General features: G+C 64.2%; 110 protein-coding genes, 3 pseudogenes and 1 riboswitch (1 of these 114 only partly in view). Of the genes and pseudogenes, 52 read left to right on the top strand and 61 right to left on the bottom strand.

The window, feature by feature from the left end:
* The 5 genes from F2P45_RS02955 to F2P45_RS02935 form a co-directional block, all read right to left on the bottom strand.
* Positions 1-396, bottom strand: partial view of a hypothetical protein gene (locus tag F2P45_RS02955; RefSeq protein WP_166870381.1) — the 5' portion only. Its footprint begins 6 nt before the window's first position; the window shows 396 of its 402 coding nt (coding positions 1-396); its start codon is at positions 394-396; its stop codon lies off the left edge, out of view.
* Between the two features lie 127 nt (positions 397-523).
* A complete protein-coding gene (locus F2P45_RS02950; protein WP_166870379.1) occupies positions 524-2,458 on the bottom strand; it encodes a M56 family metallopeptidase in 1,935 nt (644 codons plus the stop codon).
* Between the two features lie 255 nt (positions 2,459-2,713).
* Complete coding sequence (locus tag F2P45_RS02945) at positions 2,714-5,383, bottom strand: class III lanthionine synthetase LanKC N-terminal domain-containing protein (RefSeq protein WP_166870377.1); 2,670 nt, start codon at positions 5,381-5,383, stop codon at positions 2,714-2,716.
* A gap of 8 nt (positions 5,384-5,391) precedes the next feature.
* Positions 5,392-5,766, bottom strand: a complete 375-nt coding sequence (locus F2P45_RS02940; RefSeq protein ID WP_166870375.1) for a hypothetical protein — start codon at positions 5,764-5,766, stop codon at positions 5,392-5,394.
* A gap of 74 nt (positions 5,767-5,840) precedes the next feature.
* Positions 5,841-6,284, bottom strand: a complete 444-nt coding sequence (locus F2P45_RS02935; RefSeq protein WP_166870373.1) for a hypothetical protein — start codon at positions 6,282-6,284, stop codon at positions 5,841-5,843.
* A gap of 224 nt (positions 6,285-6,508) precedes the next feature.
* Here F2P45_RS02935 and F2P45_RS02930 point away from each other — a divergent pair, with 224 nt between their 5' ends.
* Positions 6,509-7,018 (top strand): DUF4240 domain-containing protein, encoded by a 510-nt coding sequence (locus tag F2P45_RS02930; RefSeq protein ID WP_166870371.1) that lies wholly within the window; start codon positions 6,509-6,511, stop codon positions 7,016-7,018.
* A 47-nt stretch (positions 7,019-7,065) separates the two neighbouring features.
* On the opposite strand, the gene F2P45_RS02925 is transcribed toward F2P45_RS02930, so the two are convergent.
* From F2P45_RS02925 to thiC, 9 genes are all read right to left on the bottom strand, one after another.
* Positions 7,066-8,172: an S-(hydroxymethyl)glutathione dehydrogenase/class III alcohol dehydrogenase gene (locus F2P45_RS02925; protein WP_166870370.1), complete on the bottom strand. Its 1,107-nt coding sequence runs from the start codon at positions 8,170-8,172 to the stop codon at positions 7,066-7,068.
* 91 nt (positions 8,173-8,263) lie between these two features.
* Positions 8,264-8,674 (bottom strand): response regulator, encoded by a 411-nt coding sequence (locus F2P45_RS02920; protein WP_166870368.1) that lies wholly within the window; start codon positions 8,672-8,674, stop codon positions 8,264-8,266.
* 2 nt (positions 8,675-8,676) lie between these two features.
* Positions 8,677-9,267, bottom strand: coding sequence for a DNA-binding transcriptional response regulator (locus F2P45_RS02915; protein ID WP_166870366.1), 591 nt, complete (start codon positions 9,265-9,267; stop codon positions 8,677-8,679).
* A 308-nt stretch (positions 9,268-9,575) separates the two neighbouring features.
* Positions 9,576-10,211, bottom strand: coding sequence for an ANTAR domain-containing response regulator (locus F2P45_RS02910; RefSeq protein ID WP_166870364.1), 636 nt, complete (start codon positions 10,209-10,211; stop codon positions 9,576-9,578).
* 36 nt (positions 10,212-10,247) lie between these two features.
* Positions 10,248-10,895: a thiamine phosphate synthase gene (thiE, locus tag F2P45_RS02905; RefSeq protein WP_166870362.1), complete on the bottom strand. Its 648-nt coding sequence runs from the start codon at positions 10,893-10,895 to the stop codon at positions 10,248-10,250.
* 20 nt (positions 10,896-10,915) lie between these two features.
* Positions 10,916-11,653, bottom strand: a complete 738-nt coding sequence (gene thiD, locus F2P45_RS02900) for a bifunctional hydroxymethylpyrimidine kinase/phosphomethylpyrimidine kinase (protein WP_166870699.1) — start codon at positions 11,651-11,653, stop codon at positions 10,916-10,918.
* A 17-nt stretch (positions 11,654-11,670) separates the two neighbouring features.
* Positions 11,671-12,462: a thiazole synthase gene (locus F2P45_RS02895; RefSeq protein ID WP_166870697.1), complete on the bottom strand. Its 792-nt coding sequence runs from the start codon at positions 12,460-12,462 to the stop codon at positions 11,671-11,673.
* Between the two features lie 21 nt (positions 12,463-12,483).
* A complete protein-coding gene (gene thiS / locus F2P45_RS02890; RefSeq protein WP_370663203.1) occupies positions 12,484-12,696 on the bottom strand; it encodes a sulfur carrier protein ThiS in 213 nt (70 codons plus the stop codon).
* A 2-nt stretch (positions 12,697-12,698) separates the two neighbouring features.
* Positions 12,699-14,612 carry a phosphomethylpyrimidine synthase ThiC gene (gene thiC, locus F2P45_RS02885; protein WP_166870693.1) on the bottom strand — a complete coding sequence of 638 codons (1,914 nt, stop codon included), beginning with the start codon at positions 14,610-14,612 and terminating at the stop codon, positions 12,699-12,701.
* 80 nt (positions 14,613-14,692) lie between these two features.
* A riboswitch (TPP riboswitch) is annotated at positions 14,693-14,799 on the bottom strand.
* A gap of 352 nt (positions 14,800-15,151) precedes the next feature.
* Between thiC and F2P45_RS36960 the strand changes: the two genes are divergently transcribed.
* The 8 genes from F2P45_RS36960 (at position 15,152) to F2P45_RS02845 (ending at position 24,867) form a co-directional block, all read left to right on the top strand.
* Positions 15,152-16,696: a S8 family serine peptidase gene (locus F2P45_RS36960; protein ID WP_308613277.1), complete on the top strand. Its 1,545-nt coding sequence runs from the start codon at positions 15,152-15,154 to the stop codon at positions 16,694-16,696.
* A gap of 211 nt (positions 16,697-16,907) precedes the next feature.
* Positions 16,908-18,050, top strand: coding sequence for an MGDG synthase family glycosyltransferase (locus tag F2P45_RS02875; protein WP_229504897.1), 1,143 nt, complete (start codon positions 16,908-16,910; stop codon positions 18,048-18,050).
* Between the two features lie 19 nt (positions 18,051-18,069).
* Positions 18,070-18,669, top strand: a complete 600-nt coding sequence (locus F2P45_RS02870; protein WP_166870358.1) for an SRPBCC family protein — start codon at positions 18,070-18,072, stop codon at positions 18,667-18,669.
* 67 nt (positions 18,670-18,736) lie between these two features.
* Positions 18,737-21,547: a valine--tRNA ligase gene (locus F2P45_RS02865; protein ID WP_166870356.1), complete on the top strand. Its 2,811-nt coding sequence runs from the start codon at positions 18,737-18,739 to the stop codon at positions 21,545-21,547.
* Positions 21,548-21,981: 434 nt separating this feature from the next.
* A complete protein-coding gene (locus tag F2P45_RS35415; protein ID WP_187367132.1) occupies positions 21,982-22,944 on the top strand; it encodes a hypothetical protein in 963 nt (320 codons plus the stop codon).
* A gap of 161 nt (positions 22,945-23,105) precedes the next feature.
* Complete coding sequence (locus F2P45_RS02855) at positions 23,106-23,555, top strand: DUF2147 domain-containing protein (RefSeq protein WP_166870354.1); 450 nt, start codon at positions 23,106-23,108, stop codon at positions 23,553-23,555.
* Between the two features lie 151 nt (positions 23,556-23,706).
* The gene (locus tag F2P45_RS02850) at positions 23,707-24,090 is read left to right on the top strand and encodes a VOC family protein (protein ID WP_166870689.1); all 384 of its coding nucleotides are present in this window, start codon (positions 23,707-23,709) and stop codon (positions 24,088-24,090) included.
* A gap of 24 nt (positions 24,091-24,114) precedes the next feature.
* Positions 24,115-24,867 (top strand): hypothetical protein, encoded by a 753-nt coding sequence (locus F2P45_RS02845; RefSeq protein WP_166870352.1) that lies wholly within the window; start codon positions 24,115-24,117, stop codon positions 24,865-24,867.
* 14 nt (positions 24,868-24,881) lie between these two features.
* Here F2P45_RS02845 and F2P45_RS02840 read toward each other — a convergent pair whose 3' ends face one another.
* The 4 genes and pseudogenes from F2P45_RS02840 to F2P45_RS02830 form a co-directional block, all read right to left on the bottom strand.
* Positions 24,882-25,148: a hypothetical protein gene (locus F2P45_RS02840; protein WP_187367131.1), complete on the bottom strand. Its 267-nt coding sequence runs from the start codon at positions 25,146-25,148 to the stop codon at positions 24,882-24,884.
* 111 nt (positions 25,149-25,259) lie between these two features.
* Positions 25,260-25,394: pseudogene (locus F2P45_RS37450) on the bottom strand (hypothetical protein); the annotation flags it as partial.
* Positions 25,391-25,684, bottom strand: coding sequence for a prolipoprotein diacylglyceryl transferase family protein (locus F2P45_RS02835; protein ID WP_370663207.1), 294 nt, complete (start codon positions 25,682-25,684; stop codon positions 25,391-25,393). The gene F2P45_RS02835 and the pseudogene F2P45_RS37450, both read right to left, overlap by 4 nt.
* A 42-nt stretch (positions 25,685-25,726) precedes the next feature.
* The gene (locus tag F2P45_RS02830; RefSeq protein WP_166870687.1) at positions 25,727-26,182 is read right to left on the bottom strand and encodes a YaiI/YqxD family protein; all 456 of its coding nucleotides are present in this window, start codon (positions 26,180-26,182) and stop codon (positions 25,727-25,729) included.
* 191 nt (positions 26,183-26,373) lie between these two features.
* Here F2P45_RS02830 and F2P45_RS02825 point away from each other — a divergent pair, with 191 nt between their 5' ends.
* The 3 genes from F2P45_RS02825 to F2P45_RS02815 all read left to right on the top strand — a co-directional run bounded on the left by F2P45_RS02825 (position 26,374) and on the right by F2P45_RS02815 (position 27,695).
* Positions 26,374-26,793 carry a hypothetical protein gene (locus F2P45_RS02825; RefSeq protein ID WP_166870349.1) on the top strand — a complete coding sequence of 140 codons (420 nt, stop codon included), beginning with the start codon at positions 26,374-26,376 and terminating at the stop codon, positions 26,791-26,793.
* A gap of 145 nt (positions 26,794-26,938) precedes the next feature.
* Complete coding sequence (locus F2P45_RS02820; RefSeq protein ID WP_166870347.1) at positions 26,939-27,115, top strand: hypothetical protein; 177 nt, start codon at positions 26,939-26,941, stop codon at positions 27,113-27,115.
* 4 nt (positions 27,116-27,119) lie between these two features.
* Positions 27,120-27,695, top strand: a complete 576-nt coding sequence (locus F2P45_RS02815; protein WP_166870345.1) for a hypothetical protein — start codon at positions 27,120-27,122, stop codon at positions 27,693-27,695.
* A 223-nt stretch (positions 27,696-27,918) separates the two neighbouring features.
* Here F2P45_RS02815 and F2P45_RS02810 read toward each other — a convergent pair whose 3' ends face one another.
* Both F2P45_RS02810 and F2P45_RS02805 read right to left on the bottom strand, forming a co-directional pair.
* On the bottom strand, positions 27,919-28,248 hold the full coding sequence (locus F2P45_RS02810) for a YnfA family protein (RefSeq protein ID WP_166870343.1): 330 nt from the start codon (positions 28,246-28,248) through the stop codon (positions 27,919-27,921).
* 46 nt (positions 28,249-28,294) lie between these two features.
* Positions 28,295-28,879 (bottom strand): DUF4291 domain-containing protein, encoded by a 585-nt coding sequence (locus tag F2P45_RS02805; RefSeq protein ID WP_166870341.1) that lies wholly within the window; start codon positions 28,877-28,879, stop codon positions 28,295-28,297.
* Between the two features lie 141 nt (positions 28,880-29,020).
* Between F2P45_RS02805 and yidD the strand changes: the two genes are divergently transcribed.
* On the top strand, positions 29,021-29,473 hold the full coding sequence (gene yidD, locus F2P45_RS02800) for a membrane protein insertion efficiency factor YidD (protein ID WP_166870339.1): 453 nt from the start codon (positions 29,021-29,023) through the stop codon (positions 29,471-29,473).
* 1 nt (position 29,474) lies between these two features.
* On the opposite strand, the gene ruvB is transcribed toward yidD, so the two are convergent.
* The 10 genes from ruvB to tyrS all read right to left on the bottom strand — a co-directional run bounded on the left by ruvB (position 29,475) and on the right by tyrS (position 38,049).
* On the bottom strand, positions 29,475-30,539 hold the full coding sequence (gene ruvB / locus F2P45_RS02795) for a Holliday junction branch migration DNA helicase RuvB (RefSeq protein WP_166870337.1): 1,065 nt from the start codon (positions 30,537-30,539) through the stop codon (positions 29,475-29,477).
* Between the two features lie 37 nt (positions 30,540-30,576).
* On the bottom strand, positions 30,577-31,155 hold the full coding sequence (gene ruvA / locus F2P45_RS02790) for a Holliday junction branch migration protein RuvA (RefSeq protein WP_166870335.1): 579 nt from the start codon (positions 31,153-31,155) through the stop codon (positions 30,577-30,579).
* Positions 31,156-31,175: 20 nt separating this feature from the next.
* Positions 31,176-31,712: a crossover junction endodeoxyribonuclease RuvC gene (gene ruvC, locus F2P45_RS02785; protein ID WP_166870333.1), complete on the bottom strand. Its 537-nt coding sequence runs from the start codon at positions 31,710-31,712 to the stop codon at positions 31,176-31,178.
* Positions 31,713-31,772: 60 nt separating this feature from the next.
* Positions 31,773-33,344, bottom strand: a complete 1,572-nt coding sequence (gene purH, locus F2P45_RS02780; protein ID WP_166870331.1) for a bifunctional phosphoribosylaminoimidazolecarboxamide formyltransferase/IMP cyclohydrolase — start codon at positions 33,342-33,344, stop codon at positions 31,773-31,775.
* Positions 33,345-33,451: 107 nt separating this feature from the next.
* On the bottom strand, positions 33,452-33,685 hold the full coding sequence (locus tag F2P45_RS02775; protein ID WP_054266301.1) for a helix-turn-helix domain-containing protein: 234 nt from the start codon (positions 33,683-33,685) through the stop codon (positions 33,452-33,454).
* Positions 33,686-33,779: 94 nt separating this feature from the next.
* Positions 33,780-34,805, bottom strand: a complete 1,026-nt coding sequence (dusB, locus tag F2P45_RS02770) for a tRNA dihydrouridine synthase DusB (RefSeq protein ID WP_166870329.1) — start codon at positions 34,803-34,805, stop codon at positions 33,780-33,782.
* A 128-nt stretch (positions 34,806-34,933) separates the two neighbouring features.
* Entirely contained in the window at positions 34,934-35,581 is a 648-nt protein-coding gene (locus tag F2P45_RS02765; RefSeq protein WP_166870327.1) for a histidine phosphatase family protein, read from the bottom strand.
* A 45-nt stretch (positions 35,582-35,626) separates the two neighbouring features.
* Positions 35,627-36,292 (bottom strand): YbhB/YbcL family Raf kinase inhibitor-like protein, encoded by a 666-nt coding sequence (locus F2P45_RS02760; protein WP_166870325.1) that lies wholly within the window; start codon positions 36,290-36,292, stop codon positions 35,627-35,629.
* A 48-nt stretch (positions 36,293-36,340) separates the two neighbouring features.
* Positions 36,341-36,787 (bottom strand): D-aminoacyl-tRNA deacylase, encoded by a 447-nt coding sequence (dtd, locus tag F2P45_RS02755; protein ID WP_166870323.1) that lies wholly within the window; start codon positions 36,785-36,787, stop codon positions 36,341-36,343.
* Entirely contained in the window at positions 36,784-38,049 is a 1,266-nt protein-coding gene (gene tyrS / locus F2P45_RS02750) for a tyrosine--tRNA ligase (RefSeq protein ID WP_166870321.1), read from the bottom strand. Before tyrS ends, dtd begins: the two co-directional genes overlap by 4 nt.
* A 172-nt stretch (positions 38,050-38,221) precedes the next feature.
* On the opposite strand from tyrS, the gene F2P45_RS02745 reads away from it, so the two are divergent.
* Complete coding sequence (locus tag F2P45_RS02745) at positions 38,222-39,586, top strand: M23 family metallopeptidase (RefSeq protein ID WP_166870319.1); 1,365 nt, start codon at positions 38,222-38,224, stop codon at positions 39,584-39,586.
* Positions 39,587-39,673: 87 nt separating this feature from the next.
* Positions 39,674-40,774 carry an anhydro-N-acetylmuramic acid kinase gene (locus tag F2P45_RS02740; protein WP_166870317.1) on the top strand — a complete coding sequence of 367 codons (1,101 nt, stop codon included), beginning with the start codon at positions 39,674-39,676 and terminating at the stop codon, positions 40,772-40,774.
* A gap of 40 nt (positions 40,775-40,814) precedes the next feature.
* Here F2P45_RS02740 and erpA read toward each other — a convergent pair whose 3' ends face one another.
* From erpA to argC, 5 genes and pseudogenes are all read right to left on the bottom strand, one after another.
* Positions 40,815-41,177, bottom strand: coding sequence for an iron-sulfur cluster insertion protein ErpA (gene erpA, locus F2P45_RS02735; protein WP_054266294.1), 363 nt, complete (start codon positions 41,175-41,177; stop codon positions 40,815-40,817).
* Between the two features lie 155 nt (positions 41,178-41,332).
* A complete protein-coding gene (locus F2P45_RS02730) occupies positions 41,333-42,475 on the bottom strand; it encodes a DUF3466 family protein (protein ID WP_166870315.1) in 1,143 nt (380 codons plus the stop codon).
* Positions 42,476-42,661: 186 nt separating this feature from the next.
* Positions 42,662-42,769, bottom strand: a pseudogene (locus tag F2P45_RS37445) (FxDxF family PEP-CTERM protein); the annotation flags it as partial.
* Positions 42,770-42,886: 117 nt separating this feature from the next.
* A pseudogene (locus F2P45_RS37440) lies at positions 42,887-43,597 on the bottom strand (DUF3466 family protein); the annotation flags it as partial.
* A gap of 339 nt (positions 43,598-43,936) precedes the next feature.
* Positions 43,937-44,974 (bottom strand): N-acetyl-gamma-glutamyl-phosphate reductase, encoded by a 1,038-nt coding sequence (gene argC, locus F2P45_RS02720; protein ID WP_166870311.1) that lies wholly within the window; start codon positions 44,972-44,974, stop codon positions 43,937-43,939.
* 306 nt (positions 44,975-45,280) lie between these two features.
* On the opposite strand from argC, the gene F2P45_RS36715 reads away from it, so the two are divergent.
* Positions 45,281-45,415 carry a hypothetical protein gene (locus tag F2P45_RS36715; RefSeq protein WP_267877331.1) on the top strand — a complete coding sequence of 45 codons (135 nt, stop codon included), beginning with the start codon at positions 45,281-45,283 and terminating at the stop codon, positions 45,413-45,415.
* Here F2P45_RS36715 and rpsI read toward each other — a convergent pair.
* Both rpsI and rplM read right to left on the bottom strand, forming a co-directional pair.
* On the bottom strand, positions 45,412-45,804 hold the full coding sequence (rpsI, locus tag F2P45_RS02715) for a 30S ribosomal protein S9 (protein ID WP_054266290.1): 393 nt from the start codon (positions 45,802-45,804) through the stop codon (positions 45,412-45,414). The two genes, F2P45_RS36715 and rpsI, sit on opposite strands and share 4 nt — an antisense overlap.
* Before the next feature lie 9 nt (positions 45,805-45,813).
* A complete protein-coding gene (gene rplM / locus F2P45_RS02710) occupies positions 45,814-46,248 on the bottom strand; it encodes a 50S ribosomal protein L13 (RefSeq protein WP_054266289.1) in 435 nt (144 codons plus the stop codon).
* A 329-nt stretch (positions 46,249-46,577) separates the two neighbouring features.
* On the opposite strand from rplM, the gene F2P45_RS02705 reads away from it, so the two are divergent.
* The 4 genes from F2P45_RS02705 to F2P45_RS02690 all read left to right on the top strand — a co-directional run bounded on the left by F2P45_RS02705 (position 46,578) and on the right by F2P45_RS02690 (position 50,452).
* Complete coding sequence (locus tag F2P45_RS02705) at positions 46,578-48,017, top strand: alpha/beta fold hydrolase (protein WP_370663202.1); 1,440 nt, start codon at positions 46,578-46,580, stop codon at positions 48,015-48,017.
* A gap of 22 nt (positions 48,018-48,039) precedes the next feature.
* The gene (locus tag F2P45_RS02700) at positions 48,040-48,771 is read left to right on the top strand and encodes an ABC transporter ATP-binding protein (protein WP_166870307.1); all 732 of its coding nucleotides are present in this window, start codon (positions 48,040-48,042) and stop codon (positions 48,769-48,771) included.
* Complete coding sequence (locus F2P45_RS02695) at positions 48,768-49,952, top strand: ABC transporter permease (RefSeq protein WP_166870305.1); 1,185 nt, start codon at positions 48,768-48,770, stop codon at positions 49,950-49,952. Before F2P45_RS02700 ends, F2P45_RS02695 begins: the two co-directional genes overlap by 4 nt.
* 77 nt (positions 49,953-50,029) lie before the next feature.
* Positions 50,030-50,452, top strand: a complete 423-nt coding sequence (locus F2P45_RS02690; RefSeq protein ID WP_166870303.1) for an OsmC family protein — start codon at positions 50,030-50,032, stop codon at positions 50,450-50,452.
* 154 nt (positions 50,453-50,606) lie between these two features.
* Here the strand turns inward: F2P45_RS02690 and coq7 are convergent, their stop codons facing one another.
* Entirely contained in the window at positions 50,607-51,251 is a 645-nt protein-coding gene (gene coq7, locus F2P45_RS02685; RefSeq protein ID WP_166870301.1) for a 2-polyprenyl-3-methyl-6-methoxy-1,4-benzoquinone monooxygenase, read from the bottom strand.
* Between the two features lie 28 nt (positions 51,252-51,279).
* Positions 51,280-51,747, bottom strand: coding sequence for a hypothetical protein (locus tag F2P45_RS02680; RefSeq protein ID WP_229504896.1), 468 nt, complete (start codon positions 51,745-51,747; stop codon positions 51,280-51,282).
* A gap of 99 nt (positions 51,748-51,846) precedes the next feature.
* Here F2P45_RS02680 and F2P45_RS02675 point away from each other — a divergent pair, with 99 nt between their 5' ends.
* From F2P45_RS02675 to F2P45_RS02635, 9 genes are all read left to right on the top strand, one after another.
* The gene (locus F2P45_RS02675; RefSeq protein ID WP_166870299.1) at positions 51,847-52,626 is read left to right on the top strand and encodes an ABC transporter ATP-binding protein; all 780 of its coding nucleotides are present in this window, start codon (positions 51,847-51,849) and stop codon (positions 52,624-52,626) included.
* Between the two features lie 3 nt (positions 52,627-52,629).
* A complete protein-coding gene (locus tag F2P45_RS02670; protein WP_166870297.1) occupies positions 52,630-53,826 on the top strand; it encodes an ABC transporter permease in 1,197 nt (398 codons plus the stop codon).
* Between the two features lie 272 nt (positions 53,827-54,098).
* Positions 54,099-54,989 (top strand): ABC transporter ATP-binding protein, encoded by an 891-nt coding sequence (locus tag F2P45_RS02665; RefSeq protein WP_166870295.1) that lies wholly within the window; start codon positions 54,099-54,101, stop codon positions 54,987-54,989.
* Positions 54,990-55,000: 11 nt separating this feature from the next.
* On the top strand, positions 55,001-58,567 hold the full coding sequence (locus tag F2P45_RS02660) for an ABC transporter permease/M1 family aminopeptidase (RefSeq protein ID WP_166870293.1): 3,567 nt from the start codon (positions 55,001-55,003) through the stop codon (positions 58,565-58,567).
* Positions 58,568-58,743: 176 nt separating this feature from the next.
* A complete protein-coding gene (locus tag F2P45_RS02655) occupies positions 58,744-62,199 on the top strand; it encodes a response regulator (RefSeq protein ID WP_166870291.1) in 3,456 nt (1,151 codons plus the stop codon).
* Positions 62,199-63,026 (top strand): CheR family methyltransferase, encoded by an 828-nt coding sequence (locus tag F2P45_RS02650; RefSeq protein WP_166870289.1) that lies wholly within the window; start codon positions 62,199-62,201, stop codon positions 63,024-63,026. The genes F2P45_RS02655 and F2P45_RS02650 overlap by 1 nt, the downstream gene beginning before the upstream one ends.
* On the top strand, positions 63,023-63,637 hold the full coding sequence (locus F2P45_RS02645) for a chemotaxis protein CheB (RefSeq protein ID WP_166870287.1): 615 nt from the start codon (positions 63,023-63,025) through the stop codon (positions 63,635-63,637). Before F2P45_RS02650 ends, F2P45_RS02645 begins: the two co-directional genes overlap by 4 nt.
* Entirely contained in the window at positions 63,634-64,812 is a 1,179-nt protein-coding gene (locus F2P45_RS02640) for a hybrid sensor histidine kinase/response regulator (RefSeq protein WP_166870285.1), read from the top strand. The genes F2P45_RS02645 and F2P45_RS02640 overlap by 4 nt, the downstream gene beginning before the upstream one ends.
* The gene (locus tag F2P45_RS02635; protein ID WP_166870283.1) at positions 64,809-65,303 is read left to right on the top strand and encodes a hypothetical protein; all 495 of its coding nucleotides are present in this window, start codon (positions 64,809-64,811) and stop codon (positions 65,301-65,303) included. The genes F2P45_RS02640 and F2P45_RS02635 overlap by 4 nt, the downstream gene beginning before the upstream one ends.
* Here the strand turns inward: F2P45_RS02635 and F2P45_RS02630 are convergent.
* Positions 65,300-65,908 (bottom strand): TetR/AcrR family transcriptional regulator, encoded by a 609-nt coding sequence (locus F2P45_RS02630; RefSeq protein WP_166870281.1) that lies wholly within the window; start codon positions 65,906-65,908, stop codon positions 65,300-65,302. The two genes, F2P45_RS02635 and F2P45_RS02630, sit on opposite strands and share 4 nt — an antisense overlap.
* Before the next feature lie 111 nt (positions 65,909-66,019).
* On the opposite strand from F2P45_RS02630, the gene coaE reads away from it, so the two are divergent.
* The 3 genes from coaE to F2P45_RS02615 all read left to right on the top strand — a co-directional run bounded on the left by coaE (position 66,020) and on the right by F2P45_RS02615 (position 68,897).
* Positions 66,020-66,625, top strand: a complete 606-nt coding sequence (coaE, locus tag F2P45_RS02625; RefSeq protein ID WP_166870278.1) for a dephospho-CoA kinase — start codon at positions 66,020-66,022, stop codon at positions 66,623-66,625.
* 3 nt (positions 66,626-66,628) lie between these two features.
* Entirely contained in the window at positions 66,629-67,783 is a 1,155-nt protein-coding gene (gene coaD, locus F2P45_RS02620; RefSeq protein ID WP_166870276.1) for a pantetheine-phosphate adenylyltransferase, read from the top strand.
* Positions 67,784-67,865: 82 nt separating this feature from the next.
* A complete protein-coding gene (locus tag F2P45_RS02615) occupies positions 67,866-68,897 on the top strand; it encodes an alpha/beta fold hydrolase (protein WP_166870274.1) in 1,032 nt (343 codons plus the stop codon).
* Here the strand turns inward: F2P45_RS02615 and F2P45_RS02610 are convergent.
* The 5 genes from F2P45_RS02610 to F2P45_RS02590 form a co-directional block, all read right to left on the bottom strand.
* Positions 68,885-70,948 (bottom strand): TonB-dependent receptor, encoded by a 2,064-nt coding sequence (locus F2P45_RS02610; RefSeq protein ID WP_229504895.1) that lies wholly within the window; start codon positions 70,946-70,948, stop codon positions 68,885-68,887. The genes F2P45_RS02615 and F2P45_RS02610 overlap by 13 nt on opposite strands.
* Positions 70,949-71,284: 336 nt before the next feature.
* Positions 71,285-73,960 carry a DNA topoisomerase III gene (locus F2P45_RS02605; RefSeq protein WP_166870270.1) on the bottom strand — a complete coding sequence of 892 codons (2,676 nt, stop codon included), beginning with the start codon at positions 73,958-73,960 and terminating at the stop codon, positions 71,285-71,287.
* Positions 73,961-74,202: 242 nt separating this feature from the next.
* Positions 74,203-74,667 (bottom strand): Smg family protein, encoded by a 465-nt coding sequence (locus F2P45_RS02600; RefSeq protein ID WP_166870268.1) that lies wholly within the window; start codon positions 74,665-74,667, stop codon positions 74,203-74,205.
* A gap of 77 nt (positions 74,668-74,744) precedes the next feature.
* Positions 74,745-75,875 carry a DNA-processing protein DprA gene (dprA, locus tag F2P45_RS02595; protein ID WP_166870266.1) on the bottom strand — a complete coding sequence of 377 codons (1,131 nt, stop codon included), beginning with the start codon at positions 75,873-75,875 and terminating at the stop codon, positions 74,745-74,747.
* 7 nt (positions 75,876-75,882) lie between these two features.
* On the bottom strand, positions 75,883-76,986 hold the full coding sequence (locus F2P45_RS02590; protein ID WP_166870264.1) for a LysM peptidoglycan-binding domain-containing protein: 1,104 nt from the start codon (positions 76,984-76,986) through the stop codon (positions 75,883-75,885).
* Positions 76,987-77,269: 283 nt separating this feature from the next.
* On the opposite strand from F2P45_RS02590, the gene def reads away from it, so the two are divergent.
* The 3 genes from def to fmt all read left to right on the top strand — a co-directional run bounded on the left by def (position 77,270) and on the right by fmt (position 79,024).
* A complete protein-coding gene (gene def, locus F2P45_RS02585; protein ID WP_166870262.1) occupies positions 77,270-77,812 on the top strand; it encodes a peptide deformylase in 543 nt (180 codons plus the stop codon).
* A 108-nt stretch (positions 77,813-77,920) separates the two neighbouring features.
* Positions 77,921-78,046, top strand: coding sequence for a hypothetical protein (locus tag F2P45_RS36710; protein WP_267877330.1), 126 nt, complete (start codon positions 77,921-77,923; stop codon positions 78,044-78,046).
* 21 nt (positions 78,047-78,067) lie between these two features.
* Complete coding sequence (gene fmt, locus F2P45_RS02580; RefSeq protein ID WP_166870260.1) at positions 78,068-79,024, top strand: methionyl-tRNA formyltransferase; 957 nt, start codon at positions 78,068-78,070, stop codon at positions 79,022-79,024.
* Positions 79,025-79,038: 14 nt separating this feature from the next.
* Here the strand turns inward: fmt and F2P45_RS02575 are convergent, their stop codons facing one another.
* Positions 79,039-79,278, bottom strand: a complete 240-nt coding sequence (locus F2P45_RS02575) for a BrnA antitoxin family protein (RefSeq protein ID WP_166870258.1) — start codon at positions 79,276-79,278, stop codon at positions 79,039-79,041.
* A 260-nt stretch (positions 79,279-79,538) separates the two neighbouring features.
* Between F2P45_RS02575 and metH the strand changes: the two genes are divergently transcribed.
* Positions 79,539-83,297 carry a methionine synthase gene (gene metH / locus F2P45_RS02570; RefSeq protein WP_166870685.1) on the top strand — a complete coding sequence of 1,253 codons (3,759 nt, stop codon included), beginning with the start codon at positions 79,539-79,541 and terminating at the stop codon, positions 83,295-83,297.
* Between the two features lie 201 nt (positions 83,298-83,498).
* Entirely contained in the window at positions 83,499-83,867 is a 369-nt protein-coding gene (locus F2P45_RS02565; protein ID WP_166870256.1) for an SPW repeat protein, read from the top strand.
* A gap of 67 nt (positions 83,868-83,934) precedes the next feature.
* Here F2P45_RS02565 and F2P45_RS02560 read toward each other — a convergent pair whose 3' ends face one another.
* Entirely contained in the window at positions 83,935-85,176 is a 1,242-nt protein-coding gene (locus F2P45_RS02560) for an EAL and HDOD domain-containing protein (protein ID WP_229504894.1), read from the bottom strand.
* Between the two features lie 109 nt (positions 85,177-85,285).
* Complete coding sequence (locus F2P45_RS02555; RefSeq protein ID WP_166870252.1) at positions 85,286-86,059, bottom strand: class II glutamine amidotransferase; 774 nt, start codon at positions 86,057-86,059, stop codon at positions 85,286-85,288.
* Between the two features lie 20 nt (positions 86,060-86,079).
* Here F2P45_RS02555 and F2P45_RS35540 point away from each other — a divergent pair, with 20 nt between their 5' ends.
* On the top strand, positions 86,080-86,253 hold the full coding sequence (locus F2P45_RS35540; protein WP_223164666.1) for a hypothetical protein: 174 nt from the start codon (positions 86,080-86,082) through the stop codon (positions 86,251-86,253).
* Positions 86,254-86,261: 8 nt separating this feature from the next.
* Here the strand turns inward: F2P45_RS35540 and F2P45_RS02550 are convergent, their stop codons facing one another.
* The 6 genes from F2P45_RS02550 to rsmB form a co-directional block, all read right to left on the bottom strand.
* The gene (locus tag F2P45_RS02550; protein WP_054266260.1) at positions 86,262-86,519 is read right to left on the bottom strand and encodes a BTH_I0359 family protein; all 258 of its coding nucleotides are present in this window, start codon (positions 86,517-86,519) and stop codon (positions 86,262-86,264) included.
* 69 nt (positions 86,520-86,588) lie between these two features.
* Positions 86,589-87,005, bottom strand: coding sequence for a P-loop NTPase family protein (locus tag F2P45_RS02545; RefSeq protein ID WP_166870250.1), 417 nt, complete (start codon positions 87,003-87,005; stop codon positions 86,589-86,591).
* A complete protein-coding gene (locus F2P45_RS02540; protein ID WP_166870248.1) occupies positions 87,002-87,721 on the bottom strand; it encodes a response regulator in 720 nt (239 codons plus the stop codon). Before F2P45_RS02540 ends, F2P45_RS02545 begins: the two co-directional genes overlap by 4 nt.
* 71 nt (positions 87,722-87,792) lie before the next feature.
* The gene (locus F2P45_RS02535) at positions 87,793-90,090 is read right to left on the bottom strand and encodes a sensor histidine kinase (protein ID WP_166870246.1); all 2,298 of its coding nucleotides are present in this window, start codon (positions 90,088-90,090) and stop codon (positions 87,793-87,795) included.
* Between the two features lie 33 nt (positions 90,091-90,123).
* Complete coding sequence (locus tag F2P45_RS02530) at positions 90,124-90,699, bottom strand: DUF4390 domain-containing protein (protein ID WP_370663201.1); 576 nt, start codon at positions 90,697-90,699, stop codon at positions 90,124-90,126.
* Between the two features lie 43 nt (positions 90,700-90,742).
* Complete coding sequence (gene rsmB / locus F2P45_RS02525) at positions 90,743-92,164, bottom strand: 16S rRNA (cytosine(967)-C(5))-methyltransferase RsmB (RefSeq protein WP_166870244.1); 1,422 nt, start codon at positions 92,162-92,164, stop codon at positions 90,743-90,745.
* Positions 92,165-92,632: 468 nt separating this feature from the next.
* On the opposite strand from rsmB, the gene argS reads away from it, so the two are divergent.
* The 7 genes from argS to F2P45_RS02490 are packed head-to-tail and all read left to right on the top strand — an operon-like array spanning position 92,633 to position 98,810.
* Positions 92,633-94,342 (top strand): arginine--tRNA ligase, encoded by a 1,710-nt coding sequence (gene argS / locus F2P45_RS02520; protein WP_166870242.1) that lies wholly within the window; start codon positions 92,633-92,635, stop codon positions 94,340-94,342.
* Positions 94,343-94,366: 24 nt separating this feature from the next.
* Positions 94,367-95,032: an SPOR domain-containing protein gene (locus tag F2P45_RS02515; RefSeq protein ID WP_166870240.1), complete on the top strand. Its 666-nt coding sequence runs from the start codon at positions 94,367-94,369 to the stop codon at positions 95,030-95,032.
* Positions 95,033-95,048: 16 nt separating this feature from the next.
* Entirely contained in the window at positions 95,049-95,717 is a 669-nt protein-coding gene (locus F2P45_RS02510) for a thiol:disulfide interchange protein DsbA/DsbL (RefSeq protein WP_166870238.1), read from the top strand.
* A 19-nt stretch (positions 95,718-95,736) separates the two neighbouring features.
* Positions 95,737-96,510: an SDR family oxidoreductase gene (locus F2P45_RS02505; protein ID WP_166870236.1), complete on the top strand. Its 774-nt coding sequence runs from the start codon at positions 95,737-95,739 to the stop codon at positions 96,508-96,510.
* Complete coding sequence (locus tag F2P45_RS02500; RefSeq protein ID WP_229504893.1) at positions 96,507-97,289, top strand: biotin--[acetyl-CoA-carboxylase] ligase; 783 nt, start codon at positions 96,507-96,509, stop codon at positions 97,287-97,289. The genes F2P45_RS02505 and F2P45_RS02500 overlap by 4 nt, the downstream gene beginning before the upstream one ends.
* Position 97,290: 1 nt before the next feature.
* Positions 97,291-98,043 carry a type III pantothenate kinase gene (locus F2P45_RS02495; RefSeq protein ID WP_166870234.1) on the top strand — a complete coding sequence of 251 codons (753 nt, stop codon included), beginning with the start codon at positions 97,291-97,293 and terminating at the stop codon, positions 98,041-98,043.
* Positions 98,037-98,810 (top strand): SPOR domain-containing protein, encoded by a 774-nt coding sequence (locus F2P45_RS02490; RefSeq protein WP_166870232.1) that lies wholly within the window; start codon positions 98,037-98,039, stop codon positions 98,808-98,810. The genes F2P45_RS02495 and F2P45_RS02490 overlap by 7 nt, the downstream gene beginning before the upstream one ends.
* Positions 98,811-98,941: 131 nt before the next feature.
* On the opposite strand, the gene F2P45_RS02485 is transcribed toward F2P45_RS02490, so the two are convergent.
* From F2P45_RS02485 to F2P45_RS02460, 6 genes are all read right to left on the bottom strand, one after another.
* Positions 98,942-99,955 (bottom strand): septal ring lytic transglycosylase RlpA family protein, encoded by a 1,014-nt coding sequence (locus F2P45_RS02485; RefSeq protein ID WP_166870230.1) that lies wholly within the window; start codon positions 99,953-99,955, stop codon positions 98,942-98,944.
* Positions 99,956-99,968: 13 nt separating this feature from the next.
* Complete coding sequence (rodA, locus tag F2P45_RS02480) at positions 99,969-101,081, bottom strand: rod shape-determining protein RodA (RefSeq protein WP_166870228.1); 1,113 nt, start codon at positions 101,079-101,081, stop codon at positions 99,969-99,971.
* A 2-nt stretch (positions 101,082-101,083) separates the two neighbouring features.
* Positions 101,084-103,066, bottom strand: coding sequence for a penicillin-binding protein 2 (mrdA, locus tag F2P45_RS02475; protein WP_166870226.1), 1,983 nt, complete (start codon positions 103,064-103,066; stop codon positions 101,084-101,086).
* 15 nt (positions 103,067-103,081) lie between these two features.
* Positions 103,082-103,594 carry a rod shape-determining protein MreD gene (gene mreD, locus F2P45_RS02470; protein ID WP_166870224.1) on the bottom strand — a complete coding sequence of 171 codons (513 nt, stop codon included), beginning with the start codon at positions 103,592-103,594 and terminating at the stop codon, positions 103,082-103,084.
* Positions 103,591-104,688, bottom strand: a complete 1,098-nt coding sequence (mreC, locus tag F2P45_RS02465; protein ID WP_166870222.1) for a rod shape-determining protein MreC — start codon at positions 104,686-104,688, stop codon at positions 103,591-103,593. The genes mreD and mreC overlap by 4 nt, the downstream gene beginning before the upstream one ends.
* Before the next feature lie 214 nt (positions 104,689-104,902).
* Positions 104,903-105,946 carry a rod shape-determining protein gene (locus F2P45_RS02460; protein ID WP_126077727.1) on the bottom strand — a complete coding sequence of 348 codons (1,044 nt, stop codon included), beginning with the start codon at positions 105,944-105,946 and terminating at the stop codon, positions 104,903-104,905.
* Positions 105,947-106,273: 327 nt separating this feature from the next.
* On the opposite strand from F2P45_RS02460, the gene gatC reads away from it, so the two are divergent.
* The 6 genes from gatC to F2P45_RS02430 all read left to right on the top strand — a co-directional run bounded on the left by gatC (position 106,274) and on the right by F2P45_RS02430 (position 111,239).
* Positions 106,274-106,576 (top strand): Asp-tRNA(Asn)/Glu-tRNA(Gln) amidotransferase subunit GatC, encoded by a 303-nt coding sequence (gatC, locus tag F2P45_RS02455; protein ID WP_166870220.1) that lies wholly within the window; start codon positions 106,274-106,276, stop codon positions 106,574-106,576.
* 66 nt (positions 106,577-106,642) lie between these two features.
* The gene (gene gatA, locus F2P45_RS02450) at positions 106,643-108,118 is read left to right on the top strand and encodes an Asp-tRNA(Asn)/Glu-tRNA(Gln) amidotransferase subunit GatA (protein WP_166870218.1); all 1,476 of its coding nucleotides are present in this window, start codon (positions 106,643-106,645) and stop codon (positions 108,116-108,118) included.
* 57 nt (positions 108,119-108,175) lie between these two features.
* A complete protein-coding gene (gene gatB / locus F2P45_RS02445; RefSeq protein ID WP_166870216.1) occupies positions 108,176-109,636 on the top strand; it encodes an Asp-tRNA(Asn)/Glu-tRNA(Gln) amidotransferase subunit GatB in 1,461 nt (486 codons plus the stop codon).
* A 158-nt stretch (positions 109,637-109,794) separates the two neighbouring features.
* A complete protein-coding gene (locus tag F2P45_RS02440; protein ID WP_166870214.1) occupies positions 109,795-110,337 on the top strand; it encodes an endonuclease V in 543 nt (180 codons plus the stop codon).
* 78 nt (positions 110,338-110,415) lie between these two features.
* Positions 110,416-110,811, top strand: coding sequence for a hypothetical protein (locus F2P45_RS02435; protein WP_166870212.1), 396 nt, complete (start codon positions 110,416-110,418; stop codon positions 110,809-110,811).
* A complete protein-coding gene (locus F2P45_RS02430; RefSeq protein WP_166870210.1) occupies positions 110,808-111,239 on the top strand; it encodes a hypothetical protein in 432 nt (143 codons plus the stop codon). The genes F2P45_RS02435 and F2P45_RS02430 overlap by 4 nt, the downstream gene beginning before the upstream one ends.
* Before the next feature lie 243 nt (positions 111,240-111,482).
* Here F2P45_RS02430 and pyrE read toward each other — a convergent pair whose 3' ends face one another.
* Positions 111,483-112,145: an orotate phosphoribosyltransferase gene (pyrE, locus tag F2P45_RS02425; RefSeq protein ID WP_166870208.1), complete on the bottom strand. Its 663-nt coding sequence runs from the start codon at positions 112,143-112,145 to the stop codon at positions 111,483-111,485.
* A gap of 67 nt (positions 112,146-112,212) precedes the next feature.
* Here pyrE and F2P45_RS02420 point away from each other — a divergent pair, with 67 nt between their 5' ends.
* Positions 112,213-112,983: an exodeoxyribonuclease III gene (locus tag F2P45_RS02420; protein WP_166870206.1), complete on the top strand. Its 771-nt coding sequence runs from the start codon at positions 112,213-112,215 to the stop codon at positions 112,981-112,983.
* The last annotated feature ends 189 nt before the right edge of the window (positions 112,984-113,172 follow it).

Below are 113,172 nucleotides of genomic sequence, written 5' to 3'. Positions count from 1 at the left end.
ACGCCGGTGGGTCACGATCAGCGGCGTCGTGGGATCGATGATCGACAGGACCTCGCCGCTGATGCAGAAGCGGATCGGTTGCGGTGCGGGGCCGAGCACGATGCTCACGCAGTTGTCCTTGGCGGAAGCGATCTTGTACTGATAAAGCACCGGGTCGCCGGACAAGCCGATGATCGACATTTTCATGGTGTTGGCATCGATCACCATCAAGCCCCCCGTGTAGGTTTTCTTGATGCTCGCAATCCATTTTTCCGCTTGTTTCATGGTCTTGGCCTGGGCCAGCATCGGCGCGGTGTCGACTACCCAGCGTCCCTTGATGTCCACCGGAGCGGCATGCGCGTGGGCGCAGAACAGGACAGCCATCGCCGCCACGCCTGCGCGTAAAGTTGTTTTCATTGGTTCCCTGGTACGGTTGAATTGAAGAAGGATGCCGGCATCGGCGCCGCCATTCTAAACACTTATTCATTCGACATGCTTGCCAAATTGCCGGCATCGCTTCGACTGTACCTGGAGCCGCTTCGGCTCAGGGCGCGCGCTGCCCGGGCACGGGCCGTGCCAGGCCGCGCGCGACGGCGTCGCGCAGCACCTCGCGCATGACCCGCTCGGCCACCTTGCTGTGCTGGTCCATCTCGCGCCCCAGCACGTTCATCTGTTTGCCCAGCGCGTCCATCGGCTTGCCGGCTTCCTTCATCCGCTCGCCGATGGCGTCGAGCGGCGCGCGCGCCTGCTCGATCCTGCCGTGCTGGCGCTCGAGCTGCGCGTGCTGCACGTCGAGCTGGCGTTCGATGTCGCCCAGCTTGACGTTGAGCTGGTCGCGCTGGCCCGACAACTGCGCCCGCGCGGCGCCGCCGGCGTCGTCGATCCGGCGTTCGAGCTGCACGATCTCGCGCTGCAGGCGCGCCTGCTGGGCCGACAGCGCCGCGACCAGGCCGGCGATGCGCTGCGTCTCGGCATGCTCCGGCTGGCTGGCGCCGGCCTTGCGTTCCATTTCGCGGCCCAGCTGCTCGACCACCTTGCCGTGCTTTTCCATCTCCTTGCCATGGACTTCCATCCGTTCGCCGAGGCGCTTGAGCGGCGCGTAGGCTTCGCTCGCCTTCGCCACCAGGGCCGGGTCCTGCACGACGTAGGCCGTGCCGCCCTGGCGGAACCACAAGAAGTCCCCGGCGACGGCGTGCCTGGCGGCGGCGATGTCGTCGATATCGCGGCTGTCGCCACTTAACATGCCTTTGCGTTCCGGCCCCTGCACCAGCGCATACGACATCTCGCCGGCGCCTTTGGTGATGCTTACGGCTGGGCGCGGCGGCGCCGGCGGCGCGGGCGGCACCGGCGCTACCGGTGCCAGCGCCGCCACCGTCATCGGCGCGGCCGGCATGGCGCCGGCGGCGGGCGGAGCAGGCGGCGCGGGCGGCACCGGCGGCGCGCTGACGGCGCGCGCTGTTTTGGCGGCGGGCAAAGGCACGCTCTGCGCGTTGGCGTAGAACGCGGCGCAGGCGGCCGACAGGCCGAGAATCGGCAGCGCCATCTTCCAGTTCAGTGGTTCGGTATCCGGGCGGACCAGGCGTTTGATGCGGGACATAAGATTTCCTCCGTGAGCCCCATGGGCGAGTTGAGGTGTGGAGAACTGGAACTGGTCCAGTTCGGATAATGCAAGCGCCAGACGCCGCGGTTCGCCGAGCATGCTTGCTGCTAAATCATCCGCAATCTGTTCGCGCTCGATCCGCACCCGGTGCGACAGCCACCACACCGCCGGGTGATAGAACAGCACGATTTCGATCGCGCTCTGGATCAGGTTGACCAGGTAATCGAAGCGCTTGATATGCGCCATTTCGTGGGCCAGCAGGGCTTCGAGCAGGTCGGGCGGCATGCCCGTGACCAGCGACGCCGGCACCAGGATCACCGGGCGCCACCAGCCGGCCGTGACGGGACTGGGCAAGTCATGCACCAGCCCCAGTGCGACCTGGCGCGCCACGCCGAAGCGCAGCGCCAGCCGGTCCACCCGCGCCTGCCAGGCGGCATCGTGCAGGTAGCGGCCCGGCTGGCTGCGGCGCCGCACCCACGCCAGCCCGAGCATCAGGCGCAGCGCCAGCAGGCCGGCGCCGCAGCTCCAGAAAAACATCAGCAACGGCAGGCGCTGCTGCAAGAGCGGTTCCCAGCTGGCCAGCTGCGCGGCCAGCATCGGGGCGCCGGCCGCGCCGGCCGGCATGCCGATCGCGGCCAGCGGCAACATCGTGGTGGCTGCGGCCTGCGCATCGAGCACGCGCTGCACCGTGCCGGCCAGCGGCAAGGCGGCGCACAGCAGCAGCGCGCCGCAGCCGGCGGCGTAGCGCAGCTGCGGACGCGCGCCGCGCAGCAGGCCCATGACCAGCGCGGCCAGGCAGCCGACCAGCACGCCCTGCCACACAAAATCGAGCAGCGCCCAGCCCAGGCTGGGCACGATGACGGCGAGCATGTCGTTCATGGATGGGTTCCTGCGTGCATGGTCTCTCCGTCGTAGGGTGAATGTAGAATAAAATATCTAGATAATTTTGTCTAGAACTATTTTTCTACTTGGCGGCGCGCTGGCGCGGCCTCGCTGAGCATAACTGTAGACGGGAGGGCAAGCGCGTTCCAGCGAGGGGCGATGGGCGGTCGATTTGGAGGAACAGGCGACCGGAATGCGCGACTGGCGCGCGCATCGGATGCAACGCAAGCCGGCAAGCCGGCTTGCAAGGGGCTATGGCAGCAGTGGAAAACCGAGCGCCGGGCCGCCCTCGCCCAGGCGCGCCAGGAAGTGCGCGACGCCGCCCATGCCGACCATCAGGTCGGCGGTCGGCGCCACCGGATCTTCGGCCAGCCACACCAGGCTGCCGTCGGCGCAGCGATGCCCCAGATGCACGATGGTGCCGGCCAGGGTGGCCGCCTTGTCGCGCCAGGCCGGCTCGCCCAGCGTCTGCGCCGCCTCCAGCAAGATCTCGCCGATCCCGGCCAGGCCGTGGCAGATGGTCAGGTTCGGTGCGCGCAGATGGGGATCGACGGCGTCCAGCGCGCGCCGCGCCAGCAGCGCCATGGCGGGGTCCCTGGTATGCCGGTAGGCGCGCAGAAACGTCAGCGCGATGCCCGGCGCGCCGTGGCACCACCAGTTCCACACGGCGCCCTGGCGGTCGCTGTAGTGCCACTGCAGCGCCGCCGTGCCGTCCACCGGCAAGGCATGCCCTTCGAGCCAGCGCAGGCCGCGCGCGGCACTGGCGCCGCTGGTGCGGTCATTGAAGCGGGCGCCATGCTCAAGCAGGAAAAACACCATGCCGGCCACGCCGTGGGCGAAGCCGCTCAGGGTTTCGCCGGACATGCCGGGCACGCCGTCGGGCATGACCCAGGAGCCATCGGGCGCCTGGGTCTCGGCCAGGTAGCGCGCGCAGCGCTGCGCCATGGCCAGCGGCGCGTGCGTGCCCAGGCTGTCGGCGCACATCATGGCGGCCAGGCCCTGGCCCGCCGCGCCGTGCGTGAGGTCGGGCCAGGTGATGGGCGCAGCGAACACGCGCTCGATCAGCTCGCCGATGCGCGGCGTGGCCGGCACCAGTCCGGCGCACACGGCTTCGGCGATGCCAACGGCCACGCCGGCGTCGCCGAAGTGCAGGCCCGGCATGCCGCGGTCGGGCGTGACGGCGTCCGACAGCAGCCAGTCGACCGCCTGTCCGAGCGCAGGCGCGGCGTCGCCGAGCGCGATGCCGGCGCGTTGCAGGCGCGCCAGCGCGTACACCACGCCCGCCACGCCGCGATTGGCGCCGCGCCGCAGTTCGTACGATGAGGCCTGTTCCTGGCCGCCGCCCGCATTCGCGATGCCCGCCGACAGCCACAGTCCCGAGTGCGGGTCGCGAAACGCGTGATGCAGCAGGCCGAGGCCCGCAGCGTGCGCGCAGGCTGCAAAGTCGATGGGCGCGGCCGGCGGCGTGGCGCCGGGCGCGCAGCCTGCGCGCAGGCCGGCCTCGTACGCCGCCAGCTGCTGCCCGATGGCGGCCAGCGCGGGCCGCGCCAGTGGGTCGTCGTCCACCCCGGCCAGCACCACGTCCAGAAGCGCATCGGGCACCGACGCGGCCAGGTGGCGCACGTTGCGCGCGCGCGAGTCGGCGCGCGCGAACAGGGTGCGGCGCGGATCGAGGCCGGTCAGGGCGAACAGGATCAGCGCCGCCACCGCATGGATGTCCTGGGCGAAGGTGGGCGCGGCGCCGGCTTCCTGTTCCGGCGCCATGAAGCCCGGCGTGCCCTTGCCGAACACGGGACTGGGGTCGCCCACATGCTGCGCGATCTCCAGGTCGAGCAGCCAGGTGTTGCCGTCGTCCCCGAGCCAGACGTTCGACACGCTCAGGTCGCGGTGCACGAAGCCGGCGCCGTGCAGCCGCTGCACGGCGCCGGTCAGCTGGCGCAGCGCGCCCAGCAGGCGCAGTTGTCCGGCGCGGCCGGCCGCGCTCCAGGGGCCGCGTTTCAGGGTCGCCTGGACCACGCTTTCGAGGTCGGCGCCCGCCAGGTACGCCATCGGCAGATAGCCGTCGCCCTCGACCTCGAAGTACGGATCGCACGCCGGCACCGGCACCAGGCCTTCGAGGCGCGCGTGGATTTCGCCCTGGCGCCGCAGGCGCACCCGGATGTCGCGCCCGTGGATGTCGGACAGGCAGTGCTTGCGCCCTTCCTTGATCACCCGTGCGGCCACGCTGTCCTGCGAGCTGGCCAGGATCGCCAGGTAGACATTGCCCTTGGCATGCTGCTTGATGACGTCCACCAGCACATAGCCGGGGCCGAAGGTGGCGGGACCGCCGGCGCGGCGCGCGGCGGTGGCGGGTACGCCGTCGAACGGGCACGCGGCGAACGACGGCGCCACGAAAGGCTGGGTGTAGGCGTCGGCAATGAGTTCTCCCGCGCCGTCGCGGATGTACAGATGGTGCTGGCCGAGCAGGTCGCGCTCGACGATGGTGTTGAAGCCGCCGTAGCGCGCGTACACCAGGTTCCCGAGCGCCATGTCGGACGTGATCACGGGGCCGTTGAAGCCCCGCGTGGCCGCTACCAGCTGCGCGGCGAGCGCGCTGGCGGCGGCGTCGTCGGCCGGGTAGATGGTGCAGAATTTGCCGACCTGGGTGGCGCCCAGGCCGCCTTCGTTGAGCAGTCCCAGGATGGTGGCGTCCCTGGCGATCTTGAACGGCACCTGGCTGGCGCGCAGGACGGGAAGGATGGCCTCCAGCAGGGCGTGCGCCTCGGCCGGCACGCTCGAGACGTGCAGCTTCCAGCCTTGCACGCGCTCGCTGCGGCCGGCCTTGAGCCAGACGCCGCCGGTCGTGGGCGAGAAGCCCGCTTGACGCAGATGGTCGTGGTAGGTAGTGGTGTCCGGCAGTGCGCTGTCAGGTGATGGATTCATGGCTTGGCTCATTTCCAGACGAAGAAGCGCGATTCGAAGTTGGTGGTGAAGCCGCAGCTGTCGCCGCAGGTATTGCCGCAACTGAACTCGGTGCAGGTGACGTCGCAGGTCGAGCCGCCGCAAGTGACGCCGCCGCAGGTGTACGAGGTGCAGGAACAGGTGTATCGGGGGCCGCAGGCTTGCAGCACGCGGTCGCGCTCCATCAGCGCGCTGGCGTCGGCGATGAAGGCGCGCGGATCGACGGCGCCCATCGCGCGCCGCGTGGCGTCATCGAGGTAGGGCAGCGTGGCCAGCGCGGCGGCCGGGTCGCTGAGGAAGGTCTGAAACAATTCTGCGTTGCCACGCAGCTCGCCGACCAGGCGGGCGAAGGTCGTTCTGTCCATGGCGGACTCCTTGTTCGGGTGGTGCGGGGCCGGGAAGCGACGCGCCGCAGCGGAGCAGCGCGCCGCCTTGCCGCTTAGCGGTTCCAGGCTGCCGGATTGATGACCACATTACCCATGTCGGTAAAGTTGGTGGTGTAGCCGCAGCTTTCGCCGCAGGTGTTGTCGCAGCTGCTAGAACAGGTATTGCCGCAGCGTTGCAATGCGCCGCTCACGCGCGAGAAGTAATCGACGGCGGGCGTGCTGACCGCCATCTCGGCGGTCAGGTTGGTGGTGTAGCCGCAGCTGCCGCCGCAGGTGTTGTCGCAGCTGCTGGAGCAGGTATTTCCGCAAGCGCGCAAGATGCCGACGGCGCGCGCGATCAGGCCAGCCGGATCCTGGCCCACCAGCGCGCCTTTGGCCTGGCGGTCAAGATCGCTTACCTGGGCGATGATGGTTTCCGGCGTAAAGATCAACTGATGGAAAAATGCGGGATCGGCTTTGGCCTTTTCGACCAGGCTCTGGAATACTTTGGGATCCATTTGAAACCTCCACAAGACGAAGCACTACAGGGGGTGCACTTGCAAATTGGCTAAGGACGTACGGCACCCCGGGAAGTTCAATATAGGTCGGCGCGACGGCGCGGTTTTTGATCATGCCCAAACCCGGACTTGCGCACGACGGTGTCCGGCCTGGGCTGCCTTTCAGCGGCGGCGGCAGCTCCGTTAGAATGCCTGCTGGCATACATTTCACTAGGGAGATGAACTTGGACAAGAAGAATTTCTGGAAATTGATCGATGCATCGCGCCTGGCTGCGGACAACGACCCTGAAGCGCAAGTCGACACGCTGGGCGAGCTGCTGTTGCAGCTGGAAGCGGACGAGATCGTCGAATTCGACCGTCTCATGGCCGAGCACGTCAATCGCGCGTATCACTGGGATCTATGGGCGGCGGCCTACATCATCGGCGGCGGCTGCTCGGACGATGGCTTCATGGATTTCACGGGCTGGCTGATCGGCAAAGGCGAACAGGTGTTCGAGACCGCGCTGCGCGATGCGGACAGCCTGGCCGGCGTGGTCGACGAGATCGACGACGAATGCCAGGTCGAGGGAATCCTGTACGCGCCCGGCAAGGCATGGGAGGAAAAAACCGGGCGTCCGGGCGACGACTTCCCGCAGCACACGTATGCGTTCCAGAATGGTCCGCATGGCGAAAGCTGGGACGAAGACGCCGTCGACGCCAGGCTGCCGCGCCTGGCCGCCAGGTTCAACGGCTGATTGACGGCAGGGAGCGCCGGACCCGCGCCGGATCCGGCGCGTTTGCGTTAGTAAAGCACGACCGAGCGGATCGACTCGCCGCTCTTCATCAGGTCGAAGCCTTCGTTGATGCGTTCGAGCGGCAGGCGGTGCGTGATCAGGTCGTCGATATTGAGCTTGCCTTCCATGTACCAGTCGACGATCTTCGGCACGTCGGTGCGCCCGCGCGCGCCGCCGAAGGCGGAGCCTTTCCATACGCGGCCGGTGACCAGCTGGAACGGACGGGTCGAAATCTCCTGCCCCGCCGCCGCCACGCCGATGATGATCGACTGGCCCCAGCCCTTGTGCGACGATTCGAGCGACTGGCGCATGGTGGTCACGTTGCCGATGCACTCGAAACTGTAGTCGGAGCCGCCGTCGGTGAGCCCGATGATCGTGTCGACCACGTTCTCCACCTTGGACGGGTTGATGAAGTGGGTCATGCCGAACTTGCGCGCCATCGCTTCGCGCTCGGGGTTCAGGTCCACGCCGATGATCTTGTCGGCGCCGACCATTTTGGCCGCCTGGATCACGTTCAGGCCGATGCCGCCCAGGCCGAACACCACCACGTTGGCGCCCGCTTCCACCTTGGCGGTAAACAGCACCGCGCCCACGCCGGTGGTCACGCCGCAGCCGATGTAGCAGATCTTGTCGAACGGCGCGTCGGAACGCACCTTGGCCAGCGCGATCTCGGGCACCACGATGTAGTTCGAGAAGGTCGATGTGCCCATGTAGTGGTAAATCGGCTTGCCGTCGATCGAGAAGCGGCTGGTCGCGTCGGGCATCAGCCCGCGGCCCTGGGTCGAGCGGATCGACTGGCACAGATTGGTTTTCTGCGACAGGCAGAATTTGCACTGGCGGCATTCGGGGGTGTACAGCGGGATGACGTGATCGTCCTTGCGCAGGCTGGTCACGCCGGGTCCGACGTCGACCACCACGCCGGCGCCTTCGTGCCCGAGGATGGAGGGGAAGATCCCTTCGGGATCGGCGCCGGAGAGGGTGTAGTAATCGGTGTGGCAAATGCCGGTGGCCTTGATTTCGACCAGTACCTCGCCCGCGCGCGGGCCTTCCAGGTCGACTTCTTCAATCGTCAGCGGCTGGCCCGCCTTCCATGCAATCGCTGCCTTGGTTTTCATGTTGTTCCTGTCCCTCAGATGATCGGATTGCGCCGCAAGGGCGCAGTTTCGCCATCATATCAAGCCAGGGACAAGCGTGCATATTTGCGCGTCAGGCCACCGTCAGCGCATGCTGCTCCCACAGCGCATGCAGCTGCCCGGTCAGGCGCAGCGGCATCAGGGGTTTGGGAATGACCCCGATCGCGCCCACCTCGGCATAGCGCGCAATGTCGGCCTCCGCCGTCAACCCGGTCACGAACAGCGCCGGCGTGTGGGCCAGGTGCGGTATCCGGCGCAGCATGGCCAGGGTCGCCAGGCCGTCCAGTTCCGGCATCATCACGTCCAGCAAAATCAGGTCGGGCTTGAAATGCATCGCGGCCAGCAGCGCTTCGCGCCCCGAACCGCAGTCGCGCACGTCGAATTTGCCGATCACTTCCAGCACCAGCTTGGCCGTGGTGCGCACGTGCAGGTCGTCTTCGACGTACAGGATCGATTTCAGGCTGTGGTTCGTGTCGGTGTGCATGGCTAGTCCCCCGCCGCCACGCACGGTGCAATCCCGAGCATGGACGAAATGGTGCTCCACAGCTGGCGCGGCGAGGTCCACGGCTTGGGCAAAAAGGCGCGCACCGGGTCGCGCGCGTCGGGCAGGCGCGCCGAGTACACCAGCAGGGGCGTGGTCAACAGCTCGGGCATGAGCGCGCGGCCGTCGCCGTCGGACAGGCCGGGGTCGAGCACCACCAGCGAAAACAGCTGGGTAGCGAGCACGCGGCGCGCTTCGGCGATGGTGGCCACGTGGGTCACGTTCGCTTCCGGCATCAAGAGGGTGGACAGCACCAGTGCGGTCTTTTCGTCGCTGTCGATGTGCAGCACGCGCGGCGCGTTGCGGGCAGCGCCGGCGCCGTCGCCGTGGTCGTCGGCGCGCGGCCGGGCCGTGAGCACCAGCGCCGCATCCATCATGGGCGCGCTCAGGCGCGGTGCGTCGGCATCGATGCCGATGAAGGTCGGGCCGGTCGGCCAGCGCCGCGGGGTGTGGGAAAACAGGGTGCGGCGCTCTTTGGCGACGAATTGCGCGGGAGCGGCGGAAACGCAGAGTTTGTAGTTAGCGGTCGCTTTCATGGCGACATCCTTTCTGAACCGGTTCGATCGATATCCGGACGTGGCGGCGCAACAACGCACAGGGCAAAGGCGCAACGACATCAGGGGAACAATCGGCGGAGCTGGGCCGAAAACATCTATCGGCCGCAGGGGAAAGGCGGCGCTGAAAAAGGGGCGGACGCGAGCGGGTCAGGGCTCAATCACGCAAGAAACTGTGTGAACAAACTGCAATTCACGCGTTTAGTGTAGCAAATATTTGCTCTACGGGAACAGTTCACGAGAAATTTTTATTGGAAAGCGTCCGCAATGCGCAACGCCTTCATGCGCAATCACTTGGCCTTGAGACGATTGGCAAATCCGGAGTGCAAACTGTTCAATGTTTCTTCAGCGGCAAGCAGCTGGTCGGCCACTTCGTTGATCTTGCGCCGGCTTGAACGCGCATGGTCGCGCAGCACTTCGAAGGCGGTGTTGCGGTCGGTCTGGAACTTGCCCATCAGCAGGCCCACGGCCAGGCTGGTCTCGCGCCCGGCGGCCAGCGCCGCGTTCAGGTTCAATTCGGTGCGGCGCAGCTCGCGGATATCGTCGGCGCGCGCCAGACCGGCTTCGAAGGCCGGCATCAGGCGCTCGGCGTCGACCGGCTTGACCAGGTAGCCCAGCGCGCCATAGGCGGCGGCCTGCCTGGTCGATTCGCTGTCGCCGATGGCCGACAGGAACATGAACGGCACCGTGGTGTGGGTCTTGAGGTGGTGCGCCAGTTCCAGCCCGCTCATGCCGGGCATGGTGATGTCGAGCAGGGCCATGTCGGGCTCGCCGGCGGCGATCTGCTGCAGCGCTTCTTCGCCGGACGATGCGGTCACGGTGTCGTAACCGGCGTGGCCGATGACTTCATTGAGAAACTGCAGGAGCAGCGGGTCGTCGTCGACGATGAGGATGCGACGTTTCGCGACAGGGGCGGAATTTGGCACGGCAGTCCTTTTACGCTGGGAAGAAGTGTAAAAAGATTATACGGCCCCGGTCACGTTCGCGCACGCTTTCCGCTGCGCGCCGAACAAGGCATCGAACGCGCGCGCGCTGGCCGTGGGATCAAGGCTGGCATACACCGAGGTGATCGCCGCGACCATGTCGGCGCCGCGATCGACCAGCGGCGCCGCGTTCTCGGGCGTCATGCCGCCGATGACCACCAGCGGCAGCGCGAGCTGGCTGCGCGCCTCCAGCAAGATATCGGGCTCGGTGGTGAAGCTGTAGCGCTTGACCGGGGACGGATAGAAGCCGCCGAAGGCGGCGTAGGTGGCGCCATCGCGTTCGGCCGCGCGCGCCAGGGCCAGGTCGCCGTAGCAGGAGGCGCCGACGATCTTGTTCGGCCCCAGCACGGCGCGCACCTTCGCCACGCTGGCGTCCGTGCCGCCCACGTGCACGCCGTCGGCGCCGAGCGTCAGGCACAGCTCAAGATGGTCGTTGATCACCAGCGGCCGGCCGTAGCGGCGGCACAGGGCCAGCAGCGCCGCGCCCTGGCGCCGGCGCAGATCCGGGCTGGCGTCCTTGTGGCGGTACTGGACCAGCGCCACCCCGCCATCGAGGGCGGCGCGGGTGCAGTCGAGCAGTCTTTCGGTATCGTCCCAGTTGGGGGTGACCAGGTAAAGTCCGCGCATGGGGAGTGTCGCTTTCAGTGTCATAGTAAGGAAGGTAAGCGCTGTGGAATGCGCTGCCCGGCGCCGATCGGGAACGATTGGGCCAGGCTTTGATGGGTATAGGACTGGCCGCGTTCGAGGGCGTCCTGCATCGATTCGCCCAGCGCGAGACGGGCGGCAATCGCCGCGGCCAGGGTGCAGCCGCTGCCGTGGAACTCGCCGGGCAGGCGCGGCCAGCGCCACTCCTGTTGGTGATCCCCAGCGCGCCAGCGGTTGACCACCTCCGGCCCGTCGCCATGGCCGCCGGTGACCAGCACGTGCGGGCACGCGAGCGGGCCGAGGGCGGCCGCTTCGCGCAGGTTCGGCACCACCAGGGTGGCCACGGCCAGCAAAGGCGCAAGGGCCGCCAGCGCGTCGCCGCGCGAAAGCAGATCGCCATGGCCGCTGGCCAGCACCGGGTCGAGCACCACCTGCAAGGCGGGATCGCGCCGGCGCAGCTGATTGACCAGCGCGGCGATCGCTTCGGCGTTGGCGCGGTTGCCGGGGATGCCGAGTTTGACGGCGCCAATCTGCACGCTGTCGATCAGCGCCTGCGCCTGGCGCGCCAGCAGGCCGGGGTCGACCGGTACGACCTCGTACACCCGGTTATGGTCCTGCACCGTCAGCGCGGTGACCACTGGCAGCGCGTGCGCACCCTGCGCCGCGATCGCGCTCAGGTCGGCCGCGATGCCGGCGCCGCCCGACGGATCGAGACCGGCGAACACCAGCACCAGCGGCATGGATGCGCTTGCCCCTGTCACGCGACTTTGCCGGTCACGGGCGACGACGGCACGGCGGCGAAGCGCTTGGGCATGCGCCCGGCCAAAAAGGCTTCACGCCCGGCCCGCACCGCCAGGCGCATGGCGCCGGCCATGCGCACCGGATCGCGCGCGCCGGCAATGGCGCTGTTCATCAACACGCCGTCGCAACCGAGTTCCATGGCAATCGCCGCGTCCGACGCGGTGCCCACGCCGGCGTCGACCAGCACCGGCACCTTGGCCTGCTCGATGATCAGCTGCAGGTTCCAGGGGTTGAGGATGCCCATGCCCGAGCCGATCAGGGACGCGAGCGGCATCACCGCCACGCAGCCGATTTCTTCGAGCAGGCGCGCCTGGATCGGATCGTCGCTGCAGTAGACCATGACGTCGAAGCCGTCCTTGACCAGCGCTTCGGCCGCGACCAGGGTTTCGGGCATGTGCGGGAACAGGGTTTTTTCGTCGCCCAGCACTTCGAGCTTGACCAGATTGCGCCCGCCCAGCAGCTCGCGCGCCATCTGCAAGGTGTAGACCGCATCCCTGGCGTTGTAGCAGCCGGCCGTGTTGGGCAGGATGGTGTACTGGTCGGGCGGCAGCACGTCCAGCAGATTGGGCGCGTTGCGGTCCTGGCCGATGTTCACGCGGCGGATCGCCACGGTAATGATTTCGGCCTGCGCGGCATCGGTCGCCTCGCGGGTTTGCGCCAGGTCGCGGTACTTGCCGCTGCCGACCAGCAGGCGCGAATTGTAGGTCTTGCCTGCGATGGTCAGCAGGTCCTGCTTGTTCTCGTTCATGTTCATTGTGGATTCCTTTTGTCAGCCGCCGCCGATGGCGCGCACGATCTCGATTTTGTCTTGCGCCAGCACGGCGCGTTGCGGCCATTGCTGGCGCGGCACCACCTGGCGGTTGACCGCCAGCGCCATGGCCTGCCCGGGCGGCAGGCCAAGTTCCTCGACCAGGTCGAGCAGGGAGGCGCCCGGCGCCACGCGCCGCGCCTCGCCGTTGACTTCGATCTCGATCTCGATCACGGTCACACCTTTTTATAGAGCTCACCGCCCTGGCGCACGAATTCGATGGCTTTCACTTCCATCCCCTGGCGCAGCGCGCTTTGCTCGCTCACGTTCATGGTGGCGGCGTAGTCGCGAACTTCCTGGGTGATCTTCATCGAGCAAAAGTGCGGACCGCACATCGAGCAGAAATGCGCCACCTTGGCCGAATCCTTCGGTAAGGTCTCGTCGTGGAATTCGCGCGCCTTGTCCGGGTCCAGGCCCAGGTTGAACTGGTCGTCCCAGCGGAATTCGAAGCGCGCTTTCGACAGCGCGTTGTCGCGGATCTGCGCACCCGGATGGCCCTTGGCCAGGTCGGCCGCGTGGGCCGCGATCTTGTAGGTGATGATGCCGTCCTTGACGTCGTCCTTGTTCGGCAGGCCCAGATGCTCTTTCGGGGTGACGTAGCACAGCATGGCGGTGCCGTACCAGCCGATCATGGCCGCGCCGATGCCGGAGGTGATGTGGTCGTAGCCGGGGGCGATATCGGTCGTCAGCGGTCCCAGGGTATAGAACGGCGCTTCGCCGCACTGGTCCAGCTGCAGGTCCATGTTCTCTTTGATCAGCTGCATCGGCACGTGGCCCGGGCCTTCGATCATGACCTGCACGTCGTGCTTCCAGGCGACCTGGGTCAGCTCGCCCAGGGTTTTCAGTTCGGCCAGTTGCGCTTCGTCGTTGGCGTCGTAGATCGAGCCCGGACGCAGGCCGTCGCCGAGGCTGAACGAGACGTCGTAGGCTTTCATGATGGCGCAGATGTCTTCGAAGTGGGTGTACAGGAACGATTCCTTGTGATGCGCGAGGCACCACTTGGCCATGATCGAGCCGCCGCGCGAGACGATGCCGGTCAGGCGCGAGGCGGTCATCGGCACGTAGCGCAGCAGCACGCCGGCGTGGATGGTGAAGTAGTCGACGCCTTGCTCGGCCTGTTCGATCAGGGTGTCGCGGAAGATCTCCCAGGTCAGGTCTTCGGCCTTGCCGTTGACCTTTTCCAGCGCCTGGTAAATCGGCACGGTGCCGATCGGGACCGGGCTGTTACGGATGATCCATTCGCGCGTTTCGTGAATGTGCTTGCCGGTCGACAGATCCATGACGTTGTCGGCGCCCCAGCGGATCGCCCAGGTCATTTTTTCGACTTCCTCGCCGATCGACGAGGTCACGGCCGAATTGCCGATGTTGGCGTTGATCTTGACCAGGAAATTGCGGCCGATGATCATCGGCTCGACTTCCGGGTGGTTGATGTTGGCCGGGATGATGGCGCGGCCGCGGGCGATTTCTTCGCGCACGAATTCGGCGGTGATGGTGTCGGGGATGGACGCGCCGAACGACTGGCCCGGATGCTGGCGTCCCAGCAGCTGCGCGCTGCGCTTGCCCATCGGGCCGGACGCTTCAAGCTCTTGCAGGTATTCCTGGCGGCGCAAGTTTTCGCGGATCGCCACGTATTCCATTTCGGGCGTGATGATGCCGCGCCGCGCGTAGTGCATCTGCGTCACGTTGGCGCCTTCGAGCGCGCGGCGCGGGGTGCGCTGCAGCTGGAAGCGCAGCGCGGCCAGGGCCGGATCGTCCAGGCGCGCCTGGCCGTAGGCGGAGCTGGGGCCGGCCAGTTGTTCAGTGTCGCCGCGTTCCAGGATCCACGGCAGGCGCGGCGTGCCCAGGCCCGAGCGGATGTCGATGGTCGCTTCCGGATCGGTGTACGGGCCGGAGGTGTCATATATATACACGGGCGGATTCGGTTCGGCGCCGAAGGAGGCGGCGGTGTCGGACTGGCTGACGGCGCGCATCGGCACGCGCAGGTCGGCGCGGCTGCCCTGGGCATAGACTTTACGCGAATTGGGAAAAGGCGCGATCGCCGCTTCATCCACCGTAGCGGTGGCGGAATCGAATTTGAGGGGGGCTTTCAGCGGTGCGTTCATGTGGCTCCATTGCGTGCAGGAGCCAGCAAAGGAGTCGGAGTCCGGGATTGCGGCCGTGACGGCGCACCCATGGAACTGCCTGGCTTCCCTTCGCTGGCATTATCCAGATCAGGTTCAGAGGGTGTTTCTCACCCGCGCCTCGCATATGCGATTTGCAGGACCCCTAGCGTGTGCCGCCTTGCGGCAGCGAGCGCAATTATACCCCCTGATAGGCCCGACAACATGGCTTTTTCGGCACGCCAGGGCGTGGCTTGCCTGCCATGATTGCCGTTGCGGCCAGACTGTTGCAATGGGAAGCGCAAAACAATATCACCAATTCTCACATGCCGCAGTGAGCGCACGGCGAAAATTGTAGTTTCCCAGAGAAAACAACGTTTATCTCAAGAGTACAAGTATCTCGGTTGATTCCTCCAGTCGTTCCCCAATACACTGGATTTCTGGTCCGCAGGGCGAGTCGTTCTGCAATGCCTGCGGCAACCTTGAAACGATCCTTCCGGAGAACTGCCATGATGCACACCGAGCCTGAAATGTCCCCAATCGCCAGCGCGGTCAAACTGTTATTGGCCGCTGTTGCCATCGGCGTCGTCACGCATGCCTCGGCGGCGGCGGATACCACGCGCGTGATCGTGGCCTTCAAACCCGGCAAGGCGGCCATCGTCAAGGCGGCGGTATCCGGCGCGCACGGCGCGGTCAAGCACGAGATCCACGGCATGAATGCGATGGCGATCGAGGTGCCGGCCCAGGCCCTGCAAGGTTTGCTGCGCAATCCGAACGTGGAATACATCGAGGAAGACGTGGTGCGCAAGGCCTTCGCCCTGACCTCGGCGTCGACCGGCACGCCGTACGCCACCGGCCAGCTGGTCCCGTACGGGATCAAGATGGTGCAGGCCGACCTGCTGCCGGATGCGAATGCCGCCAACCGCAAGGTGTGCATCATCGATTCCGGCTACGAGCGCGCGCATGAAGACCTGGGCGCCAACAGCGTCGCCGGCGAGTACGACGCCGGTACCGGCAACTGGTACACCGACGAAAACCACCACGGCACGCACGTCGCGGGCACCATTGCGGCGATCAACAACAGCGGCACCGGCGTGGTCGGCGTGACCGCCAACCGCCTCTTGAAACTGCACATCGTGAAGGTGTTCGGCGCCGCTGGCTGGGCCTATTCCTCGACCCTGGCGACGGCCGCCAACAAGTGCGGCGGCGCCGGCGCGAACGTGATCAGCATGTCGCTCGGCGGCGCGCGCGCCAGCAAGACCGAGCAGCGCGCTTTCGACGCGCTGGCCGCCAAAGGTGTCTTGAGCATCGCCGCCGCCGGCAACGATGGCAACACGGTGGTGTCGTACCCGGCCGGCTACGCCAGCGTGATGATGGTCGGCGCGCTGGACGAGAACAAGGCCTGGGCCAGCTTCTCGCAGTACAACAGCAAGGTCGAAATCGCCGCTCCCGGCGTGGGCGTGCTCTCGACCGTGCCGATGAACAGCGGCAGGACGCCGGCCCTGACGGTGGGCGCCACCGTGTACGCGCCGGGCTCCATGGACGGTTCCCCGGTCAGGACTGCCACCGCGCCGCTGGCCGACTTCGGCCTGGGCGACAAGACCAATGCCGCCGTCTCGGGCAAGGTGTGCCTGATCGCGCGCGGCAGCATCGATTTCGCCACCAAGGTTGCCAACTGCCAGAACAGCGGCGGCGTGGGCGCGGTGGTGTACAACAATGTCGCCGGTGCGTTTAGCGGCACGGTCGGCACGGCCACCTTGATTCCGTCGGTATCGGCATCAAGCACCCAGGGCGCGCAGCTGAAAACACAGTTGGGCCAGAGCGCCACGGTGGCGGTCACGCCGGCCAGCTACGCCTACTTCGACGGCACCTCGATGGCGACGCCGCACGTGTCGGCGGTGGCGGCGCTGGTGTGGAGCTACTTCCCGACCTGCAGCGGAACGCAAATCCGCAACTCGCTCGGCAGGAGCGCGCTCGACCTGGGCACGGCGGGACGCGACACCAAGTTCGGTTTTGGCCTGGTGCAGGCAAAAGCCGCCTACGACCGCATCAAGTTACTGGGTTGCGGAAGCTGATCTGACGCAGGACCGTGCAGAGATGGTACGCTGATAAACTTTTGGGGACCTCGAAAAACCTACTGCGCGGCGTCATTTTCGCACTGCGATGCTCACCGTACCTTCGTACGGTTGCGCTTCTCGTACGAAACTGACACCGCTCGCTACGGTTTTTCGAGGCCCCCGCTTGTTTATCCGGGGCGCGCCGCGCCCCTTCCCATCTCAGGCACGTATGACCAAAAAGATTTTGCTGTTAAGCGTTTCCGCCGGCGCCGGCCATATGCGCGCGGCCGAGGCGATTCGCGCCGCCGCCAACGCGGCGCCGGGCGACGTCGAAGCGACCCACCTGGACGTGATGGACTACGTCCCTTCCGCCTTTCGCAAGATGTACACCGAGTTTTACCTCAAGCTGGTGAACAAGGCGCCGGCGCTGTGGGGCTACCTGTACCAGGCCAGCAACGACGCCCGCCCGGACAGCACCATGCAGCAGCTGCGGCGCGGCCTCGAACGCCTCAATACGCGCGCGCTGATGAGCGCCATCGACGAGGCGCAGCCGGACGCCATCGTCTGCACCCACTTCCTGCCGGCCGAAATCCTGGCGCGCGCGATCCGCAAGCGCGGCTTCACCACCCCGGTGTGGGTGCAGGTGACCGACTTCGACCTGCACCGCATGTGGGTGCACGAGAACATGGCCGGCTACTTCGCCGGCAACGAAGAAGTCGCCTACCGCATGCGGCGCTGCGGCATTGCGCCCGAACGCATCCACGTGACCGGCATTCCGATCATGCCGGCCTTCGGCCAGACGTTAGAACGCGCCGCCTGCGCGCGCGAGTTCGGACTCGATCCGACAAGCACCACCTTCCTGCTGATGGGCGGCGGTGCCGGCCTGGGCAGCCTGGAGACGGTGGCCGAACGCCTGCTGGCCCTGGAGGGCAGCTTCCAGCTGATCGTTTTGGCCGGCAAGAACGCCAAGGCGCTGGCCGCGCTCAAGCTTTTGGAAGCGCGCTTTCCGGGACGCTTGCTGGCGCAGGGATTTACCGACAAGGTGGAACGCCTGATGGCGTGCGCGGACCTGGTCATCACCAAGCCGGGCGGGCTGACAAGTTCGGAATGCCTGGCCATGGGCCTGCCGATGATCGTCAATTCGCCGATTCCGGGGCAGGAAGAGCGCAACGCCGATTACCTGCTCGAACAGGGCGTCGCGCTCAAGGCGGTCGACGGCCCGACCCTGGAATACCGCATCGCGCACCTGCTGGCGCATCCCGGCCAACTGGCGGCCATGAGCGCGCGCGCACGTACCCTGGGCCGCGCGCATGCCGCCGGCGAGGTGCTCGGCCATGTACTGGGCACGCCGCTCCGCACGCCCTCCAATTGATGACATTGAAAAAAGCACGATGACCAAACACTTATTCGCCGCAACCCTGTTCAGCACCTGCGCCGGCGCGTTGGCCGACACCGGCATCGACACCGCCAAACTCACCGAAACCGGCGTCGCCCTGGCCGACGTCAGCAAGGCCGGACAGCCCGGCAAGGCCTTCATGGCCGCCACCATCATCAACGCCCCGGTGCCCAAACTGTGCGCGATGATCCAGGATTACGCCGCCTACCCGTCGTTCATGCCGAACGTGGACAAGGTGGCGGTGGTGCGCAAGGACGACGCGGCGCAGGTCGACATGACGCTCAAGCTGCCGCTCGGGAAGGTGAAAAAATACCGCCTGCGCATGGAGCCGAAGGTGTCGGCCGCGCAGTGCCAGCTGAGCTGGAAAATGCTGCCCTGGCCGGGCGTGAAGGAAGAGGAAGCGATTGCCGACACCACCGGCTACTGGCTGCTGGCGCCGCACGCGCCTGACAAGAACAAGACCGTGGTCAAGTACATGGTCTACACCGATCCGGGGCCGGTGCCGGTGGGATTGGGCTGGATCGTCGACAGCATGAGCCGCGGAAGCATGCCCAAGACACTGGAAGCGCTGCGCCAGCGCGCCGCCGCCCAATAGCTGCCCATCCCGGCTGCGCCCCGTCCTCCTCTATAATGAACGTTTTCGCAAAAATACACGACAAACCATGGAATTAGACAAATCTTTCGAGCCCGCCGATATTGAACGCTACTGGCGCGCGGAGTGGGAAAAACGCGGCTACTTCGCCGCGACCACCGACGCCGACAAGCCGTCGTTTTGCATCCAGCTGCCGCCGCCGAACGTCACCGGCACCCTGCACATGGGCCATGCGTTCAACCAGACCATCATGGATGGCCTGACCCGCTACTACCGCATGCGCGGCTTTAACACCGCCTGGGTTCCGGGCACCGACCATGCCGGCATCGCCACCCAGATCGTGGTGGAGCGCCAGCTCGACGCGCAGAAAGTCTCGCGCCACGACCTGGGCCGCGAGAAGTTCGTCGCCAAAGTCTGGGAATGGAAAGAAAAGTCGGGCAACATCATCACCGGCCAGATGCGCCGCATGGGCACCTCGCCCGACTGGGCGCGCGAATACTTCACCATGGACGAACCGCGCTCGAAAGTCGTGACCGACGTGTTCGTGCGCCTGTTCGAGCAGGGCCTGATCTACCGCGGCAAGCGCCTGGTGAACTGGGACCCCAAGCTGGGCACGGCCGTATCCGACCTGGAAGTGGTGTCGGAAGAAGAAGACGGCTCGATGTGGTACATCCGCTATCCGTTCGTGGACGGCAGCGGCCATCTGACGGTGGCCACCACGCGTCCTGAAACGCTGCTCGGCGACGTCGCCGTGGCGGTCGATCCGACCGACGAGCGTTACGAAGCGATGGTCGGCAAGATGCTCAAGCTGCCGCTGACCGAGCGCGAAATCCCGATCATCGCCGACGAATACGTCGACAAGGCCTTCGGCACCGGCTGCGTGAAGATCACCCCTGCGCACGACCTGAACGACTACGCCGTCGGCCAGCGCCACAAGCTGCCGATGATCTGCGTGATGACGCTCGACGCCAAAATGAACGAGGAAGCACCGCAAGCCTACCGTGGCCTGGACCGCTTTGTCGCGCGCAAAAAAATCGTGGCCGACCTCGATGCGCAAGGCCTGCTGCAGGAAGTCAAGCCGCACAAGCTGATGGTGCCGCGCGGCGACCGCACCGGTGTCGTGATCGAGCCGATGCTGACCGACCAGTGGTTCGTGGCGATGACCAAGCCGGCGCCGGAAGGCACTTTCTTCCCGGGTAAATCGATCGCCGAAGTGGCGCTCGACAAAGTCGCCAGCGGCGAAATCAAGTTCGTACCCGAGAACTGGAACACCACCTACAACCAGTGGCTCAACAACATCCAGGACTGGTGCATTTCGCGCCAGCTGTGGTGGGGCCACCAGATCCCGGCATGGTACGACGATGCCGGCAATATCTTTGTCGCCAAGACCGAAGAAGAAGCCAAGGCCAAGGCGCTGGCGGCCGGCGTGACGGCGCCGCTGCGCCGCGACGACGACGTGCTCGATACCTGGTTCTCGTCGGCGCTGGTGCCCTTCTCCACCATGGGCTGGCCGCAAGAGACGGTCGACCTCAAGACCTTCCTGCCGTCGTCGGTGCTGGTGACGGGCTTCGACATCATCTTCTTCTGGGTGGCGCGCATGGTCATGATGACCGCGCACTTCACCGGCAAGGTGCCGTTCGAGACCGTGTACGTGCATGGCCTGGTGCGCGATTCGAGCGGGCAGAAGATGTCCAAGTCGAAGGGCAATACGCTCGACCCGATCGACCTGATCGACGGTATCGACGTGGAAGCGCTGGTCGAAAAGCGCACCACCGGCTTGATGAACCCGCGCGACGCCGAAAAGATCGCCAAGGCCACGCGCAAGGAATTCCCGGCGGGGATTGCAGCCTACGGCACCGATGCTGTGCGCTTCACCATGGCCAGCTACGCTTCGCTGGGCCGCAACATCAACTTCGACCTGGGCCGCGCCGAGGGCTACCGCAACTTCAACAACAAGCTGTGGAACGCCACCCGCTTCGTGCTGATGAACACCCAGGAGAAGGATTGCGGCGTGCCGGCCGATACCGACCTGTCGCAGGGCGACCGCTGGATTTTGTCGACCATGCAGCGCGCCGAGATGGAAGTGGCCAAGGGCTTCGACGACTACCGCTTCGATAACATCGCCTCGGCCATCCACAAGTTCGTGTGGTACGACTACTGCGACTGGTACCTCGAAATGGCCAAGGTCCAGATCCAGCACGGCACCGAAGGCCAGCAGCGCGCTACCCGCAACACCTTGCTGCGCGTGCTGGAAGTGATCCTGCGCCTGGCGCATCCGATCATTCCGTTCGTGACCGAAACGCTGTGGCAGACCGTCGCGCCGCTGGCCGGCAAAACGCTCAACCCGGCGGGCGACTCGATCATGGTGCAGCCGTACCCGGAAGCCAATCCGGCGCTCATCGACGAGCGCGCGGAAGAGTGGATGGTCCAGCTCAAGGCGCTGACCGACGGCACCCGTACCCTGCGCGGCGAAATGAAGCTGCCGGAGTCGATGCGCGTGCCGCTGATCGTCGAAGCGGCAGATAGCGCCGACCGGGCGCGCCTGGAAAGCTATGCGGCTTACGTGCAGACCCTGGGCAAGCTGTCGGAAGTGAACATCGTCGACACCTTGCCGGAATCGCCGGCGGCGGTGGCGGTGGTGGGCGCGACCAAGCTGATGCTGAAGGTGGAGATCGATGTCGCCGCCGAGCGTGAGCGCATGTCGAAGGAAATCGCGCGCATCGAAGGCGAAATCGCCAAGGTGAACGGCAAGCTGGGTAACGAAAGCTTCGTGGCGCGCGCGCCCGAGGCGGTTGTTGCGCAGGAAAAAGAGCGCCTGGTGGCGTTCTCGGCCACCATCGAGAAGCTGCGCGAGCAGCTGGCCAAGCTGCCGACAGCGTAAGCTGTCGCAACGGTACAGCGCGCTTTTGATTCCAGCAGGAAGAAAAGGCGCGCTGTACGTACCAGAAAAAATGTCAAGTTGAAAATAGAGACTGTCTTATTCAGTTAACATTTGACAATATTTTTCCGATAAGAACTTAAATTTTCTCTATACTATCGTTCTTTGGTGAGTCGGATCCAGTCCCGCTATTGGTTCTCCGATTAACACCTGCGATGTCCCTGATTTGTTCCCGTTGATCGATGCCTGCCATCGACAGCCACCCTGTTACCCGTTTCCGTGCGCCTGCACAGATCCGGCGTTCCCAGCGCGCATAACAACATCATTCACCGGTTGACGCCGGCACGCAGACAAGCAACTTGTGCAAGAGCGCGGCATGGCCGTATGGGATACCCATCGGCTGGCGCGAGCACGACGAATTTTTGAAGAGGAATTACATGAAACAATCAGCTTATGCCATCGCCCTGTCCAGCGTCCTGATCACCGGTTGCGGCGGCGGATCGTCCGATCATTCGACCGCACCGGCCATGGCGCCGGCGGCGCCGGTGGTCGTGGTCCCGGCGCCTGCGCCTGCGCCGGCTCCCGTGGTGACGCTGGAGCCGGTCGTCGTCGCGCCCGCACCGGTGGTCATCCCGGAACCGATGCCGGTCCCTGCTCCTGTACCAGCACCGACGCCCGCTCCTGTGCCTGTGCCCGCTCCTGTGCCCGTGCCTGTGCAGGTACCAGCGCCCTCCCCTGCACCGGCGCCAGCGCCAGCGCCAGCGCCAGTTTCCACCACATCGACGTCCGCCTCGGCCTCCTTCGCCGACTGCTTCCAAGTAACACCGGGCACGCAATACACAACGTCGAATACCTACACCCATGTGGTTGTCAAAGAGATGTTCGAGGGTGTCATGGCCTACGGCATCATGGAACTGCGCGATAACGGCGCGCGCCGTGGCGGCCCCTACTTCGTAACGGACAACAATGCCTACCGGATGGTGGGCGTGGGCCAATACGATACGAGCGGCGTCCAGAAGGGCAAGGACGTGTTTTCCAAGGAAGCGTCATTCCCGCTGACGATGGTGCCGGGCCAGACGGCCATGGCCAACTTCACCAGCACGAGCACCAGCTGGCGCCTGGAATTCGACAAGTCCGGTGCAGCGAGCACGGTGACCAGCACCGACGTCGCAACGCTGTCCGATGAATTGACATTCGTCGGCTTCGACACGATTACGCTCGCTGGCCGCACGTTCGCAAACGCGTGCAAGATAGCCTCGCCAGGCTCGGTTGCAGGCCAGATATCGATGGCATGGCGCGCGAAAGGCTTTGGCTGGATCCGCACCGAAGAGCAAACCGTCCAGGGCGCGCTGGTGCCCGGCACGCGCGTCGAGATCGTCAAGATCATCGCGGCGCCCTGATTTCACTGACGCCTGCCCCACCCGGGCGCAGGCGTCGGCGTGCATCGCTTTTCCTCCCGTCCCGGTAAAGCTCACACAACCTGATACAAAGTTGTGGAGTCACTGCAAAGCCAGTTTGCTACACTAGCAACGCTGGACAAACCAACAATACTGGAGACACCATGAAAGCACTGACAACAGCCACCCTGATCGCCGCCATGCTGGCCATGACGCCGGCAATGGCGCAGGAAACAGCGTCCCCGGTCGGCCTGTGGAAGAACATCGATGACGTGACCGGCAAGCCGAAGGCGCTGATCCGCATCAGCGAGAACAACGGCGAGATCCAGGGCAAACTGGAAAAACTGTTCCGCCCCGAAGGCACCGAGCAGAATCCCAAGTGCAACAAGTGCGAAGGCGTCAACAAGGACCAGCCGATCCTCGGCATGACCTTCATGAGCGGCCTGAAAAAAGAAGGCGACGAATACACCGGCGGCCAGATCCTCGACCCGGACAACGGCAAAGTCTACAAGAGCAAGCTGAAAGTCGTCGAAGGCGGCAAGAAGCTCAACGTGCGCGGCTACGTCGGCATGCCGATGTTCGGCCGCTCCCAGGTCTGGGTGCGCGAAGAGTAAGCCCCTCCCGCGCGTCCTGCGCATTCTGTACGATGGCGGTCAAGATTGTTGCTGATCGCCAAGCGCTCCTCTGATATTATTCAAAGCATAAGGTTGCCATCGCATACATGGCAGCCTTTATCACGTTAACTCACTATTGGACCTGGACATGATCATCGACCATCTTGGCTTTAAGGTAAGTAACTATGAGGAGAGCAAAGCCTTCTTCGGCAAGGCGCTGGCGCCGCTCGGCATTTCCTTGATCACCGAAGTCAAAGGCTGGGCGGGGCTGGGCAAGAACGGCAAGCCGGAATTCTGGTTCGGCCAGGGCGGACCGGCGCTGGGCGGTCCGGCCCGGTGCCAGATGCATGTGGCCTTCGCGGCCGAGAGCCGCGAACAGGTGCGCCAGTTCCACGCCGCCGCGCTCGAAGCGGGCGCCAGCGATAACGGCGCGCCGGGCATCCGCGCACACTATCATCCGGACTACTACGGCGCCTTTGTCATCGGACCCGATGGCCACAATATCGAAGCGGTGTGCCACACGCCTGAAGCCTGACGCGCAGTCCCGCCGATGTCGCGCATGAGAAGACGTGTCCCCGTGCCGCAGCGCGAGCGCGACATCGCCCGCCTGCGCGGCAAGCTAGAACGCGACAGCTATCCGCGCTTGCAGATGCTGCTGCTGGTCACGCTGACCGGCGCGGCGGGCTTTCTGGCTTCATTTTTGCTGCTGCTGGCCGGACTGCGTGCCATGTGGCTGCGCTACCCGGCATCGATCGCCATTGCGTATGCGGTCTTCCTGATGCTGCTGTGGATCTGGCTGCGCTGGCGCGGCGACGAGGGTGGCGATGCATCTGTCGACCTGAGCCCGTCCGGGCGCGGCTCGGGCGACTCCTACTGCGGCAACGGCGGCAGCTTCGACGGCGGCGGCGCGAGCGGCAATTACGAGCCGTCCGGTAACGGCTTGTTCGACAGTGTCGGCGACGGCGCGCTCGACGCGGTCGGCAGCGCGGAAGACCTGCTCATTCCACTTGCGCTGCTGGCGGCGATTTGCGCCGCCAGCAGCGCCGCCGTTTTCATGATGTTTTCGCTGGTGTCGTCGGCGCCGCTGCTGTTCGCCGAGCTGCTGGTCGACGGGCTGCTGTCGGCCAGCCTGTACCGGCGCCTGCGGGGCCTGGACCGCGCCCACTGGATCGAACCGGCCATCCGCCGCACCCGCTGGACATTCCTGGCCACCGCCGTGACGGTGGCCGTGCTGGGAGCCGGGATGGCACTGTACGCACCGGGCGCCCATTCGCTCGGGGAAGTCATCGCCATCAAACGCTCACCACGCTGACGCCGACGCGCATGCTAGCGCGCCCCGATCGGAATGACCTTGCGCGTCCCCTTGCGCTGCGCGCTCTGCTGCGCGAAGTGGATGCATGATTTTTTCAGCGCGGGCACATCGAGCGAATATGCGTCCATGAACTGCACGATCAGCGCGCGGAACACGTTCTCGTAACCGAGGCCGGCTGGCGCGTCGATCAGCGGCAGGCAGCACATCGACTCCGACAGGCAGTTAGCCTGCGACTCGGGCGAATGATTGGTCGCGAACAGCTTGAAGATATGTTCCTTCATGCTTTTTTCAGCGTCTCGTCGCGCTCGAAGACGATGGTGTTGCCGCTGCCTTCGACCAGCGTTTGCGGATCGAGGTAGCGCGTCAGCGGCACCGCCTACGCGTTCGGCGCCGTGCGCGCTGCACCACTTGTCCATGAAGACATCGCTGCCCTTGAAGATGATCTTGGCCTCGACCGGATGCAGGCAGCTCGAACACACCGAGGTGGTGGTATCGTAAAACAGGTAGCGACGGGTTTTCCGGCTCATGGTTCGATCGCTTTCAGTGGCGCCGGCACGCCGAGCTGCCTGGCGAGCAAGGGCAGATAACAGAGCAGCGCGGCCAGGCACACCAGCTGCACGCCGCCCATGCCCGCGCCGTAATCGTAGCGCAGCGGCTTGATGGCGTCGATGGCGAGGCGCCAGGCCAGGTAGCCGGACAAGAACAGCTTGAACATCAGGCCCGGCTTGTCGCGCCAGCGCGCGCGCAGCGCCAGCAGCAGGTCGTCCCACGCGAGCACGAACAGGATGTCATAGAGCTGGGTGGGATGGCGCGCAATGCCGTCGCCGAAATCGACGCCGAAGCCTCATCCTACACCTCCTCAGGCTCGTTTGGCATAGCGCGCCAGATGGCGGTCAAGCTGGTTGGCGAAGTTCTGGCGGTCGGCCTGGCCGAAAGGTGCCGGGCCGCCGGTGTCGACGCCGCTGCCGCGCAATTCATCCATGAATTTGCGCATGGTGAGCATCTGGGCGATGTTGTCGTTGGTGTAGAACTCGCCGCGCGGATTGAGCGCGAAGCCGCCCTTGAGCAGCACGTCGGCGGCCAGCGGAATGTCGCCGGTCACCACCAGGTCGCCCGGGTTGAGCAGGCGCACGATTTCGGCATCGGCCACATCGGCCCCGGACGGCACCTGCACCGCGCGCACGAAGCGCGACGGCGGCACCCGCATGAGCTGGTTGGCGACCAGGGTCACGTTCAGTTGCAGGCGCTCGGCCACGCGGTACAGGATGTCTTTGATCACGACCGGACAGGCATCGGCATCGACCCAGATTTGCATCATCTTCAGTTCTTTCTTGACGGGTTGGCAGCGGGTGCGCGCAGTATAGCGCTTCGCCTTGGCGCCTCGCCTTGGCGGCGCGTTGGCACCACATCGAAACATGTGTTATCTTCCGACAAGTTTGATAATGATCATGCAATTTTTCTGTAAACCTTGCCGGACACTGGTCCGTTGCATCATACGGAGTCCGGATGTTACTTTTACAGGCGCTCGCCTTCCTGGCGGGCCTGGCTGCCTTGTTGGCCACCTCGATCACCTTGCTGCCGCCGGCGCAGCTGCATCCGTTTGCCGGCGGCGCGACCTTGCCGTTGATGCTTGCGGGTATTCTGGCGTTCGCCGGCGGTTACTTTTTCTTTGCGGTGAGCGGCTCTCGTACGCTGCGCTCGGCCTGGCGGCGCAGGCTGGCGGTGCTGATTGTGCTGTTCCAGCTGTTTGCGGGCGGCGCCATGATCTACCGGTATCCGGAACCGGCCGCGCTGGGCGTGATGTTATCGCTGCTGTGCGTGTCGGTGTTCATGTTCACCTCGTTTGTGTGGCCGGCCAGGCGCGATCCGGGGTATCGGCCGGCGCGCTGGCGCAAGCGCGCAGAAGATGGCATGCCACTTCACTAAGTCTACTAGACAAGAAAGTGCAATGCTTATCCAAGCTTGACTGACCACGCATGCCAGCGGGCGCCGGCACAGCCGATGAGCAGCCTTGATCCAGCGTAATTTGCGGAGCATACTCCGCAGTCCGCAACGCTTGGAATTGGCTGTCATGAAAAAACCGCATCTCACGGCAACAGTCTGCTTCGCGCTGGCCGTCGCACTGTATTTCTATATGCCATCGATAGAATACGCAGCCGGTTTCGCGCTGCTCGGCATGTTCTTCGAACTCTCGGCGTGGAAAAAATTCCTGACGCGGGACCGGAAAAATCCGCCGCCAGGCCAGTAATATCATGAGGATGGATAAGATAACGTCGCACCTGACCGTCGTTTTCCTTGCCGGGGCGGCAACGCTGATGCCGGCACGGGCAGCCACCGACTGGATATTGCCTTTGATCGACACCAAACCTCTTCTTGTCGAGAACCTGGGGTTTCAAGTCAGCTTGTACAGCGCGGATGATCGGGGGTCGGGTCAGTTTGTTTTTGCCGTCCACAGAAACAAGCTCCTCATCAAGCTCGAGGCCATGGATGGGATAGCGCCAGTCATTCTTCTTCCAAACCAATACGGTTGGCCGGCTGGTGTCGCCGGTATCGGATATGGCGAGGGCGCGCACCAGCGTACGATCAGGTATTTCAAGCTTCGTACCAATGACGTTAAAGAAATCGGTACGATCAGCAGCAGTGCCTGCATTTACCCAAGTCCGGGCAGGCCCGGGGTGGTAGAGGCGATCGATGAGCACAGGGGTATAGTCACTTCGACCACGTACAGGGTGGAGCGCACGCGGATCCGAAAACTCCGCTCAGGGACCATGACGCCATCGCAGGACAAGGTCGTGAGCAAAATGTGCTCTGAACATGGGTTACGTTAGTTTGGCGCCGATCCGAAGAACTGCATCGTGCGGTTCGGTGTAATTCATATCATTTGAGGATGTGAATTCACTTAAGTGACGACACTGCGCGCAAGCGCAGCTGAAGAATATTGCGTGGTTTCGACGACGTCAGTTGTATTTTTTGATCGGCTTTGTTGGCGCGTTGGCGCGGCAATTTTTCTCAAATATGGGCCGGGCAAATGCGCTTGCCGCAACGATGCTCCTACTGCGACGGCTGCAAGGCAATCATCGCCATCCCCGCCAGCGCCAGCGCGGCTCCGGCGACATCGAAACGGCTCAGCGCCACACCATCGACAAACCGCAACCACAGCAGGGCCACGCAAATGTACGCCCCACCGTAAGCCGCGTAGGTGCGTCCCGCCGCCGCCGGATGCAGCGTGAGCAGCCACGCGAACAGGGCCAGCGACAGGGCCGCCGGAATCAGCAGCCACGCGCTCTTGCCTTGCTTGAGCACCAGCCACGGCAGGTAACAGCCGACGATTTCCGCCAGCGCGGTCACGAAGAAGAGCAGCACCAGCTTCAGGATGTCCAAACCGTTTCCTTTTCAGTGTGCGTCAGCCCAAGCTGTCGGGCGCCGTTCACGATCGATACACCCGTTCCACCGGCAGCCTGGCGCGCGCCTCCTCCAGCCGCCCCGCTTGCACCAGCGCATGAATCTCGTGCGCCAGCGGCGTGACGTCGGTGATGCCGCGTATCCACTGCGTCACGTACAGCTTCACCGCTTCCTTGCTCAGCCCAATCTGAATCGAGCGGTGCGGCAGCTTGTGCAGATGCAGGTCGCGTTCCGGGTCCCACTGTATGCGCACCGGAAACAGATCCTTATTGAACCCGGCGGCAGCGTCGACATCGCCTTCCGCGTGACTCAGGCAGCCGTGCTCCAGCGCCCAGGCGAACCCTTCCCGGCTGATATCAATCGCCAGGATGCGGCGCTGGCCGGCATCCTTGAAGCCCCATCCGGCGCGGTACATCATCCACAGAAACGATGGCTTGATCCAGGTCATGCGCTCCATCTTGAATGGCGGCGACACGAAGGTTCCCCTCGCAAGGGCGGCATCGGCAACTTCGTTCGAATACGCCTGGTAGACGCGGATGGTGGCGTCGTCGTACACGGCGCGAATCTGCCGCTGGGGCACGTCCGATGTCCCCTGAATCGATGCATGCATGCGTCTTCTCTCCTAGTTTACGGTAGATAATCCTCGTAAATACCTGCTTGTTCTGGAAGGATCGCAAGATCATACTCCTGAAAAACAATATTTCCTGAAGTCAAAACAGGCGCCGCGCCCAGCGATGGCGACAAGCCCACCATGATGAAAACACTCGCGCTCTCGGCGATCGGTTTCTACCAGCGCCATCTGTCGCCCTACAAGGGGTTTTGCTGCGCCTACTGCGCCTACACGGGCAACGCCAGCTGCTCCGCCTTCGGCGCGCGCGCCATCCGCCGCTATGGCGTGTGGGATGGCATGGCGGTGCTGCGCGGACGCCTGCGCAAATGCGGCGTCGCCTATCGCCGCTATCGCCCGCCTCCACCACGGCCCTTGCTGGTCAAGCCCAGGCAGAACGGCGATTGCGACCTGCCCTGCGACCTCCCCTGCGACCGTTCGTGCGACCAGCTCTCCCCCTGCAATGCCTGCGATGCGGTATCGAACTGCGTCGACGCCAAAGATTGCTGGGACTGGTGGCGGGATCGCCGCAAACGGCGCCAGGAAGAAGAACTCCTCTACATCCCGCCACGCAACCCGCGCGACCAACGCCGCTGACTCAGGGCGCCAGGTTATCCCACAAGTCGCCCGTCGGGCTGGTGCGCGGCGCGGCCAGGCCGAAGTGCTGGTAGGCCAGCGGCGTGGCGATCCGCCCGCGCGGGGTGCGCTGCAAATAGCCCTGCTGGATCAGATAGGGTTCGAGCACGTCTTCGATCGTATCGCTCTCTTCGCCGATGGCCGCCGCCAGGTTGCCGATGCCGACCGGGCCGCCGCCGAACTTGAACAGCACCGCTTCAAGGAGTTTGCGGTCCATGACGTCGAAACCGACCGAGTCGACGTCCAGCATGACCAGCGCGGCATCGGCCATGGGCTTGGTGATTTCGCCGGTACCCTTGACCTCGGCGTAATCGCGCACGCGCCGCAGCAGGCGGTTGGCGATACGCGGCGTGCCGCGCGCGCGCAGGGCGATTTCGCGCGCGCCTTCTTCGACGATCGGCGCATTGAGCAAGGACGCGCTGCGCGTGACGATGCGCGTCAGTTCCGCCGTGTTATAGAACTCCAGCCGCGCCACGATGCCGAAGCGGTCGCGCAGCGGATTGGTCAGCATGCCGGCGCGCGTGGTCGCCCCCACCAGCGTAAACGGCTGCAAATCGAGCTTGACCGACCGCGCCGCCGGCCCTTCGCCGATCATGATGTCGATCTGGTAGTCTTCCAGCGCCGGATACAGGATCTCTTCCACCACCGGCGACAGGCGGTGGATCTCGTCGATGAACAGCACGTCGTTCGCTTCGAGATTGGTCAATATCGCCGCCAGGTCGCCCGGGCGCTCCAGCACCGGGCCGGAGGTCTGGCGCAGGTTCACGCCCATTTCGCGCGCGATGATGTGCGCCAGGGTGGTCTTGCCCAGCCCCGGCGGCCCGAACAGCAAGGTGTGGTCGAGCGCTTCGCGCCGCTTGCGCGCGGCCGAGATGAAAATCTCGAGCTGGCCGCGAATCTTCTCCTGGCCGACGTATTCGTCGAGCTGCTTGGGCCGCAGCGCGCGTTCGATCGCCTCTTCGTTGGGCGACGCGGGCGTGGGCGCAATGATGCGCTGCTCGCTGAAGTCGTCGGTCTGGATACTCATGAATGAACCTTAGGGTAAATGTTAGCGCAGCTGAAACTCAGCCTTTGGACAGCGCCTTGAGCGCGAACTTGATGCCGTCCGAAACGGTGCTGCCGGCCGGCATATTGCGCAGCGCGGCCGTGGCTTCCTTGTCAGAATACCCCAAGGCCAGCAGCGCATTCAAAATGTCGGATTGCGCATCGTGCTGCACCACGCCGCCCACCGAGCCGAGGTCGGCGCCGAGCTTGCCTTTCAGTTCCAGCAGCAAACGTTCCGCCGTCTTCTTGCCGATGCCGGGCACCTTCACCAGGCGCCCCGCTTCCTGCAAGGTCACGGCCTGCGCCAGGTCGTTGACCGTCATGCCGGACAGGATCGACAGCGCCGTGCGCGCCCCCACGCCAGTGATCTTGATCAACTGGCGGAACACGGCGCGCTCGGCCGCATTGCCGAAGCCAAACAGCAGGTGCGCATCCTCGCGGATCGCCTGGTGCGTGAACAGGGTGACCTGCGCGCCGAGCGCCGGCAAGTCGTAATAGGTACTCATCGGCACATCGATTTCATAGCCGACGCCGTTGCAATCGACCAGCAACTGCGGCGGATTTTTTTCGAGCAAAATTCCGGAAATACGTCCGATCATGGGGGGACCTTCAAGCGAGGTTAAACGAGACGGCCGCGCTTCATGCGCAGGCCGGAAAGCGAAGGCGCCAGCGCGCCGAGCAGCGCCAGCGCGTCGACACTGTTGGCATGGCAGATGGCCACGCCGAGCGCATCGGCGGCATCGGTCCCGGGCAGGCCGGGCAGCACCAGCAGGCGCGCCACCATTTCCTGCACCTGTTCCTTGGCCGCCTTGCCGTGGCCGGTGACGGCCTGCTTGACCTGCAAGGCGGTGTACTCGGCCACCGACAGGTCGGCGCCGACCAGCGCGGTAATGGCGGCGCCGCGTGCTTGCCCGAGCAGCAAGGTCGATTGGGGATTGACGTTGACGAAGACTTTTTCCACCGCCGCGCAATCGGGCTGGTAGGTGCGGACGATCTCGGCGATCCCATTGAGGATGATCTTGAGACGGCCCGGGAGCTCGCCTTCCGACACCGTCTTGATGGTGCCGGACGCGATGTAGCGCAGCTTGTTGCCCTGCTTTTCGATAAGCCCGAAGCCTGTGGTGCGCAGGCCCGGGTCAATGCCAAGAATAATCATGGACGAATGGTATACCGCCGGAGAAACTTCGGTATACCAAACTTGCGCGCCCCGTCGACATTAATGACGGAAATGGCGCGCGCCGGTGTACAGCATCACCACGCCGCGCTCGTCGGCGGCGTCGATCACTTCCTGGTCGCGCATCGAACCGCCCGGATGGATCACGCAGGTCGCGCCCGCATCCACCACCACGTCGAGGCCGTCGCGGAACGGGAAGAAGGCATCCGACGCCACGGCCGAACCGGCCAGGGTCAGGCCGGCGTTCTGGGCCTTGATCGACGCGATGCGGGCCGAGTCGATGCGGCTCATCTGGCCGGCGCCCACGCCCAGGGTCATGCCGTTGGCGCAGAAGACAATCGCGTTCGATTTCACGAACTTGGCCACGCGCCAGGCGAACATCATGTCTTGCAGTTGCTGCTGGGTCGGCTGCTTCTTGGTGACCACGCGCAATTCTTCCAGGCCGACATTCTTGGCGTCCGGCGACTGCACCAGCAGGCCGCCGCCGACGCGCTTGACGTCGAACGGGTTGTTGGACGCACCGAGTTCAATTTCCAGCAGGCGCACGTTGTGCTTGGCCGCCATGATGGCGCGCGCCTCAAGAGTGAACGATGGCGCGATCAGCACTTCCACGAACAGCTTGGCGATCGCTTCGGCGGTCTTGCCGTCGAGCTCGACGTTCAGGGCGATGATGCCTCCAAAAGCCGAAGTCGGGTCGGTCTGCAAGGCGCGGCTGTACGCGTCCAGCGCATCGGTGCCGATGGCCACGCCGCATGGATTGGCATGCTTGACGATCACGCAGCCGGCCGGCTGGCCCAGGCCGCCCAGCGACTTGACGCATTCCCACGCCGCATCGGCGTCGGCGATATTGTTGTACGACAGTTCCTTGCCCTGCAATTGCTTGTAGGCGGACAAGGAACCGGCGGCCGGCGCCAGGTCGCGGTAGAACGCGGCCGACTGGTGCGGGTTTTCGCCGTAGCGCATGTCCTGCACTTTTTCGAACGTCATGTTCAGCGTCTGTGGATAGGCCGCGCGCGTGGCGTGCGCCTTGTCTTCACCCAGGCTGGTCAGGTAGTTGGTGATGGCGCCGTCGTATTGCGCGGTGTGAGCGAACACTTTCTTCGCCAGGCGGAACTTGGTGTCGTACGGCACAACACCTGCGGTGACCTCGGCCAGCACCTGCGCGTAATCGCTCGGATCGCAGATGACGATCACATCCTTGTGGTTCTTGGCAGCCGAGCGCAGCATGGTCGGGCCGCCGATGTCGATGTTTTCGATCGCGTCTTCCAGCGAGCAGTCATCCTTGGCCACGGTCGCCTGGAACGGATACAGGTTGACCACCACCATGTCGATGGTCGGAATGTCATGTTCGCTCAGCTTGGCGACATGCTCCGGAAAATCGCGGCGCGCCAGGATGCCGCCATGGACTTTCGGGTGCAGGGTCTTGACCCGGCCATCGAGCATTTCGGGAAAGCCCGTGTAGTCCGCCACTTCCGTGACGGCCACGCCGTTGTCGGCCAGCAGCTTGGCGGTACCGCCGGTGGACAGGATGCCGACGCCGAGCGCGGACAAGGCGCGTGCAAAGTCGAGCACGCCGGTCTTGTCGGAGACGGAAATGAGAGCTTGTTTGATCATGGTGAGTGGCCTGGTTGTGGAGTATTCGGTATTTGCACTGGCGCACCCCTCGGGCGCGATGGGCTCGCGCTCGATAGCACGGCCACTCAGTGTGTGCTAATGACTAATTACAGCAATCCGTGTTCCTGCAATTTCTTCCGCAAGGTATTACGGTTGATGCCCAGCATCTGGGCCGCGTGCGACTGGTTGCCTTCCGCTCGCGTCATGACGACTTCGAGAATCGGCTTTTCGACGGTGAGGACCACCATGTCGTAGATGTTCGATGCCTGCTGCTCGCCCAGGTCGTTGAAATACTCTTCAAGACTCTTCTGGACAACTTCCTGGATACTTTCTTTGCTCATATGATGTTGGTGCTTTTCTGCGGATTAAATGTTTCGCCGCGGCTCTGCAGGCAGCGGTCGTTCCGGTATGTCGTCTTGCTAGCTGAGTGCCGTGTCAGGCTGCCAATGCTACTTGAGCAACGCCCGCGGGCCGGTATTGTAACCGTTCGCCATGAATGTGTTGGGTTTCAAAAAATGCATCGACGGCGCGCAACTGCGCATCGGTCGATTCGAGCAGGTTCATTTGCTGGCGGAATTCTTCGCCGCCGATCAGGTCGCGTACATACCAGCCGATATGCTTGCGCGCCGTGCGCACGCCCAAAAACTCGCCATAGAAAGCATAGTGCGCCTGCAAGTGTTCGTTCATCAGCGCGCGCACTTCTTCCACGGCCGGGGCCGGCAGGTGCAGGCCGGTACGCAGGTAATGGTCGACTTCGCGGCAGATCCATGGCCGGCCTTGCGCCGCGCGCCCGATCATGATCGCGTCGGCCCCGGTGACGGCCAGCACGTGTTTGGCCTTTTCGGGCGTGGTGATGTCGCCGTTGGCGACCACCGGAATGGCTACCTGCGCCTTGACGGCGGCAATGGTGTCGTACTCGGCGTCGCCGCTGTAGCCGTCGGCGCGGGTGCGGCCGTGCAGGGTCAGCATCTGGATGCCGGCCTGTTCGGCGATGCGGGCGATGCGCAGGGCGTTCTTGTTTTCGCGGTTCCAGCCGGTGCGAAACTTCAATGTCACCGGCACGTCGACCGCGCGCACCACGGCGACCAAAATCTGTTCGACCAGGTCTTCGTGCTGCAGCAAGGCCGAGCCGCACCAGCTGTTGCACACCTTCTTGACCGGGCAACCCATATTGATATCGATGATCTGGGCGCCACGGTCGACATTGAATTTGGCGCAGTCGGCCAGGTCTTGCGGATCGGCGCCGGCGATCTGGACCGCTTTCGGCTCCATTTCGCCTTCGTGGTCGGTGCGGCGCGAACTCTTTTCGGTGGCCCACAGGCGCGGGTTCGAGGCGGCCATTTCGGACACCGCATAGCCGGCGCCCAGCTGTTTGCACAGTTGTCGGAAAGGACGATCCGTCACGCCCGCCATGGGTGCAACGAAAACATTATTGCGCAGCAAGTAAGGACCAATTTGCACGGGCGGGACGCTCAGAGTTTGCGGGAACCCTCTATTTTACCCGAAGTGCTGCTCAATTAATAAGCACTATTTTTCATTTGACAGCACCGCCGCACCACAAAAACCGGATCGGGCAGGGTTCCCGCGTCTCAGCTGAGCTCGTCCAGCACCTTCGCTTGCAGGTGGCCGACCTCGCCCCAGCCGACCAGGCTCAGCTTGCCGCCGTCCACGCGGAAGCGGTTGATGCTGGCGTTGAGCACCGGAAAGTCGCGTGGCGTTTCCAGCGACAGGCCGAGGGCGGCGCGGTAGGCGCATTCGAGCACGCCGCCGTGGGCCACCAGGGCCAGGGTCTGGCCGGGATGCGCGTCGCCCCAGTGGACGATGGCCGCGACGGCGCGCTGGTAAAACTGGCGGAACGTTTCGGCCACCCGGGCGCCGGACGGCATCGGCGCATCGATTTCGCGTGCCTGCCAGGCGGCGAACTCGACCGGAAAGCGCTGTTCGATCTCGCTGTACAGCAAGCCTTCGAAGCCGCCGAAGCAGCGTTCGCGCAGCAAGGGATCGCGTTGCACCGGCATGGCGCGCGTGCGGGCCACGGCGTCGGCGGTCGCGGCGGCGCGTTGCAGGTCGCTCGACACGATCACGTCGATCCGCTCGCTTGCCAGGGCGCCGGCCGTGGCTGCGGCCTGGCGCAGGCCCTCGTCGTTGAGGGCGATGTCGATATGGCCCTGGAGGCGGCGTTCGGCGTTCCAGGCGGTTTCGCCGTGGCGGATCAGAATGATAGTGGTCGGGGGCATGGGTAAGCCGGGCACGCCGTGCCCGGACTGAAAAGGTTGCGTTCTTTAAGGAACCAGGGTGGCGGCGAGTTCGGGATTGAGCGAATACACGCCCACCATCTGCGCCTCGTCGAGGATGTGGCCGCGAATGGCCAGGCGTGCTTCCGGCCCGGTAAAGCGCCCTTCGAGCGCCAGGCGCGGAATGTCGAGCGCGTAGATGCAGAATATATACGTATGCACGCGCAGGTCGTTCCACGGTGGACATGGGCCATCGTAGCCGTAATACTCGCCCGCCATGTCCGGATCGCTCACGAACCAGCTGGTGTAATCGTTCACGCCCTGGCGCAACTGATGTTCGGTGCCGTTCTTGATGGTGAACGGCACCAGCGGCCCCGGTTTGCCGTGCGGCGTGACCCCTTCCGAGAACTTGCCTTCGGTAACCGAGCGCATGGCGACGGGAATATCGACCAGGGTCCAGTGATAGAAATCGGCGCGCGGCAACTCTTCCGCCACGACCACGCCTTCCTTGTTGACATTGGTGCCGACCGTGGGCGCGTCGATATCGTAGCAAAACAGGATCAGCGACTGGGTGCCGCTGGGCACATCGTCCCAGGCCAGGTGCGGGTTGCGGTTGGTGGACAGGCAGGTGTGCGCGCCTGGGTCGATCGCGGCAAAGGCGCACGCGGCGGGAATCAGGCCGCCATCGGTAAAGGAATCACTCCAGAGTCTCATCGCAACCTCCTGTACTGATGATATTGACCACAAACGGCCCGCTTGGTTTCATTTTGGGTGCACTTGCAGCCAAAAAGTGACCGGTCCGTCATTCGTCAGCGACACTTTCATGTCGGCACCGAACTGGCCGGTCTCGACCGTAGCATGGCGGGCGCGGGCCTGGCGCACCACATGGTCGAACAGGCGCAAGCCATCCTGCGGGCTGGCAGCCGGGGTGAACGACGGCCGCGTGCCCGATTTGGTGTCCGCCGCCAGAGTGAACTGGGGCACCAGCAACAGACCGCCGTTGGTATCAAGCACGCTGCGGTTCATCTTGCCGGCTTCGTCGCCAAACACGCGGTAGCCGAGCAATTTGGTCAGCAGGGCGTCGCCTTCCTTCTCGCTGTCGCCCTTTTCGGCGCACAGCAAGACCAGTAAACCAGCCTCGATGGCGCCGATGGTGGCGCCATCGACCACCACGCTGGCGTGGCTGACCCGTTGCAGCAGCGCGATCATGCCTTGAAGGTCACGCGGGCGAACTTGCGGCGGCCAACTTGCAGCACGAAGCTGCCGGCTTCGATTTTCAAGGTCTTGTCGCTGACCACGGCGCTGTCGATGCGCACCCCGCCCTGCTCAACCATACGCATCGCTTCCGAGGTCGACGCACACAGGCCGGTTTTCTTGAGCAAGTGGGCAATGCCCATTGGCGCGCCATCGACCGTCATTTCAGGCGCATCATCGGGAATGCCTCCTGCGGAACGGTTGACGAAGTCGGCCAGCGCGCTTTCCGCGGCTGCGGCCGAGTGGAAACGCGTGACGATTTCTTGCCCCAGAGCCACTTTAGCATCGCGCGGATTGCGCCCGCCGTCGATTTCCGCCTTGAGGGCGGCGATATCGGCCATCGAACGGAAGGACAGCAGCTCGAAGTAACGCCACATCATCACGTCCGAAATGCTCATCAGCTTGGCGAACATGGTGTTGGCCGGTTCGGTGATACCGATATAGTTGTTCTTCGACTTGGACATCTTGTCCACACCGTCGAGCCCTTCGAGCAGCGGCATGGTCAGGATGCACTGCTGTTCCTGGCCGTAATCCTTCTGCAGCTCGCGGCCGACCAGCAAATTGAATTTCTGGTCGGTACCGCCCAGCTCCAGATCGGCCTTCAAGGCGACCGAATCGTACCCCTGCATCAAAGGATAAAGGAACTCGTGGATCGATATTGGTGTCCCACTCTTGAAACGCTTGGTGAAGTCGTCCCGTTCCATCATGCGGGCAACGGTGTAACGCGAAGACAGCTGGATCATGCCGCGCGCGCCGAGCGGATCGCACCACTCGGAGTTGTAGCGAATTTCCGTGCGCGACGGGTCCAGCACCAGCGAAGCCTGCTTGAAGTAGGTCATCGCGTTTTCTTCGATCTGCTCTTTAGTGAGCGGCGGGCGCGTGACGTTGCGGCCCGACGGATCGCCGATCATCGAGGTAAAGTCGCCGATCAAGAAGATGACCTGGTGGCCGAGGTCTTGCAGCTGGCGCATCTTGTTCAGCACCACGGTGTGGCCCAGATGCAGGTCGGGGGCGGTCGGGTCGAGGCCGAGCTTGATGCGCAGCGGCGTGCCGGATTTCTCGGAGCGGGCCAGCTTTTGGGCGAATTCGCTCTCGATCAGCAGCTCGTCGACGCCGCGCTTGGTGATGGCCAGCGCTTCCAGCACGGTGTCCGTCAGCGGCAGTACAGGTGACCCTTGCGCAGGGGCGGCAGGCTTGGAGGTGGCAGATGTTGTCATAGGTGCTTTGTAATAAATCTGTAGCAAAGTGTCGAAATTGTTGGGAAGCTTCAAAAGTTTGATATACTGCTCGATCCGATTAATCTTGCCCAATGAAAACTAAACAAAACAATAACAAGAAATAGTTCAGTGCTCAACGCGAATGTTCAAGCGGCAAATTTTAACTGATTGCATGGACCCTACAAACAAATTCACAGGCAAACGCTTGACCGGCCTGCTAGGAACAACGCGAAAGCAGCGCATCGTCAGCGCTGGCGCGGTCTTTCTCGCAGTGTGCGCATTCGGTGCCGCGGGCGTAGCGCCCCTGGCCCCCGATGCGTCCGACCTGCCGGTCAAATCGATCGCACAAAATCTGGAACTGCCGAACCTGGCCGACCAGATCGCTGCGCTGCAGAAAGACGACCAGCAATTCATCCACGAAGAGAAGGTGCGTCCGGGCGATACGCTCGCCGCCCTGCTCACGCGTCTGGGTGTGGACGATGCCGCAGCAGTCGAATTCATCAAGTCCGATAAAGTCGCCAAAGCCGTGATGCAACTCAAGACCGGCAAGCGGGTCCAGGCGCAGACCGATGAAAATGGCGAACTGCAATGGTTGCGCGCCACCGTCGCCGACGGTCGCGACACCCCGGTCAAACAGATTTCGATCACCCGCAGCGGCGACAAGTTCGCCGCCGAGGAAGCACCAGCGAAGCTGGAACGCCGGGTTGAAATGCGGGCCCGCGAAATCAACAACTCGCTCTACTCGGCGACCGACGCCACCACCGACGGCGGCAAGCTGCCCGACGCGATCGTCGCCCAGATCATCGAAATGTTCTCCACCAGTATCGACTTCCGTTCCGACCTGAAACGCGGCGACCGCTTCAACGTGGTCTACGAAACCTTCTGGCAAGACGGCGAAATGGTACGCGCCGGGCGCATCCTGGCAGGCGAATTCGTCAACCGCGGCGTGACTTACCAGTCCGTCTGGTACGAAGACCCGATCAGCAAGCAAGGTGGCTACTACACCTTCGACGGCAAAGCCCTCAAAAAAGCCTTCCTCAAATCCCCCCTCGAATTTTCCCGTATTTCCTCCGGCTTCTCGATGCGCTCGCATCCGATTTCCGGCTCCTGGAAAGCCCACAAAGGCGTCGACTTCGCCGCTGCCAACGGCACGCCGATCCGCGCGTCCGGCGACGGCGTGATCGACTTCGCCGGCGTGCAGGGCGGCTACGGCAACCTGGTCAGCATCAAGCACTGGGCCAACTACACCACCGCCTACGCCCACATGAGCCGTTTCGCGCCGGGCATCCGCAAGGGTAGCAAGGTCAGCCAGGGTGATGTGATCGGCTATGTCGGCTCGACCGGCTGGTCGACCGGCGCCCACCTGCACTACGAATTCCGCGTCAACAACGAAGCCGTCGATCCGATGTCGATCAAGGTCCTGGCGCAAGCGCCAATGACCCCGGCCGAACGCGCCCGCTTCCAGATCGCCGCGGGCGACATGTCGCACCGCTTCGCGCTGCTGCGTCCGACCACGGCATCGAACATGGCGCGCTAACGCTTCAGCGCGTACCATACGAGGGCAGGAACCGGATGACCGGCTCCTGCCCTTTTTTTCGCCTGCAATTTTCAGATCGGAACAGACATGAGCACGGATTCGACCCTCTACATCGGCATGATGTCCGGGACCAGCATGGATGGCGTCGATGGCGTGCTGGCCGATTTTGCCGGCGGCGCCATCCGCACCCTGGAAGCGGCCTTCGTGCCCTTCCCCGACGCCCTGCGCGCCGACCTGATGGCCCTGCAAGGCAGCGGCGACAATGAAATCGCCCGCGAAGCGCTGGCCGCCGCGCACCTGGCCGGCTGCTACGCCGAATGCGTGGCGGCCCTGCTGCCGGCCGCGCCCGGCCCGGTGCGGGCACTGGCCGCGCACGGGCAAACGGTGCGTCACCGGCCCGAGCTCGGCTACACGCGCCAGATCAACCACCCCGCCCTGCTGGCCGAACTGACCGGGATCGACGTCATCGCCGACTTCCGCGCGCGCGACGTGGCCGCCGGCGGCCAGGGCGCGCCGCTGGTGCCGGCTTTCCACCAGGCCTGCTTCGGCCAGCCCGGCCAGGTCCGCGTGGTGATCAATATCGGCGGCATCGCCAACATCAGCGTGCTGCATGCCGACGGCTCGGTCAGCGGCTTCGATACCGGTCCCGGCAATGTGCTGATGGATCACTGGATCGGCCTGCACCAAGGCAAGGCCTACGACGCCGGCGGCGCCTGGGCGGCCAGCGGACGAGTCGATCCGACCCTGCTCGGCATTTTGCTCGACGAACCGTATTTTCGCCTGGCGGCGCCGAAAAGCACCGGGCGCGACCTGTTCCACGCCGACTGGCTGGCGCACGGCCTGGCGCAGGCGCCATCGATGCCGCCTGAAGACGTGCAGGCGACCCTGACCGCGCTGACGGCAGTGACGATCGCGCGCGCCATCCATCAGCAGGCCAGCGAGGTCGAAGCGGTATATGTGTGCGGCGGCGGAGCGTACAACGGCGCGCTGCTGCGCGAACTGGCGCAAGCGCTGGGCGGCAAGACCAAGGTGGAAACAAGCGACGCCCTGGGCGTCGCCCCGAATCACGTCGAAGCGCTGGCGTTCGCGTGGCTGGGCTACCGCTTCACACGGCGCGAAACGGGCAATCTGCCCCAGGTGACGGGGGCGAAGGGACCCAGGATCCTGGGCGCCCTTTATCCTGCGTAAGACGGCAGGCGGCCGCGACGGCTGCCTGCGCTAGCGCAGCTTAGACCGAGAACGACGAACCGCAGCCGCAGGTCGAGGTGGCGGTTGGATTCTTGATGACGAACTGGGCGCCTTCGAGGTCGTCCTTGTAGTCGATTTCGGCGCCGACCAGATACTGGTAGCTCATCGAATCGATCAGCAGTTGCACGCCGTTTTTGACCATGGTGGTGTCATCTTCATTGACGATTTCGTCGAAGGTGAAGCCATACTGGAAGCCCGAGCAGCCGCCGCCCTGCACGAAGACGCGCAACTTGAGGTCGGGATTGCCCTCTTCCTCGATCAGCTGTGCAACCTTTTGCGCGGCGCTATCGGTAAACACGATCGGGGCCGGCATCACTTCTGGCATTTCAGCAACTGCATTCATTTGGAACTCCTACAGGGGAACGGATATCAGTCATTATAGACTGTTGGGACGAGTCACGCTCAGCGACCACTGCCGGCGACCGTCAAATGCAACACCCCGGCGCGGGCCGGGGCTGCTGCACCAGTGTACCTACAATGCGGCCATTCGGCCGAAATTCAAGCGCCTGCCTTGCGCTGCTTGCGGCGGCGCGCGCAAACACCGAGCAAACCGAGTCCGGCCAGCATCATGGCGTAGCGTTCCGGCTCCGGCACCGGACTGAGCAGCACCGTGCCGCACACGCCGAGCTGGCACGCATCGGCCAGGATCTGGCCATGGTCGTTGATGCTGTAGGTGGATCGGATGCTCCAGCCGGCGAGCGGATCGAGCGCCGCGTCGAGCTGCAGCAGCTGGCCGTTCTGGTAGATGAAGCCATGTTGCAGGCCTTTGGCGTCGGCGCCGTAGCCGATCACCTGGCCCAGGTTGTTGATATCGACCGCCTTGGACGACTTGCCCGCCGACCAGCCCAGGTCGGTCATGACGCCATCCACGTACAAAAAGGCCGACTGCACGCTCGTGTCCCAGGTATGGGCGGACTGGCCAATGATCTGGCCGCTGTCATTGATGTCGGTCGCCGCGCTGGAGCCGCCTTCGAACGCGCCGAGGTCGGTCATCCGGCCGTTCTGGTAAATGAAAGCGCGCTCGCGCCATGACGTATTGTGGGCATAGCCGACGATGGTCCCGGCGTTGTTGATCGCGGTCGCGCCGCTGTGCACCCCGCCCAAGGTGCCCAGGTCTTTTGTGACGCCGTCGCTGTACGCAAAGGCGTGAGACGCGAAACGCGGATTGTACGGGTCGCCCCCGGGAACCCGCACATCGGTCTTCGAACTGCCCACCACCGTGCCGGCGTTGTTGACGCCGTTGGCCCAGGCGGTCGGCAGCCCGAATCCGTCACTGAGCGGCTTAAGATGCGTGTTCGCCCCGTTCACGGTCAGATAGGCCTTGACAGGCCCGTCCAGCATGGACGAATCCCACATCTCGGTCGTCGCCATGTGGCCGGCATTGCTGATGGCGCTGACCCGGGCATTGGGATACTCGTGCATGGTGGGCATGTCCAGCACATGCGTCGTTCCTCCGGAATGATAGGCCGAACGCCCCATGGCCTGGCCATACAAGGTGCCGGCATTGTCGATCAGGCGCCAGGAATCGTACTGGCCGCCGGTATTGACCGCCTTGACCGAGTAGGACGGGGCTGCCGCGAACGCGGGAGCGGCGAAGATGCCCAACAGCAGGGCGGACAGCAGGGAGCGGCCACATGTCATGAGCTTCTTTCTGTGCGGGATGAATACCATTCATCATAGATGTTAAGATAACTAAAAGTAAACATTGGTTGAAATTTAAGTTTCCGGCGCCACAGGCGCGCACGCGCGGGGAAGCTGCCGCCAAGCGCTGCCCCGCCCGCCCGCTGGCTCTACGGCAGCCTGGTGAATTCCTGCACCTTGCGCGGATCAGGCGGCGCGGGCGGCACGGGCGCGGCGGCGCGCGCAAAACCCGAGCAAACCGAGGCCGGCGAGCATCATGGCGTAGGTTTCCGGCTCCGGAACCGGGCTCAGCACCACGGTGCCACACACGCCCAGCTTGCACGCGTCGGCCAGGATCAGACCATTGTCGTTGATGCTGTAGGTGGTCTTGATGATCCAGTTGTCGAGCGGGTCGACGGCCGTGTCGAGTTGCAGCAACTGGCCGTTCTGGTAAATGAAGCCGCGTTGCTGGCCGCTCGCGTCGGCGCCGTAGCCGACGATCTGGCCAAGTTCATTGATATCGACGGCATTCGAGCTGCGTTGCGCGCCCCAGCCCAGATCGGTCATCGCGCCATTCGCATACACAAAGGCCGATGTCACATAGCCGGATTGGTCGCGCGTGGACTGGCCGATGACCAGGCCGGCATCATTGATGTCGTTCGCCAGGCTGCTGCTGCCGCCGAACGTGCCCAGGTCGCTCATGCGGCCGTTCTGGTAAATGAAGGCGCGATTGTCGCGGCTGGCGTTTTGGGCGGTGCCCACGATCGTGCCGCCGTTATTGATGGCCGCGGCGCTGCTGGCGGTGCCGCCCAGGGTGCCCAGGTCGCGCATCGTGCCGTTAGTGTAAATAAATGCGTGGTTCTCGAAGCGGGGATAGCCCGGCTCGCCGCCGGGAAGCCGGATATTCGTGCGCGATTCGCCCACGACCGTGCCGGCGTCGTTGACGCCGTAGGCGAAGGTGGTCAGGCTGGTGTAATAGCTGCCGAGCGCGCCGAGCCGGGTGGTCGTGCCGTTGAAGGTCAGGTAGCCGTCGGCGTCCGGGTAATCGCGTGCCGTGGTCCAGTATTCATAGCTGGCGATATGGCCGGCCTTGCTGATGGCCAGCACCGCGCCGCTGGGCGCCGGACTGTCGCTCAGATGCATCACATTGACGTTGCCATTCGAATACGACGCCGAAAAGCCCATGGACGAGCCGTACAAAGTGCCGGCATTGTCGATCAGGTGCCAGCTATCCCAGGCGCCGGTGTCGACCATCGTGACGGAATAGGAAGGGGAAGCGGCGAACACGGGGGCGGCAAATATGCCGAGCACGAGGGCGGACAACAGGGAACGGCCGAAGGTCATGTCAATCTTTCTATGATGGATAAATACACCCATCATAGAGACTGCTTAACTAAATGGAAAGCTTAATTAAAGCTTAAGTTGGCGGGCGGGCGGCAAGCATCGAGCGCGTCGACGCTTGCCGCCTGTGCCGGTGACGCCTTACGGCAGCAGCGCGACCTGTTGCAGGCCCAGGGTTTCTTCCAGGCCGAACATCAGGTTCATGCACTGGACCGCCTGGCCGGAGGCGCCCTTGACCAGGTTATCCTGGACCACCAGGATCACCACGGTATTGCCGTTGTTCGGACGATGCAGCGCCAGGCGCAGCATGTTCGAACCGCGCGTTGAACGGGTTTCCGGGTGCGAGCCGAACGGCATGACGTCGACGAAGGCGGCGTCCTTGTAGGTCGTCTCGAACAACTCCTGCAGCGCTTCGTTGCTGATCTCGGTCGTCAAGCGCGCGTACAGGGTCGAATGCATGCCGCGAATCATCGGCACCAGGTGCGGCGTGAAGATCAGGTTGACGGGCAGGCCGGTGAAACGCTGCAGCTGGGCCACGGTTTCCGGGGTGTGACGATGGCCGGACACGCCGTAGGCCTTGAAATTATCGCTCGACTCCGAGAACAGGGTAGCGATCTCGGCCTTGCGGCCGGCGCCGGACACGCCCGACTTGGCGTCCGCGATCAGGGCGCTGGCGTCGATCAGATTGGCCTTGAGCAGCGGCACGAAGCCCAGCTGCATCGTGGTCGGATAGCAACCTGGATTAGCGATCAGGCGCGCGTTCTTGACGGCTTCGCGGTTCAGTTCCGGCAAGCCGTAGACGGCCTCTTCCAGCAATTCCGGGCAGGTATGCGGGATTTTGTACCACTGCTCGAAGGTCTCCTGGTTTTTCAGGCGGAAGTCGGCGGCCAGGTCGATCACCTTGACGCCGGCGGCCAGCAGGGCCGGGGCCTGGGCCATGGCCACGCCGTGCGGGGTGGCGAAGAAGACCACGTCGCACTTGGTCAGGTCGACCTTGTCCGGTGCCGAAAACGCCAGGTCCACCTTGCCGCGCAGCGAAGGAAACATATCGGCGACCGGCAAGCCATCTTCCTTACGCGAAGTAATCGCGGTCAGCTCCACATCAGGGTGGACCGACAGCAGTCGCAACAATTCCACGCCCGTGTAACCCGTACCGCCGACGATGCCAACTTTGATCATATGTATTCCTTGAAAGTAAATGACGGGCCAAGCCCGAAAGATGGTGATTCTAACAGCGCAAGCAAATCGCTGCGCAGCACTGCAAAACGCAAACCTTACCCAAAACCGGGGTCAGAGCTCTGACTTGCAAGATTGTTAAACCGGGGTCAGAGCTCTTGTTAAACCGGGGTCAGAGCTCTGACTTGCAAGATTGTTCAAGATTATTGCGACGTACGAAACAGATCCGCATCGACTCGGTAAAAATGCCGCCAAACCGATGCAATTGCCACGAATTTGGCCGGAAGTACCGCCGTTGTCAGAAATTTCATGAAATGCGGCAAAAAATTGCAAGTCAGAGCTCTGACCCCGGTTGGGGTGGCAGGAAACAAAAAAGCCGCCAACTTCGCAGTTGACGGCTTTTTTGAAGGCGGCGCACCGGAGTGCGCGCTGGAGGCGAATTAACGCTTCGAGAATTGCTTTGCGCGACGTGCTTTGCGCAGACCAACTTTTTTACGCTCGACTTCACGTGCATCGCGGGTAACGAAACCGGCACGTGCCAGGTCGCCCTTCAACGATGCGTCGTAGTCGATCAGTGCACGGGTGATGCCGTGACGAACCGCGCCAGCCTGGCCGGACTCGCCACCACCGTGAACGTTGACCTTGATGTCGAAACGCTCGACATTGCCGGTCAGTTCCAGCGGTTGACGGATGACCATCAGGCCCGTTTCGCGCGAGAAGTAGTCAGCGGCTGGTTTGCCGTTAACGATGATTTGGCCAGTGCCAACTTTGATGAAGACGCGAGCGACTGCACTCTTGCGACGGCCGGTGCCGTAATTGTAGTTACCGATCATGTCAGCTCCTTACTTGAACAGCACGAGTGCCGTAGGTTGCTGGGCAGCATGCGGGTGGGAACCTTCCGCGTACACTTTGAGCTTCTTGATCATGGCGTAGCCAAGCGGGCCCTTAGGCAGCATGCCCTTGACCGCTTTTTCAAGCGCGCGACCAGGAAAACGCTCTTGCATTTTCTTGAAGTTGGTTTCGTAGATACCACCTGGGTAGCCGGAGTGACGGTAGTACGTCTTCTCGGTTGCCTTGGTACCGGTCACGCGCAGTTTGCCTGCGTTGATCACGACGATGAAATCGCCGGTGTCGACGTGAGGAGTGAATTCGGGTTTGTGTTTGCCGCGCAACCGGAGTGCCACTTCGCTGGCAACACGTCCGAGGATCAGATCCGTCGCGTCAACCACGAACCAATCGCGCTGGACTTCATGTCCCTTAGCGGAAAAAGTTTTCATGTTGACTTCCTAAATATAAAACTTATTAAATCGCTCAAATGGTGGTTCCGCTCGTACAACTCGCGGACTCTGCCTTATTGTCTTTTCCTGAGCAAACGGAAAGCCGGCTACTATAGCGCACTCCCCACGGCCGAGTCAAGCCCTTCGGCCGCTGTTGCAGTCGTAGCGAAATGACATCGGCGTCATCCCTAGATAAATCGCAAATGCCGGGCCCACGGCCCGCCCTAGACTGCTCCACAGCCGACCACTTAATTGACGGGGAAAAACTTTCTTGACCACCGAAACAATGTCAACCTACTATGTCTGAGCACTTATCGTCGGGAGACCTCGTGATATTGAAATACTGCCTTGCCGCTTCACTACTATCCCTGCTGTCGACCCTGGCGGCGCCCAGCCTGGCCGGCACGGCCCCGCCCGCGCGCATCTGCCACCTGCCCGGCGCCGAGGAAGGCTTGCGTTGCAGCACCCTGACCGTTCCGCTCGACTACCAGCAGAAAACCGGCGCCACCCTGCCCCTGCACGTCGTCGTGGCCCCGGCCTTCCGCGAGTCGGCCCGTCCCGATCCGGTGTTCGTGCTGGCGGGCGGCCCCGGCCAGGCCGGCAGCGACGTGCTGCCAGTGCTGCATTCCATCTTCCGGCGCGCGCGCGCCACGCGCGACATCGTGTTCATCGACCAGCGCGGCACCGGCCTGTCCGGCAAGCTCGACTGCGATGAGGACAACTTGCCCGAGAACCTCAGCGACGACGAGCAGAACGCCGCCGTGCGGCGCTGCCTGGCCGGCATCCGCGCGCCGCTGGCGGCCTACACCACCGACAACGCCGCACGCGACATTGAACAGGTGCGCCTGGCGCTCGGCTACCCCAAAATCAACGTCTGGGGCGCGTCCTACGGCACCCGCCTGGCCCAGGCCTACGCGCGCGCCTTTCCCGACGCCGTGCGCAGCCTGATGCTCGACGGCGTGGCCGCGCCCGACCAGATCATCCCGGCCGCCGGGCGCGACGGCCAGGCCGCGCTCGACACCCTGTTCCGCCAGTGCGCGGCCGACCCCGGCTGCAACAAGGCCTATCCCGCCCTGCGCAGCGAGTTCGACAGCCTGCTGGCCAAAGTCAGCGCCACGCCGGTAGCGCTGAACCTGCCCAATCCGCGCACCGCCGAGCCCTTGCAGATGAGCATGACCAAGGAACGTTTCCTGAACACCGTGCACAACGTGCTGTATTCGGCGCTGGACGGACGCCGCCTGCCGTTCCTGATCCACAGCGCCTGGCAGGGCCGCTGGGCGCCGTTCGTGGCGCGCCGCAACGTCGGCGCCGACCTGGCCGGCGAAGGCGGCACCGCGCTGGTGCTGCACATGGCGGTGATCTGCGCCGAGGACTATCCGCGCATGACGCCGCAATTGCTGGCCGAGGACGCCACCAATTCCTTCCTCGGCAGCGGCCGCGTGGGCCAGTTGATGGAGCAGTGCAAGTCGCTCAAGCTGCCGGCCGTGCCATGGCGCGCGCCGACGCCGATCCTGGCGCCGTCCCTGCTGCTGTCGGGCGCGCTCGATCCGGTCACGCCGCCGCGCCGCGCCGAGGCCGCCGCGCGCCACATTCCCAAAGCCCAGCACCTGGTGGTGGCCAATGCCGGGCACGGCATTTCCTCGCTCGGCTGCGCGCCGCGCCTGCTGCGCGAGTTTCTCGACGCGCCCGCCAGGCAGGTGGTCGCCGCCTGCCTCAACGAGATTCCGGCCGCCAATTTCCAGGTCGGCAGCGCCGGTCCGCACCCCTAGTTTTGAACACGCCGAGGCCACGATGATTGTTGTAGATGATGTAAGAAAACAATTCGGCAGCTTGCAAGCGCTGGGCGGGGTCAGCTTCGCCGCCGCCGACGGCCAGATCACGGCCCTGCTGGGACCGAACGGCGCCGGCAAGACCACCCTGCTGCGCCTCCTGGTCGGCCTGCTCAAGCGCGACCAGGGCAGCATCAGCATCGGCGGCATCGATCCGGCCGTCGATCCGATGGCGGTGCGCAAGGATATCGGCTTCCTCACCGACCAGTTCGGCCTGTACGAGCGCCTGAGCACGCGCGAATACCTGGCCTATTTCGGCGAGCTCAACGGCATGACCCTGCCCGCCGTCCAGCGCCGCATCGACGAGGTGGCCGACCTGCTGGTCATGCACGACATCCTGGAGCGGCGCGGCAAGGGCTTTTCGCAAGGCCAGCGCATCAAGGTGGCGCTGGCGCGCACCCTGCTGCATCAACCGCGCCACCTGCTGCTCGACGAACCGAGCCGCGGCCTGGACGTGATGAGCACGCGCGCCCTGCGCACCGCCCTCGCCGCCCTGCGCCGCGAAGGCTGCTGCGTGATCATGGCGACCCACGTGATGCAGGAAGTCACGCACCTGTGCGACGACGTGATCGTGATCGCCAAAGGCCACACGGTGGCGCAGGGCTCGCCGCAGGAACTGTGCCGCCGCACCGGCATCAGCAACCTGGAAGACGCCTTCGTCAGCCTGGTCGGCGAAGAAGGAATCTCGACATGAAGCCCACTTTCCTCATCGTTTTTCTGAAGGAATTCAAGGAAACCCTGCGCGACCGGCGCGCGCTGGGCCTCTTGGCCCTGTTCACCTTGATGTACCCGCTGATGCTCGGCTACATGCTGAACCAGCAGATCAAGCGCGCCACCCAGTCCGAGCGCGAAGGCATGGAACTGGCCGTGATCGGCGCGGCCCAGGCGCCCAACCTGATGGCGCAGCTCAAGCAAAAGAACATCACCGTGCAGCCGGTCGCGGAGATGGACGAAGACGCCATCGGCGCACTGCTGCGCGCGCGCAAGGTGGTCGGGCTGCTGCGCCTCGATCCCGAGTTCGGCGAACACTACCAGGCCATGCGCCCGGCCCGGATCGAGCTGTGGTACGACTCGGCCAGCGACAACAGCCAGCGCCAGCGCGATGTCGAGGAAGTGCTGCAACACTACAGTTCGAGCATCAGCAGCGCGCGCCTGCTGGCGCACGGGGTCTCGCCCGCCACCATGACCCCGATTCGCCTGCAGCGCTACGACACCGGCAGCTCGGCGGCGCGCTCGGCCGGGATGATCGGCGCGATTCTCGGCTTTTTGTTCTTTCCGGCGTTCATCTGCGGCCTGTCGGCGGCGGTCGACAGCACCGCCGGCGAACGCGAGCGGCGCTCGCTGGAAGTGCTGATGGCGCAACCGGCCAGTCCCTGGTCGCTGATCACCGGCAAGTGGCTGGCGGCCGGTTCGCTGGCCGTGATCGGCATCACCCTGGAACTGGCGCTGGCGCATGGCGTGCTGTCCTGGCTGCCGCTGGAAGAAATCGGCATGAGCTGGCGGGTCACCTCGGCCCAGCTGGCCTGGGTGTGCGTGGCCACCCTGCCGCTGTCCCTGCTGGCGGCCGGCCTGCATATTGCGCTGGCGATGAATGCGCGCTCGTTCAAGGAAGCCCAGAGCATCCTCAGCCTGGTGACCCTGATCCCGATGCTGCCCGGGCTGGCGGTGTCGATGCTGGAATTGAAAACGGCGATGTGGATGTATGTGGTGCCGATGCTGTCGAACCAGACCTTGCTGCGCGAACTGGCCAAGGGCCAGGAACTGGGCGCGCTGCCGTTCGTGCTGACCTTCTTGAGTTCGATGCTGCCGGCGCTCGGCGCGGTGGCATTCGCCAGCTGGCGCATGAAGAGCGAGCGCTACGTGCTGTCGGTCTAGGGGCTGGCCGGCAAGGCTGGCCGCGCTCCATTACAATAGGCCGGGGAAACACAGTGAAACAATGAGCGGAGAATGGAATGGAAGTCACAGTCAGCTGGAATGGCCCGTCGGGCATGAGTTTTCGGGCGCAAACGGGATCGGGCCACATGGTCAGCATGGATGGCGCGCCCGAGGGCGGCGGCCACAACCTGGCGCCACGGCCGATGGAAATGGTGTTGCTGGGAACCGGTGGGTGCACGGCGTATGACGTGGTGCTCATTCTCAAGCGCGGACGGGAAGACGTGCGCGGCTGCGACGTGACGCTCAAGGCCGAACGCGCCGAGACCGATCCCAAGGTATTCACCAAAATTCATTTTCACTTCACGGTGACCGGCAAGAACCTGAAACCGGGCGCGGTGGAGCGCGCGGTGAGCCTGTCGCACGACAAATATTGCTCGGCGTCGATCATGCTGGCCAAGATGGCCGAGATCACGCATTCGTTCGAGATTATCGAGGGATAGAACAGCGCTGCCATTGTTCCAGCCTCCAGCTGTTTAGCCGTCGTTCCTGCCACTGGCAGAAACGACTCCCCGCGCCAAGGCGACTCTCGGCGGGGACGACGGTTTTGAGGGTGGCAGTGCCAATAGCAGAACCGCAATAATACGCTGACAGCAGTTAAACGTAATACGCGGTCGTCGTCATCACCTTCGCCATCGCCGTCATCACCCCGCGCACCGGCGGCGGCACCGCCACCGCGCCCAGCGCCTGCGCAGCCGCGCCGTGCGCAATCTCGTCGATGCGCATCTGGTCCACGATGGCGCGCGACTTGGCGTCCTGCGCCGGCAGCAAATCCAAATGGCTGTTCAGATGCGCCTCCACCTGGCGTTCGGTCTCGACCACGAAGCCCAGGCTGCGCGCGTCGCCCAGTTGCGCCGCCACCGTACCGAGCGCGTAGGCGCCCGCATACCACAGGGGATTGAGCAAACTCGGCCGCGAACCGAGCTCGGCCAGCCGCTGGGCGGTCCACGCCAGGTGGTCTTCTTCCTCGCGTCCCGCTTCGGCGAACTGTGCGCGCATGTCCTCGGTCTTGGCAAAGCGCGATTGCGAGTTGTACAGCGCCTGCGCGCACACTTCTCCCACGTGGTTGACGCGCATCAGGCCGGCGCTGAGGCGCTGTTCGGCATCATCGAGCTGGCCGTCGTCCGCATGCGCCGCCGGAGTCGGCCGCGATGCCGAGGCCACGCCCGCGATCACGCGCAGGGCCTTGTCCATGCTGACGATCAGCTGGTCGAGTGGATGGATGGATCGTTGTGCTGACATGCGCTGCCCCGGTGGCGATAAAACACCATTATAGGACCTCCGGCATGGCCGGGGCGCCGGCCGCCGGGCCGCCCTCGGCCGCCGGCGGCGGCGCCTGCGCCTCGATCCAGTCGAGCAGCGGCCCCCCGGCATCGATGCCGGAAATGTTTTTCGCCACGCCCAGGTTCAGCTGCAACAGAAAGGGAATGGTGTCGGATGGCACGTCCGGGCAATGCGCGCTGAACGCGGCGATAAACCGGCTTGAGGACACCACCGGCACCACTTTCGCCCCGCTCATGAACTGCAGCACGCTGGTAATCGTGTGGCCCTTGCCGATGGTATGGTAAATGAACTGGTTGAAGGCGCGGTCGACCTTCTTGAAATCGATGGTTTCGGAGGTCATCAGCCCGGCCAGGTAGTACAGGCCGAGGGTGACGCGGAAGTACGCGGTCCATTCGGCCGCGTTGCGCCCGCTGCTGGCGACGGCAAGAATTTTTTCTTTGATGGCACTGTCCATAAGGCCCATTATCCACATTTCTTGCCCGATTGGGCAGGCTGCCGCGCTTGCGGCGGTGAATTTGTGCTGCTACCCTCACGCTTTGAGAGAAGGAACCCGATGATCGAGGTGAAACACCTGGCCAAGCGCTTCGCCGCGACGGTACACAAGGAGCGGCGCGCGCGCCAGCGCGACGTGCGCGAGAGCGATGGCTGGTTCCATGCGGTGCGCGATGTCAGCTTTTCGTGCGCGCCCGGCGAAGTGCTGGGCCTGCTTGGCCCGAACGGGGCCGGCAAGACCACCACCCTGCGCATCCTCTCGACCGCCCTGCGCCCCGACGCCGGCAGCGCTTTCATCGACGATATCGACATCGTGGCCGATCCGATCCGGGCGCGCCAGCGGGTTGGCTTCCTGTCCGGCAGCACCGGTTTGTACGGACGCTTGAGCGCGCGCGAGAATGTGGAATATTTCGGGCGCCTGCACGGCATGGCGCCGGAGCGCCTCAAACAACGCTGCGACGCGCTGTTCGAGCAGCTCGACATGCACGCCTACGCCCACAAGCGCGCCGATGACTTGTCGACCGGAATGAAGCAGAAATGCGCCATCGCCCGCACCGTGGTGCACGAGCCGCAGGTGGTCATTCTGGACGAACCGACCACCGGGCTCGATGTGATGTCGGCGCGGGTGCTGCTCGAATTTATCGCCAGCTACAAGGCGTTGCGGATTCCCCTGATCTTTTCCACCCACCATCTGCACGAGGTGGAAAAACTGTGCGACAAGGTCTGCATCATCAACCGCGGCCGCAGCGCCTTCAACGGCAGCGTGGCCGAGCTGCGCGAGCTGGGCGGCAGCCACGACCTGGTCGACGCCTTCGTGCACATCGTCAACCAGGAAGGCTGAGCCATGTGGACCGTGTATTTCAAGGAACTGCTGGAACTGCTGCGCGACCGCAAGACCTTCATCTTCACCCTGCTGCTGCCGATCGTCGCCATGCCGATGATTTTCGGCGGCCTGGCGTATCTGTCGTCGACCATTTTCAAGAAGGCCCAGCACAAGGAACTGAGCTACGCCGTGTTCGGCAAGGAACATGCACCCGGCCTGAGCGAGCGTTTCAAGCGCGAAAAAGGCTTGCGCGAGGTGTCGATGGCCAATGAAGGCGCGATCAAGGCCGCCATCGACAGCGACCGCATCACCTTCGCCATCGTCATTCCGGCCGGGTTCGAGGAAGCCATGGCGGCGCACCGCCAGGCCCGAGTGACTTTGCACTACAACAATGCCGTGGCGCTCGACATGACCCACAAGCGGGTGGCGGCGGTGATCGAGACGCACAACCGGGCGCTGCGCGAACAAGCCTTGTCGGCCATGAACATGAGCCAGGCCGAGCTGCGTTTTGCGCTCAATCCGATCGAGCTCGAAGAATTGTCGACCGCCGGCACGCGCGAGCGGGTGGGCTCGCTGGTGGGCGGCTTTCTGCCGTACATCTTGCTGATGGTGTGCCTGATGGCGGCCATGTACCCGGCCATCGACCTGGGGGCTGGCGAAAAGGAGCGCGGCACCCTGGAAACCCTGCTGCTGGCGCCGATTTCGCGCACGGCGCTGGTGCTGGCCAAGTTCCTGGTGCTGTTTACGGTGGGGCTGACCTCGGCGCTGCTGATGGTGGCCAGCATGGGGCTGCTGCTGGCCGTGTTCGGCGGCTCGCTCGAAGGCGGGCTGGCGCAGATGGTGCGGGCGATCGGCGCGCGCGACCTGGCGATGGTGGCGCTGATGCTGGTGCCGACGGCGGCCATCTTTGCCTCGATTCTGCTGTCGATTTCGATTTATGCGAAGAGCTACAAGGAAGCGTCGGGCATGATTTCGCCGCTGATGATGCTCTTGATCGTGCCGATCGTGGTGGCCATGATGCCGGGGGTGGAGCTGAACTGGTTCTGGTCCATGGTGCCGCTGACCAATGTGTCGCTGGCCATGAAGGAACTGGTCAAGGGGACCATGGACTACCGCATGTTTTCGGCGATTTTGCTGTCCACCACCTTGATCGCCGGGGCGCTGCTGGCGTGGTGCAGGTGGTGGTTCAACCGCGAAGACGTGTTGTTCCGGAATTAAGTTGCGAAAGCGTCATTGTTGACCACCAGCCTCCAGACCGTCTTTCCTGCCACTGGCAGAAAAGACTTCCTGCCACTGGCAGAAAAGACTTCCCGCGCAGGCGGGCCCTACTCAACCAATTCCCACTCCCCCATTTATGCAATCTGAGCCCATCAAACCGCCGCGCATCGCAATGCGCGGCCCGGGCTCACTCAAATTTTATACAATGCAACTCTAAAGTACGCCCCGCTACCCGCCGGACGTACATACAGCGACCGTATCAGGAGTCAGGCATGGAATTACGCATCAGGAATTTATCCAAGACCTACGCCAATGGCGTAGTTGCCTTGGATAAAGTTACCCTCACCATCCCCAGCGGGATGTTCGGCCTGCTCGGCCCGAACGGGGCGGGCAAGTCGACCCTGATGCGCACCCTCGCCACCTTGCAGGAATGCGACGCCGGCTCGGTCTTCTTCGGCGACCTCGACGTGCTCGACGACAAGGACGATATCCGCCGCCTGCTCGGCTATCTGCCCCAGGACTTCGGCCTCTACCCCAAGGTCACCGCCTACGAACTGCTCGACCATTTTGCCGTCCTCAAGGGCCTGTCGCAGCGCAGCCGCCGCCGCGAAGTGGTCGATGGGCTGTTGCAGCAAACCAATCTGTTCGAAGTACGCAACCAGCGCCTCGGCACTTTTTCCGGCGGCATGCGCCAGCGCTTCGGCATCGCCCAGGCCCTGCTGGGCGACCCGCAACTGATCATCGTCGATGAACCCACCGCCGGCCTCGACCCGCAGGAACGGGTGCGTTTCCACAACCTGCTCTCCGACATCGGCGACGACAAGACCGTGCTGCTGTCGACCCACATCGTGTCCGACGTGTCGGATCTGTGCGCCAACATGGCGATCATCAACAAGGGCCATGTGCTGCTGTGCGGCGAGCCGCAAAAGCTGATCGACGATATCGACGGCAAGATCTGGGCGCGCTTCGTCGCCAAGCACGAACTGGCCCATTTCCAGCAGGAGCACGCGGTGATCTCGACCCGCCTGCTGACCGGCCGCACCCTGATTCACGTGTATTCCGAACAAGATCCGGGCGAAGGCTTCGCGCCCGCCGCCGGCGACCTCGAAGACGTCTACTTCGCCACCATCGCCGGACGCCACGTCGCGGCCAGCAACTGTTGAAGGTGGCGTCCATGTTGGCAATCGCACTGTTCGAAGCGCGCCAGCGGCTCAAGCTGCTCTCGACCTGGGTCTACTTCGGCATGTTTTTCGCGCTGGCGCTGCTGTGGATGGCGGCCGCCGGCGGGGTTTTCAAGGAAGCCCACATCACCTTCGGCGGGCGCCTGTTCATCAATGCCCCGCGCTCGATCGCGCTGACCGTCGCCTTCCTCGGCTGTCTGGGCGTGATCGTGATGGCGGCCATGATGGGCCGCTCGGTGCAGCAGGATTTCGAATACGACATGCACCACTTTTTCTTCAGCGCGCCGATCGCCAAGCACGATTACGTGTTCGGGCGCTTTCTGGGCGCCGCGCTGACCCTGGCGGTGGTGTTTTCGAGCATCGTGCTGGGCGCCTGGCTGGGCACCTTCATTCCCGGCATCGAACCCGACCGGCTGGGCCAGGCCGGACTGTGGATGTATCTGCGGCCCTACCTGTTCCTGACCCTCCCCAACATCTTCATCTTCGGCGCCATCTTCTTCGTGCTGGCCGCGCTGACGCGGCGCATGCTGCCGGTGTACGTGGCCAGCGTGGTGATGATGATCGGCTACATCGTCGCGCCCTCGCTGGCGCGCGATCTCGACTACAAGACCCTGGCCGCGCTGATCGACCCCTTCGGCACCACCGCCCTGATCCGCATCACCGAGTACTGGACCATCGCCGAGCGCAACAGCCGCGAGATTCCCTTCGGCGGCGTGTACCTGCTCAACCGCGCGCTGTGGTGCGGCTTTGCGCTGGTGGTGCTGCTGCTCGGCTACTGGCGCTTCCACTTCATCGGCAGCGCCGAGGGCCGCCCGGCCGGGCGTGCGGAAGGCGAGATCGCCGCGCGCCTGTCCAACGTGGCCATGGCGACCCAGCAAGCGCCCGACTTCCTGCAGCGCAGCCTGGCGCAGTTAGCGCTCAAGTCGAGCTGGCTCAACTTGCGCGAATCGGTCAAGGATGTCTACTTCGCCGTGATCGCGCTGGCCGGCGTGCTGGCCGTGTTCGGCGCCTCGGTCAACCTCGGCTCGATGTACGGCACCAATACCTATCCGGTGACCTACCAGGTGCTGGAACTGATCAGCGCGGCGTTTTCTCTGTTCATGCTGGTCGTCACCACCTTTTATGCGGGCGAGCTGGTGTGGCGCGAACGCGAGGCGCGCGTGGGCCAGATGCTCGACGCCCTGCCGCTGCCGAGCTGGCTGCCGATGCTGTCCAAGCTGTTCGCCCTGATCGGCCTGCAAGTGCTGATGCTGGTGCTGGTGATGATATCCGGCATGCTGATCCAGCTGTTCCGCGGCTACTTCGCCATCGACATCGGCCTGTACCTGCAAAGCCTGTTCCTGATCCAGCTGCCGCAATACGTGCTGGTGGCGGTGCTGGCGATCGCGCTGCAGGTGCTGATCAACCAGAAGTACCTGGCCTACTTCGCCATGATCCTGTACTACTTCGCCACGATCACCTTCGGCTCGCTCGGCCTCGACCATCCGATGCTGCTGTACGGCACCTCGCCCTCCTTCATGTATTCCGACATGAACGGCTACGGCCACTTTCTGGTGCGCGAACGCTGGTTCGCCTTGTACTGGGGCGGGGCGGCGCTGATGCTGATGGTGGCCTCGCTGGTGTTCTGGCCGCGCGGCTGCAATGCCGAACTGGGCAGCCGGATCCAGCTGGCGCACCGCAACCTGAGCCTGCCGGTCATGGCCACCTTCGGCGCCGGGCTGGCCGTGTTCCTCGGCACTGGCTGCCTGCTCTACTACAACCTGCATATCGAAGGCGATTACCAGACCGCCTGGCAAAAAGACCGGACCCGCGCCCAGTACGAGCTGCGCTACAAGAAATACGCGGCGCTGGCGCAGCCGAAGATCGCCGCGGTCGACCTGAAAGTGGCGATCGTGCCCGAACAGCGGCGCCTGACGGTGACCGGCGTCTACCAGCTCGACAACAAGGGAACGCGCCCGATCGAGCGGGTCTTCATCAGCCAGGACCGCCTGTCCAGCCTGAAAGTGCGCCTGGGCCAGAAAATCACGCCGCTGATCAGCGACCGCGAGCACGGCTTTTACGGCTACCAGCTGAGCACTCCTTTGCTGCCGGGACAACGCCTGGCGCTCGAATTCGATGTCGAGTTCGAAGCGCGCGGCATCCTCGGCCTGGAATCGGACACGCCGGTGCTGAGCAACGGCACCTTCTTCAACAACGACCGGCTGCCGCGCATCGGCTACCAGCCGATGGCCGAGCTGGAGAACGACCGCGACCGCAAACGCCATGGCCTGGGGCCGCACGCGCCGATGCGCGCGCCGCGCGATCCGGCCGGGCTGGCGCACAACTACCTGGGCATTGATGCCGACTGGATCGATTTCAACGCCGTCATCAGCACCAGCCCGGACCAGCTCGCAATTGCCCCCGGCACCCTGGAAAAGGAATGGATCTCGGCCGGACGGCGCTACTTCCATTACCGCATGGACAAGCCGATCCTCAACTTCTACGCCTTCCAGTCGGCCCGCTACGAAGTGCGGCACGACCGCTGGCAGGATGTGACGATCGACGTGTTTTACCACCCGGGCCACGACTTCAACGTCGAGCGCATGATCCGCGGCGTCAAGGCCGGGCTCGAATACAATTCGAAGCATTTCAGCCCCTACCAGCACAAGGTGCTGCGCGTGGTCGAGTTTCCGCGCTACGCCGCGTTTGCCCAGTCCTTCCCCGGCACCATCCCGTTTTCCGAGAGCGTCGGCTTCATCGCCCGGGTCGACGACAAGAATCCCAAGGATATCGATTACCCCTTCTACGTGGCGGCGCATGAAGTGGCGCACCAGTGGTGGGGACACCAGCTGGTGCCCTCGAACACGCGCGGCGCCACGGTGCTGAGCGAAACCCTGTCCGAATACGCGGCGCTGATGGTCATGAAGCAGCACGTCGGCCCCGAGCGCATGCGCCGCTTCCTGAGCTACAACCTGGACAAATACCTGATCGGACGGGCGCTGGAAACGAAGTACGAGCTGCCGCTGGCGCAGAACGAACACCAGAGCTACATCCATTACCACAAGGGCGCGCTGGCCATGTACCTGCTGCAGGACGTGCTGGGCGAAGCGAAGGTCAATGCCGTGCTGCACGATCTGCTGACCAGCCACGCCTTCCATGGCGCGCCGTATCCGAGCGTGCTGGCGCTGACCGATGGCTTGCGCCGCGCCACGCCTCCCGAGCATGCCTACCTGATCGACGACCTGTTCGAGCGCATTGTGCTCTACGAGAACCGCGCCACGAGCGCCAGCGCGACCAGGCGCGCCGACGGCAAGTACGAGGTGCGGATGCGCGCCAGCGTCGTCAAGCAGCGCGCCGGCAAGCTGGGCGACGAGACCGAAGTGCCGCTGAAAGACGTGATCGAATTGGGCGTCGACGACCAGGATGGCAAGCCGCTGCTGCGCGAACGGCGCGTGGTCGACGGCAATACCGTCAGCGTGACCATGGTCGTGGGCACGCGACCGTACAAGGCCGGGATCGATCCGGACAACAAGCTGATCGACCGCAAGCCGGGGGATAATATGATCGAGGTGGAGCAGTAGCCGATCCGCTGTCTTTCCGCAACTGAGCGACAGGATCGTTCAGTTGCGGAAATTGTGTTTCTGAGTTTTCGTGCAAAGGCATGCGGCAGCACTAGCACATGTACAAGGCCACCCCGAATCTTGCGCGTCAAATATTTCTTTTCGTATAAACTTCCACCTTTTACGTGGAAGATAGCATGCCGAGCGTCAAAACGATGGACCAGACCGGCTTTCGCCGTATCCTCGCCCGCAACGTTGCGTTGCCGCTGGCGATCGGCGTCGGCAGTGCGCTGATTTTCGTTGCCGTCATTACCTACCTGCTGTCGGTCCTGAGCATGGTGGAACACAGTGAAAAAGTGATCGGCCACGCCAACGAGGCGGCCAAGCTCTCGGTCGACCAGGAATCGGGCCTGCGCGGCTATTTGCTGAGCAACGACGAAGCCTTCCTCGCGCCCTACACCCTGTCAAAAGGAAAAAGCGCAGCCACCCTCGATACGCTGACCAAGCTGGTGGCGGACAATCCGCCCCAGGTCGAGCGCCTGCGCCAGATCTCGGCCATGCAGGAACAGTGGAACGTCTACGCCACCAACGCCATTGCGCTGCGGCGCGCCAACAGCGACGTCATTACGCTGGTGCGCAGCGGGCGCGGCAAGGTCGCTTTCGATGAAATCCGCACCACCTTCAACGAATTCCTGGCGGTCGAACAGCGCCTGCTGCAACAGCGTAACCAAAGCGCCCAGAGCGTGACGCGCTGGGGCGTGGCCCTGTACCTGCTGGTCAGCCTGCTGCTGTCGGGCCTGCTGGCCTACTTCGGCCGGCGCGAACTGATGCGCCTGTCGGACGTGTTCGGCGACGCCATCGATCAGCACCGCACCCATGGCGAAGCGCTCGAGCGCCAGGCCTGGCAGCGCAGCGGACAGACCCAGCTGGCCGAACGCAGCATCGGCCACAACAGCCTGACCAGCCTCGGGCGCGCCACGCTCGATTTCATGGCCGAATACACCGGCGCGGCCGTGGCCGCCCTGTACGCGCGCGACGAAGACGGCAGCCTGCGCCGCATCGCCGGTTATGGCATGAGCCGCGAAGAAACCGAGCGCGAAGTACGTTTCAATGGCGCCGACACCCTGGTCGGCCAGACGCTCGTGTCCAATCGCCCGATCGTGATGGGCAACCTGCCCGAGCACTACCTGAAAGTCAGCTCCGGCATCGGCAGCGGCAGCCCGCGCCACCTGGTCCTGATCCCGGTCGACAATGACGGCGCCGCCAATGGCGTGGCCGAATTCGGCTTCCTGAACGAGCCGCGCAAGCGCGACCTGGAGTTCCTGGAACTGGTCGCGCCGAACATCGGCCGCGCCATCGAAGCGGCGCTGGCGCGCCGCCGCCTGCACGACGCCCTGGCCGAAACCCAGCAGCTCAACGAAGAACTCCAGGTGCAGCAGGAAGAACTGCGCACCGCCAACGAGGAACTCGAAGAGCAGTCGCGCGTGCTGGAAGAATCCCAGACCATCCTCGAAAACCAGAAGGCCGAACTGGAACAGACCAACGAACGCCTGGCCGAACAGGCCAACGCGCTCGATGAAAAGAACAGCGCCCTGGGCGTGATCCAGAACGAGCTGGAAGAGCGCGCGCTCGACCTGCAGCGCGCCAGCAAATACAAGTCCGAATTCCTGGCGAATATGTCGCACGAGCTGCGCACCCCGCTCAACAGCTCCCTGATCCTGTCCAAGCTCTTGTCCGAGAACGCCAAAGGCAATCTGGAGCCGGAGCAGATCCAGTTCGCCAACACGATCTACGCGGCCGGCAACGACCTGCTCAACCTGATCAACGACATCCTCGACATCTCCAAGGTCGAAGCGGGCAAGCTCGAACTGACGCCCGAAGACATCGCCCTGACCGACCTGGCCGACACCATGCGCCACACCTTTGCGCCGCTGGCCGGCCAGAAGCAGCTGACGTTCACGTCGCAGGTGCAAGCCGGCGCGCCAGTCACCCTGCACAGCGACGCCCAGCGCCTCCAGCAGATCCTCAAGAACCTGCTCTCGAACGCGATCAAGTTCACCGATAGCGGCGAGGTCTCGCTGACGATCGGAGCGGGCCCGGACGGCATGCTGGCATTCGTGGTGCGCGACTCCGGCATCGGCATCGCGACCGACCAGCACGCGATCATCTTCGAAGCCTTCCGCCAGGCCGACGGCACCACCAGCCGGCGCTACGGCGGCACCGGCCTGGGCCTGTCGATCTCGCGCGACCTGGCGGCCCTGCTGGGCGGCTCGATCGCGATCGCCAGCGCGCCCGGCAAGGGCAGCACCTTCACCCTGCTGGTCCCGGCAACCCTGCCGGCCGCTACCCCGGGCCTGCCGCAAACGCCCGCCAGCAGCATGCAGGCGGCCGCGCGCACCATCGTCGCGCCGGCGCCGGCCCTGCGCGCACCGGTGTTCGCCGATGACCGCGGCAACGGCATCGCGGCCGCACGCACAGTGCTGGTGATCGAAGACGACGCCGCGTTCGCGCGCATCCTGTTCGACCTGGCGCACGAAATGCACTACCGCTGCCTGGTGGCGCACAGCGCCGGCGACGGCCTGCAGGCCGCCAACGACTTCCTGCCAGACGCCATCCTGCTCGACCTCGGCCTGCCCGACGGCTCCGGACTCGATTTGCTGCAAAAGCTCAAGGACAATCCGCGCGCGCGCCACATCCCGGTGCACATCGTCTCGGCCAACGACCGCGCCGAAGCGGCCATGCAGCTGGGCGCGATCGGCTACGTGATCAAGCCGGCCACGCGCGAGCGCCTCAAGCAGGTGTTCCAGACCCTGGAGGGCAAATTCACCCAGAAGATGAAGCGCGTGCTGCTGGTCGAGGACGACGAGCGCCAGCGCGAGAGCGTGGTCCACCTGATCGACGACGCCGATGTCGAGATCACCGCGGTGGCCACCGGCGGCGAAGCCTTCGCGCTGCTCCAGGCCGGCATCTACGACTGCATGATCATCGACCTGAAGCTGCCCGACATGCAGGGCCACGAACTGCTGCGCAAGATGGCGTTTGAAGAAATCGTCTCGTTCCCGCCGGTGATCGTCTACACCGGGCGCAACCTGACCCGCGCCGAAGAAGCCGAACTGCTCAAATATTCGCGCTCGATCATCATCAAGGGTGCGCGTTCGCCCGAGCGCCTGCTCGACGAAGTCACGCTGTTCCTGCACAAGGTCGAATCGCAAATGTCGGCCGAGCGCCAGAGCATGCTGAAAACCGTGCGCAGCCGCGACCGCGTGTTCGACGGGCGCCGCATCCTGCTGGTCGACGACGACGTGCGCAACATCTTCTCGCTCACCAGCGCGCTGGAACAGAAAGGCATCATCGTCGAAGTCGGCCGCAACGGCTTCGAAGCGCTCGAACGGCTCGACCAGATTGCCGACATCGACCTGGTGCTGATGGATGTGATGATGCCGGGGATGGACGGCCTGGAAGCGACGCGCCGCCTGCGCGCCGATCCGCGCTTCGCCAAGCTGCCGGTGATCGCCATCACCGCCAAGGCCATGAAGGACGACCAGGAACAGTGCATGAAGGCCGGCGCCTCCGACTACCTGGCCAAGCCGATCGACCTTGACCGCCTGTACTCGCTGCTGCGGGTCTGGCTGCCGAGCATGGAGCGGCTGTGATGAATGCACCCGACAGCATCACCATCGAGCTGCGCCTGCTGATGGAGGCGATTTATCTCAAGTACAGCTACGACTTCCGCGACTACTCGGGCGCCTCGCAAAAGCGGCGCGTGCATCATGCCCTGCACCAGATGGACTGCGCCAGCATCTCCGAACTGCAGGCGCGCGTGCTGCACGATCCGGACGCCTTCATGCAGCTGTTGCAGTACCTGACCATTCCGACCAGCGAGATGTTCCGCGACCCGTCGTATTTCCAGGCCCTGCGCGAACATGTGGTGCCGCACCTGCGCACCTACCCTTCGCTCAAGATCTGGGTCGCCGGCTGCAGCACCGGCGAAGAAATCTATTCGATGGCGATCCTGCTCAAGGAAGAAGGACTGCTGGAGCGCTCGATCATCTACGCCACCGACATCAACCCGCATTCGCTGGAACGGGCGCGCAAGGGCGTGTTTGCGCTTGACCGCATGCGCGCCTACACCGCCAGCTACCAGATGGCCGGCGGACGCGCCGCGTTCTCCGACTACTACACGGCCGCCTACGACGGCGCCCTGTTCGACCGCAGCCTGGTGGAAAACGTCAGCTTCGCCGACCATAGCCTGGCGACCGACAGCGTGTTCTCCGAAACCCATTTGATCAGCTGCCGCAACGTGATGATTTACTTTAACCGCAAGCTGCAGGACCGCGCGCTCGGCCTGTTCCACGAATCCCTGTGCCACCGCGGCTTCCTGGGCCTGGGCAGCAAGGAGAGCCTCGATTTCTCGGCGCACGCCGACGCCTTCGAGCCGCTGGTCAAGGCCGAGCGCATCTTCCGCAAGGTGGCGCCATGAACGCCGTGCATGCCGACTCGAACGCAGAGTTGCTGGCCGGGCGCAGGATCGACGCCGTGGTGATCGGCGCCTCGGCCGGCGGCATCGACGCCCTGCTGCGCATTCTGCCGGTGCTGCCGAAGCACTTCGGCTTTTCGGTGATGGTGGTGCTGCACCTGCCGGACGACCGCGACAGCCGCCTGGCCGAAGTCTTCCAGCAGCACCTGGCGATGCCGGTGCGCCAGGCCGACGACAAGATGATGGTGGAAGCCGGCAGCGTGTATTTCGCCCCGCCCGGCTATCACCTGTCGGTCGAACGCGACTTCAGTTTTTCGCTGAGCCAGGAAGACCCGGTGCATTTCTCGCGCCCGGCCATCGACATCCTCATGGAGTCGGCCGCCGACGCCTGGGGCCAGCGCCTGCTTGGCATTTTGCTCACCGGCGCCAGCGCCGATGGCGCCGCCGGCATGGCGCGCATCGCCGCCTGCGGCGGCCTGACCGTGGTGCAGGACCCGAAAGACGCCGAGATCGCGACCATGCCCTCGGCCGCGATCCGGCTGCGCGCACCCGACGCCGTACTGCCCGTACCCGCAATCCGCGCGCTGATGACCGCGATGATGGAGATCCAATGAAGAGCGACCAACAAAAAATCAAGCTCCTGATCGTCGACGACCTGCCCGAGAACCTGCTCGCGCTGAGCAAGATCATCGAACAGGACGACCGCATCGTCTACCAGGCCAGTTCGGGCGAGGCGGCGCTGTCGCTGCTGCTCGAACACGACTTCGCGCTGGCCATCCTCGACGTCATGATGCCCGGGATGGACGGCATCGAACTGGCGGAACTGATGCGCGGCACCGAACGCACGCGCAACGTGCCGATCGTGTTCGTCAGCGCGGCCGGGCGCGAACTCAATTACGCCTTCAAGGGCTACGAGACGGGCGCCGTCGACTTCCTCTACAAGCCGCTCGACATCGCGGCCGTCAAGAGCAAGGTCAATGTGTTCGTGGCCCTGTGCCAGCAGCGCAATGAGGTCAAGCGCCAGGTGGCCGAGCTGGAAGAAAGCCGGCGCGAGCTGCGCGCCACCCAGGTCGAGCTGGAACGCTCGGTGAAGATGCGCGACGACTTCATGTCGATGGTCGCGCACGAACTGCGCACGCCGCTCAACACCCTGTTCCTGGAAACGCAATTGCGCGGCATGCAGCTCGACAAGGGCAACATGGCCGCCTTCAGCGAAGAGAACATGCGCAAGATGGTGGCGCGCGACGGCCGCCAGATCCAGAGCATGATCCGCTTGATCAACGACATGGTCGACGTCTCGCGCATCCGCAGCGGCAAGCTGTCGATCCGTCCGGCCGAAACCGAGCTCTCGGCCCTGCTGGCGCGTATCGTCAGCGACCTGTCGCAGCGCACCGAGGCTGCCGGCGGCACCATCGAACTGCACGCGCCCGAGCCGGTGGCCGGCGTGTGGGACGAGTTCCGCGTGGAGCAGATCATCATCAACCTGCTCACCAACGCGCTGCGCTACGGCGGCAGCAAACCGGTGAAAATCAGCCTGGAAGTGCGCGACGGGCATGCCTGGATCGTGGTGCGCGACCAGGGCGTGGGCATCGCGCCGGAAGACCAGCTGCGCATCTTCGCGCCGTTCGAACGGGCCGGCACCAAGGACGTGCGCGAGGGCCTGGGACTGGGCCTGTACATCGCGCGCCAGCTGGCCGAGTCGCACGACGGCTCGCTCGATGTCGAGAGCGCGCCGAATCAAGGCGCGGCGTTCCGCCTGGCCTTGCCGCTGGCCGGATCGCGCGCATGAACGTGCCGGCCCCGTACCAGGGTGTGTGGCGGCGCGAAGGCATCTGGCGCACCGATGGCAGCAGCGACAGCACCACCCTGGTGCTGTGGTTCCAGTCGGCGCGCTGGCACATCGACTCGCGCGGCTTCGCCGGCGCCACCGTGGTGCAAGGCGCGCGCTGCGAATGGCATCCCGAGATCGCCTTTCCCGCGCTCGGACCGGAGATCGATGCGGGAACCATGCGCTTCGACGGCCCCGACATGGTGGAAGAAATCGGCATCGACGGCAGTTACCGCGAACTGTGGGTGCGCATCGACGCCGGCCCGGTACGCGCGCAGCGGCTGCACAATGACGATGGCGCGCTGGCCTGGCTGATGACCGGCAGCGAATGGAGCGCGTGGGCCTACGGCCACCCCGGCGGCATGGCGCAATTCGGTATCGCCAGAGGCGATGCGGCGACACTGCCGCCCGAGGCCGGAAGCGGCTGGCGCGTCGCCGCCGTGGACGGCTAGGCCGGCGCTTCGGCCTCGATAAAGCGGCGCACCAGTTGCATGGCCATCGGCGCCGCGTACCCCACCGGCATGCTGGCCGGCGCCGCGCTGGCCAATTGGAAGGTCCCCTCCATCATCGCCAGCAAGGCCGCCGCCAGCGCCTGCACGTTGGCCGTGCTTTTGCGCTGCGCGGCCAGGCTGGCCGAGAGCAGCTCGCGCAGCAGCGCCAGCTCGGTATCGACCGCCTGCTGGTAGGCCGCCCGCACCTCGGGCTGGCGCACCGCTTCCGCCCCGATCACCACCCACGCCGCCACCGCGCCCGCATCCGCCCCGTCGCCCAGTCCCAGGCGCGCGTTGATGTACGCGTTCAGGCGCTGGCCGGGGTCGGGCGCATCCTGCGCCAGCGCGAAGTAGCGCTGCTGCGCACCGGTGGCGAGCGCCTTCACCAGCGCCAGCAAGATATCGGCTTTGCTGTGAAAATGGTAGTGCAGCAGGCCGGGAGTGAGCCCGGCGCGGCGCGCGATCAGCTGTATCGTGGCCTTGTCGTAGCCATGTTCGGCCATCGTGTCCATTAGCGCTTGCACGATCTGCGCGCGGCGCTGCTCCGAATTCGGCTTTCTCGACATGCGTGATTTCACTTAAATTGGTTGAACGACCAAATTATACTTGTTTTCTGGAGCGCTTTTCGCTAGCCTGGCAATTTGGGTGAGCAACCAAACAATCGAACGGACCACACGATGAACGCAACTCCCCCCAAGGTACTGGTGCTGACCGGCGGGATCGGCAGCGGCAAGTCGACCTTCGCGCGCGCTTTCCACGCGCTGGGCGTGCCCTGCATCGACGCCGATGCACTGGCGCGCACGGTGCATCAGGACCCGGCGCATCCGGCCACGATGCACATTGCGCGCGCCTTCCCGCAGGCGATGGCGGCGGACGGCAGCCTGGCGCGCGGCACCCTGCGCAGCATCTTCGCGTTTGACCCGGCCGCCAACGAGGAACTCAAACGCATCCTGCGCCCGGCGGTGCTGGCGCTGGCCGACGACTGGACGCGCCGCCAGCAGGCGCCCTACGTGGTGTGGGAGTCGGCGCTGGCGATGGACCAGGCCCTGCCCGCCGCGCGCGTGCTGGTGATCGATGCGACGGATCAGAACCGTGCCGCCCGCATCGCCCTGCGCAATCCCGACTGGACCGGCGCGCAGGTGGCCAGCATCATCGCCATGCAGCTGCCGCGCGCCGGCTACCTGGCGCATGCCGACGACGTGGTCCACAACGACGGCACCCTGGACGATGTGCGCGCCCTGACCTTGCAACTGCATCACCGATACACCGACCTGTGGAGCTGAACCTTGAAAAAAATCGCATTCTCCGGCACGCTCGACCCGATCACCAATGGCCACCTGTGGGTGATCGGCGAAGCGCGCGAACTGGCCGACGAAGTCGTTGTGCTGATCTCTGAAAACCCGTTCAAGAAACCGCAGTTCCACGCCGCTTCGCGCAAGGAGATCGTCGAACGCAGCGTGGCCGCGCAGGGGTGGACCAATGTCAGCGTGGTGCTGGTACGCGGCGACTACACGGCGCGCGCGGCCAAGCGGCTGGGCATCGACTTCCTGATTCGCGGCATCCGCAACACCTCCGACTTCGATTACGAAAACCTGATCCAGCAAGCCAACGTCGATGTGCTGCACGGCGCCAAAACGCTGTTCGTGATGCCGCCGCGCGACCTCGGCTCGGTCAGTTCGAGTTTCGTGCGCGGCTTGCAGGGACCGGTGGGCTGGCACTGGACCACGCGCCAGTTCATGCCGGCGCCGGCCTACGCGGCCTGGATCCTCGACTGGCTGCGCAAGGACTGGGACAGCCTGTGGCCGGCGGACGATGCCAACGCCGCCGCCTGGTTCGCGCGCCTGACCGGCGAGAGCGCCTACGGCTCGGGCGCGCGGCCGTATCACAACCTCGATCACCTGGTGCACGGGCTGACCGAGATCACGGTGTGGGCGGCCAATGCCGGCGCCAGCGCGGCGCAGATGGCGGTGCTGAAAAAGGCATTCTGGTTCCACGATGCGGTGTATGGTGGCGGCAGCGGCAGCGGATCGAACGAAGAGCAGAGCGCGCAGCTGTGGCTCGGCTCAAACCTCGACGGTAGCGCGGTGGCCGCCGAGGTGGCGGGCCTGATCCGCGCCACCGAGCACCTGGCGCCGGTGGCATCGCGCCATGCGCTGCAAGATGTGATGCAGGGCGTGGACCTGGCGATCCTGGGCCAGGCGGCCGATGTATACGATGGCTACGCGCGCGCGGTACGGGCCGAGTACCTGCATGTCGAGGAGGCCGATTACCTGGCCGGCCGCGAACGCATCCTGGTCCATTTCCACGCGCAGGCCAACGCGGGCACGCTGTATCCGGATGCGTATTTCGCGGACCTGTACAACGAGCGCGCCCGCGACAACCTGGCGCGCGAACTGGAGACGCTGCGCGAGCGCCAGTCCTTTTCGGGCGAATCTCCCTGAGCCGTCCTGAAACAGCGCGACGACGCCCGATGGCGTTCCAGGCTAGACTCGCCACTCCGCCACTCGCCAAGGAAGTCTTCCGATGCCTGCCCGTTTCAGTATGTCGCGCCTGCTGTGCGCGACCGCCCTCTTCGCACCGCTGCCCGGCGCGCACGCCGCCGACGAGCCAAGCTACGGCCCCGAACTCGAAGGCTTCAGCTATCCGGAGCCAGTCCGGAAATTCGCGTTCACCTCGCAAAAAGCCAAGCTGCACATGGCCTACATGGACGTGAAACCGGCCACGCCGAACGGGAACACGGCAGTCCTGCTGCATGGGAAGAATTTTTGCGGCGCCACCTGGGAATCGACCATCAAGGTGCTGGCCGATGCCGGCTACCGGGTAGTGGTGCCCGACCAGGTGGGCTTTTGCAAGTCCAGCAAACCGGCGCATTACCAGTACACCTTCCAGCAACTGGCTGCCAATACGCGTGCGCTGCTCGAATCGCTGGGCGTGCGCCAGGCGGCCGTCATCGGGCACTCCACCGGCGGCATGCTGGCGGTGCGCTATGGCCTGATGTACCCGGAGCAGACGACGCAGCTGGTGCTGGTCAATCCGATCGGGCTGGAAAACTGGAAGGCGGCTGGCGTGCCGTCGATCGACGTCGACGCTTGGTACGAGCGCGAATTGAAGACCACGGCCGAGCGCATCCGCGAGTACGAAAAATCGACCTACTACGTCAATCAATGGAAACCCGAGTACCAGAAATGGGTGCAGATGCTGGCCGGGATGAACCGCGGTCCGGGCAAGCAGATCGTGGCGTGGAATTCGGCGCTGCTATACGACATGATCTACACGCAGCCGGTCGTGTATGAATTTCCGCTGCTGAAAATGCCGGCCCTGCTGCTGATCGGCGAGAAGGACAATACCGCCATCGGCAAGGACCTGGCCCCGCCGGAACTGCGCCCCAGGCTCGGGAACTACCCGATGCTGATGAAGCAGGCCGCGCAAAACATTCCCAAAGCGACCCTGATGTCATTCCCGAAGCTCGGTCACGCGCCGCAGATGCAGGACCCGGACGCGTTTCATGCGGCTTTGTTGAAGGGAATGGCTGACGCGGATAATCAGAAGAAGTAGCGCAGCGACGCCCCGCCCTGCGCGCGCGGCACGGTCGACACCACCAGGCCGGCGGCAGTGCCGTAGGCGATGTCGCTGGCGAATTGGTGCGGCTGCAGGGTGGCGGACAACGCGCCCTGGAACTTGCCGATATCGTAGGTGGCCTTGAGGTCGTAGCGCACGAAGGTCGGCATGTCGCGCTGCACCGGCGGCGTGCCGGTGTAGTACGGATTGCGCGCGCTGACGTACACGTCGCCGTTAACGGCCAGCTTGCCCGCTCCGGCCGCGCTGCGGTGCTGCGCGCCCGCCTTCCAGGTATGCGCCGGCACCGACAGCAGCGCGCCTGCGCCGGGGGCCGGGTTGTCGAGCCGCGCCCGCAGGATGCGGCCGTAACTCAGGTAAGCGCTGAACGTACTGGTCGGCTGGTAGCGCACGTCCATCTCAAGGCCCCTGCGCGTGGTCCGCCCCGACGAAACGAAAACGTCGGGCGCGCTATTGACGATTTCGTCGTCGTTCTCGATCGCGTACAGGGCGCCAGAGATGCGCCAGCCGCCCGCCACCCTGGCATTGAAGCCGGCATCGTGCGAGCGCACCTTGCTCGGATCGATGTCCGGGTTGATCCTGCCGCTTTTGGCGCCAAGCGGGCCAAGGCTGCCGCTCGAACTGATCTGTTCCGCGGCGGGCGAGCGCAAGCCCTGCGCGACGTTGGCGAACAATTCCAGATCGGGGAGCACGGTCCAGATGGCGCCGTATTTCGGCGTGACCACCGAGCCCCGGTAGGCGGTCGATGCGGCCGGCAGCTTGCGGTTTGCGATCTCGTAGTCGAAGCGGTCGTAGCGCGCGCCGGCATGCAGCTTGAGCGTCGGCAGGACGCGGTACTGGCCCTGCACGAACGCGCCGTAGGCAAGCAGGTCGAGATGCTGGTTGTTGACGTAGTTCGCGGTCGGCTGGCGCAGGTGGTACTGGCGGCGCAGCGCGTCGCCCCGGTCCTTGCGCGTGTCTGCGCCGACGGTCAGCACGGCGCTCTCGCCGATGACCCAGGTATTGCCGGCGCGCGCTCCGCCGATGGTGCGCTCGTCGTAGCCGAAGGTGTGCTGGGTGGTGCTGGTGGTGATGGCGCGGCTGCGTTCGAAGTCTTCCGCATACAGCGTGGCGAACCAGCCGGCTTGCCCGCGTGCGGGGGCGCGGTTGAACACCAGCGAGGTGCGGTGGGCGTCGCCGAAGCCGGGCAAGTTGTACTGCACCGAATGCGGATCGAGCCCGGCCTGCATGGCCGGCAGCGACAGGTAGCCGGCGCCCGCGTAGTCCGAACGGTAGTAGCTGGCGCGCAGGCTGTAGATGCCGTCGCCGATGGTCGTCGAGAGCTTCCAGAACAGGTTTTCGCGGTCGTTGCCGCCGCCGTGACGGAAGCCGTCGCTGCGGTAACGGTCGGCCACCAGCAGCGAACGGACGTTCCCGTACTCGCTGGAGAGAGTCAGCGAGCCGCGCCGCCCGCCGTGGCTTTCGAGCGTGAGCGCGGCGCTCGATGGCGTGGCGGCGCCGCCCTCGCGGGTGGTGATGATCACCGAGCCGGCGCGGTTCTGGTCACCGTACAGGGCCGACACCGGGCCTTTGACGACGTCGATGGCGTCGATCATGTCGGCGGTCATCCATTCGAGGAAGGCCGGTCCGTGGCCGGCGCCGCCCTGGCTCGACGGGATATTCTGCGGCACGCCGTCGATGCTGATGGCGGTATCGGCGCCGTGCGTGCCCTGGGTGGCGAAGCCGCGCATGCGAAAGCCGTTGCCGGTATCGCCCTGGTCGATGTTATTGGCGACCACGCCAGGCACGCGCCGGAAAATGTTGGAGATGTCGCGCCCCAGATTGAGCGTGGCCAGATCTTCCGCGGTGATCGTGGTGACGGTGCCAGGCAAGGCGCGCGCGCTGGTGCCTGCGGCGCTGCGCTCGTCGTCCTTGCTGGCCCGGATTTCGACGACTTGGGTTTCTCCGGCCGGTGCAGGCAGGTCGGCGGCGGCGAAGGCGCTGCCGCCGGCGGCACAGCCAAGCAAAACGGCACGGGTGAGCAGAGGCAATGGCAGCGCGGGCGGCTGCGGAAAACAACGTCGGAAATGCAAAGTGGATACTCCAGGATACGGGGATGACAATGGCTGCTGCGATAATGATATACCAGCATCATTAGATAATGCAACATGGTTGCATTTGATGCCGCCTTTTCTAGCCGTGCATACGATCCATTTGAGGTGGTCACAATTTGTGACCACCTCACCTCTGTCTGACGCGCTACCTTTGCGACGCGGTATCTGGCTCAACAAAAGAAAACGGGCCCGGCTGTAGAAACCGCAATCGCGATTTCTACAGCCGGGCCCGTGTCCGAATGTCAGACCTGGCACCGCGCGGGGTGCGGCGGATTATTCTTCCGCGACAGCTTTCTTGACGGCGGCTTTCTTCGCTGCCGGTTTTTTGGCGGCAGCCTTTTTAGCAGGCGCTTTTTTAGCCGCCGCTTTCTTGGCCGGCGCGGCTTTCTTCGCCGTGCTTGGCGCCGCCTCGTCGCCGCCTTCCGGATCGGCTACCGCCGCCGCCTTGCCCTTGGCCGGCGCTTTGGCCTTGCGCTCTTCGAACTCGAAGCTGATCTTGCCATCCTTGCCCTTGACCAGGAACGCCTTGAACGGACGGCGCGTGCGCTGCGATACAAAACCCGGCATCAGGTCGGTCTTGCCGTCGTTGAGCAGCTTGACCATTTGCTCAGGCAGGATTTCCTGCTGCAAGATGATGCGGCCGCTGCGGAAATCGCAGGTCTTCGGCTTGGCCACGCTGTGCTCGCACACATACGCCAGGCCCATCTCGAACACGCCGCCGGCGCATTTCGGGCACGGTCCGAGCGCGCTCTGGCCGGTGAAGTCGACACCCTCGCCATCTTCGCCGCCTTCGTCGTTCTGGCCGAAATCGAACTCGAGCTTGCAATTCTTGATGTCTTCATCGCGCACGATGCGCAAAATCGCGGCAAATGGACGCCCCATTTTCGAGCGGAAACCCTGCATCGGGCCGATCGTGCGCTTCTCCAGCAACTCTTCAACTTCGGCAATCTCGAACTGGCGGCTGCCAGGCGTCTTGCTCATGTTGAATTCGCACTTGGTGCAGGCGAAACGACGGTAGTTTTCCTTGACCACGCCGCCGCAGTTCGGGCAGGGCGTGTGCAGGGTCGCGTAGTCGCCCGGAATCGTGTCGTTGTTGTATTCCTTGGCGCGCTTGACGATGATTTGCGTCATCTGGGCAATTTCACGCATGAACTCGTCACGCGAAATCTTGCCCTTCTCCATTTGCGACAGCTTGTATTCCCATTCGCCGGTCAGTTCCGGCGCGGTCAGTTCGTTCACGCCGAGGCCGCGCAGCAAGGTCATCAGCTGGGATGCCTTGGCGGTCGGAATCAGTTCGCGCCCTTCGCGCAACAGGTAGCGCTCGCCCAGCAAGCCTTCGATGATGGCCGCGCGCGTCGCTGGCGTGCCCAGGCCCTTGCCGGCCATGGCGTCGCGCAGTTCGTCGTCGTCGATCAGCTTGCCGGCGCCTTCCATGGCGGAGAGCAAGGTCGCTTCCGAATAGCGCGCGGGCGGCTTGGTGACCAGGGCGTTCGGGCTGACTTTTTCGGTCTGCACTTTTTCACCCTTGGCGACGGGAACCAGGTTGCCGCCGGTGTTGTCGTCCTTGTCGCTGTCGGTCGAGGCTTCCTTGCCGTAGATCGCCAGCCAGCCCGGATTGGTCATGACCTTGCCTTCCGTCTTGAACTGGTGGCCGGACACTTCGGTAAAGCGGGTGGTGACCTGGAATTCCGCAGGCGGGAAGAATACCGCCATGAAGCGGCGCGTGACCAGGTCGTACAGTTTCTGTTCCGGCTCCGACAGGTTCTTCGGCGCCAGGGTGGTCGGGATGATCGCGAAGTGATCCGAGATCTTGGTGTTGTCGAAAATGCGCTTGTTCGGCTTGACCCAGCCCTTGTCGGTGATCTGCTTGGCGAACTGGTGGTAGTTATTGTTCTCCGCCAGGCTCACCATGGTGTCCTTGACGGTGTTGATGTAGTCTTCCGGCAAATGGCGCGAATCGGTACGCGGGTAGGTCAAGACCTTGTGCTTTTCGTACAGCGCCTGGGCAAGACCGAGCGTGTTCTTGGCCGAAAAGCCGAACCGGCCGTTGGCTTCGCGCTGCAGGCTGGTCAGGTCGAACAGGGCCGGCGCCATCGAGGTGGTCGGCTTCGATTCTTCCGTCACATTGCCCTGGCGGCCCTTGCAGGCCATGGCGATGCTGTCGGCCGCAGCCTTGCTCCACAGGCGCTCCGAGCGCTTCTCGGGGTCGTTCTCGTCCTTCTTGAAGGCCTGGTCGAGCCAGCGCCCTTCGTACACGCCGGCGGCGCACACGAACTCGGCGCGCACTTCCCAGTAATCGCGCGAGATGAATTTCTTGATCTTGTCTTCGCGCTCGACCACGATCGACAGGGTCGGCGTTTGCACGCGGCCCACGGTGGTCAGGTAGAAGCCGCCTTCCTTCGAGTTGAAGGCGGTCATGGCGCGGGTGCCGTTGATGCCGATCAGCCAGTCCGCTTCGGAACGGCAGCGCGCGGCGTCGGCCAGCGGCAGCATTTCTTCGTCGCTGCGCAATTGCGTGAAGCCGTCGCGGATCGCGCCCGGCGTCATCGATTGCAGCCACAGGCGCTTGATCGGCTGCTTGGCCTTGGCGTTCTGCGCGATCAGGCGGAAAATCAGCTCGCCTTCGCGCCCGGCATCGCATGCGTTGATGAGCTGGGTGACATCCTTGCGCTTGATCAGCTTGTTCAAGACCTTGAGGCGGGCCTCGGTCTTGGCGATCGGGTTGAGCGCGAAATACGGCGGAATCATGGGCAGGTGGGCAAAGCTCCACTTGCCGCGCTTGACGTCGTGCTCTTCCGGCACCGCGATTTCCAGCAGGTGGCCGACGGCCGACGACAGGACATACTCGTCCGATTCGAAGTACTCATCGTGCTTGGTGAAGCCGCCCAGCGTCTTGGCGATATCGTTCGCGACGGAGGGCTTCTCGGCGATGATGAGGGTTTTGGTCATAGGTTTTCTCGTCGTACTATATTAAGTGGTTCGGCCCGCGCATCATACATGCTTGGCCGCAGCAGGCGGCATTTTGCCAACCCGATATCGAAATTGTAACAACCCGATAGAGCGGCCAATGATAAGCGGGTTGTCGGGAAATCCGCAAGTAGCCACTGCATGCCGAAGGCCACAATCGTGCCGGCAGCGGGGGAAAAGCGTTGCGTGGAAGGGAAACGAGGCGCGCGCGGCGCCGGCCGGACTCAATGCAGCAAGCGCGGGGCCTGCTCGTCGTCGGAGCCGAACAGGTCGTCGAACATCAGCGCGTCCGGTTCCTTGCCCTGGCTCCACAGCAGCATCAGCACGATGATCTTGAGCTTGCCCAGGCCCACCGGCGACTCTTCCAGCGCCAGCGCGCGTTCGATCACGATTTCGCGCTGCGCGGGGCTGAGCACGCCCGCGCTTTCGAGGAACTGGATGAAGCCGACCGCGGAACTGCCCAGGGCGTCGTATTCGCGCTGCACGTAAAAACGCGTGCCGCTCGAGGTGAACGCCAGGGCCGTTTCGTCGCCCGCCATTTCGGTCAGGTCGGTCAGCCACACGAGCGCTTCCGAAATTTCGACATCGTCGAAACCGACAGCGGACAGTTTACGCGCCAACGCGGCCGGCTCGGGGCAGGCATCGGGGCGGTAGTACGTCTCGTAAAGGTAGACCAGGATATCGAACATGGCTCTACTCTATCAGTTAAGCTCGCTAAGACACAAGTCCCGTCCGCGCACCGTTTGCGCGGCGCCGGCCCGGTTTTCTAGCGCTGCACGCGCTGGAACAATCCCCCCGGCAACCGTTCGAGATGACCGGCAAGTTCCAGGCTGAGCAACTGGGCGGCCAGCGCGCCCGCCTCCCTGCCGGCAAGTAGGCCGAGCGCATCGGCGCCGACCGGCTCGAAGCCGAGCGCGTCGAGCAGCGCGCGCTGGGCCGCGCTCAGGGAGGCGGTGGGGTCGGGCTGGCGCGCCAGGGTCGCCAGCGGCGCCACGCGCAGCGGAACCAGGATGTCGTCGACGCAGTCGACCAGGGTGGCGCCTTCGCGGATGAGGCTGTGGCAGCCTTTTGAGAGCGGCGCGTGGATCGAGCCGGGAATGGCGAACACATCGCGGCCCTGTTCGAGCGCCTGCCTGGCGGTGATCAGCGAGCCGGAGCCGGCCGCCGCCTCCACCACCAGCACGGCGCAGCACATGCCGCTGATCAAGCGGTTGCGGCGCGGGAAGTTGCCTGGCGTCGGTCCCGTGCCGAGTGGGTACTCACTGACGATGCAGCCTTCGTCGGCGATGCGCCGGGCCAGCGCTTCGTTGCGGCGCGGATAGATGCGGTCGGCACCGGTGCCGGTCACGGCCACGGTCGAGCCCGGGCCGCGCAAGCCGCCCTCATGGGCGGCGGCATCGATGCCGAGCGCCAGGCCGGAGACAATGGTCAGCCCGGCCGCGCTCAGCGCGCTGGCGAAGGCGCGCGCATTGGCCGCGCCCTGCCCGGTCGCATTGCGGCTGCCGACGATGGCCACGGCCGGCGCCGACAGCAGCTCGACCCGGCCGCAGGCGTACAACAGCAGCGGCGGCAGGGCCAGCTCGCGCAGCAACGGCGGAAACGCGGGGTCGTCAAGGGTAAGGAGCTGGTGATGCGGGTCGGCCAGCCAGTCGCGCACAATGTCGAGGTAGGCCGCGCAGGCGTCCGGCATCGGCTCGCACAAGGCGCAGGCGACGCTGTCGGAAACAATCTGGCGCAAGGCCAGGTAGGAAGCGCTAAAGATGGATTGCGGGGTGGCAAAGCGCTCAAGCAGGCGCTGCGCCGTCACGGCCCCCACGCCGGGCGTCTGCTCCAGGCGTACCCAGGCAGCCAGGCGCTCGGCCTGGCTGATGGGGTTGGCGGGGTCCGTGTCTTGCACGGCGGTTTTACTCCGGTGATCTGGCCACGTCGCCGATTTTGACCGGCTCGGTTACCTGCATGATCAAGCCGTACGACACCCGGTTGAACACACGGAAAATGAACAGGGTGCCGGACTGCTCGTCAGGCAACTTGATCATCGTTTTCTCGGTGCCCAGGACGCCTTTTTTCGGCGCGCCCGGATCGGGCACCGTTCTGCCCAGAGTGTACAACTGGAGCACGGTGCCGACATCGATTCCGTCAACCTTGCCGCGATTAATGCTGACCACCTGGTTCTGGCCGGCATGGGTCACGCCCGAGTAGATGCCCAGGATGCGCGCGTCGACCATTTGATCCGGCGGGTGCGGCATGTAGTTGCGCATGACGGTCGGCGGTGCCGGAATCAACAGGTCGCCCACGCCGATTTCCTGCTTGGAGCTGGCCACCATGAAGGTGTGCACATCGACGCCCGGCTTGGCTTCGGCGAACAGCTTGGCCGTGCCCAGGTACACCGCTTCATAGGCGAGCAGCTTGCCGGTTTCCGGATCCTTGAGCGGGGTGCCCGGACGGAAGACCTGGAACGAGCTGCCGCCCTTGAGGTCGCCGCGCACATAAATCTTGTCGTCCTGGCCGAGGTAGACGTGGCCATCCTGGGCCGCGGCGATGCGCGGCGAGCCCTGCAGCTCGTTTTCTTCGACGATCAGCGGCTGCGACAGGAAGGGCTCGATCACGCCGGCCGGGATGGCCTGGATCGCATCCTTGCCCAGGCCTTCGGTACGAATCTGGGGCGACAGGCGCAGTACGCCATTGGCGCTGCCCGAGCCATCGCCGCTACCCGGACGGGACAGCGACAAGCGGTTGTTCTTGCGGTCGAAGTAAACGATCTGGCCCGGATAAATCCAGTGCGGATTGCGGATTTCCGCCTTGTTCAAACCCCACACCTGGGGCCAGCACCATGGATGCTGCAGGAACTTGCCGGAAATGTCCCACAAGGTATCGCCCTTGACCACCACATGCTGGTCAGGGGCATTGGGCCGGAATTCGCAGGTGGCCGCTTGGGTCGGGGCTGCGAGCAGTCCCGCAAAAAGCGCCACAACCGCTACGCGGACGCCGACTGTGCTAAAATTTTTCATTGAGATGTCCGTAAAGTGCGGCATTAACACGGAATTGCTAGCTGGACACGTCACCTTGCCAGCCACAGCGCAAGAGACAGCGCGATTTAACGCTACCCTATCGACGATATCGATGATAAGGCTTGCCGAACTGGATCAAATTCTGCACATAAATCCTTGAACTAGCAAGAAAAACCATGCTCAACCCGGTTGCGGGTCTGTTGTGTTTTTGTTGTGTTTTAGAATTCTTATGCGTATGAGCACTTGAAATTATCACCGAATTGTTATCGAAATTACTAGACCTATGGCAATACTGAATATTCTCCGCTACCCGGACGCACGCCTGCACAAGGTGGCCAAGCCGGTCACCGAATTCGGCGAGCGCATCAACAAACTGGTGGCCGACATGGCCGAGACCATGTACGACGCGCCCGGCGTGGGCCTGGCCGCGAGCCAGGTCGACGTGCACGAGCAACTGATCATTGTCGATACGTCCGAGACCAAGGACGATCTGCGCGTGTTCATCAATCCCACCATCGTCTGGGCCAGTGCTGAAAAGCAAGTCTACGATGAAGGCTGCCTGTCGGTGCCGGGCATTTACGACGGCGTGGAGCGTCCCGCGCAGATCAAGGTCAGCGCGCTCGACGCCAGCGGCAAGCCGTTCGAATTGAGCGCAGACGGCTTGATGGCGGTCTGCATCCAGCACGAAATGGACCATTTGATGGGCAAGGTGTTCGTGGAATACCTGTCACCGCTCAAGCGCAACCGGATCAAGGCCAAGATGCTCAAGGAAGAGCGCGGAATCGAACGCGAAGCGGCATTGCGGGCGGCGGGTCGCCGGCATTAACGCGGGCGGCCAGCCGCGGGCGGCCAGCCGTCGCCGTTCTCTTCAAAACCGCAAAACCGTCGTTCCCGCGCAGGCGGGAACGACGGTTTTTAGCGTTGCGATCGTTTTTTGGCGCTGCTGCGGGTTTTAGCGCTGCTGTGGGTTTTAGCGCTGCCGCCGGTTTTAGCGCTGCCGCCGGTTTTGGCGCTACTGTTTTATCTGGCGCTGATGGCGGCCAGTCCGTTTGTACTTTGAACTGTTTAACCCAGGAATCCCATGAAAATCATCTTCGCCGGCACGCCGGAGTTCGCCGCCGTCGCCCTCCAGGCCCTCCATGAGGCCGGCTTCGAGATTCCGCTGGTCCTGACCCAGCCCGACCGCCCCGCCGGGCGCGGCCTGCAATTGCACGCATCAAGCGTCAAGCAATACGCCCTGGCGCACGGCATCGAGGTGCTGCAACCGCTCTCCCTGCGCCTCGACAGCAAGGATCCCGAACGCGCCGCCCAGGCCGCTAGCGCCCACGCGCGCCTGCTGGCCACCGATTACGACGTGATGGTGGTCGCCGCCTACGGATTGATTCTCCCGCGCAGCACGCTCGACATCAAGCCCTGCATCAACATCCACGGTTCCCTGCTGCCGCGCTGGCGCGGCGCCGCGCCGATCCACCGCGCCATCGAAACGGGCGACCTGGAGACCGGCGTGACCATCATGGACATGGAAGAAGGCCTCGACACCGGCCCCATGCTGCTGATGGAACGGGTGCCGATCTTGCCGACCGACACCACCGCCACCCTGCACGACACCCTGGCCGCGCTGGGCGCGCGCATGATCGTCGACGCCCTGCACGCGCGCGCCGCCGGCACCCTGCACCCGGTGCCGCAGCCGGACGAGGGCGTGACCTACGCCGCCAAGATCGGCAAGGAAGAAGCGGCGCTCGATTTTTCCCTGTCATCAAACGAACTGGGCCGCAAGATCCGCGCCTTCAACCCCTTCCCCGGCGCGCACGCCGAGCTCAACGGGGTAGTCATCAAGATCTGGGGCGCCGACGCGCTGGAAGCGGGCAGCGATGCGCCACCGGGACAGGTACTGGCAGCGGACGCCCAGCACGGCATCATCGTCGCCTGTAAACAAGGCACTTTGCGCCTGACGGAACTGCAAAAACCCGGCGGCAAGCGCTTGCCTGCGGCCGAGTTTCTTAAGGGATTCCCTTTGGACGGACTCAGCCTCGACTGAGCCTTCCCACCAGCTTACTGCTGAGCTGCGTCGCGCTCAGCTTGCTGAGCTTCCATGTGTTCACGCAGGATCTGGTTGATGCGGGTCTGGTAACCCGGACCTGCGGACTTGAACCATTTCAGCATGTCGACATCAAGGCGGATCGTCACGATCTGCTTGAGCGGTGCGGCAACTGGTGGGCGCTGCACGGTGCTGGCGTCACCTTGCTGCATGGATGCTGGCTCGGACCAGCTGGTTTGAAAATCATCGTTCATGTATGTGTTCCCCGTAAAGACGCACTGCGGCGTCATCGAAGCGATTGTCGTCTTCGCATGTAACGCAAAGATTGCAGACACATCGCGTTTTGTATCGTCTTGTATCAAGTCACTATTTAAATACAAAACGATACAAAGCGAACTCATCAATTGCCCTCCGGGAAACCAAACGGGCACGATGACGTATAATTTTAGACCCGGTCCACACCGGTTCCGACCCGCCTTTTGAAAGCACAATCATGACTACCGCCCATCCCGCCATGTCCACGACTGAAACCCGGCTGCGCGCCATCCTGTCGCGCCGGATCATGATTCTCGATGGCGCGATGGGCACCATCATCCAGCAGTACAAACTGGACGAGGCAGCCTACCGGGGTGGCCCGGACGGCAGGTTCGCCGATTTTGCGGCTCCGGCCGGGAGCGGCGCGCGCGAGCTTTTCGTCAAGGGCAACAATGAATTGCTGACCCTGACCCAGCCCCACATCATCCAGGAAATCCACGAGCGCTACCTCGCGGCCGGCGCCGACCTGATCGAAACGAACACCTTCGGCGCCACCACCATCGCCCAGGACGACTATCACATGGGCCACCTGGCCTACGAGATGAACGTGGCCGCCGCCAGACTGGCGCGCGCCGCCTGCGACAAGTACAGCACCCCGGACAAGCCGCGCTTCGTGGCCGGCGCGCTCGGGCCGACCCCGAAGACCGCCTCGATCTCGCCCGACGTCAACGACCCGGCCGCGCGCAACGTCACCTTCGACCAGCTGGTCGCCGCCTACCACCAGCAGGTGGGCGGCCTGGTCGCAGGCGGCTCCGACGTGCTGCTGGTCGAAACCATCTTCGACACCTTGAATTGCAAGGCCGCGCTGTTCGCGATCGACCTGTATTTCGACGAAAACCCGGCCATCGAACGCCTGCCGATCATGATTTCCGGGACCGTGACCGACGCCTCGGGACGGATCCTGTCGGGCCAGACCGTGCCCGCCTTCTGGAACTCGGTACGCCACGCCAAGCCGCTCACGATTGGCCTGAATTGCGCGCTCGGCGCGGCCCTGATGCGTCCCTACGCCGAAGAACTGTCGCAAATTGCCGACACCTTCGTCTGCATCTACCCGAACGCCGGCCTGCCCAACCCGATGAGCGACACCGGTTTCGACGAACTGCCGGCCGACACCTCCTCGCTGCTGCGCGAATTCGCCGACAGCGGCTTCATCAACATCGCCGGCGGCTGCTGCGGCACCACGCCCGACCACATCAAGGCGATTGCCGACATGCTGGCCACCACCACGCCGCGCGCGCTGCCAGTCATTCCGGTGGCGCAGCGCCTGTCGGGCCTGGAACCGTTCACGATCGACCAGAACTCTCTTTTCGTCAACGTCGGCGAGCGCACCAACGTGACCGGCTCCAAGGCCTTCGCGCGCATGATTTTGAATGAGCAGTACGACGAAGCGCTGTCGGTGGCGCGCCAGCAGGTGGAAAACGGCGCCCAGGTCATCGACATCAACATGGACGAGGCGATGCTCGACTCCAAGGCGGCCATGGAGCGCTTTTTGAACCTGATCGCCTCGGAGCCGGACATTTCGCGCGTGCCGATCATGATCGACTCGTCCAAATGGTCGGTGATCGAAGCGGGCCTGAAATGCGTGCAGGGCAAGGCCATCGTCAACTCCATCTCGATGAAGGAAGGCGAAGAAGAATTCATCCGCCAGGCGCGCCTGTGCCGCCGCTACGGCGCCGCCGTGATCGTGATGGCCTTCGACGAACAGGGCCAGGCCGACACCTTCGCGCGCAAGACCGAGATCTGCGCGCGCGCCTACAAGGTGCTGACCGAACAGGTGGGCTTCCCGCCCGAAGACATCATTTTTGATCCGAACATTTTTGCCATCGCCACCGGCATCGAAGAACACAATAACTACGCGGTCGACTTCATCAACGCCACGCGCTGGATCAAGGACAACCTGCCGCACGCGAAGATTTCGGGCGGCGTGTCGAACGTCTCGTTCAGCTTCCGCGGCAACGATCCGGCGCGCGAAGCGATCCACACCGTGTTCCTGTACCACGCGATCAAGGCCGGCATGACCATGGGGATCGTCAACGCCGGCATGATGGGCGTGTACGACGACATCGCGCCCGAGCTGCGCGAGCGGGTCGAAGACGTGGTGCTCAACCGCCGGATCGATTCCACCGAGCGCATGATCGAGATCGCCGGCACGCTCAAGGCCGGCGACAAGCAGGATGTGCAGACCCTGGCCTGGCGCGAAGGCACGGTGCAGCAGCGCCTCTCGCACGCGCTGGTGCACGGCATCACCCAGTGGATCGTGGACGACACCGAAGAAGCGCGCCAGCAACTGCTGCACAACGGCGGACGCCCGATCCACGTGATCGAAGGCCCGCTGATGGACGGCATGAACGTGGTCGGCGACCTGTTCGGACAAGGGAAAATGTTCCTGCCGCAGGTGGTCAAGTCGGCGCGCGTGATGAAGCAGGCCGTGGCGCACCTGATTCCCTTCATCGAAGAAGAAAAACTGCTGGAAGAAAAACGCACCGGCATCGTGGCCAAACCGAAGGGCAAGATCGTGATTGCCACCGTCAAGGGCGACGTGCACGACATCGGCAAGAACATCGTCTCGGTGGTCCTGCAGTGCAATAACTTCGAAGTCGTGAACATGGGCGTGATGGTGCCCTGCTCCGAGATCCTGGCGCGCGCCAAGGTCGAAAACGCCGACATGATCGGCCTCTCCGGCCTGATCACCCCGTCGCTGGAAGAGATGGCGCACGTGGCCAAGGAAATGCAGCGCGACCCGCACTTCCGCATGCTCAAGATTCCGCTGCTGATCGGCGGCGCCACCACCAGCCGCGCCCACACGGCGGTGAAAATCGCCCACAATTACGAAGGCCCGGTGGTGTACGTGCCGGACGCCTCGCGTTCGGTATCGGTGGCGCAGTCGCTGCTCACGCCCGAAAGCCGCGACCAGTACATCGACGACATCGCCCAGGATTATGTGCGCATCCGCGAGCAGCACGCCAGCAAGAAGGCGCTGCCGATCCTGTCGCTGGCGGCCGCGCGCGCCAACAAGATGGCGCTGGCGTTCGAGCCGGTGCGGCCGAAATTCATCGGGCGGCGCGAATTCAAGAATGTCGACCTGGGCACCCTGGCCAAATACATCGACTGGGGTCCGTTCTTCCAGACCTGGGACCTGGCCGGTCCCTTCCCCGCGATCCTGAGCGACGAGGTGGTGGGCGAAGCGGCGTCGAAAGTATTCGAAGAAGGCCAGGCGCTGCTCAAGAAGATTATCGAAGGGCGCTGGCTGACCGCCAATGGCGTGGTGGCGCTGCTGCCGGCCAATAGCGTTAACGACGACGATATCGAGGTCTATACCGACGAGACGCGCGCCACGGTGGCGTTCACGTATTACGGTTTGCGCCAGCAGGGCGTGAAACCGCTGGTCGATGGCGTGCAGCGCCCGAACCAGTGCCTGGCCGATTTTATCGCGCCAAAAGCATCGGGCCTCAAGGACTATATCGGCATGTTCGCGGTGACCAGCGGGCTGGGAATCGAGAAGTACGAAAAACGCTTTGAAGATGCGCATGACGATTATTCCTCGATCATGCTCAAGTCGCTGGCCGACCGCCTGGCCGAAGCGTTCGCCGAATATATGCACGAACGCGTGCGCACCGATTTGTGGGGGTATGCGGCGGGCGAGAATCTGAGCAATGAAGAAATGATCGGCGAGCGCTACGCCGGGATTCGTCCGGCGCCCGGTTATCCGGCCTGTCCGGAGCATACGGTGAAAGCCGATATGTTCAAGGTGCTGCAGGCGCAGGAGATTGGCATGGAATTGACCGAGTCGTTCGCCATGTTCCCGGGCGCGGCGGTATCGGGCTTCTATTTCGCGCATCCGGAAGCGAAGTATTTCGTGGTCGGGAAGATTGGCGAGGACCAGTTGAACGATATGGCCAAGCGCCGGAATGTACCGAAAGACAACCTGGAACGCTGGCTGGCGCCGAATTTGTCGTAAGGGGCGTCGCTACTAGTACAACACCTCCCATCGTTCTGTCCACCAACCTCGTCGTTCCCGCGCCAAGGCGGCCCTCGGCGCGGGAACGACGTGACGTGAACTTTTCCGCTGTTTGCCTGCCTAACTCCCTGTAGCGACGGGAGTGACGGCGCAGCTCCCGCGCAATGCTCTTCGCGCCGGAATTCGCGTTCAGGAGGCAATATGGAAATCCACCCCTCTGCCAGGCGCTGGCAGGATCAGGCGATCCTGCTGCTCGGTCTCTGGCTGTTCGTCTCACCCTGGGCACTGGCCTATCCCAGTGACTCCCCACAGGCAATCAATGCCTGGATCGCGGGCGCGGTCATCGCCCTGCTCGCCGCGTTCGACCTGGTCAAAACCTATGCCTGGGCCGTCGTGGTCAATCTGCTGGCGGGGGTGTGGGTGGCGGTGTCGCCGTGGATCCCGGCCATGGCCGACCGCGGCCCCATGATGAGCAACAGCCTCATCGTGGGCATCGCCGTCATCGTGCTGGCCTTGTGGGAGCTGCGCAGCGACCCGGACCTGCACCGGCAATGGGCCGGCAGTCCGTGAATCGTGAATCAGGGCGGGGCCGCCGCCAACACGACGGTCCCGCCCCGCTTCAGGCGCGGAATCAGGCTCAGATCGCGTAACGCACCACCTTGTCGCTCCACTCGAAGGCGGCCACTTCCAGTTCGATCAGTTCTTCGCTGGAAATCGCCAGTTCGCGCAGCGCGGGCAGCACCTGGTCGTCGGACTCTTCCATGCGCTCGATGCATTCGGCCAGGTGCAGCAGGTCGCCAAAAAAACCGCTGCGCCGCAGCAGCGCGTGCGAGACCTCGTCGATGACGGGAATCTGCTCGACGATGACCGTCATCGGCATCCCGAACAAGGCATCCATCAGCGACATGATGCCGACCGTGAAGGCGATCTCGGCCACGTTGCGCTGGCCGGGACGCAGGCGCTGCGCCAGCAGTTCGAGCAGGCGCCCGCGCGTGGTGGCAAGCAAGAGCAGCGGCGTCATGCTGTTGCCGCCGCGCGAAGGCTCGGCGTACAGCATGATCTGCAGCCAGCGCTGCAGCTGGCGGCGGCCGAGAATGGTCACCGCCTGGCTGATCGAATCGATGCGGTGGCGCATGCCGATGGCTGGCGTGTTGACCAGTCGCAGCAGGTTGAGGGCCAGGGTCACGTCGCGCTTGACCGCGCGTTCGATCTCGATATTGTCGGCGTCCGAGGTGACCAGGCCCATCAATTCGAGCACGGCCAGCTGCGACGGCGACAGCTTGCGCCCGCTGATCACGGCCGGCCGGGCGAAATAGTATCCCTGAAAGTAATCGAAACCCAGGCCCAGGCACATGTCGAATTCCTCGCGCGATTCGACTTTCTCGGCGATCAGCTTCTTTTTGTCGCGCTTGAAACGCGGCGCGGCGGCCATCAGCCCGGACAGCGGCATGGCGCGCACGTCCAGCTTGACGTACTCGACCATCGGCAAGAGCTGCTGCACCTCGGGCGCATCGACGCGCACATCGTCGAGCGCAAAGCGAAAGCCATGGGCGGTCAGGTCGGCAATGCGGTCGAGCACGGCCTGGTTGACCACCATGCTCTCGACGATTTCGAGCACTACCCGCTCGCGCGGCAGGAAAACGAAAATGTCGCTCATCAGCACTTCGGCGTCCACATTCAGGAAACCGAGCGCATCGCCGATGACCTTTTCCAGGCCCAGCTGGGCGGTATGGGCTATCACGGTGGCGGTGGCGGCCACATCGTTGTCGATCTCGGCCGATTCGCCTGCCGCATTGCGAAAAAGCATTTCATAACCGTACAAACCTTGTTGTCGGTCGAGGATCGGCTGGCGCCCCAGGTAGAAATCACGCACTGGCATCTGTTGCGCCATTAGGTCGGATTCGGAGTTGTGGCTCATCTGTCCTGTAAATATCAATAATAACAGCCGGTAATGTAACCTAATTAATACCAGTGCGTGGAGGAAATACTTAGCGCTCCTGTATTGACATTCCATCCACGAACACTTTGAACTCGCCGGGAGCGAAGGCGGTCCACTGTTCGTTGGTGGTCAGGGGTTCGGTGACGATAATGGCTACCCGGTCTGCCGGGGTCGTGACTTGAGAAAAATCAACGCTGACATCTTCATCGGACAGGCTGGCGGTGACAAACGGATGCTGGCGCACCACGTAATGCAGCTTGGTGGAGCAATGCACGAACAGGGCCGAGCCGTCCGACAGCATCAGGTTGAAGGTGCCGTGCACGGCCACCGCGGCCACCAGTTCCTGCAATGCCGCGCGCAGCACCGGCAGCGCGGGCGGCGTGTCGCCGAAGCGCGCGCGCAATTCCTGCAGCAGGAAGCAAAAGGCTTGTTCGCTGTCGGTGCTGCCGACCGGGCGGTAGGGGCCGTTCAGGGTCGGCGCGAACTCCTTGAGGTCGCCGTTGTGGGCGAACACCCAGTAGCGGCCCCACAGTTCGCGCACGAAGGGGTGGCAGTTTTCCAAGGCAACATGACCCTGGGTCGCCTTGCGGATGTGCGCAATCACATTCCGGGATTTGATGGGATAGCGCTTGATCAGTTCGGCCACAGGGGACTCGACCGCCGCCTGGTGGTCGACGAAATGGCGCACGCCGGCGCCTTCGAAGAACGCGATGCCCCAGCCATCGTGGTGGGTATCGGTGCGGCCGCCACGCATGGCGAAGCCGGTAAAGCTAAAAACAATGTCGGTAGGGACATTGCAGTTCATTCCGAGGAGTTGGCACATGGCGCAAGAATACCATGTTCGTGAGGCAAGCTGAGGCGCTGGCCGGTGGGAAAAACGGGCGCGTCGCCGACATGGCGGCCCCCGGCGGCAGCTGCCTGCTGCGGCACGAGGGCCAGGCGCGGGCGATCCGGCCCGGCAGTGGCAGAGAGCCCGCGCAACAGGCGGCGGACGGCCTGCCGCCCTGCGGGAATTAGCGCAAGAATTAGTGCAGCAGCACCGGTTGGCTCATCAGCGAGTCGTACGAACCCAGGAAGTCATCGATCTCTTCCATGGTCGGTTCGCTGGCGATCAGGTTGTTGACGTCGCGCCTGAACGATTGCGCAAGTTTGCCGCCGATAAAAGCTTCCCGGCGACCGGATTTGTCGACGATTTCATAGCCGCCGAAGCGCAGGGCTTCGAGATTGTGATCGACGCCGAATTCGACCACACTGTACTGTTCACTGTTGTAAATCATGTTCATTATTGCTCCTTCGCTCGATCAGACTTTCCACTGTGCTCAACAGAACAGGTGGGGCTATGCGGACCGATTTCAAGTGCGCAGGTCCGCTGTCAGTTCCAACAGCTGATCGTATGGCGGGTCTTGCAGCCACGATCGCAACTGATCAAGGTGGTCCGTGGCGGCCAGCCCGATGAACAGCCGGTCGGGGCGCAGACGCAGGATCCGGTTTAATGTTACACGCAAAACGAGATTGCCGGTGCAGCACAGGCATCCGGGTGCGATTCGGTGAACAGGCAGGGAGTCGGAAGGAGAAAGCAGGGTTTGGCCGGACGGCAACCCTTCGAGCAGGACGGCGCTGACGCCGTGCGGCTGGCCGGCAGCGGCCGCCTGGGGGCCGGCGCCGGATGACAACTGCGCCAGGCGCGCCGCGATGGCCGCCTCGCGCTGCGCCGCCGAGCCGCCCGTGACCAGGGTCAGGGCGCTGCGGCGCGCAGGGGGTGAGCTCATCCGTTCTTTTTAGCCAGCTTGCCCGGCTCGACGCCGAGTTGCTTGAGCTTGCGGTACAGGTGGGTGCGTTCCAGCCCGGTTTTTTCGGCCACGCGGGTCATGCTGCCGCCCTCGCGCCCCAGATGATGCTCGAAGTACATGCGCTCGAAGGCGTCGCGCGCTTCGCGCAGCGGCAGGTCGAAACTCAGGTTGAAGCCGTGCCCTTCCCCGTTCGGCATGCCGCCCATGCGCGGCGCGATGGCCGACTGCGGGGTTTGCGCCGAAAACATGGCCGAGGCCGTCATCGGGCTTTCCTCGGGCTGGGGCGCCAGCATCGGACGCGGCGCGATCACCGGCGCGCGCACCACTTCCTGCGCCCGTGTCAGGCCCTGCTGCACCGCCTTGAGCAACTTTTGCAGCGCGATCGGCTTCTCGAGGAAGTTGAGCGCGCCGATCCGGGTTGCCTCGACCGCCGTATCGATGGTCGCGTGACCCGACATCATGATGACCGGCATGGTCAGCAGGCCGTCGCGCTGCCACTCCTTGAGCAGGGTGACGCCGTCGGTGTCCGGCATCCAGATATCGAGCAGCACCAGGTCCGGTGCTCCCGCCGCGCGCGCATCGCGCGCCTGCTGCGCATTTTCAGCGAGCGTGATTGCATGGCCTTCGTCGCCCAAGATTTCCGAGAGTAACTCCCGGATACCCATTTCATCATCAACTACGAGAATGTTTGCCATGTGTTTGCCTTCCTCTTTTTTCCCGCTCCAATGGCATGCAGCGCATACCGCTCACAGCCGCGATTTTATTCTTAGTTCAACGCTTGTGCCACAACGCTGGCCGGTGCTAACTTTAACAGTAAAATCAACACTGACGCGCCAGTTCCGTCACTCCGGTTCTGTATCTCGATCTTGCCGCCGTGTTCATCGACGATTTTCTTCACCATCGGCAGTCCCAGCCCGGTTCCGCGCACTTTCGAGGTGACATACGGCTCGAATGCGCGCGACAGGATTTTAGGGGCGAATCCCGGTCCGTTATCGACAATCGACAAGCGCACCGCGGTCCCGGCCCCGTTCGCACCCTGGTAATGAATGGCCTCGGTGGTGATATCGATGCGCGCCGCCGGTGCATCCGGCCCGCGCTCGCTCATCGCATCCTGGGCATTTTGCAGCAGGTTATGGATCACCTGGCGCAATTGGGTGGCGTCGCCCATCACCGACGGCAGGTTATCGGCAAGCTCAGCATGAATAATATCGCTTTCGTCGCCGGATAGGTACATATGCAGGATTTCGCCCACCAGCGCGTTCAGGTCGAGCTTGTCGAGCACCGCCGGCGGCGCCTTGGCATAGTCGCGGAAGTCGTCCACCATGCGCTTCATGGCGTCGACCTGGTTGACGATGGTCGCCGTGCCCTTGTTGAGCAGGTCGCGGTCGGTCCCTTGCAGGCGCGACTCGAGCTTCATCTGCATGCGCTCGGCCGACAGCTGGATCGGCGTGAGCGGGTTCTTGATCTCGTGCGCCAGGCGGCGCGCCACTTCTCCCCAGGCCATCGAGCGCTGCGCCGAGATCACATCCGAAATATCGTCGAACACCACGATGTAGCCGCTGCCGGCACCCACCGGCAGGCGCGAGCCGCGCGCCAGCAGGGTGATGTCATGGTCGTCGCTGGTGCCGAGCCGGCGCGGGATTTCGATCTCCTGCTGCCAGTGGCTGCGCTTGCGCGCCGAACCGGCCGCGCTCTGCGCGCTCTGGGTCGAAAAGGCCTTGGCGATGGCTTGCGCGAACACCTCGAGCCCGTCGATCGCGGCCAGCGCCATGCCCATGTGGCCGGCCACGTCGTGCTGCAGGATGCGCTCGACCGCCTCGTTCGAACTGACCAGTTTCGAGTCGGCGTCCAGCACGATCACCCCGGCCGACATATTTTCCAGCACCGACTCCAGGTGCGCCTTGGCGCTCTGCAGGGCGGCGCGGTTGCGCTCGACCGCGCTGCGCGCCTCGAACAGCTGGCCGGTCATGGTATTGAATGATTGCGTGAGGGTGCCCAGTTCATCCGAGGTGGCCACGATCGGGCGCGGCGACAGGTCGCCCTCGGCCACCGCGCGCGTGCCCTCGGCCAGCACCAGCAGCGGCTGCGCCAGTTTGCCGGCGATCACGAAGGCACTGGCAATCGCCCCGAAGATCGCCAGCAGCAAGGTCAGCGTGAGCGTCTCGATATACATCTTGCGCAGGCCGGTGCGCGCCACGAAGCGCTCCTGGTACTCGCTGTACGCGGTGCGCAGCACCTCGGCATTGATCGCCAGCTTGACCGGCACCGCCTGGATCAGCTGCAAAAAGCGCGGCGCGGCCCCGGGCGGCTCGGGAATGGCCAGCACCACGCGCAGGCGCAGGCTGGTGGCGCCATCGAGCGCGCTCGAGGCGGCCCCGTGGTTGCCGCTGGCATCCTTGAAATCGCGCTCGACCCCGCCCTCGGCCACCGAGTACCCGCCCGGCATCACCGCCTGCAACAGCATGGCCGGCGTCGGCATGTCGGCCTTCAGGTCCACGCGCGGGGCGGCCGCGCTGGTGATCAATTTGCCATCCTGGCCGATGATCACCACGCTCAGCATCCCTTCCTGGTCCTGCACCAGGCGCGTGAGGATATCGTGCGCCGCCACTTCTTCCTGGCCGGCGATGGTGGCCGCGCTGATCTCGCCGATCTCCCCCAGTTCGCTGCGCGCCTGGTCGAGCGCGGCCACGCCCAGGCTCACGCCCGATTCGAGCGCCGCTTCGATCTTGACGTTGAACCAGGACTCGATCGAATTCGACACGAACTGCACCGAGACCAGGAAGATCACCAGCCCCGGCAAGATGCCGATGCCGGCGAACAGCAGCACCAGGCGGGTCATCAGGCGCGAGCCGAACTTGCCGCTCTTGTAGCGCGAATACAGGCGCGCCAGCGCCACCACCACGAACACCAGCAGCGCGCCGGCCACCGCCGCGTTCAGGCCCAGCAGCCAGGTGTAGTAACGGTCGAAGAAGCCCGAATTGTCGGAGGCGGAGGCGAGCAGGAACAGCAGGATGCTGACGACGGCGGCACCGACCATCACCGCATAGCGCAAGACCTGTTTCACGCTGGTTCCACTTTTTTCATTGCGCCGCTTTGTTCATTCCGCCGTGTAGGGGAAGGTCTTGTTCTTGGAAGCCAGGCGCCAGTCGGAATTATTGAGCGCGTTGACCTGCATCGGCTTGGGCAGCAGTTGGCGGTCCATGAACATGCGCAGGGTGACGTTATAGGTTTCGCCGCGCTTGAGCGCGGTTTTCGGCGCGATCACCCAGCGGCTGGGGCGGCGGATCAGCACCATCGCGTCTTCCAGGGTCGGAAAGCTCTGCGCCATGCTGCCCAGGGTCGACACATGGTACTGGCGGGTCAGTACGTTATACCAGATGCGGATGGTCTGGCGCGCCGAAACCGCCTTGTCGTCATACCAGTACCAGCGCGGGCGGGTCAGTTCAATTTCGGTGGTGAAGTACAGCTGCACGCCATGCTTGATGGCGTCTTCCAGGCCCTCGTTCAGATCGAACGCATAGCTGGCCGCGAGGCGGTAGCCATCGTCGGTCGCCTCGATATGCGCATGCGTGACATCGACCACGTCCGCCGCCCATGCCGGCACGAACGCGCACGCGGACGCGAACATCAGCAGCAGCTGGCAGGCCAGGAGTCGGAAAAATCGTAATGTCACAGGAGGGCCAGAGCCTTAAAAGTTCGCATAGTCGAAGGACCCGTTACGTCGCGTTTTTTTGAAACAGGGCGTAGAACAAACCGTCATGATCCTGCACGGCGGTGCCGGTCGGAAGCAACTGTCCCGGCGCGGCGAGGCGGGTCGCGTTGTGGCGCACCGCGAATGCGGCGGCCTGCGCCTCCGATTCCTGGGGCCAGAGCGAACATGTCACGAACAGCAATTTACCATTCGGGCGCAGCATCTGCCAAAGGTTGTCGAGAATTTTGGCCGAAAGTGTTGCAAGTTGGAGAGCGTCGCCCTTGCGCCGCAACCAGCGGATGTCCGGGTGGCGCCGCACGATGCCCGACGCCGTGCACGGCACGTCGGCCAGGATGCGGTCGAACTGCTGGCCGTCCCACCAGACGCTGGTCTGGGCTTCGAAAGCTTTCAGGGTCGCGCTCAAAGCGAGCCGCTCCAGGTTCTCGCCGACGCGCTCGAGGCGCTTGGGGTCCGAGTCGAGCGCGGTCAGGTCCAGCTGCGCCAGTTCCAGCAGGTGGCAGGTCTTGCCGCCCGGCGCCGCGCAGGCATCGAGCACGCGCATGCCGTCCTGCACATCGAGCAGCGGCGCGGCCAGCTGGGCGCCGGCATCCTGCACCGAAGCGAGGCCCTCGTCGAAACCGGGAATCAGGGCCACGCCCAGCGCCTTGTCGAGGCGCACCGCGGACGGGCCGATTTGCGTGGCGCCCATGCCGGCGTCGGCCAGCAACTGGATGTATGCCTCGACCGTGGTCTTGCGCTGGTTCACGCGCAAGGTCAGCGGCGGCTGGGCATTGCCGGCCGCCAGGATGGCTTGCCAGTTGCCCGGATAAGCAGCCTTGGCGGCATCGATCCACCACTGCGGATAATTGAACTGCGCCACCGGCTGCATCAGCGCGGTCTTGAGCAGCTCTTCGCGCTCGCGCAGGAAGCGGCGCAGCACGGCGTTGACCATGCCCTTGGCGTGCGCCATGTCGGGATGCGAACTGGCGACCGTGACGGCCTGGTCGACCACGGTAAACACTTCGTAGGGCGGCTCGGCGCCGTCCGGCGTATCGATCAGGGTCAGCGCGCAGCACAGCAGGCTGGCCAGCATGGGCGGCTCGGGCGCCTTGGACGTCATCAGCCCGAGCAGGGTTTCGCTGCGGCCGAGCTGGCGCATGGTGCGGTAAGCGATATCCTGGATCGCCCCGCGCGCCTGGGGCGCGGCGGCGGTGACGCCGAAGGCGGTCAAGAGCGCCTGCGGCAAGGCGGCGCCGGCGCGCACCTGGGCCACGGCGTTCGCCGCGCCGAGCAGGCACAGCGCGAGCGAATCGGGTTTCAAGTCGGGGCGGTAGCCGGGCTGGAGCACCGGTTTGACCTCATAACTCGCGCGCATGCGCGGCGCGGCCGGCTTGGTGGTCTTGGCGGCGGCGGGTTTGATGGAGAGCGTCGGGCGCTTGTTCGTCATGGTCGGGGTCAGCTCAGCTACTTAATAAAGGCGCAATTGTACCGGTTTAGCCCCCGCACAGGCTTAAACGATCCTTTATGACAACACATTCTTCCAACGCCCAACGACTGTTCAACATAAAGTCCTACAACCGGGGTCAGAGCTCTAAATAGAAATATTTTTACTTGAATCAACATTAATGCGCGCGCAAAGGTGGCTTCCCGGGCACTGCGGTCCTGCGCATGGCGTTCAAGCGGATTCGTCAGGGCCAAAACCAATGCTCGACGTAATTTCGTTGCTAATCAGAGCTCTGACCCCGGTTGGAGAGCTCTGACCCCGGTTGGGCGGACCCCGGCTGGGGGACTGTTGCGGGCGGGGGCGTTGTCGATGGGCTGCGAGGGCGGACTCAGAGGGGCGGCAAACCAGTATAATTGAGCCACTATTGCCCGTGGCACTGCCACCGCTCGACCACTCTACAGATCAACTCTCATGCTCGCCTCACAAAAACAAGAAATCGCCGCCCTGTTCCAGGCCGCCCTCGCCCCTGTCCTCGATGGCACCGGCATCACGCCGTCAGTCGTCCTCGAGCGCCCGCGCGATCCGTCGCACGGCGACATCGCCTGCAATATCGCCATGCAGCTGGCCAAGCAGCTCAAGATGAACCCGCGCGAACTGGCCCAGAAAATCGTCGCTTCCCTGCTCGAAAACCCGGCCGGCAAGGCGCTCATCGACAGCGCCGATATCGCCGGCCCCGGTTTCATCAACCTGCGCGTTGCCGCTTGCGCCAAGCAGTCGGTGGTCAAGGCCATCCTCGCCGAAGGCCAGGCGTTCGGCCGCAGCGATGCCGGCGCCGGCAAGAAGGTGATCCTCGAATTCGTCTCGGCCAACCCGACCGGCCCGCTGCACGTCGGCCACGGCCGCCAGGCCGCGCTGGGCGACGCCCTCGCCGCCCTGTTCGACGCCCAGGGCTATGCGGTCACCCGCGAGTTCTATTACAACGACGCCGGCGTGCAGATCGCTACCCTGGCCAATTCGGTCCAGGCGCGCGCGCGCGGCTTCAAGCCGGGCGACGCCGAATGGCCGGAGTCGGCCTACAACGGCGACTACATCGCCGATATCGCCAACGATTACCTGGCCGGCAAAACCGTCTCGGCCAGCGACGGCCTGCCCGCCACCGCCAGCGGCAAGGTCGAGGACCTCGATTCGATCCGCCCGTTCGCCGTCACCTACCTGCGCAACGAGCAGGATATCGACCTGCAAGCCTTCGGCGTGAAGTTCGATAATTACTACCTGGAGTCGTCCCTGTACGCCGACGGCAAAGTCGAGAAGGCGGTCGAGGCGCTCATCAAGGCCGGCAAGACCTACGAACTGGATGGCGCGCTGTGGCTGCGCACCACCGACTACGGCGACGACAAGGACCGCGTGATGCGCAAGTCCGAAGGCGGCTTCACCTACTTCGTGCCGGACGTGGCGTACCACATCGTCAAGTGGCAGCGCGGCTTCACCCAGGCCATCAACATCCAGGGCAGCGACCACCACGGCACCATCGCGCGCGTGCGCGCCGGCCTGCAGGCGGTCGGCATGGAGATCCCGCAGGGCTACCCCGACTACGTGCTGCACAAAATGGTCACCGTGATGAAGAACGGTGAAGAGGTCAAGATCTCCAAGCGCGCCGGTTCCTACGTGACCGTGCGCGACCTGATCGAATGGTCGGGCGACGGCGACATCGCCAAGGGCCGCGACGCGGTGCGCTTCTTCCTCATCTCGCGCAAGGCCGATACCGAATTCGTGTTCGATGTCGACATCGCCCTGAAAACCTCGGACGAGAACCCGGTGTATTACGTGCAGTACGCCCACGCGCGCATCTGCCGCATGCTCGAGCAGTTCACCGGCGAGATCGCGTCGCTGGCCAATGCCGACCTGGCGCCCTTGACCGCGCCGACCGAGATGACCCTGCTGGCGACCCTGGCCGCGTATCCGGAAACGCTGGCGCGCGCCCAAACCGAGCTCGGTCCGCACCAGGTGGCGTTCTACCTGCGCGACCTGGCCGCCAACCTGCACAGCTTCTATTTTGCCGAGCGCGTGCTGGTCGACGACGAGGCCCTCAAGCTGGCGCGCCTGGCGCTGATGGTCGCCACGCGCCAGGTGCTGCGCAACGGCCTGGCCCTGATCGGCGTGTCGGCGCCGGAAAAAATGTAACCGTTTCTTCGATTGAAAGCTCCAATGACACGCGATTCCCGTTTCTCGCTCAAGCACCAGCAAGGCAATACCCTCACCGGCATCGTCATCGGCCTGATCGTGGGCCTGGTGATCGCTGTCGCGGTCGCGCTGGCGATCACCAAGGGTGCGACGCCGTTTACCGATAAAACCGGCAAGGCCGGCAAGATGACGGAACCGACCGCCGGCCAGGCGGCCGATCCGAACAAGCCGCTCTACGGGAACAAGGACGCGGCGCGCGCGGCCAACAAGCAGATCACCGAGAAACCGAAACCGGCCACGCCGGCCGAAGCCGATCCGCTGGGCGCGGCCATCGCCAACATGAAAGAGAAACCCGCGCCGGAGCCGGCACCGAAGCCGGCGCCAACCCAGGTGGCCGCCGCGCCGACCGCGCAGAACGTGACGCCGTCGTCCGCCGCCGAACCGGCCGAGGACAAGATCACCTATTACCTGCAGGCCGGCGCTTTCCGCGAAGTGGGCGACGCCGAAAACACGCGCGCCAAGCTGGCGCTGCTCGGCTTCGAGGCGGTCATCAGCGAGCGCGCCAACGACAGCGGCGTGCTGCACCGGGTGCGCATCGGCCCCTTCGGCCAGGTCGAGTCGATGAACAAGGCGCGCGCCAAGCTGGTCGACGCCGGCATCGACGTCGCCATCGTACGCAACCAGAAATAACCACGGACCCACGCAGATGCCTACTCTTTTCAAGATCATGCTCGCCCTGGCGCTGTGCGGCTCGAGCGCCGGCGCGTCCGCCTCGCCCGAGCAGCCGGCCAGCGGCGCCGAATACCTCACCCTGGCCGAGACGCAGAACACCGACGCCGGCCAGAAAATCGAAGTCACCGAGTTTTTCGCCTATTACTGCCCGCACTGCGCCAGTTTCGAGCCGGTGCTGGCCGAGTGGGTGAAAAAGAACAGCGACAAGATCGTCTTCAAGCGCGTCCACCTCGGCCACACGCCGGCTGTGGTGCCGCAGCAACGCCTGTACTACACGCTCGAATCGATGGGCATCGCGCCGCAGTACCACCCCAAGGTGTTTACCGCGATGCACGAACAGCGCCAGCGCTTCGGCAACGACGAGCAGGTGTTCGACTGGGCCGCCGGCGCCGGCATCGAGCGCGCCGCCTTTACGACTGCCTACCGCTCCTTCGGCATCCAGGCCAAGCTCGGACGCGCCAACGCCATGGTGGCCGCCTACAAGGTGCAGGACTGGCCCAAGATCGCCATCGCCGGGCGCTACCTGACCTCGCCCACCCAGGCCAGCGTCGCCGCGGCTGACGCCACTGAAGCGCAACAGCATCAGATGGCCCTGCAAGTGATGGATCACCTGGTCGCGAAAGCGGCTGCGGAAAAGAAATAGCCATGCCTGGACGCGCCCCATGAACCGCGTGTTCATCACCGGCGCGTCGAGCGGACTCGGTGCCGCCCTGGCGCGCGAATACGCCGCGCGCGGCGCCACGGTCGGCCTGGTGGCGCGCCGCCGCGACGCGCTCGATGCCCTGCGCGCGCAATTGCCGAACCCCGAACGCCACCCCGTGTACGTGCTGGACGTGACCGACCGCGCCGCGCTCGGCGCCGCGGCGGCCGACTTCATCGCCCGCTGCGGCGGGGCCGATATCGTCATCGCCTGCGCCGGCATTTCGGTCGGCACCCTGACCGAATACAGCGAAGACATGGCGGTGTTCGACGCCATCATCGCCACCAACGTCGGCGCCACCGTGGCCACCTTCGCGCCCTTCGTCGCCACCATGAAAGCGCAGGACACGCCGTGCCGCCTGGTCGGCATCGGCAGCGTGGCCGGCGTGCGCGGCCTGCCCGGCGCCGGCGCCTACAGCGCGTCCAAGGCGGCGGTGCGCGTGTACTGCGAGTCGCTGCGGCTCGAACTCAAGCCGCACGGCATTCGCGTGGTGACCATCGCGCCGGGCTACATCGACACGCCCATGACCAAACATAATTCCTATCCGATGCCGTTCCTGATGACGCCCGCGCGCTTCGCCGCCAGGGCCGCCAGGACCATCGCCGCCGGCACCACTTACCGCGTCATCCCGTGGCAGATGGGCGTGGTGGCCAAGCTGCTGCGGCTGCTGCCCGACGTGGTCTACGACCTGCTCTTCGTCAACGCACCGCACAAGGCGCGCGAGGCGACGCCATGAACGAGACCTTCGCCATGGATGCCGGCGCGATCGCGCGCCACTTCGGCGCGGCGACGGTCGACATCGAAGTCGTTACCGAAACCGGATCGACCAACGCCGACCTGCTGGCACGCGCCGCCGGCCTGCGCCGCCCGCTGCTGCGCGTGGCCCTGCACCAGACGGCCGGACGCGGACGCGCCGGCCGCAGCTGGCTGTCCGCGCCCGGCACGGCGCTGACGTTTTCGCTGGCCTGGCATTTCGCCGGGCCGCTGCGCGAGCTGGCCGGCCTGCCGCTGGCGGTCGGGGTGGCGCTGGCCGACGCCCTCGGCGCGCTCGCTGTGCCGGTCCAGCTCAAGTGGCCCAACGACGTGCTGCGCGACGGCGCCAAGCTGGCCGGCGTGCTGATCGAAACCCAGGCCGCCCCAAGCGGCGGCGTATGGGCGGTGATCGGCATCGGCCTCAATCTGCTCGTGCCCGATGAAATCGAACAGCGCATCGGCCGCAGCGTGGCCGCCGCCCCGTGGCTGGCGCAGATGGACCGCAATGCGCTGATGGCGCAGCTCCTGGTGGCGCTGGCGGACAACCTGGACCAGTTCGCGCAGGGCGGCTTTGCGCCCTTTTGCGCGCGCTGGAACCGCCTGCATGCCTACCAGGGCGTGCCGGTGGTGATCATCGACCGCGGCGTGACCCTGCACGAAGGCGTGGCCGCCGGCGTCGACGACGGCGCGCGCCTGCTGCTCGACACGGCCGCCGGCCGGGTCGCCATCGTGGCCGGCGACGTGTCGCTGCGGGAGGCCTGACATGCTGCTCTTGATCGACGCCGGCAATACGCGCATCAAGTGGGCGCTGGCCGAAGAAGGCGCCGCGCCCGGCACGTGGCTCGCCAGCGGCGCCGTCACTCACGCCGATCTCAATCACCTGCCGGCCGCCTGGCCGCGGCAGGGCATCACGCGCGCGCTGGTGTCGAACGTGGCCGGCAGCAAGCTGCACGACCAGCTGCGGCTGATGATGCCCACCACCGACGTTACCTGGTTTGCCTCGAAGGCGCAGCTGGCCGGCCTGCGCAACGCGTACCGCAATCCGTCCCAGCTCGGGTGCGACCGCTTCGCCGCGGCGCTCGGCGCGCGCGCGCTGGCGCCCGGCCAGGCCGTCATCGTGGCCACCTGCGGCACCGCCACCACCATCGACGCGGTCAGCGCCGACGGCGTGTTCTTGGGTGGGATGATCCTGCCCGGCCTGGGGCTGATGGCCAGCTCGCTGGCGCGCAATACCGCGCAACTGCCCGAGGTGGCGCCCGGCGCCGCGCTGCCGGCCGGCTTTGCCGACAATACCGCCGACGCCATCCTGTCCGGCTGCCTGTCGGCGCAGGCGGGCGCCATCGAACGCGCCTGTGCGCTGCATGGCGCGAGCGCCTGCATCGTCTCGGGCGGCGCGGCGCAGTACATCGCTCCCGTGCTGCGCCTTTCGATCGGCCACCGGATCGTCGATAATATCGTCCTGATCGGCCTTCATTCCACCGTCACGTCTTCGCCATTCCAGGATAGCCCGTGTTGAAATTCATATTTTGGACCCTCCTTGCCATCAACGCCGTGCTGTTCGCGTACGGCCAGGGCATGCTCGGCAATTTCAGGGAGAACGAGCGCGAGCCGGGCCGCATGCGCAACCAGCTCGGCACCGAGAACATCAAGCTGGTCGCCGCCCGCCCCGTCGCGCCGCCGGAACCCGAATCGGCCGCGGACGCCGAACCGGTGGCGCCGCCGCCGACACCCGTGCTGGTGATGGCCAAACCGACAGCGCCTGCGCCAGTGCCGGTCGAGCCGGCAGCGCCCGCGCCCAAGCCGGAACCGAAGCCGGAGCTGATCGCCTGCACCCTGGTCGGCAATTTTTCGCCGCAGGAAGCGCGCCGCTTCGAAGCGATGCTGGCGCCGCTGGCGCTGGGCCAGCGCCAGACGCGCGAGAACGTCGCCGTGCCGGAGGTGACCAGCCATATCGTGTTCATTCCTTCGCCGGGCAGCAAGGAAGCGGCCGACCGCAAGGCGGCCGAGCTGAAGGAATTGGGCATCACCAGTTACTTCATCATCAACGACAACAGCCCGATGAAGTACGCGATTTCACTCGGGGTGTTCAAGTCGGAGACATCGGCCCAGACCTTGCTGGCAACCTTGACCAAGCAGGGCGTGGCCGGCGCCAAGGTGGCCGGACGCACCAGCCAGGCGACCAAAATGGCGTATCGCTTCCGCGCGCTCGAACCGGCCGCCAAGGCCAAGGTCGATGCGGTCGTGGCCAAGTTTCCGGACCACCCGGCGCGCAGCTGTAGATAATTCGCGTACTTGCCCTGATCGGGGTCACGCAGCCAGTTTTTTCCAGCACATTCAACACCGTCATTCCCGGCCTCGGCGGCCCCCTTGGCGGGAATGACGGTTTACGTTGAGCGGAAACGATCGATATATGATCAGCGCTGTACGACGATCGGTTTGAGGCGCAGGGTCGACGGCAACTCGCGCAGCGCCTGCATGGCGTCGTCCCGGCTCGGGAACGGACCGCTGAACAGGCGGTGCAGCGCACCGCCCTGCACCACTTCGACACCGGACAGCGCGCCGCCCGTGGCCGCGATCCGCGCACGCACGTCGGCCGCCTTGTCGGCGCGGCTGAAGGCCCCCAGCTGAAGATAGAATCCACCCTGCTGCGGCGCCGGGGTCTGGGCCACAACTGGCGCGGGCGCGGTCAGGGTCAGCGCGCTGCTTTCGCCAGGCGGCGGCACGTCCACCGCCATCGTGCTCACTTCCCCGTCCGGCTCGGGCGCCAGGCGGCGGATGGTGGCGATGCGCTCCTGCGCGTTGGGCAGCAGCCGCTCCACTTCCACCGTATGGCTGCCCTTGCCGAGCAAGCCAAGCTTGAGTGCAGCCGTGTACGACACGTCGATCACGCGGCTCGAATGAAACGGGCCACGGTCGTTGATGCGCACCACCACCTGCTTGCCGCTATCGAGGCTGGTAATGCGCGCGTACGAGGGAATCGGCAGGGTCGGATGGGCAGCCGTCATCTTGTACATGTCATACAGCTCCCCCGACGAGGTTTTCTGGCCATGGAATTTCTTGCCGTACCAGGTGGCCACGCCGCGCTGGCGGAACGGCTGCTCGTGCAGCATCGGGGTGTAGGTCTTGCCGAACACGACATAGGGCCGGTTGGCGTAGCGCGCCAACGGCTCGGCCTTGACCACGGCGTCGGGCACGTCGAGCAGGTTGGGCGGCGGATTGTCGCCCGGCCCATCGTCCTGGTAGTAGCCGCCGCGCCCGGAACCGGCGCGCGGCAGGGTCGGCAGCTCGCCATGCTTGGCCGGCTTGGCGCCCGGCGACGGGAACGGCAAGATGCGCCGGTGCCCTTCCGAATCGGTGCCGCAGGCGGTGAGAAAGAAGGCCAGTGCGCAGAGCGCAATGGAAGTGGGTAGCGTTTTTGATACCGCCATCGTGGCTCCGTGGTCAGGTTTGCACCAGCTTGCGATGCCGCTGGATACTCATCAGTATACCTGCCCCGAGTCCGAGGGTCACAAAAGCGGTCCCGCCATAGCTCATGAACGGCAGCGGCACGCCCACCACCGGCAGGATGCCGCTGACCATGCCCATGTTCACAAAGGCGTACGTAAAGAAGATCATCGTGATGGCGCCGGCCAGCAAACGCGAAAACAAGGTCGGTGCATTGGCCGCGATCATCAGGCCGCGCCCGATCAGCAGCAGATACAGGAGCAGCAGGCCGAGGAAACCAATCAGCCCGAACTCCTCGGCAAACACCGAAAAGATGAAGTCGGTGGTGCGCTCGGGGATGAATTCGAGGTGCGTCTGGGTGCCCTTCATCCAGCCCTTGCCGCCGACCCCGCCCGAGCCGATCGCGATGGTCGACTGGATGATGTGGAAGCCCTTGCCCAGCGGGTCGGCGTACGGATCGATCAGGGTGATCACCCGTTCGCGCTGGTAGTCGTGCATCAGCGACCAGGCCACCGGCAGGCTGGCGGCGCCGGCCACGAACAGGCCAACGAGCGCCTTCCACGACAGGCCGGCCAGGAAGATCACGTAAAAGCCCGACGCCAGCACCAGCAGCGAGGTGCCCAGGTCGGGCTGCAGCTGGATCAGGCCGACCGGCACGGCCAGCAGCACGGTGGCGATAATGAAGGAGTGCCAGCGCACCAGTCCCGCTTTCTGGTGGAAGTACCAGGCCAGCATCAGCGGCATGGCGATTTTCATGATCTCGGAGGGCTGGATGTCGAAGCCGATGTGCAGCCAGCGGCGCGCGCCCTTCTTGATGATGCCAAACATGAAGACCGCGATCAGCAGGGCCACGCCGACCGTGTAGATCGGCACGGCCAGGCGCATCAAGGTCTGCGGCGGCACCTGGGCCGCCAGCCACATGACCACGAAGGCGATCATCATGTTGCGCAACTGGCCTTCGACGCGGCCGGGGAAGTCGGCCCCGGCCGAGTACATGGTGATCAGGCTGGTGCCGAGCAGCAGGAAGATGATCATCGCCAGCGGCGCGTCGAACACCAGCAGGTAGGGCTTGGCGCGCCGCCACAGCGAGCGCCGTTCGTTGATGCGCATCGTTACTCCTTCGGCGCCGGCGTTTCGGCGCCCGGCTTGTATGGCATGTCGGTGGCGGTATCGGTCTTGAGTTCTTCCAGCGGCAGCAGTTCCACGTCTTCCTTGGGCACCTTGGCGCCGTCCTTGCCGGCCGGGCGCTTGCCCAGCAGGTAGTAGTCGAGCGCCTTGCGCGCGATCGGGGCCGCCACAGCGGCGCCGAAACCGGCGTTTTCGACGATCAGCGCGACCGCGATGCGCGGCTTGTCGGCCGGTGCGAAGGTGATGTACAGCGAATTGTCGCGCAGGCGTTCGTTGACGTTCTTGGCGTTGTACTTTTCGCCGCGGCGCAGGCCCACCGCCTGCGAGGTGCCGGTCTTGCCGGCCGAGACGTAGCCGGCGTTGGCGAACACGGTCTTGCCGGTGCCGCGCTCGGAGACCCCGACCATGGCGCGCTTGATGAAGTCGATGTTCTCCTGGCGCAGCGGGATGCGCGCGCTTTCCTTCGGCACCGTCAGGGTGCGCGCGCGCGTGGTGCTGTCTTCGACGATCTTGACCAGGTGCGGCTTCATCACCACGCCGTTGTTGGCCAGGGTGGCCACCGCGTGCGACAGCTGCAGCATGGTGTAGCTGTTGAAGCCCTGCCCGATGGCGATGTTGACGGTGTCGCCGCCGACCCAGGTCTGCATCGGCTTGTTTTTGGAGAAGCGGTTGCGCTTCCAGTCTTTCGACGGCAGCACCCCGACCTTTTCGTTTTCCAGGTCGATCCCGGTCTTCTGGCCGAAGCCGAACGGTTTCATGAAGTCGTGGATGGCGTCGATGCCAAGGTCGTTGCCGAGCTGGTAGTAGTAGGTATTGCACGAGACGATGATCGAATCGGTCAGGCTGACCATGCCGTGCCCGCCCACCTTGTCGTCCCTCCAGGTGTGTCCGCCCAGGGTAAAGTAACCGGCGTCCGAGATCGTGTGGCCCTGGGTGCGCTTGCCCAGTTCCAGCGCGGCCAGCGCCATGAAGGGCTTGAAGGTCGAACCGGGCGGATAGGTGCCTTGCAGCGGACGGTTCATCAGCGGGCGGTCGAGCGAGGTATTGAGTTCGTTCCAGCTCTGGGAGTCGATGCCGTCGACGAACAGGTTCGGATCGAAGCCGGGGCGCGACACATAGGCCAGGATGTCGCCGGTCTCGGGTTCGATGGCGACCAGCGCGCCGCGGTACTCGCCGAAGGCTTCTTCGATGATCTTTTGCAGTTCGATGTCGATCGACAGGATCAGGTTGCTGCCGGCGGTCGCTTCCGTGCGCGACAGGATGCTGACCGCGCGCCCGCTGGCGGTGCGGATGATCTTCTGGTAGCCGGTGCGCCCGTGCAGCTGCGCTTCGTAGCTCTTTTCCAGGCCTTCCTTGCCGATGTGGTCGGTGCCGTTGTAGTTCGCGCTGTCGGGCCGCTCTTCGAGCTCCTTGGCTTCTTTCTGGTTGATGCGGCCGATGTAGCCGATCACGTGCGAGGCGGTTTCGCCCAGCGGATACTGGCGGAACAGGCGCGCCTGCACCTCGACTCCGGGAAAGCGGAAGCGCTGGGCGGCGAAGCGCGCCACTTCGTCGTCGGTCAGGCGGGTGCGCAGCGGCACGCTCTCGAAGTTCTTCGACTCGGCCAGCAGCGACTTGAAGCGCTTGCGGTCCTTGGGCTCGATCTCGATCAGGGTGGACAGCTCGTCGATCACCGAGTCGAGCGTGTTGCGCAGCTTGGACTGGGTGATTTCGAGCGTGTAGGCCGAATAGTTGCGCGCCAGGACCACGCCCTTGCGGTCGACGATCAGGCCGCGGTTGGGCACGATCGGCACGATGGCGATGCGGTTGTCTTCGGCCAGCGCGGCAAAATCGTCGTGCCTGGCCACCTGCAGCCAGACCAGGCGCGCCACCAGCAGGCCGAAACAGATGAAGACGAGTGCGACGAGCGCCACCACGCGCAGGCGAAACAGGTGGATTTCGCGGTCGTTATTGGTTAATTCAGTCATGACGCAGCCGCACGATCAGATCGGGCGCGTGTGGTCGCGGTCGACGGCGCGCCGCTGGGGCGCCAGCAGCATCCAGGTAATCACGGGCCACAGGGCGATGGCCACCACGCTTTCGATGAAGTACATCCAGCCGGGGAATTTGCCCGACACGATCACGCGCACCACCACCTGGATCGCCTGGGTGGCCAGCAGCAGCGGAAACACGTGCAGCGCCTGGGTCAGCACCGGGAACCACAGCACGCGCCGGTGGATCATGATGGCGAGGTAGGACAGCAAGGTGTAGGCCAGCGCGTTTTCGCCGAGCAGGGTCGCCTCGTGCACGTCCATCAGCAGGCCCATGAAAAACGCCACGCCGATGCCGACCTTGCGCGGCTGGTGGATGCCCCAGAAGACCAGCACCAGCGCCACGAAGTCGGGTGCGCCCATCCAGTGCCCCCAGGGCAGCAGGTTGAGCATGAAGGCGCAGGTCAGGCTGAACGTAATGAACAGCGGGCTGACGGGCAGCAGGATGTAATGCGGGCGATTCATCGGTTCGTATCCTTGGGTGCGGGCGCGGGTGCCGCGGGTGCTGCCGGCGGCGGCGCAGTGGCCGGCACCGGCGCGCGCGCCGGCGCGGCCGCCGTCTTGCCGGCGGGGGCCGGCGGCGCAGCCGTTTTCGGCGCGGCGGCGGTGGCGGTGGCGGCGGGGACGGCGCTGGCAATCGGCACGGCGCCCTCTTTGATCGGCGCCATCTTTTGCAGGTGTTTCCTGGCCGGGACGGGCGGCTCTTCGGCCGGGCGCTGCGGCACTTCCGGCAGCGTCGTCAGGATCAGCAGGTGGCGGTTGCGGTCGATGCCGGCCAGCGGCTGGCACACCACGCCGCCAAAGGCGCCGGCGCCGCTGTTTTCGACCTTGCTGACCTTGGCCACGGCCAGGCCGGCCGGGTACACGCCGTCCAGGCCCGAGGTGATCAGCACGTCGCCGACCTGGATGTCGGCGTTGGGCGCGACGAAGCGCAGGTCGAGCGTGCCGGACTGGCCGCGTCCGTAAGCCACGCTGCGCAGGCCGTTGCGCAGCACCTGCACCGGAATGGCCTGTTCGCGGTCGGTCAGCAAGGTCACTTCGGAGGTGAAGGGGAACACGCGCGTGATCTGGCCGACCACGCCGGCGTTATCGATCACCGGCTGCCCGAGCGCGGCGCCGTGCTGGCTGCCACGGTCGAGCACGACCTTGCGCGAGGAGCTGTCGCGCGCGTCGTACAGGATTTCGCCGAGCATGGTCTTGACCGGCACATGCTCGCGCGCGCCCATGAGTTTGCGCAGTTGCGCGTTTTCGGCGCTCTGAAGCTGGGCTTGCTGGAGTTTTTCGGCGACCGCGACCTGTTCGATCTTGAGGTCGCGCACTTCCTGCTTGAGCGAGGAAACGGAAGAGAAATAGCCACCCATGCTGGCCAGCGCGTCGCGCGGCATCAGGGCTGCCATCTGCAGGGGGTACAACACGGTGCCGGCCACCTGGCGCACCGAGGACAACATCTGGACGCGGGCATCGATCATCAGCAAGGCGATCGAAATAAACGCGAAAACCGTCACCTTGACCCGGGCTGGGGCGCCTTGCTTGAAGAGTGGCGGAGGACTGTATTCCATGAAATCCAATAAGCGGAACGAAAGCTGGGCGCGGCAACATCCGGGTGATGCGGCACCAGGGTCAGACCTCCGGCTTGCATGCATTGTTCAACTGGGTCTGTCCCTGGTATCCCAACGCATTGCAAGCCGAAGATCTGAACGGTACGCCGGCCACGCCGGCAGTGCAAGCCGACACAACGCCGCGCGCGCGGAGCGCAGCGCGGCCTGCTCGCTTTTACTCGTACGAGAAGATCGAGCCCAACTTGTCCATCCGCTCAAGCGCCATGCCGGAGCCGCGCACCACGCAGGTGAGCGGGTCTTCGGCCACCAGCACCGGCAGGCCGGTTTCTTCCATCAGCAGGCGATCGAGGTCGCGCAGCAGCGCGCCGCCGCCGGTAAGCATCATGCCTTTTTCGGCGATGTCGGCACCGAGTTCCGGCGGGGTCTGTTCGAGCGCGTTCTTGACGGCCGAGACGATGTTATTGAGCGGGTCCGTCAGCGCTTCGAGGATCTCGTTCGACGAAATGGTAAACGAGCGCGGGATGCCTTCGGACAGATTGCGGCCCTTGACTTCCATTTCCTTCACTTCCGAACCGGGGAAGGCCGAACCGATGGCCTTCTTGATCGCTTCGGCGGTCTGTTCGCCGATCAGCATGCCGTAGTTGCGGCGGATGTAGTTGACGATGGCTTCGTCGAACTTGTCGCCGCCGACCCTGACCGACCCCTTGTAGACCATGCCGCCGAGCGAGATGATGCCCACTTCGGTGGTGCCGCCGCCGATGTCGACCACCATCGAACCGGTCGCTTCGGAGACCGGCAGGCCGGCGCCGATGGCCGCTGCCATCGGTTCTTCGATCAGGTAGACTTGGGAAGCGCCGGCGCCGAGCGCCGATTCGCGGATCGCGCGGCGCTCGACCTGGGTCGAACCGCAGGGAACGCAGATGATGATGCGGGGGGAAGGACGGAATACCTTGGAGTCGTGCACCATGCGGATGAACTGCTTGAGCATCTGTTCGGTGACGGTGAAGTCGGCGATCACGCCGTCTTTCATCGGGCGGATCGCCTCGATATTGCCCGGCACTTTGCCGAGCATTTGTTTTGCCTGCTTGCCGACTGCCTGGATCGTCTTTTTGCCGTTCGGGCCGCCTTCCTGGCGGATCGCAACGACGGAGGGTTCGTCCAGAACGATGCCTTGTCCACGTACATAAATCAGGGTGTTCGCCGTACCGAGGTCAATGGCCAGATCGCTGGAAAAGTAGCTGCGTAAAAAACCAAACATGAGTGTCCTGATGCGCAACGGGCTGCGCGTAAGCATTAAAATGAGTAGAGAAACGCTACGAAATAGTCAGCCGCCGCGCGCTGTGTTCCCGCACCGGCACGGCTGTTTGCATGCTGCGGCCACTCCTATTCAGCGCCGACAACGCATTAGCCCGCCATTCTACCTTATAATTTGCGCGTTAATCGCTGAAAAACCGGTGTTTTGCGCGCCTATTCCCCCTGTGAGATCAGGGCCTTTAGGAAGCTTTTATCGGCTTTAGCGCTCTGTTATCGAAACTTCACTATTCGTCCACACCCTTTTGAACGCGGCCCGCGCCGCGCAAATTCCATGTCCCTGACACTTTCAGAAGTAGAACGTATCGCCAAACTGGCCCAGCTCGAGATGGATGCCGCCCACGCCGAGATTGCCCTGGTGGAATTGAACGGCATTTTCGCCCTGGCCGAGCAGATGAAGGACGTCGACACGCGCGGCGTGGAGCCGCTCTCGCACCCGCTCGCCGCCATCCTGGGCAAGCTGCCGCTGCGCCTGCGCGACGACGTCGTCACCGAGGAAAACGCGCGCGACGCCTATCAAGCGCCGGCGCCGAAGACCCAGGACGGGCTGTACCTGGTGCCGAAAGTGATCGAATAAGGTCGCCCTGCCCTTTTTACGCGCCCAATCGGGCAACCGAGCAATTACGTCAGCCGAGCATCCGCCATGCATACAAAAACCATTCAACAGCTGTCCGCGCTCCTGCACGCGAAGCAGATCTCAGCCCTTGAGCTGACCACCCACTTCCTGCAACGCGCCAAAGCGAGCGAGCTGAACGCCTTCCTGCAGGTCGACGAAGCCTTGTCGCTCGAACAAGCCGAAGCCGCCGATCTGCGGCTCGCCTCCGGCAATGCCGGCCCGCTGACCGGCATTCCGATCGCGCACAAGGATATTTTTGTCACCAAGGGCTGGCGTTCGACCGCCGGCTCGAAGATGCTCTCCAATTATGTCAGCCCGTTCGACGCCACCGTGGTCGACAAATTCAACCATGCCGGCATGGTCACCCTGGGCAAACTCAATTGCGACGAATTCGCGATGGGTTCGTCGAATGAAAACTCGGCCTTCGGCGCCGTGAAGAATCCGTGGGATACGCTGGCGGTGCCGGGCGGCTCCTCGGGCGGCTCGGCCGCGGCGATTGCCGCGCGCCTGGCGCCGGCCGCCACCGCCACCGATACCGGCGGCTCGATCCGCCAGCCGGCCGCGTTTTGCGGCGTGACCGGCATCAAGCCGACCTACGGCCGCGTCTCGCGCTTCGGCATGATCGCGTTCGCCTCCTCGCTCGACCAGGGTGGCCCGATCGCCCAAACGGCCGAAGACTGCGCGATGCTGCTCAATGAAATGGTCGGTTTTGACGCGCGCGACGCCACCAGCCTGACGGCCGAACAGGGCAATGTGCGCGAAGACTTCACGCGCGACCTGAACGCGCCGCTCACCGGCTTGCGCATCGGCTTGCCAAAAGAATACTTCGGCGAAGGCCTGGCGTCCGACGTGGAACAGGCCGTGCGCGCCGCGCTCGACGAGTTTGTGAAACTGGGCGCGACCCTGGTTGACATTTCGCTGCCGAAGACGTCGCTGTCGATCCCTGTTTACTACATCATCGCCCCGGCCGAAGCGTCGTCCAACCTGTCGCGCTTCGACGGCGTGCGCTACGGCCACCGCGCCAGCGAGTACAAGGACCTGGAAGACATGTACCGCAAGTCGCGTGCCGAAGGCTTCGGCCCGGAAGTGCAGCGCCGCATCCTGGTCGGCACGTATGTTTTGTGCCACGGCTATTACGACGCCTACTACCTGCAGGCCCAGAAGATCCGGCGCCTGATCGCGGACGACTTCCAGGCCGCGCTGGGCAATACCTGCGACGTGATCATGGGGCCGGTCGCGCCGAGCGTCGCCTGGGACCTGGGCGACAAGGCCAACGACCCGGTGGCCAACTACCTGGCCGACATCTTTACCCTGTCGACCAGCCTGGCCGGTTTGCCGGGGATGTCGGTGCCGTGCGGCTTCGGCCAGGGCGAGAAGAACAGCAAGCGCCCGGTGGGCCTGCAAATCATCGGCAATTACTTTGCCGAAGCCAAGCTGCTCAATATTGCCCACCAGTACCAACTGGCGACCGACTGGCACACCCGCGCGCCGGCCGGCATCTGATTTTCGCCGGGTGCGCACAAGGTGCGCACCGGCAACCTGACAAGAAAAGAGAACACTATGCAATGGGAAGTCGTCATCGGTCTTGAGAACCACGTGCAGCTCACGACCAACTCCAAGATTTTCAGCGGCAGTGCGATTCAATTCGGCGCCGAGCCGAACACCCAGGCCAGCCCGGTCGACCTGGCGCTGCCGGGCGTGCTGCCGGTAATGAACCGCGGCGCGGTCGAACGCGCGATCCGCTTCGGCCTGGCGGTGGACGCCAAAGTCGCGCATGAATCGGTGTTTGCGCGCAAGAACTACTTTTACCCGGACTTGCCGAAAGGTTACCAGATCAGCCAGTTCGCCGATCCGGTCGTCATCGGCGGCAAGATCACCTTCGGCTTCGAAAAAGATGGCCAGTTCCAGACCAAGACCGTCAACCTGACGCGCGCCCACCTGGAAGAAGACGCCGGCAAGTCGCTGCACGAAGACTATGCCGGCATGACCGGCATCGACCTCAACCGCGCCGGCACGCCGCTGCTGGAAATCGTGTCGGAGCCGGAAATGCGCAGCGCGGCCGAAGCGGTGGCGTACGCCAAGGCGCTGCACACCCTGGTCGTGTGGCTGGGCGTATGCGACGGCAATATGCAGGAAGGCTCGTTCCGCTGCGACGTCAACGTCTCGGTGCGTCCGGCTGGCACGACGGAACTGGGCACGCGCTGCGAGATCAAGAACCTGAACTCCTTCCGTTTCATGGAAGAAGCGATTGCCTATGAAGTGCGGCGCCAGATCGGCGAGATCGAAGAAGGCCGCCCGGTGCAGCAAGCCACGCGCCTGTGGGATCCGGACAAGAAAGAAACGCGCCTGATGCGCCTGAAGGAAGACGCCCAGGATTACCGCTACTTCCCCGATCCGGACTTGCCGCCGCTGCTCATTTCCGACGAGTGGATCGCACGCGTCAAGGCCGACATGCCGGAACTGCCGGCCGCCATGCGCGCCCGCTTTGCCAGCGACTACGGCCTGCCGGAATACGACAGCCTGTTCCTGACCTCGTCGAAAGCGATGGCCTCGTACTTCGAAGCCGTGGTTGCCAAAACCGGCAAAGAGCAAGCCAAGACCGTGGCCAACTGGCTGATGGGCGACGTGGCCTCGACCCTGAACCGCGAAAACGTCGACATCGCCGATTCGCCGGTGGAAGCGTCGCAACTGGCCGTGATGATCAAGCGCATCGCCGACGGCACGATTTCCAACAAGTCCGCCAAGGAAGTGTTCGCGGGCATGTGGGACGCCAGATCGACCGATGAAAACATCGCCGACGTGGTCATCAAGGAAAAAGACCTGGTGACCATGTCCGACAGCGGCGCGCTGGAAAAGATCGTCGACGACGTGCTGGCAGCCAATGCCAAATCGGTCGAGCAATACCGCGCCGGCAAGGAAGCGGCCATCAACGCGCTGATCGGCCAGGCCATGAAGGCGTCCAAAGGCAAGGCCAACCCGGCCGAACTGACCGAGATGCTCAAGAAGAAACTGGCAGCGTAAGCGCCATGGCGCCATCTCCGCCAGTGCGCGGGGATGGCGTTGTTCCCATCGGGCAGCGCCTTGCCCGCATTCCCCTTCCCCGGCCATGACCATCGATTCGTCCATCGAACGCATCCGCGCCAGGCGCCAGGCGCACGACAATCCGGGATGACAGACAGATGATTCTTGCCGTGGATGTGCAATATGACCAGGACTGCGGCTATGCCGCCGGTCTGCTGTTCGCGCGCTGGGATGACGTAACGCCAGTGGCGGCGTTCAGCAAGAAGCAGCCCGGCGTCGGCGAGTACGTTCCGGGGGAATTCTACAAGCGCGAGCTGCCATGCATTCTCGCCCTGCTCGATGAGCTAGAGCAGCTTCCCGAGACCATCGTCATCGACGGCTTCGTGTTTCTCGACGGGCATTCCCACGCGGGACTGGGCAAGCATCTGTACGACGCGCTGGACGGCAAGGCCAAGGTCATCGGCGTGGCGAAAACCTCGTATGCCGGCATCGGCGACGACTACAAACTGCTGCGGGGCGACAGCATCAAGGCGCTGTTCATCACCTGCATCGGGCTGGAGCTGGCAGAGGCCAGGGAACATATCGCCGCCATGCACGGGCCGCACCGCATGCCGGTGTTGCTGAAAACGGTCGACCGCCTCTGCCGCGAGCAGGCACTGGCGGGCGCGGCCGGCGTTGCGCAGGATTTACCGCAGAGCTGAACGCGATTGAGGGCGCGCAAACAAGCGTTCGTTTTTCACAGTCAGACTGGGTGATCGCTATTCTGACGACCACCCATCATGCTTACCATCGCCGACCTTGAAGATCTCGCCCGCACGCGTCTGCACGAGGCCACCGCCCTCTTTATCGCACGACAATTCGACGGATCATCGTACCTCAGCGGCTACGCTGTCGAACTGATACTAAAAGCGAGGATTTGCGTGCACCTGGATTGGATGGGATATCCCGACACGCGCAAAGAATTCGAAAAATATACATCACTTCGCACTCATCACCTTGAAACACTGCTCGACTTGACCGGCCTTCAAAGAAAAGTCCGAACTAAATATGATCAATACTGGTCCAACATTTCCGAGTGGTCGGCGGAGGATCGCTATCGCCCATCAGGTTTCGTCAGTGAAGAGATAGCGCGCGCACGGGTAGCCTCCGCATCGTTTCTTGTGAGGAATTTATGAGCGAAAAATTGGATTGCTTACTGAACAAACTGGCCATCATCGAACGCGAGGTATCTGCGAAAAAAGGCGAGCTGACTTTTTGGGGGCTGCTGAAACGATGGTCACCAAGCGAATCCTGGAATCTGATCGTCTCGTCGACCTGGTCCGATGGAGATGGACATCCGAACGCAATCGCGTACATCGTCGACAAATACTACGCTGTCTGTGACGACTCCGAACGCGTCTTGATCGCCAGAGTAGTCATTATCGACACTGATGACGAGAACCTGGAAGATCTTCTGGATGCGTACGAGATCGAGCACGGCTTGTGGCAAGTGAAAAGAGGCTGGTATTTCGATCAGGAATTCGAACGGGGCTACATTTTCACCTGCAAGTCGCGCAACACAGCCGCAGCACCAACATCGCAGGCGCAATCGAATTCATCGTAAACCATCTCTACAAAACCTTTCCCATGGCCGAACGCAAGATCATGCGTATCGCAACGGTCGCACCCGATAATCCGGATCTGCTCGACCTCCTCGATCAATACGACGCCGACCATGAAGTCAAGAGAATGCGTCGAGGTACCGTTTTCAGCACAACATCGACCAGGGCTACCTGTTCACGGCACGCCGGCAGCAAACCGAGCCGGGCTGAAACACTGCCCGGCTTCCACGCATGGCAACCGGGTCTTACACCCCGTAGCGCGTCCGATACGCCGACACCGCATCCTTGTATTGCGCCATCTCCGGATCGGCCCCGGCGGCATTGAGGTAGGTGAACAAATCCTCCAGGTTGCCGATCGACACCACCGGAATATTGAACTCCTGGCTGACCTGCTGCACCGCCGAACTCGGCGACAATGCGCCATCCGCGCCCGAGCGCTCCATGCGGTCGAGCGCGATCAGCACGGCGCACGGCTCGGCGCCGGCGGCGCGGATCATGTCGACCGATTCGCGTACCGAGGTGCCCGCCGAAATCACGTCGTCGATAATGACGACCTTGCCCGCCAGTTTCGCACCGACAATGGTGCCGCCTTCGCCGTGATCCTTGGCTTCCTTGCGGTTATAGGCGAACGAGGTGTTGTGCCCCTTGCCCGCCAGCGCCACCGCCGTGGCCGACGCCAGGGTGATGCCCTTGTAGGCCGGGCCGAACAGCATGTCGAATTCGATTCCCGAGTCGATCAGGGTCTGGGCGTAGAACTGGGCCAGCTGGGCCAGGGTGGCGCCGTCATGGAACAGGCCGGCATTGAAGAAATACGGCGACTGGCGGCCCGCCTTGGTGGTGAACTCGCCGAAGCGCAACACGCCCGCCGACACCGAAAACGCGATAAACTGTTGGCGCAAATTATTCACGACGACCTCATTTGTTCATATAGAAAAGTGGCGCTATTTTACGCCACCCTCCTCACCCCCTGGAACCATGCCAAAAATTATTTCCGCGAACCTGAACGGGATCCGCTCCGCCCACAAGAAGGGCTTTTTCAACTGGATGGCGAACCAGACCGCCGATTTCGTCTGCGTCCAGGAGCTCAAGGCGCAGTTGCCCGACATGACAGAGGAATTCCTGACGCCGGGCGGCTATCACGGTCATTTTCATTACGCAGAGAAAAAGGGCTACTCGGGCACCGGCATCTACAGCAAGGTCGCACCAGACACCGTGCGGATCGGTTTCGGCAGCCCCGAATTCGATGCCGAAGGCCGCTACGTGCGCGCCGATTTCGGCAACCTGACCATCATTTCGGTCTACTGCCCGTCCGGCTCTTCTTCGCCGGAACGCCAGGAAGCCAAGTTCCGCTTCATGGAACTGTTCCTGCCGCACCTGCTCGAATTGCGCGCCGAAGGCCGCGAAGTGGTCATCTGCGGCGACTGGAATATCGCCCACCACGAGATCGACCTGAAAAACTTTAAGGGCAACAAGAAGAATTCGGGCTTCCTGCCGGAAGAGCGCGCCTGGCTGAGCAAGATTTTCGATGAAGTCGGCTTCGTGGACGTGCATCGCGGCATCGACAAGCGTCCCGAGCAATACACCTGGTGGAGCAACCGCGGCCAGGCGTACGCGAAGAACGTGGGCTGGCGTATCGATTATCACGTGGCAACGCCCGGCATCGCGGCGCAGGCCAAGGAAGTGTTCATCTACAAGGATGAGCGCTTTTCCGACCACGCACCGCTGATCATCGATTACCGCCTCTAGCCTGAATTTTGCATAAAAAAGGGCAAGAATGCCGTAAGTGATTGATAAAATGTGAGTTATCTAGAAACACAGCTATCAACAAAAACGCCACCTTGCCCGACATGAATTCTACCTCAGAGCAGCTCCGTTTTGCATCCATTCCCGCTCACAGTGTTCGAGCCGATTTTGCCGGTGGCGGTTTGTCGTCTG

Origin of the sequence: Massilia mucilaginosa, from assembly GCF_011682145.1 — a bacterium.
In the GTDB taxonomy this organism is placed as follows: Bacteria; Pseudomonadota; Gammaproteobacteria; order Burkholderiales; family Burkholderiaceae_D; genus Telluria_A; species Telluria_A mucilaginosa.
Note: the sequence above shows the minus strand (reverse complement) of the source record. Positions and strands in the feature narration are given on the sequence as shown.

Bases quoted from the DNA above. Each gene is read 5' to 3' on its own strand.
- F2P45_RS02950 (WP_166870379.1), bottom strand. From the start codon at position 2,458: ATGAACGACATGCTCGCCGTCATCGTGCCCAGCCTGGGCTGGGCGCTG.
- F2P45_RS02945 (WP_166870377.1), bottom strand. From the start codon at position 5,383: ATGAATCCATCACCTGACAGCGCACTGCCGGACACCACTACCTACCAC.
- F2P45_RS02940 (WP_166870375.1), bottom strand. From the start codon at position 5,766: ATGGACAGAACGACCTTCGCCCGCCTGGTCGGCGAGCTGCGTGGCAAC.
- F2P45_RS02935 (WP_166870373.1), bottom strand. From the start codon at position 6,284: ATGGATCCCAAAGTATTCCAGAGCCTGGTCGAAAAGGCCAAAGCCGAT.
- F2P45_RS02925 (WP_166870370.1), bottom strand. From the start codon at position 8,172: ATGAAAACCAAGGCAGCGATTGCATGGAAGGCGGGCCAGCCGCTGACG.
- F2P45_RS02920 (WP_166870368.1), bottom strand. From the start codon at position 8,674: ATGCACACCGACACGAACCACAGCCTGAAATCGATCCTGTACGTCGAA.
- F2P45_RS02915 (WP_166870366.1), bottom strand. From the start codon at position 9,267: ATGAAAGCGACCGCTAACTACAAACTCTGCGTTTCCGCCGCTCCCGCG.
- thiE (WP_166870362.1), bottom strand. From the start codon at position 10,895: ATGCGCGGACTTTACCTGGTCACCCCCAACTGGGACGATACCGAAAGA.
- thiD (WP_166870699.1), bottom strand. From the start codon at position 11,653: ATGCCGCTGGTGCTGGTGTTCGCCGGTCTCGATCCGTCGGGCGGCGCC.
- F2P45_RS02895 (WP_166870697.1), bottom strand. From the start codon at position 12,462: ATGAACGAGAACAAGCAGGACCTGCTGACCATCGCAGGCAAGACCTAC.
- F2P45_RS36960 (WP_308613277.1), top strand. From the start codon at position 15,152: ATGTCCCCAATCGCCAGCGCGGTCAAACTGTTATTGGCCGCTGTTGCC.
- F2P45_RS02875 (WP_229504897.1), top strand. From the start codon at position 16,908: ATGACCAAAAAGATTTTGCTGTTAAGCGTTTCCGCCGGCGCCGGCCAT.
- F2P45_RS02870 (WP_166870358.1), top strand. From the start codon at position 18,070: ATGACCAAACACTTATTCGCCGCAACCCTGTTCAGCACCTGCGCCGGC.
- F2P45_RS02865 (WP_166870356.1), top strand. From the start codon at position 18,737: ATGGAATTAGACAAATCTTTCGAGCCCGCCGATATTGAACGCTACTGG.
- F2P45_RS35415 (WP_187367132.1), top strand. From the start codon at position 21,982: ATGAAACAATCAGCTTATGCCATCGCCCTGTCCAGCGTCCTGATCACC.
- F2P45_RS02855 (WP_166870354.1), top strand. From the start codon at position 23,106: ATGAAAGCACTGACAACAGCCACCCTGATCGCCGCCATGCTGGCCATG.
- F2P45_RS02845 (WP_166870352.1), top strand. From the start codon at position 24,115: ATGAGAAGACGTGTCCCCGTGCCGCAGCGCGAGCGCGACATCGCCCGC.
- F2P45_RS02840 (WP_187367131.1), bottom strand. From the start codon at position 25,148: ATGAAGGAACATATCTTCAAGCTGTTCGCGACCAATCATTCGCCCGAG.
- F2P45_RS02830 (WP_166870687.1), bottom strand. From the start codon at position 26,182: ATGCAAATCTGGGTCGATGCCGATGCCTGTCCGGTCGTGATCAAAGAC.
- F2P45_RS02825 (WP_166870349.1), top strand. From the start codon at position 26,374: ATGTTACTTTTACAGGCGCTCGCCTTCCTGGCGGGCCTGGCTGCCTTG.
- F2P45_RS02820 (WP_166870347.1), top strand. From the start codon at position 26,939: ATGAAAAAACCGCATCTCACGGCAACAGTCTGCTTCGCGCTGGCCGTC.
- F2P45_RS02815 (WP_166870345.1), top strand. From the start codon at position 27,120: ATGAGGATGGATAAGATAACGTCGCACCTGACCGTCGTTTTCCTTGCC.
- F2P45_RS02805 (WP_166870341.1), bottom strand. From the start codon at position 28,879: ATGCATGCATCGATTCAGGGGACATCGGACGTGCCCCAGCGGCAGATT.
- yidD (WP_166870339.1), top strand. From the start codon at position 29,021: ATGATGAAAACACTCGCGCTCTCGGCGATCGGTTTCTACCAGCGCCAT.
- ruvB (WP_166870337.1), bottom strand. From the start codon at position 30,539: ATGAGTATCCAGACCGACGACTTCAGCGAGCAGCGCATCATTGCGCCC.
- ruvA (WP_166870335.1), bottom strand. From the start codon at position 31,155: ATGATCGGACGTATTTCCGGAATTTTGCTCGAAAAAAATCCGCCGCAG.
- ruvC (WP_166870333.1), bottom strand. From the start codon at position 31,712: ATGATTATTCTTGGCATTGACCCGGGCCTGCGCACCACAGGCTTCGGG.
- purH (WP_166870331.1), bottom strand. From the start codon at position 33,344: ATGATCAAACAAGCTCTCATTTCCGTCTCCGACAAGACCGGCGTGCTC.
- F2P45_RS02775 (WP_054266301.1), bottom strand. From the start codon at position 33,685: ATGAGCAAAGAAAGTATCCAGGAAGTTGTCCAGAAGAGTCTTGAAGAG.
- F2P45_RS02765 (WP_166870327.1), bottom strand. From the start codon at position 35,581: ATGCCCCCGACCACTATCATTCTGATCCGCCACGGCGAAACCGCCTGG.
- F2P45_RS02760 (WP_166870325.1), bottom strand. From the start codon at position 36,292: ATGAGACTCTGGAGTGATTCCTTTACCGATGGCGGCCTGATTCCCGCC.
- dtd (WP_166870323.1), bottom strand. From the start codon at position 36,787: ATGATCGCGCTGCTGCAACGGGTCAGCCACGCCAGCGTGGTGGTCGAT.
- tyrS (WP_166870321.1), bottom strand. From the start codon at position 38,049: ATGACAACATCTGCCACCTCCAAGCCTGCCGCCCCTGCGCAAGGGTCA.
- F2P45_RS02745 (WP_166870319.1), top strand. From the start codon at position 38,222: ATGGACCCTACAAACAAATTCACAGGCAAACGCTTGACCGGCCTGCTA.
- F2P45_RS02740 (WP_166870317.1), top strand. From the start codon at position 39,674: ATGAGCACGGATTCGACCCTCTACATCGGCATGATGTCCGGGACCAGC.
- erpA (WP_054266294.1), bottom strand. From the start codon at position 41,177: ATGAATGCAGTTGCTGAAATGCCAGAAGTGATGCCGGCCCCGATCGTG.
- F2P45_RS02730 (WP_166870315.1), bottom strand. From the start codon at position 42,475: ATGACATGTGGCCGCTCCCTGCTGTCCGCCCTGCTGTTGGGCATCTTC.
- argC (WP_166870311.1), bottom strand. From the start codon at position 44,974: ATGATCAAAGTTGGCATCGTCGGCGGTACGGGTTACACGGGCGTGGAA.
- F2P45_RS36715 (WP_267877331.1), top strand. From the start codon at position 45,281: ATGAAATGCGGCAAAAAATTGCAAGTCAGAGCTCTGACCCCGGTTGGG.
- rpsI (WP_054266290.1), bottom strand. From the start codon at position 45,804: ATGATCGGTAACTACAATTACGGCACCGGCCGTCGCAAGAGTGCAGTC.
- rplM (WP_054266289.1), bottom strand. From the start codon at position 46,248: ATGAAAACTTTTTCCGCTAAGGGACATGAAGTCCAGCGCGATTGGTTC.
- F2P45_RS02700 (WP_166870307.1), top strand. From the start codon at position 48,040: ATGATTGTTGTAGATGATGTAAGAAAACAATTCGGCAGCTTGCAAGCG.
- F2P45_RS02695 (WP_166870305.1), top strand. From the start codon at position 48,768: ATGAAGCCCACTTTCCTCATCGTTTTTCTGAAGGAATTCAAGGAAACC.
- F2P45_RS02690 (WP_166870303.1), top strand. From the start codon at position 50,030: ATGGAAGTCACAGTCAGCTGGAATGGCCCGTCGGGCATGAGTTTTCGG.
- coq7 (WP_166870301.1), bottom strand. From the start codon at position 51,251: ATGTCAGCACAACGATCCATCCATCCACTCGACCAGCTGATCGTCAGC.
- F2P45_RS02680 (WP_229504896.1), bottom strand. From the start codon at position 51,747: ATGGACAGTGCCATCAAAGAAAAAATTCTTGCCGTCGCCAGCAGCGGG.
- F2P45_RS02675 (WP_166870299.1), top strand. From the start codon at position 51,847: ATGATCGAGGTGAAACACCTGGCCAAGCGCTTCGCCGCGACGGTACAC.
- F2P45_RS02670 (WP_166870297.1), top strand. From the start codon at position 52,630: ATGTGGACCGTGTATTTCAAGGAACTGCTGGAACTGCTGCGCGACCGC.
- F2P45_RS02665 (WP_166870295.1), top strand. From the start codon at position 54,099: ATGGAATTACGCATCAGGAATTTATCCAAGACCTACGCCAATGGCGTA.
- F2P45_RS02660 (WP_166870293.1), top strand. From the start codon at position 55,001: ATGTTGGCAATCGCACTGTTCGAAGCGCGCCAGCGGCTCAAGCTGCTC.
- F2P45_RS02655 (WP_166870291.1), top strand. From the start codon at position 58,744: ATGCCGAGCGTCAAAACGATGGACCAGACCGGCTTTCGCCGTATCCTC.
- F2P45_RS02650 (WP_166870289.1), top strand. From the start codon at position 62,199: ATGAATGCACCCGACAGCATCACCATCGAGCTGCGCCTGCTGATGGAG.
- F2P45_RS02645 (WP_166870287.1), top strand. From the start codon at position 63,023: ATGAACGCCGTGCATGCCGACTCGAACGCAGAGTTGCTGGCCGGGCGC.
- F2P45_RS02640 (WP_166870285.1), top strand. From the start codon at position 63,634: ATGAAGAGCGACCAACAAAAAATCAAGCTCCTGATCGTCGACGACCTG.
- F2P45_RS02635 (WP_166870283.1), top strand. From the start codon at position 64,809: ATGAACGTGCCGGCCCCGTACCAGGGTGTGTGGCGGCGCGAAGGCATC.
- F2P45_RS02630 (WP_166870281.1), bottom strand. From the start codon at position 65,908: ATGTCGAGAAAGCCGAATTCGGAGCAGCGCCGCGCGCAGATCGTGCAA.
- coaE (WP_166870278.1), top strand. From the start codon at position 66,020: ATGAACGCAACTCCCCCCAAGGTACTGGTGCTGACCGGCGGGATCGGC.
- F2P45_RS02615 (WP_166870274.1), top strand. From the start codon at position 67,866: ATGCCTGCCCGTTTCAGTATGTCGCGCCTGCTGTGCGCGACCGCCCTC.
- F2P45_RS02605 (WP_166870270.1), bottom strand. From the start codon at position 73,960: ATGACCAAAACCCTCATCATCGCCGAGAAGCCCTCCGTCGCGAACGAT.
- F2P45_RS02600 (WP_166870268.1), bottom strand. From the start codon at position 74,667: ATGTTCGATATCCTGGTCTACCTTTACGAGACGTACTACCGCCCCGAT.
- F2P45_RS02590 (WP_166870264.1), bottom strand. From the start codon at position 76,986: ATGAAAAATTTTAGCACAGTCGGCGTCCGCGTAGCGGTTGTGGCGCTT.
- def (WP_166870262.1), top strand. From the start codon at position 77,270: ATGGCAATACTGAATATTCTCCGCTACCCGGACGCACGCCTGCACAAG.
- fmt (WP_166870260.1), top strand. From the start codon at position 78,068: ATGAAAATCATCTTCGCCGGCACGCCGGAGTTCGCCGCCGTCGCCCTC.
- F2P45_RS02575 (WP_166870258.1), bottom strand. From the start codon at position 79,278: ATGAACGATGATTTTCAAACCAGCTGGTCCGAGCCAGCATCCATGCAG.
- metH (WP_166870685.1), top strand. From the start codon at position 79,539: ATGTCCACGACTGAAACCCGGCTGCGCGCCATCCTGTCGCGCCGGATC.
- F2P45_RS02565 (WP_166870256.1), top strand. From the start codon at position 83,499: ATGGAAATCCACCCCTCTGCCAGGCGCTGGCAGGATCAGGCGATCCTG.
- F2P45_RS02560 (WP_229504894.1), bottom strand. From the start codon at position 85,176: ATGCCAGTGCGTGATTTCTACCTGGGGCGCCAGCCGATCCTCGACCGA.
- F2P45_RS02555 (WP_166870252.1), bottom strand. From the start codon at position 86,059: ATGTGCCAACTCCTCGGAATGAACTGCAATGTCCCTACCGACATTGTT.
- F2P45_RS02550 (WP_054266260.1), bottom strand. From the start codon at position 86,519: ATGAACATGATTTACAACAGTGAACAGTACAGTGTGGTCGAATTCGGC.
- F2P45_RS02545 (WP_166870250.1), bottom strand. From the start codon at position 87,005: ATGAGCTCACCCCCTGCGCGCCGCAGCGCCCTGACCCTGGTCACGGGC.
- F2P45_RS02540 (WP_166870248.1), bottom strand. From the start codon at position 87,721: ATGGCAAACATTCTCGTAGTTGATGATGAAATGGGTATCCGGGAGTTA.
- rsmB (WP_166870244.1), bottom strand. From the start codon at position 92,164: ATGACGAACAAGCGCCCGACGCTCTCCATCAAACCCGCCGCCGCCAAG.
- argS (WP_166870242.1), top strand. From the start codon at position 92,633: ATGCTCGCCTCACAAAAACAAGAAATCGCCGCCCTGTTCCAGGCCGCC.
- F2P45_RS02515 (WP_166870240.1), top strand. From the start codon at position 94,367: ATGACACGCGATTCCCGTTTCTCGCTCAAGCACCAGCAAGGCAATACC.
- F2P45_RS02510 (WP_166870238.1), top strand. From the start codon at position 95,049: ATGCCTACTCTTTTCAAGATCATGCTCGCCCTGGCGCTGTGCGGCTCG.
- F2P45_RS02505 (WP_166870236.1), top strand. From the start codon at position 95,737: ATGAACCGCGTGTTCATCACCGGCGCGTCGAGCGGACTCGGTGCCGCC.
- F2P45_RS02500 (WP_229504893.1), top strand. From the start codon at position 96,507: ATGAACGAGACCTTCGCCATGGATGCCGGCGCGATCGCGCGCCACTTC.
- F2P45_RS02495 (WP_166870234.1), top strand. From the start codon at position 97,291: ATGCTGCTCTTGATCGACGCCGGCAATACGCGCATCAAGTGGGCGCTG.
- F2P45_RS02485 (WP_166870230.1), bottom strand. From the start codon at position 99,955: ATGGCGGTATCAAAAACGCTACCCACTTCCATTGCGCTCTGCGCACTG.
- rodA (WP_166870228.1), bottom strand. From the start codon at position 101,081: ATGCGCATCAACGAACGGCGCTCGCTGTGGCGGCGCGCCAAGCCCTAC.
- mrdA (WP_166870226.1), bottom strand. From the start codon at position 103,066: ATGACTGAATTAACCAATAACGACCGCGAAATCCACCTGTTTCGCCTG.
- mreD (WP_166870224.1), bottom strand. From the start codon at position 103,594: ATGAATCGCCCGCATTACATCCTGCTGCCCGTCAGCCCGCTGTTCATT.
- mreC (WP_166870222.1), bottom strand. From the start codon at position 104,688: ATGGAATACAGTCCTCCGCCACTCTTCAAGCAAGGCGCCCCAGCCCGG.
- F2P45_RS02460 (WP_126077727.1), bottom strand. From the start codon at position 105,946: ATGTTTGGTTTTTTACGCAGCTACTTTTCCAGCGATCTGGCCATTGAC.
- gatC (WP_166870220.1), top strand. From the start codon at position 106,274: ATGTCCCTGACACTTTCAGAAGTAGAACGTATCGCCAAACTGGCCCAG.
- gatA (WP_166870218.1), top strand. From the start codon at position 106,643: ATGCATACAAAAACCATTCAACAGCTGTCCGCGCTCCTGCACGCGAAG.
- gatB (WP_166870216.1), top strand. From the start codon at position 108,176: ATGCAATGGGAAGTCGTCATCGGTCTTGAGAACCACGTGCAGCTCACG.
- F2P45_RS02440 (WP_166870214.1), top strand. From the start codon at position 109,795: ATGATTCTTGCCGTGGATGTGCAATATGACCAGGACTGCGGCTATGCC.
- F2P45_RS02435 (WP_166870212.1), top strand. From the start codon at position 110,416: ATGCTTACCATCGCCGACCTTGAAGATCTCGCCCGCACGCGTCTGCAC.
- F2P45_RS02430 (WP_166870210.1), top strand. From the start codon at position 110,808: ATGAGCGAAAAATTGGATTGCTTACTGAACAAACTGGCCATCATCGAA.
- F2P45_RS02420 (WP_166870206.1), top strand. From the start codon at position 112,213: ATGCCAAAAATTATTTCCGCGAACCTGAACGGGATCCGCTCCGCCCAC.